Origin of the sequence: Sphingosinicella sp., from assembly GCF_041916975.1 — a bacterium.
Lineage (GTDB): Bacteria > Pseudomonadota > Alphaproteobacteria > Sphingomonadales > Sphingomonadaceae > Sphingosinicella.
The window spans coordinates 3,037,661-3,147,834 of the sequence record NZ_JAYRYK010000001.1; the positions used below are offsets into that span (position 1 = coordinate 3,037,661).

Below are 110,174 nucleotides of genomic sequence, written 5' to 3' on the forward strand. Positions count from 1 at the left end.
CGAAGGCGCCGGTGGTGGTGGACGACGCGCGTCCGATCGCGACGAGCTTCCCGGATTTCCTGCCGCTCATGCAGCGCATGGGCGCGGCGGCGCGCTAGAAGAGATAAACCAGCGCGAAGGCCGTTCCGGCGACATAGGCAGTGAAGAAAAAGCGCAGGTCGTTGATCAAGGCCGCCCGGGAAACGCGCGCGCGAACCTGCACATACTCTTGCTCGGGGGCCACGAACTCTCTCCCAATGCCTGCCGTTAACGAAGGTTACCAATTCGTTAACGATTGGGAAGGGGTAAAGTTGCGTCATGTATCCAGGCGCGAATGCGAATGACTTGCAGCGGAGGTGTAATTCTGCTAATCGTTCGCATTATTGGCTTTGGGGATGGCCTAACGATGATCCTTTGCGTGTGCAATGCCCTGCGTGAAAATGATGTCCGCGCCGCTGCGGGCCCCAAGGGCTGTCCGGTGGAAACCTACGCGCGGCTGGGTGCCCGCCCCCAGTGCGGCCAGTGCCTTTCTCATGCGCGGCGTTTGCTGAAGGGCGGCCGCGCAGCCTGAGCAGGGGGGGCTGTCGCGGCGGCTGCTAGTGCTTCGCATCATCGCAACCCATTGTTGACGTTGAATTTTCTGGGGCGCATCATAGCTCCTTGTTCCCCCGTCCAAGACAAGGAGACGCGCCATGAAGGGTGACAAGGACGTCATCAAGCATCTGAATGCGGCGCTCAAGAATGAGCTGACGGCGATCAACCAGTATTTCCTGCACTATCGGATGCTGGACAACTGGGGCGTCACGCGCCTCGCAAAGTACGAGTATGGCGAATCCATCGACGAGATGAAGCACGCCGACAAGCTCGCCCAGCGCATTCTGTTCCTCGACGGCCTGCCCAATTTCCAACTGCTCGGGCGGCTGCGCATCGGGGAGTCGGTGGAAGAGGTGCTGAAAGCCGATCTGGAGCTTGAGCGCGAGGCGATCCCGCCGCTGCGCGATGCCATCCAGCACTGCGAGAAGGTGCGCGACTATATCAGCCGCGAGATTCTGGAAGACATCCTCGAAAGCGAGGAGGAGCATGTCGACTTCCTCGAAACGCAGCTTTCGCTGATCGAATCGATGGGTATCCAGAATTATATTCAGCTGCAGACCAAGCCTGCAGAGGATTGAGGCGCTCAGGTCGCTGGTGCGGAGTGCAGTTCGTCATAAAGCCGCCGGGCGATCCGCTCGGCGGCTTTTCCGTCTCCGATACGAGTGGAGGGTTTGGCCATGCTGCGGTAGGCCAGATCATCATCAAGCAGTCGCGTTGCCGCCGCCAGGATGCCGCTCTTTGCAGTGTCCACGATCATCGCGGTGCCGGCCTCAAGCACTTCCGGGCGTTCCGTGAGCGCGCGCACCACAAGGGTCGGAATGCCGAGCGCGGAGGCTTCCTCCTGGATACCGCCCGAATCGGTGATGATGAGGTGCGCCGCGGCGAGTGCGGCGACGAAGGCGGGGTAGGGCATCGGCGGCACCAGCCGCACGTTCGGCGCGGTCTCCAGGGGCGCATACATGTCGGGCGGGCAGCCGGGGTGACGGGGCAGCAACACCTCGACATCGCCGCGTGCTGCGATTTCGGCAAGTGCGTCGATGATCTCGGGAAACGCGGTCTCACGGTTTTCCCGCCGATGCAGCGTGGCGAGCACGAGGCGCCGCTTGCTTCGCGGTGCGGCGGGTACGGTTCGCAGCGTTCGGTGAAGCGCATCGACAACCGTGTTGCCCGTCACTTCGATCGCCTGGCGCGGCACACCTTCGGCGCGAAGGTTCGCCTCTGCACCTGGCGTGGGTGCGAAATGCAGCGTCGCCAGCCGCGCGATCAGCGTGCGGTTCAGCTCTTCAGGGTAAGGCTGGGTGAGATCGAAGCTGCGCAATCCGGCTTCGACATGCGCGACCGGGATGCCCAATTGCCGGGCCGCGATGGCGCCTGCCAGGGCGGAGGTCGTGTCGCCCTGCACGATCACCCACGCGGGTTGCTTGCTGGCCAGCCGCAAGGTGAGGGCATCCACTGCGCGCCGCGTCAGTTCGGCAAGCGATTGTCCGGGTCGCATCAGATCGAGGTTCACATCGGCCTCGATGCCGAAGGGTGCGAGCGCCTCGGTCGCCATTTCGGGATGCTGTCCAGTCAGGCACACGCGAACAGGCAGGTGCAGCGCGCGCAGTGCGAGTACGACGGGGGCGAGCTTGATCGCCTCCGGCCGCGTGCCGATGACGATCTTCATCGCACCTACCGATACCATGCGCCCCCCCTTCGCACTTCACATCGATACGCCTGCGTCTATAGGAGCGGCATGAACGTGCCGAATGCAAATCGTTTCGCTGTCGTTATAGCCGTGGACGGTCCCGCCGCCTCGGGGAAGGGCACGATCGCGCGGGCGCTCGCCGCGCATTTCGGTCTGCCGCACATGGATACCGGGAGCCTCTACCGTGCCGTGGGCCTCGCCGTGCTGCGCGCGGGGGGCGATCCCGCCGACGCTGCGCTCGCTGCCAAGTGCGCGCGAACGCTCGACGTGGCCGTGCTCGATGATCCGGCGCTGCGGGAACCTTCGACGGCGCGGGCGGCTTCGGTCGTCTCTGCGCATCCGGAGGTGCGGGCGGCACTTCTCGAATGTCAGCAGGCCTTCGCGCGCCAGCCCGGTGGCGCAGTGCTCGACGGGCGGGACATCGGCACGGTGATCGCGCCCGATGCCGACATCAAGATCTTCGTGACCGCGAGCCTCGACGTGCGTGCGAAACGCCGGCAGGCGGAGACGCCGGAGCGCGACTATGCCGTCGTGCGCGCCAATCTTGCCGAACGCGATGCGCGGGACGCGGGGCGCGATGCAGCGCCGCTCCGGCGGGCGGATGACTCGATCCTGCTCGACACGTCCGGGATGGACCGGGAGACGGCGATCGCGCGCGCGATCGCGCTTGCCGAGGCGCGACTTGCGGAAAAGGCGGCTTTGCGATAGAGCGGCGCCGCTTTTCGTGGTGGCAGCCTTCAGGATGCCGCCCGTTTTCCGCGTTTCATGAACTTGGAAAAGAAGGGCCAAACGCAAGGTTTTGCAGCGCAGGCTTTTGCAGGAGAGCGGACGGGCATGGGGCCCGGACGTGTTTCCAGACCGCCGGAAACAACCGGTCGGCCAGTAAACAGACATGAAGGATAACTGATACCTATGGCAACCAACCCCACGCCGAGCCGCGACGATTTCGCGGCGCTCCTCGAAGCGAGCCTCGGCGGCAGCGAATCATTCGAAGGCCGGGTCGTCACCGGCACCGTCACCGGAATTGAAAACGACATGGCCGTCATCGACGTCGGCCTGAAGTCGGAAGGCCGCGTGCCGCTGCGCGAGTTCGCAGCGCCGGGCGAGAAGCCCGAGATCAAGATCGGCGATCAGGTCGAAGTGTATGTCGATCGTGTCGAGAACGCCTATGGCGAGGCCATGCTGTCGCGCGACCGCGCGCGCCGTGAAGCCGCCTGGGACAAGCTCGAATCCGAATTCCAGGAAAACGCCCGCGTCGATGGCGTCATCTTCGGCCGCGTGAAGGGCGGCTTCACCGTCGATCTCGGCGGCGCGGTGGCGTTCCTCCCCGGCAGCCAGGTCGATATCCGCCCCGTGCGCGACGTCACCCCGCTGATGGGCATGCCGCAGCCGTTCCAGGTGCTGAAGATGGACCGCAAGCGCGGCAACATCGTCGTCTCGCGCCGCGCCGTGCTCGAGGAAACCCGCGCCGAGCAGCGTTCGGGCCTTATCCAGACGCTCACCGAAGGCCAGACGGTCGACGGCGTCGTCAAGAACATCACCGACTACGGTGCGTTCGTGGACCTCGGCGGTATCGACGGCCTGCTCCATGTCACCGACATGAGCTACAAGCGCGTCGGTCACCCGTCGGAAGTGCTCGGCATCGGCGACACCGTGAAGGTGCAGATCGTCCGCATCAACCGCGACACGCAGCGCATCTCGCTCGGCATGAAGCAGCTTGAGTCGGATCCGTGGGAAGGCGCCGCCGCCAAGTATTCGGTCGGCCAGAAGGCCACCGGCCGCGTCACCAACATCACCGACTACGGCGCCTTCGTGGAGCTGGAAGCGGGCGTCGAAGGTCTCGTCCACGTCTCCGAAATGTCGTGGGTCAAGAAGAACGTCCACCCGGGCAAGATCGTTTCGACGAGTCAGGAAGTCGACGTCGTGGTGCTCGAGGTCGATGAGGACAAGCGCCGCATCAGCCTTGGCCTCAAGCAGGCGCAGCAGAACCCGTGGGAGGCGTTCGCGTCTCAGCACCCGGCCGGCAGCGTCGTTGAGGGCGAAGTCAAGAACACCACCGAGTTCGGCCTGTTCATCGGCCTCGACGGCGACGTCGATGGCATGGTCCACATGTCCGACATCGCGTGGGGCGTGAGCGGCGAGGACGCGCTGGAACTGCACCACAAGGGCGAGACGGTGAAGGCCGTCGTGCTCGACGTGGACGTGGAGAAGGAGCGCATCTCGCTCGGCATGAAGCAGCTTGATTCCGCGTCGGGCGGCGGCGGCGGCGGTGCCACCGTCTCCAGCGGCGGCGGCGTCAACAAGGGTGAGACCGTCACCTGCACCGTGGCGGCGATCACCGACGGCGGCATCGAGGTCACGCTCGGCGACAGCGGTTCGACCGGCTTCATCCGTCGCGGCGATCTCAGCCGCGACCGCGACGAGCAGCGTCCGGAGCGCTTCCAGGTCGGCCAGAAGGTCGATGCGCAGGTGATCGGCTTCGATCGTTCGAAGAAGCCGAACCTCTCCATCAAGGCACTGCAGATCTCCGAGGAGAAGGAAGCCGTGAAGCAGTACGGCTCGTCCGATTCGGGCGCGAGCCTCGGCGACATCCTCGGTGAGGCGCTGAACAAGGCCAAGGACGCGAAGAAGTAAGCCAACGCGCCTTTGTGAGCCGTTTGCGGCCCGTCAGTTCCGTTACTGACGGGCCGCTTGCTTTTTGTTAACCTGCTCAAGCTGTTGTATGATTTGCGCGGACCGAGTCGGGGGATAATGGACCCGGTCCGTGCTGGGTGGCCCGCAACGTGGTTGGAACAATAATTGGGGCTCGAGAAACGGGGTGAGAGATGATTCGATCTGAACTCGTCGCAGCAGTCACGGAAATGAACCCGCATTTGTCGCAGCGGGATGTCGAACGGGTCGTATCGACCATTTTCGATTCGATCACGGAGGCGCTCGCCGAAGGCCGCCGCGTTGAACTGCGCGGTTTTGGTGCCTTTTCGACGCGCGGCCGCGATCCGCGGACGGGGCGCAATCCCCGCACCGGCGAGAAAGTGTCTGTGGACGCGAAGCGCGTGCCGTATTTCAAGGCCGGCAAGGAACTGCGCGAGCGGCTCAACAAATAGGGTGTGTGGCTATTCAGCCCATGCCGGGCTGCAAACGGCGGCTTTCTGCGCTTCCGGTGCTCACGTACCTTTAGTACGCTGCGCGCCGGTTCTCGAAATCCACCGTTTTCGCCTCGCCCTGAATTGAATCCCCACACACCCTAAATCGTCTTTTGGGCTGATGGCGCTTTGTACGCCATCGGTGCTGGCATCGCGCGCAGCTGTTCGTTAAGCAGAGGTCATGCGCATCGTTACGCTGACCTTCTACTTCCTGTTTGGCGCGCTGCTGGCATGGTTTGCCGCGCGAAACTGGGATTTCGTCACGCTGAAGCTGTGGGGCGATTACGAGCTGGCGATCCGGCTCCCCGTTCTGCTGCTCCTCATGTTCCTCGCTGGCGCGCTGCCGCTCGCGATCCTGCGCTACACCAGCCGCTGGCACTGGTCGCGGCGGGTGAAGAAGCTCGAACGCGCGCTTGAGGACAAGGCGCCGGTGCCGTCGCCCGCGCCGCCGCCCGTCATGGATCCGGCCTCGCCGCCGCCTCTCGCCCCGCTATGAGCAATCCTGTCTTCTGTGCGGTCGATACGGCCGACAAGGACCACGCGCGGGCGCTTGCCGCGCGTGTCGCGGGGCGTGTCGGCGGCATCAAGCTCGGCCTTGAGTTCTTCATGGCGAACGGCCGCGAGGGTGTGGCTGCCGTCGCGGGGGAGGGCGGGGTGCCTGTCTTCCTCGATCTCAAGCTTCATGACATTCCGAATACCGTGGCCGGCGCCGTCCGTTCGCTCGCCTCGTGCCCGTACGATATCCTCACTGTCCACGCGGGCGGCGGCAGCGCCATGATGCGCGCGGCGAAAGCGGCGGCGCGTCCCGGCGCGAAGGTCGTGGGCGTCACGGTGCTGACCAGCATGGACGAGGAGGACCTTGCCGCCACCGGCGTGATCGGCACCACCGCCGATCAGGTCCGCAGGCTGGCGGTGCTGGCGCGGGGCGCGGGGCTCGACGGCATCGTGTGCTCGGCGCACGAAGTCGCCGCGATGCGCACGCAGTGGCCCGATGGCTTCTTCGTCGTGCCCGGCATCCGCCCGGCGGGCAGCGCCGTGGGCGATCAGAAGCGCGTGATGACGCCGCGCCAGGCGATGGACGCGGGCGCGAGCATTCTCGTCATCGGGCGGCCGATCACCGGCGCCGATGATCCCGGCGCGGCGGCGGACGCAATCCTCCAGAGCCTCTGAGCCGTGACGCGCATCAAGATCTGCGGCGTGCGGGACCGCACCGCGATCGATGCCGCAGCAGCAGGGCGCGCGGACTACGTGGGCTTCGTGTTCTTTGCGAAAAGTCCGCGCAATCTTTCGCTCGATGAGGCCGGCGGGCTTGCCGGCACGGTGCCGTCCGGCATCCGCCGCATCGGCCTGTTCGTGAATGCCGACGACGAGGCGATCGGCGGGGCCGTGCGCGCTGCGCGGCTCGATGGCGTGCAGCTTCACGGAGACGAGGGGCCGGATCGCGTGGCGGCGGTGAAGGCGCGCTTCGACGTCGAAGTGTGGAAGGCCATATCGGTTGCGACCCGCGCCGATCTTGCAGCGGCGCGGCGCTATGCGGGCGTTGCCGACCGTATCCTGTTCGACGCGAAGACGCCCACCGGCGCGGCACTTCCCGGCGGCATGGGCGTGCGCTTCGACTGGCGGCTGCTTGCCGGGGGCAACGGAGGCTTCGACCCCGGTGCGGCGTGGGGCCTTGCGGGCGGACTTGACGCCTCGACAGTCGGCGAGGCGCTCGCTACGACGCAGGCGCCGCTCGTCGACGTCTCGTCGGGAGTGGAGGATGCGCCGGGCGTGAAATCCCCGGCGAAGATCAGGGCGTTTTGCGAGGCGGTGCGCGCACGATGACGGTTCAGAACAGCCTGAGGCAGCAGCCCGACGAGCGCGGCCATTTCGGCGCGTTTGGCGGGCGTTATGTCGCGGAGACGCTGATGCCGCTGATCCTCGATCTCGAACGCGAATACCGCGCGGCGCAGACCGACCCGGCCTTCCGCGACGAGTTCGAATACCTGCTGAAGCACTATGTCGGCCGGCCGAGCCCGCTGTGGTTTGCCGAGCGTCTGACGACAGCGCTGGGCGGCGCGAAGATTTACCTGAAGCGCGAGGACCTCAATCACACCGGCGCGCACAAGATCAACAACTGCATCGGCCAGATTTTGCTCGCCAAGCGTATGGGCAAGACAAAGATCATCGCGGAGACGGGCGCGGGCCAGCACGGCGTCGCGACCGCGACCGTGGCGGCGCTGTTCGGCCTGCCCTGCACAATCTTCATGGGTGCGGTGGACGTTGCGCGCCAGCAGCCGAACGTGTTTCGCATGAAGCTGCTCGGCGCCGAGGTGGTCGCGGTGGAATCGGGCGCGAAGACGCTGAAGGACGCGATGAACGAGGCGCTGCGCCACTGGGTCGCGAACGTTCACGACACCTTCTACATCATCGGCACGGTCGCGGGCCCGCACCCCTATCCCGAGCTTGTGCGCGATTTCCAGTCGGTGATCGGAACCGAGGCGCGCGCCCAGATCCTCGAGGCTGAAGGCCGCCTGCCGGACATGCTGATCGCGCCCGTCGGCGGCGGCTCCAACGCCATCGGCCTGTTCCACCCGTTCCTGGATGATGCAGACGTGGAGATCGTCGGCGTCGAGGCGGCTGGCGAGGGGCTGGACGGCAAGCACGCCGCGAGCCTCGCGGGCGGTTCGCCCGGCGTCCTCCACGGCAACAAAACCTACCTGCTGCAGGACGAGGACGGCCAGATCACCGAGGCGCACTCGATCTCAGCGGGGCTCGATTATCCCGGTATCGGGCCGGAGCACGCGTGGCTCCATGAGATCGGCCGGGTTCGCTATGTGCCCGTGACGGACGACGAGGCGCTCGCGAGCTTCCAGCGCCTCTGCAAGCTGGAAGGCATCATCCCCGCGCTCGAATCCGCGCACGCCATCGCGGCTGCGGAACGCATCGCGCCGACGCTGGGCAGGGACAAGCTGATCATCGTCAACCTCTCCGGGCGCGGCGACAAGGACATCTTCACCGTGGCCGAAGCGCTGGGGGTGAAGCTGTGAGTGGGCGTCTCTCCGCCACCTTCGCCCGCACCGGTTCCGAGGGCCGCGCGGCGCTCGTTACCTTCGTGACGGGTGGCGATCCGTCGCCCGCCGATACCGGCGCCGTCCTCGATGCGCTCGTCGCGGGCGGGGCGGACGTGATCGAGCTCGGAATGCCGTTCACCGATCCGATGGCGGACGGCCCCGCCATTCAGCGTGCGAACCTGCGGGCGCTTGGGGCGGGAACGACGACGGCCGACATTCTCGGCATTGCGAAGGCGTTCCGCGCGCGTCACCCGCAGGTGCCGCTCGTGCTGATGGGGTATGCGAACCCGATGCTTCGGCGCGGGACGGACTGGTTCGCCGCTGCCGCTAAAGATGCGGGTGTCGATGGCGTGATCGCGGTCGATCTGCCGCCTGAAGAAGATGCGGAGCTTGGGCCTGCGCTTAGTGCCGCGGGGCTGCACTTCATCCGCCTCGCGACGCCCACCACGGATGCCGCGCGGCTTCCCGCGGTATTGGATGGCGCGTCCGGCTTCCTCTATTATGTCTCGGTCGCTGGCATCACCGGGTTGCAGCAGGCGGCGCAGGGCAGCATCGAAGACGCTGTCGCGCGGCTGAAGGCGGCGACCGACCTGCCCGTCGCGGTCGGCTTCGGGGTTCGCACGCCCGAACAGGCCGCCGCGATCGGGCGCGTTGCGGACGGGGTTGTCGTCGGCTCGGCGATCGTCGATATCGTCGCCGCGCACGGCGCCGCGGCCGCGCCGCATGTGAAGGACTATGTGACCGGGCTCGCCGCCGCGCTCGCCACCGCAAGGGAGAAGGCCGCATGAGCTGGCTCGAACGCATCCGCCCCGCGCTCAGTTTCCTCACCAAGAAGGAAACGCCGGACAACCTCTGGACAAAGTGCCGGGGCTGCGGCCAGATGAACTTCCACCGCGAACTGGTGGACAACATGAACGTCTGCCCGCGCTGCGAATTCCACGAGCGCATCGGCCCGAAGGAACGCTTCCAGCAGGTCTTCGACGGCGGCAAGTACGAGCGGCTGGCGATCCCGTCGGTGACGGAAGATCCGCTGAAGTTCCGCGACCAGAAGAAATACACTGACCGCATCAAGGCCGCGCGCGGCGCGACCGGTGAGCCCGAGGCGTTCGCCGTGGCGGAAGGCCAGATCGAGGGCATCTCCGCGGTCGTCGGCGTGCAGAACTTCGCCTACATGGGCGGATCGATGGGCATGGGTGTCGGCGAGGCGTTCATCGCCGGGGCAGAAGCCGCGCTCGACAGCCGCGTGCCGTACGTTGTTTTCACTGCGGCGGGCGGCGCGCGTATGCAAGAAGGGCTTCTCAGCCTGATGCAGATGCCGCGCGCGACCGTGCTCACATCGCTGCTGCGCGAGGCCGGGCTGCCGTACATCGTCGTCATCACCGATCCGACGACGGGCGGCGTCACCGCGTCCTACGCGATGCTCGGAGACGTGCACATTGCCGAGCCGGGCGCGCTCATCGGCTTTGCCGGACAGCGTGTCATCGAGCAGACGATCCGCGAGAAACTGCCCGAAGGCTTTCAGCGCGCCGAATATCTGCACGAGCACGGCATGGTCGATATGGTGGTGCACCGGAAGCGGCTGAAGGCGCAGCTTGGCAGCCTGCTCGGCGTGCTCACCCACGCGTCCGCGAAAGCCGCCTGATCGATGCCAGCACCGCGCTGATGGCCACCGAGGGGGCCCGATCAGACAATCCCGCGCTCGACGCTCTGCTCGTCGAGGCGAAGGCGCTGCACCCCAATTTGATCGACCTGACGCTCGGCCGCCTCGAACGGCTGCTCGGCAAGCTCGGCAATCCGCACCACCACCTGCCGCCGGTGTTTCACGTCTCCGGCACCAACGGCAAGGGCTCGACGGCCGCCTTTCTGCGTGCCTGCCTCGAAGCAGCGGGGCACCGCGTCCACGTTTTCACCTCGCCGCATCTGGTGCGCTTCAACGAGCGTATCCGCCTTGCCGGGCGGCTGATCACCGATTCCGAGCTGATCGAGCTGCTGACCGATGTGATCAGCGTTAACAACGGCGAACAGATCACCTTCTTCGAGCTGACCACGGCGGCGGCGTTCACGGCCTTCTCGCGCACGCCCGCCGACGCCTGCGTCATCGAGGTCGGACTCGGCGGCACGTGGGACGCGACGAACGTGGTGCCCACGGCGGCCGTGTGCGGCATTGCGCAACTGGGCCTCGACCACCAGCAGTTTCTCGGTCACTCCATCCTCGACATCGCGCGCGAGAAGGCGGGCATCGCCAAGAAGGGCGTGCCGCTCGTCACCTCCCGCTATCCACAGACGGTGGCGGCGGCGATCGGCGAGGTGGCGGGGCCGAAGGGCGCGCGCATCATCGCGCGCGGTATCGACTGGGATGTGGGCATCTATCAGGAGCAGCTCCACTACCGCGACAGCAAGGCGAAGCTGACGCTCGGTATGCCGCGCCTGCCGGGCGCCCACCAGATCGACAATGTCGGCCTTGCCGCCGCCATGCTTCGCCACCAGACGGCGCTCGCCGTGCCGGATGCGGCGCTCCGTGCCGGGCCGGGCTGGGCAGAATGGCCCGCGCGGCTGCAGCGGCTGGAGAGCGGCCCGTTCGTGCAGCATTTGCCGCAGGGCAGCGAACTCTGGCTCGACGGCGGCCATAACCCCTCCGCGGCGCGCGTGATCGTCGATGCCTTCCGCGCGCAGGATATCGCGGCGACGCCGTTCCACCTCGTGCTCGGGATGCTCCAGAGCAAGGACGCGGCGGCCTTCCTCAAGGCGTTCGCCGGCCGTGTGACAGCGGTGCACACCGTGCCGATCCCCGAGCACGACTGCGTGCCCCCGGAAACGCTCGCGAAATTTGCGGGCGATGTCGGCCTCACCGCGACCCACGCCGTATCGGTCGACGAAGCCCTCCGCCGCATCGGCCACGCCGCCGACCGCAAGGCGCCGCCCGTGGTGCTGATCGCGGGGTCGCTCTACCTCGCCGGTGACGTGCTGAAGATCAACGGGCCCCTTCCGGGCTGACCTTTGGCGTTTCGGCGGAGGCTTCGTCACCCGCCCGCGCCCGTTGCAGCAGGTCCACGACATAGTCGGACGGGGGGCTGTGCGGGTTCATCATCATTGCGCCGAGAATAGCCTTGGCTTGCTTGAATTCGCCCTTCTCGACCAGCACGGAAGCGAGCGCGATGTTGATGTCTCTGACTTGTGGCGCAAGTGCGCGCGCCTCGGCAAGCGCTTCGACAACGTCGGGACGCTGCGGATCGGCCTGCGCGCGGACATAGTTGTAAAGCGTCTGATAGTGGCGGGGACGCGTTTTGAAGGCGCGTGTGAAATACCGCCTGGCCTTGGCGTGGTTCGCATCCTCTTCAGCGCCGTCCTCAGCGGACCGCATGTAACTGCGTCCCATCAGGTAATTGAGTTCGGCATCGTCAGGCCGGGTCTTCAGCAGCGGTTCGAGTAGCGTTCGCCCGCGCGCGATGTCGCCGAATTCGGCCTCCGCCGCGGCGATCACCTCGGCTGCCCACGGATCGTTCGGGTAACGCAGAGCGCCTTGCCGCAGGCTCGCGAGGAGCGCCTCGTCGTCTCCCGTCCCCACTTTCAGCATGGCATAGGGAAGCAGCAGCGTTTCGGCCGAGGTCGGCAGCACGCGCACGCTCGGGGGAGCATCGGGGGCCTGGCCCGGCTTGATGGTCAGCTTCGTGTAAGTGATCTTCCCTCTCATGTACTTGTTGAGCTGTCGGTTGAACGTTTTCATGTCGACGCCGAAAGCAGGTTCGAAGGCCGCTTCAAGGCCTTCCCCCTCGCTCAAGCGCTTCAAATAGGCGGACAGCTGTTGCGATCGCTGCGGATCGCGGAGCAGGTAGTGCGTCGCGAGCCACGCCTGCGCATAGAACATTGTGGTATCGTCGCGCCTTTTCAGGCTCCAGGCATCGGCCAGCAGCAGTTCACGCGCGTCGATCCAGGTTCCGTAGGCGAGCCACGAACCGCTGTTCGTGTCGGGACGGCCCATCGTCATATCGTCGGTCTTGACGTCGGCGGTGGAGAAATACTCGGCGAAGCCCTCCACGTACCAGGATGGGTACACGTAGGGAAAATGGAACATCATGAAGTGATGGGCATATTCGTGCAGCAGGATATCGAGCGCAGTATCGTCTGCATCGTTGGCGCGAACGGAGAAGGCGGCCGTGCCGCTTGCCCCCGCGTAGTAGACGCCGCCGATATCGTGCGGCAGGTTCGCGAGCGCGCGTAGCTTTGCTCCCGAGCGAACCAGGTAGATGTCGAGCGGTGGCATCTCCCGCTCCATGCCGGCGCCCGTCATCAACCGCAGCAGCCAATCGAAGCGTTCGAGTTGCCGCGCATAGGCGACCAGCGCCTTTTCGGAGCCGTCGCTGTAAACGCGGAAATGCTTTGTTTCCGCGACACGCCATTCGGCTGAAGCGCTTGCCGAAAAACAGAAGGCGATAAGGAGAAGACTGAACGTTCGTGCAAGAAACGACATCGGAATTTCCCCCAACGTCGTACTCTATACTTTTCGTATGTTCGATGTCTCCTGTATTTTCCGGGTGTTCTGCTTTCCGTCAGGGCTGTTCGGGCGCTTTCTCCGTTCCCGCCGTGCCGATCGAGGCGTCGATGAGCCCTGCGCGCATCATCAGCCAGAAGAGGAGGATGCCGGGGACCGCGATCGCGGTGGTGAAGAGGTAGTAGTTCACATAGCCGAAGCTCTCGATGAGCGCGCCTGCCGTCGTGCCGGTCATGACGCGGCCGACGATGCTGGCGAAGGCGGAGATGAGCGCATATTGCGCCGCCGTGAAGCGGAGGTCCGTGAGCGCGGAGAAATAGGCGACGACGCAGACGCCACCGATGCCGCTCGCGAAACTCTCGAAACCGATGGCGAGCGCCATGCCGGTGTTCGAATGCCCGGCCCCGGCGAGCAGCGCGAAGCTGAAATTGGAGACCGCCATCAGGATCAGGCTGAAGAGCACGGAGCGTTTGAGGCCGAGCTTCGCGTAAAGCACGCCGCCTACGAAGATGCCCGCGAGCAGCGCCCAGAAGCCGACGCCGACGTCGTAGATCGCGATTTCGGTGTTCGAATAGCCGAGATCCTCGAACAGCAGGCGCAGCGTGAGGTTGGCGAGCGTGTCGCCGATCTTGTGGACGAGGATGAAGAGCAGCACCAGCCACGCGCCGCTGCGCTTCAGGAACTCCGCAAAGGGGCCGATGATGGCGGTGCCGAGCGACTTCAGCGACTTGCGTGCGGCGACCTCCTTGTGGCGTGCGGGTTCGCCCATGACAAGCGCGGTGAGCGCGGCGGGAAGTGCGAAGACGGCGCACAGCATGTAGGCCGCGTCCCAGCCGAGGTTCCACTGCATGGGATCGGCGGCGACAAGCGCGAGCGCGCCCGCGCCCGCCGCGCCGATGCGCCAGCCGTATTGCGACATGCCCGCGCCGACGCCGAGCTGGCGCGGCTCCAGAAGCTCGATACGGTAGGCGTCGATCACGATATCGAAGGTTGCGCCCGCGACGCCGACGAAGATCGCGGCGAGGGCGACCGCCATGATATCCGCCTCCGGGTCGGTGAGGCCGAGGTTGATGACCGCGGCGATCACCAGCGCCGCCGTGAACACCATCCACGATACGCGCTGGCCGAGCCGCCCGAGCAGCGGCAGGCGCACGCCTTCCACCACCCAGGCCCACAGGAACTTGAAGTTGTAGGCGAGGAACACGAGCGCGAAGGTGGTGACGCTCTTCTTGTCGATCCCGTCCTGCGCCAGACGCGTGGTCAGCGTCGCGCCGATCATCGCGTAGGGAAAGCCCGACGACATGCCGAGGAACAGCGCGGCGAGCGGCTCGGATTCGAAATACGGGCGGACACCTTCGGGAAGACGGTCCCGAACCGATGCGAACGTGCCCGCCATGCCTGCTCCTTCATGCTCAACGCCCGCATGTGTAGGGCAGAAAACGTGCCGCGTGAATCTCCCCCGTTTGCGCTAGGTGCCGGGCAGCCTCCGGCGCGGTAGAATGTGTGGCATGGACGCCCTTTCACCCCCGCGCCGTCCGACCGCCGGCCAGCTTGCGCTGGCGCGGGTGATCGCGGACGGCAAGGCCGCGCACGACGACCACACCGCGACCGTGCCCGCATCCGTCTATATCGACGACGCGCGTTTCCGGTTGGAGCGTGACCGGCTGTTCGGGCGGCTTCCGGTTGCGGTCGCGGTATCGGCGCTGCTGCCGGAGACGAACATGGCGGTGCCGCACGACGGCTTCGGCGTGCCGCTGCTCCTCGCGCGCGACGGCAAGGGTGTGGTGCGCGTGTTCCTGAACGTCTGCCGCCATCGCGGCACGCGTCTGCTGGACGGGGCAGAGGTGCAGAAGGCGCCGCGCATCGTCTGCCCCTATCATGCCTGGGCCTATGGCGCGGACGGGCGGTTGGCGGGCGTGCCGCGCGCCGACACGTTTCCGGGGTTGGACAAGGCGGAGCGGGGTCTTCTCGAACTCCCCTCGCGTGAGGCAGGCGGCATCATCTGGGCGGGGCTTGAGCGGGATCGGGCCTATGATTTTTCGTATGTCGAGGGGGCGCTCGCCGCCGATTTCGACGCGCTCGGGCTTGGCGACATGTATCTCTACAATCGCCGCACGCATGATGTGCCCGCGAACTGGAAGCTCATCATGGACGCGTTCCTTGAAAGCTACCATGTGCAGCGCCTGCACACGAAAACGATCGCGCCTTTCTTCGTGGACGGGATCACGGCGGCCGACCTGATCGGTCCGCACGCGCGTTCGGCGGTGGCCCGCGCCGATTATCTCGCCAAGGTCGATCTTGAAGATTGGGCGGCGCTGCGCCGTGTCGTCACTTATGCCTATCAGCTCGTGCCCGGCACGGTGCTGGTGTTCTCGCCCGACTATGTGAACCTGATGACGCTGATGCCGCAGGCGGCGGGGCGCACGCTCGTTGAGGACTTCATGCTGATCCCCGAGAAGCCCGCGACGGCGAAGGCCGAGGATCACTGGCGTCGGTCATGGGAGCTGCTCGACGGTGGCGTGTTCGGCACCGAGGATTTCGGGGCCGCCGCGCTCGGCCAGCAGGGGCTGGAAAGCGGCGCCGTGTCCGAACTGCTGCTCGGCAGCCTCGAACTCGGCATCCGCCGCTTTCACGAAACAGTGGAAAACCTCATCGCATAGGTTCGGGTGTAAGGAGCGGTGGGTCGGTTTCGCCGCGCGACACCACCACTGCGGCGGCGAGATCGCCGGTGACGTTCAGCGTGGTGCGGCACATATCGAGGAAGCGATCGACGCCGAGGATGAGGCCGATGCCTTCGGGCGGCACGCCGACCATGCCGAGGATGAGCGCGACGACCGGCAGCGAGCCCGCGGGCACGCCCGCCGTGCCGATGCCGCCGAGGATGCACACCAGCATCACCACGAACTGCTGGCCGAGCGACAGCTCGACACCGAAGAACTGCGCGAGGAACAGCACGGTGACGCCTTCGAACAGCGCGGTTCCGTTCTGGTTGGCGGTGGCGCCGATCGTCAGCACGAAGCGCGAGACGCGGCGCGGCAGCATCAGCTTGGTTTCGGCGACGCGGAGTGCCGTGGGCAGCGTGGCGTTTGAGGAGGCCGTGGAGAAGGCCATGACGATGGCTTCCTCCGATCCCTTGAAGAAGCGCGCGGGCGACATGCCGCCGAGGAACTTCACGGCAAGCGAGTAGACGACGATCATGTGGACACCGAGCGCGAGCACGACGACGCCGACGTAAGAGGCGAGGCGGGCGAGCAGATCCCAGCCGAACAGCGCTGCGAGATTGAACATGAAGCAGGCGACGGCATAGGGCGCCATGCGGATGACGAGGTTGATCAGCGTCATCGTCACGTCGAACAGGCCTTCGATCGCGCCCTTCAGGCGCTCCGTGCCCGGCGAGTTCGCGAGCACCATGCCGATGCCGAACATTAGCGCGAAGAACATCACGGCGAGGATGTCGTTGTCCGCGGCGGCGCGGATGACGTTCGAGGGCACGATGTTGAGCACGGCTTCCACGCCGGAGGGCGCCTCGCGGGAGCTTGCGACGATCGCTGACGCATTGTCGCCCGCGTCGGCGAGCAGACGCTGGGCGAGCGCGGGGTCGATGCCGTCGCCGGGGCGCAGTACGTTCACGAAGAAGAGGCCGATCGCCACCGCCACGGCGGAAACGCCGATCGTATAGGCGAGCGTCTTCCAGCCGATGCGGCCGAGCGAGCGGATGTCGCCCATCTCGGCGACGCCGAGCACCAGCGCCGAGAACAGCAGCGGGATCACGAGCATGAAGAGCAGGCGCAGGAAGAGCTGCCCGATCGGGCCGGTCACGTAGGTCGTGACGGTATGGACCCATGCGGCATCCGCGCCGGCCGTGAAATGCACGACAAGGCCCGCGACAAGACCGGCCGCGAACCCGATCAGCATTTTCACATGTAACGGCATCAATGGCTCCCTCTGCCCATGGGGTGGTGACGATAGACGAGCGCTATTGCGATGGAAATGCGTTCAGGCGTCGACGAAAGATAGCCTGGGGATATGGTTTCAGTTCACCGGGGCGCGGCGCCGGTAGCTGAGCGCTTCGGCGATATGGATGCGGGCCACGCTCTCCGCGCCTGCGAGATCGGCGAGCGTGCGGGCGACGCGCAGCACGCGGTGGTAACCGCGTGCTGTGAGGCGCATCGATTCTGCGGCCTGCATCAGAAGCGTGCGGCCGGCGTCGTCGGGTGTCGCGACATCTTCGAGGAGTTTGCCGTCGGCCTCGGCATTGGTGCGGACGCCGTGCGCTTCGTAGCGCGCGGTCTGGAGCGCGCGGGCGGCGGCGACGCGCGCGGCGACTTCGGCCGAGCCTTCCGCGGGGGGCGGTAGCGCGAGATCGCCGGCGGAGACGGGTTCGACCTCGACGTGGAGGTCGATGCGGTCCAGCAGCGGCCCGGAGAGCTTCGCCTGATAGTCGGCGGCGCATCTGGGCGCGCGGGCGCAGGCGAGTGCGGGGTCGCTCAGGTGCCCGCAGCGGCAGGGATTCATCGCGGCGATGAGCTGCACGCGCGCGGGGTAGGTGACGTGAAGCGCGGCGCGCGCGATGCTCACCTCACCCGTCTCCAGCGGCTGGCGCAGCGAATCGAGCACTTGGCGCTGGAATTCCGGCAGCTCGTCGAGGAACAGCACGCCGAGATGCGCGAGGCTCACTTCGCCCGGCCGCGCCTTTGCGCCGCCGCCGACGAGTGCCGCCATCGATGCCGAATGGTGCGGCGCGCGGAAGGGGCGGGTGCGGATCAGTTTGCCGCCGTCGAGCGCGCCCGCGACAGAGGCGACCATCGAGACCTCCAGTGCCTCGCGCGGGGAGAGCGGCGGCAGGATGCCGGGCAACGTGGCGGCGAGGAGCGACTTGCCCGCGCCGGGCGGCCCGGAGAACAGCAGGTTATGGCCCCCGGCCGCCGCCACTTCGAGCACGCGCTTGGCGGTTTCCTGGCCCTTCACGGCGGCGAGGTCTGGCGCGCCGACGGGTTCGTCGGCCACGGTCGCCACGGGCGGGCTGAGAAGCTGCGTACCTTTCAGGTGGTTGAGCAGGCTGAGGAGATCGGGCGCGGCGAGCACGTCGCAGCCCGCCCACGCCGCTTCGCCGCCCTGCGCGGCCGGGCAGATGAGGCCGAGTTCGTTGGACGAGGCGTGGAGTGCGGCGAGCAGCACGCCGGGCACCGGGCTCACGCGCCCGTCGAGCGCGAGTTCGCCGACCGCCGCGTAACCGGCGAGCGCTTCGAGATCTACGACGCCCATCGCGGCGAGCAGGCCGAGCGCGATGGGGAGGTCATAGTGGCTGCCTTCTTTGGGGAGGTCGGCAGGCGAAAGATTGACGGTGATGCGCTGGAAGGGAAGCGCGAGGCCGATGGCGGAAAGCGCCGCGCGCACGCGCTCCTGGCTTTCGGCCACGGCCTTGTCGGGCAGGCCGACGATGGTGAACTTGGCACCCCCGCGCGCGATCTGCACCTGCACATCGATACTGCGCGCTTCAAGCCCGATGAACGCGACTGTCTGCACGCGCGCAACCATGACCAGCATTCCCCCGTTGATGCACCGAAACAATGCATCGAAGGACACCGGTAGAGTGCGCCAACATTGCCGTCAAACCCCTGAGGATACGGCCTCTTTTTTGACACGCCGCCGGTGCATCGTGCGCTGCAGAAACGATTCGCGCGTCTTCAAGGATTCCCGGTGACCACGCCTTCTCCATCCGCACGCAAGCCGCGGCGGCCGCGTTCGCTCGCGCGCCGCGGCGCGGAGATCACGGCGGGCGTGATGCTGATGATCCTGTCGCCGATCATCGGCGGGCCGCTGATTCCGGGGCCGTTCGGCTTCATTGGTTCGGCGATCGGGCTCGCTCTCGTGCTCAGAAACTCGCACGGCGCGCGCAAGCGTTACGTCGGCTTCAAGCGCCGCTATCCGAAAATTGCACACTGGGTGGACATGGGACTTCGCCGCCGCAAACGGCCGCGTCCGGAGTAGGCGCGTCCACGCTTTCCGTTGACTTTGGGCGCGTGCCTGCCTATGCGCTCGCCCGAAGGTTTCGGCCGCGATTGCGCGAGCACGCGTGCGCGGCCGTTTTTATTGATTCGATTCGCAAGAAGGCATGTCCGATGAAGCGCACCTACCAACCGAGCAAGCTCGTCCGCAAACGGCGTCACGGCTTCCGCACGCGCTCCGCGACGCCGGGCGGCCGCAAGGTTCTGGCGGCCCGCCGCGCGCGCGGCCGCAAGCGGCTGTCGGCGTAGCTCCGACACCCGAGCGGCTCCGTTCGCGGCGTGACTTTCTCGCCGCGAACAAGGGACGCCGCGCTGTGACCGACGGTTTCATCCTGCTGGCCCGCGACCGCGCCGATGGCGGCGGGGTGCGCGTCGGTTTCACCGTCACCAAGAAGATCGGCAATTCGGTCGTCCGCAACCGATTGAAGCGCCGCCTGCGCGCGCTCGTTTCCGAATCGATGCCTGCGCTGGCGTCTCCCGCCCATGATTATGTGCTGATCGGCCGCGAGGCCGGGCTGACACGCGCTTATGCCGATCTGATCGCCGATCTGCAGCGCGCCGTGCGGAAGGTCGCAAGATGATCGGCAGGCTGGCTGCCCGCATGATGATCCTCGTGGCGCGCGGCTGGCAGCTGACCTTCTCGGCGATCCTGCCGCCAACGTGCCGCTTCGCGCCGTCGTGCTCGGCCTATGCCATCGATGCTATCGAGCGGCACGGTCCTATCAAGGGTGGCGCGCTTGCGCTTCGTCGGATATTGCGCTGCCATCCGTGGGGCGGTTCGGGGTTCGATCCCGTCCCCGGTTCCGAAACCATAATGAAGTCGAGGCCCTGCTGCGGGCCGCAAGAAGGTGGTCGAGCTTGAGCGATAATCGCAACATGTTTCTGGCGATCCTGTTGTCGATCGTCGTGCTGTTCGGCTGGGCTGCCGTTTCGGAGCGCTTCTTCCCGACGCCGAAGTCCAACGCACCGGTAAGTGCTGCACAGAAGCCGGATGGCGCAGCGCCGATCGCCGATGCGCCCACCATGCTGCGCGACCGGGCAGCGGTGATCGCTGAAGGCGCACGCGTCGCGATCCGCACGCCCGCGCTTTCGGGCTCGATCAATCTTGCCGGCGCGCGCATCGACGACCTGCTGCTGCTGCGCCACGACGAGACGCTGAAGAAGGATTCGGCGAATGTCCGCCTGTTCTCGCCTTCGGGAACGCAGGGCGCGTACTTCGCGGAATTCGGCTGGACCGGGTCCGCGGGCCTGCCGACCGCCGAAACACGCTGGACGGCGAGCGCGCCGACGCTGACGCCCGAACAGCCGGTGACGCTGTCGTGGACGAACGCCGCAGGCCAGACCTTCCTGATCGCCCTGTCGGTAGACAAGGACTATCTGTTCACCGCGAAGCAGAGCATCGTGAACAAAGGCGGCCAGGCGCTCGTCGCGCGGCCTTACGGGCTTGTCGCGCGCGTCGGCACCGGGCCGGACAAGAGCACGTTCAACGCCCACACCGGGCCGATCGGCGTGTTCGGCGGCAAAACCGACTACGACAATAATTACGAGGACATCGACGAGGCGCCGGACCGGCAGATCGATTTCAGCTCGAAGGGCGGCTGGATCGGCTTCACCGACAAATACTGGCTTTCCGCACTCATCCCCGCGAACGACACGACGTTCGACGCGAATTTCCGGGGCGGCGGCGACCAGCGCTATCAGGCCGGCGTGCGTGGCGAGCCGATTGCCGTCGGCCCCGGCCAGACCGCCGCGACGACGACGCGCCTGTTCGCGGGCGCGAAGGAGGTGGACGTCCTCGATCGCTATCAGGATGGTCTCGGCGTCGTTCGCCTCGGCAGCGCCATCGACTGGGGCTGGTTCGAGGTGATCGCGAAGCCGATCTTCCATCTGCTCGACTGGCTGTTCGAGAAGACCGGCAACCTCGGCGTCGCCATCATCGGCCTCACCATCCTCATCCGCTTCGTGCTGTTCCCGATCGCGAACAAGCAATACGCCTCGATGGCGAAGATGCGGCAGGTGCAGCCGAAGATGAAGGCGCTGCAGGAGCGCTACAAGGACGACAAGCTGAAGCTCCAGCAGGAGATGATGGAGCTGTACAAGACGGAGAAGGTCAACCCGCTCGCGGGCTGCCTGCCGATCCTGCTGCAGATCCCGATCTTCTACGCGCTCTACAAGACGCTGTTCCTTGTCATCGATATGCGGCACCAGCCGTTCTACCTGTGGATCAAGGATCTTTCCGCGCCCGATCCGCTGACGCCGGTGAACCTGTTCGGCCTGCTGCCGTTCACGCCGCCGCCCTATATCGGCATCGGCGTGCTGCCGATCCTGCTCGGCATCACCATGTGGCTCCAGCAGAAGCTCAATCCGCAGCCGCTCGACGAGATCCAGCAGAAGGTGTTCGCCATCCTGCCGTGGATGTTCATGATCATCATGGCGCCGTTCGCGGCGGGTCTGCAGCTGTACTGGACGGTGAACAACATCATCTCGATCGCCCAGCAGTGGGTGCTGATCCGCAAGCATCCGGCGCCCGCGCCCGAACCTGCCAAAGCAAAATGACCGGCGTCAGCCCCCGGGAGGCGAACCGGCTGTTCACGGGGCCGATCGCCTTCGTGAAGTCGGCGCCGACGATGGACGATCTGCCCCCGGCGAACCTGCCGGAGGTGGCGTTCGCGGGGCGTTCCAATGTCGGCAAGTCTTCGCTTTTGAACGCGCTGACGGCGCGGAAGGGCCTCGCGCGCACTTCGAACACGCCGGGGCGCACGCAGCTTCTCAACATCTTCGATGTCGGCGAGCCCGCCGTGCTGCGCCTCGTCGACATGCCGGGCTACGGCTATGCCGAGGCGCCGAAGAAGATGGTGGACGCGTGGAAGCGCGCCGTGTTCGATTACCTGCGCGGGCGCGCCAATCTGAAGCGCGTGCTGCTGCTGATCGATAGCCGCCGCGGTATCGGCAAGGTCGATGAAGACGTGATGGACATGCTGGACAGCGCTGCCGTCTCCTACCAGATCGTGCTCACCAAGACGGACAAGGTGAAGGAAAGCTGGGTCGCGAAGCTGCGCGAGGATCTTCCGGCGCTTCTGAAGCGGCATCCAGCATCGTTCCCCAGCCTGCTCGCCACCAGCTCCGAAAAGAACCACGGGATCGAAGACCTGCGCGCTGCGGTGCTCGGGGCGGCGAAGGACGAGGCGGGCATATGAAACTGGTGATCGGCAACAAACGCTACTCGTCGTGGTCGCTGCGCGGCTGGCTCGCGATCAGGCAATCGGGCCTCGCATTCGACGAAGTGGTGATCCCGATGGATACGCCCGAATTCGCCGCGGCGAAGGCAGATGCCTCGCTGATGCCTTCGGGCACCGTGCCCGTGCTTTGGGATGGCGACGTCGTGGTGTGGGAGAGCCTCGCGATTATCGACTGGCTCGCCGACCGTGTCGGCCGCGACGTCTTCTGGCCGAAGGATGACGCGGCGCGGGCGCTCGCGCGTTCGATCGCGGCGGAGATGCACGCGGGCTTCATCAATCTGCGCAGGCACTGCCCGATGAACACCGGGCGGACCTATCCGGCGTTCGCGCTGACGCCTGAGGTGGAGCGCGACATCGGCCGCATCGACGCACTGTGGCGCGAGGCATTGCATGGTTTCGGCGGTAACGGTGGCCCTTATCTGTTCGGCGCGTTCGGTGCGGCGGACATCATGTACGCTCCCGTCGTCACGCGGTTCCGCACCTACGACGTGCCGCTCTCCGATGCATCGGAAGCCTATGTGAACGCCGTTCTCGCTCATCCGTTCATGCAGGACTGGTATGCGGGCGCGGATGCCGAGGACTGGCGGCTCGACCGGATCGAGTTCTAGGACCGATCGCCATTCAGCTCTGACGGCCTGCAAATGGCGGCTCTCCGCGCTTCCGGTGCTCACGTACCTTTAGTACGCTGCGCTCCGGGTCTCGAAAATCCACCATTTTCGGCACGCCATCTTCTGAATGTCGATCCGCCCTAAAGCGTTTCGCCGCAGCCTTCGTAGCGTTTGCCGTCCAGCGTCATGGTGACGGCGTAGGCGTAGGGCTTGCCGCTCATCGCGTCTTCACACCGCGTCTTCACGATCGAAACGGCGAGCGACGACTTGCCCTGCGCAGCGGAGAAGCTGCTCGTGCCTTCGAGCGCGAGGCGAGCGGGCGCCTTGAACGTCGCGGTCTTCGATCCGTAGTCGGCGATCACCTCCACGTCGCGGCCGGTGGCGATGTCCATCGTCCAGCCCGGTTCCTGCCCGACGGCATGGAAATGCACGGTGGGGCCCGGCGCGGCGGTTTCGGGGAAGCCGCCGGGCTGATCCCACTCGCGCGGGCCGTTGACGCGCCAGATTTCCTTGCCCTCCGCATCGTAGAGCACGGTGAAGGGCAGCCCCGGCGCGCCGAGCGTGGTGGCGAGCGCACCTTCCTCGTCGAGCAGGATGGTCATGTTCTGAAGCTTCGCCTTCGCAAGGAACGGCTTCACCTTCCCCCAGCCCTGCAGATCCTGGCTGATGCCGATCACTGCCATTTCGCCGGCCTTCGCCTTCGCAAGTCCGTCGAGCGCGGGCATTTCGGCGATGCACGGCGCGCACCACGTTGCCCAAAGGTTCACAAGCACCGGTTTGCCGCGGAAATCGGCGAGCGTCACCTTGCTGCCGTCTTCGCGCGCGAAGGCTTGCGTGGGCGCTGGCGTGCCGGCCTGCGACACGTCCACGACGCCCGCGGCTTTCTTCGCTGCCGGGGCCGCGCTTTCTTGCGAGGCGAGCGCGTCTGCTTTATCGGCCTCCTTGGCCTTGCCGCAGGCGGAAAGCGGCATGAGAACGAGGATCGCGAACATTACAGACCGCATTGCAAGCTCCAATGACATGTGGGGCGGCCGCTTCGCCGAAGGGCCGTCTGCTGTCATGCGTGACATTAATGTCTCTATCGGCGTCGACAAGCGCCTGTGGCGTCAGGACATCGCGGGCAGCCGCGCGCACGCCGCGATGCTGGCATCGGCGGGTATTCTTTCCAAGGGCGATGCCGCCGAAATCGCGCGCGGACTCGATGCGATCGAGGCCGAGTATGCCGCGGGCGGTCTCGTGGAGAACGCCGCGCTCGAAGACATTCACATGCATGTCGAGGCGCGGCTGAAGGAGATCATCGGCGAGCCCGCCGGGCGGCTCCATACGGCGCGCTCGCGCAACGATCAGGTGGCGACCGATTTCCGCCTGTGGGTGCGCGATGCGATCGATGCGATCGACGCGGGGCTCGGCGGTTTCCAGAAGGCGCTGCTCACGCGGGCGGAGCAGCACGCGGCGGACGTGATGCCCGGCTTTACGCATTTGCAGACCGCGCAGCCGGTCACGCTCGGCCATCACCTGATGGCGTATTGCGAGATGACGCGGCGCGACCGTGGCCGCTTCGCCGATGCGCGGGTGCGGCTCAACGAATCGCCGCTCGGCGCGGCGGCGCTCGCGGGCACGTCGTTCCCGATCGATCGCCATGCGACCGCGAAGGCGCTCGGCTTCGACCGGCCGATGGCGAACAGCCTCGATGCGGTTTCGGACCGCGATTTCGCGCTCGAATTCCTGTCGGCGGCGGCGATGGCGGGGCTGCATCTCTCGCGGCTCGCCGAGGAGATCATCATCTGGGCGAGCCAGCCCTACGGCTTCGTGAAGCTGCCCGACGCGTTCTCGACCGGTTCGTCGATCATGCCGCAGAAGCGCAACCCCGATGCTGCCGAACTCGTGCGTGCGAAGGCGGGCCTGTTCCTCGGCGCGTACCAGCGTCTCGCCGTCATCATGAAGGGGCTGCCGCTCGCCTATTCGAAGGACATGCAGGATGACAAGGCGCCGGTGTTCGAGGCCTTCGACACGCTTGCGCTGTGCCTCGCCGCGATGACCGGCATGGTGGAGACGATCACGTTCGACACCGCCCGGATGCGCGCGGCGGCGGGCACGGGTTTCTCGACCGCGACCGATCTTGCCGATTGGCTGGTGCGTGAGGGCGGCGTGCCGTTCCGCGAGGCGCACCACATCACCGGGCGCTGCGTCGCGGCGGCGGAGGCCGCGGGCTCAGACCTTGCGGCGCTGCCGCTCGATACGCTGCGCGGTATCGATGCGCGCATCGATGATCGCGTTTTCGGCGTGCTCACTGTGGATGCCTCGGTCGCGAGTCGCACGAGCTTCGGCGGTACATCGCCCGCGAACGTGCGCGCGGCCGTTGCCGCCGCGCGGGAGGCCGGACAATGAAGGCCGCGTTGCCTCTGCTGCTTCTGCTTGCCGCGTGCGGCGCCAAGGGGCCGCTCGCGTGGCCCGAGGGCGGCCCGCCCGCGCCACCGCCCGGAGTCAAGGAACCGCTCACCACCGAACAGATGCTCGAACCGCCGGCGCAGGCCGCGCCCGAGCGTGTCGACGATCCCGTCCGCCGCTCCGAAGAGCGCCGCGATGACGAATTCGATCTGCCGCCGGGGCGCTGATGGACCATTTCGAGCACAGGAACGGCCGCCTGATGGCCGAGGATGTCGACGTGGCCGCGCTCGCGGAGGCCGTCGGCACGCCCTTCTATTGCTACTCGTCGGCGACGATCGAGCGGCACTTCACCGTGTTCCGCGATGCGGTGGCGGGCGCGGGCAATGCCCCGCCGCTCGTCGCCTATGCGGTGAAGGCGAATTCGAACCAGGCGGTGATCGCAACGCTCGCGCGGATCGGCGCGGGGGCGGATGTCGTGTCGCTCGGCGAGATGAAGCGCGCGCTTGCGGCGGGCGTTCCGGCGGAGCGCATCGTCTTCTCCGGCGTCGGCAAGACGGCGGATGAGATGGAAGCTGCTGTTGAGGCCGGCGTCTATCAGATCAATCTCGAATCGCTGCCCGAAGCGGAGATGCTGTCCGAGGTCGCGGCGCGAATGGGCCGGACCGTGCCGGTCGTGTTTCGCGTGAATCCCGATGTCGATGCGGGCACGCACGCCAAGATCTCGACGGGCAAGGCCGAGAACAAGTTCGGCATTCCCATCGATACCGCGCAGGAGGCGTTTGCGCTGGCAGCGGCGCTACCCGGCATCGAACCGGTGGGCGTGGCGCTCCACATCGGCAGCCAGCTCACCGACCTTGCCCCGCTGGAGAAGGCGTTCACCCGCGTCGGCAACATTATCGCGGAGCTGCGTGCAGCGGGCTTCACAGTCAGCCGCGCCGATCTCGGCGGTGGGCTCGGCGTGCCCTATTCGGCGCACACGCCCGGACCGCCGCTGCCGGAGGCCTACGGCGCAATGGTCGCGCGCGTCACCGCCGGGTGGGACGTACGCCTTACCTTCGAGCCGGGGCGCGTGATCGTCGGTAACGCGGGCGTGCTCGTCTCGCGCGTCATCCGCGTGAAGACGGGCGCGACGACCGACTTCGTGATCATCGACGCGGCGATGAACGATCTGCTGCGACCCAGCCTCTACGACGCATGGCACGACATCGATTCGGTGATGCAGACGGAAGCGCGGATGACCGCAACCGTCGTCGGCCCAGTGTGCGAAACCGGAGACACGTTTGCGGAAGGGCGTGAGATTCCCGCGGTGGAGGCCGGCGATCTGGTCGTATTCCGCACCGCGGGCGCTTATGGTGCGGCGATGGCTTCGACCTACAATTCCCGCCTGCTGACGCCCGAGGTGCTGGTGAAGGGCGACAAGTGGGCGCTGGTGCGGCCGCGCAGCACGATCGAGGATCTGATCGCGCAGGACCGCGTGCCGAACTGGGTGGGGTAGCGCGATGACCGCGCCCGCACCGCAGCAAGCCTTTCTTGCCGCGATGCGCGTGCCGCTCGCCCTTTCGGGGATCGTTCTTGCGGCCGAGCGCGCGCTGCCGCGCGAGCTTGGCCTCACGCTGACGCTGTGGCTGCTATGGATCGCAGCCGCGCTGCTCGGGCTCACGCAGGCGTTGCCGGGGGTCCTGCGCGTCGCGCTGCTCGCGCTCCTCATCGTCGGAAGTGCCGCCTTGTTGATCCGCGCGGCATGGCGCATCGGCATTCCCAGCGCCGCCGCGCGCCGGGCACGGCTGGAACGGGGCGGCGGGCTCAGCCGGGGGGCGCTTGCGCTTGTCGCCGACGTGCCCGTCAGCAACCCGGATGACTTCGGGGCTGCGCTCTGGGACCGTGCGCTTGCCGATGCACAGAAGCTGCGTCCACGCCTCGGCCGTCTCGAATGGCAGCCGACGCTGGAAACCCGTTACGGCCTCTGGCCGCTCATCGGCACAGCATTGTTCCTTGGCCTGATGACTGCGAAGGCGGACGCGCCGCAGCGACTCGCGGCCGCCTTCTCGCCGTGGCCGACGACGCTGGAAGGCGTGCGTGTCGCGGTGACGCTGGAGCCGCCCGCCTATGTTGGCGCACCGCCGCGGCGCATCGATCTGAAGGGCGGTGCGGATGCCGCGCTCGACGGGCTTGCCGCAAGCCGGGTCACGATCCGCGTCGAAGGCCTTGAAGGCGGCTGGCATGTGGCCGGACCCGGTATCGATGCGGCGGCGGAAGGCGGGCGTGTATCCTTTCCGCTCGCGCGCGCGGGCGAATACAGCGTTCAGCAGGGGGCTCGCCGGATCGCGGCGCTCGATCTTTCGCTCGCCGCCGATCTCAGGCCCGCGATCCGTTTCGATGGCGATCCCGCCATCACGCCCACCGGCGCGCTTCGGCTCGGCTTCCGCCTGCGCGACGATCACGGTGTCTCCGCGCTGTCGCTGCGCGTCCGGCGCGGCAAGGCGGTGCGCGACGTCGATCTCGAAACGCGCGTGCCGCCGGGGCGGGGCAGCGTTTTCGCCGATCTCACGCCGCACCCGTTCGCCGGATCGACTGTCGAGCTGATGCTCGTCGCCACCGACGGTGCCGGGCAGGAAGGTGTGTCGCCGCCCATCCGCATCACGCTGCCGCAGCGCCGCTTCGCCAATCCGCTCGCGCAGGCGATCGTTGCCGTTCGTGCCGATCTGCTCGCGGGCGCGAAGCGGAGCATCGTGGCGCGCCGCCTGTCGGGGCTGGCGGCCGATCATCCGGCCTTTCAGGATGATCTCGGCGTGTTCGCCGGGCTGCGCGCCGCGACGTGGCGGCTGGTGCACGATCCGCGCAAGGATGCGCGGGACAGCATCGCGGCGCTGCTCTGGGATATCGCGACCGATCTCGAAGACGGCGGGGCGACGCAGGCGATGGATGCGATGCGCCGCGCGATGGAAGACCTGGCGCGAGGCATCGGTGCTGGCGACGATGCGTCGCTGGCCGCGATGGCGGACCGGCTGGAAGCCGCGATGAGCGAGTATCTCAGCCGTCAGATCGCCGCCGCGCTCGCGGAAGGTGGCGCGCAGCCGCCCTCATCGGCAGGAGGTTCCGGGGTGTCGGTCGATCTCGGCTTCCTCGACCAGATGTTCGCGGACCTGCGCGACCGGCTGGCGGCGGGCGACAAGGCGGGTGCGGCGGAGGCGCTCGCTAACCTTCGTCAGCTGATGGAGACGATCCGCTTCGGCAATGCCGCGCCCGATCCCGAAGCCCAGGCCCGCGCCGCTGCCGCCGCGGAGGCAGCGCAGGCACTGCGCGCGATCGAGGCGCGGCAGGGCGTGCTCCGCGATGCGACGATTGCCGACATGATCGAGGCCTCATTCGGAAACGATAGCGGCCTGCGTGAGAATGCTCCGCCGCAGCGCACGCTCGGATCGGATACGAAGGCGCTGGTGAAGCGGTTCGGCGCCGCGGGAATGCCGGCCCCACAGCCGCTCGGTGCCGCCGCGAAGGCGATGGCGGAAGCGGCGCGCGCGCTCGGCGCCGGGGATGCGGGCGGCGCGATCCGGGCGCAGACGCGCGCGCTCGATCTGCTCCGGCAGGCGGCGAACGCGGCGGAAGCGGCGGCGCAGCAGATGGCGCAGGCTGCAGGGGCGGGGGCGATGCAGCCGGGCGCGGCGGGCTCCGGGCTCGATCCGCTCGGGCGCCCCGGTACGGGGTTCGGGCAGGGCGCGGTCAAGCTGCCCGATCAGGCCGATGTGCGGCGCATCCAGCAGATACGAAAGATTCTCGAAGAACGCGCAAGCGACCCCTCGCGTTCGGAAGAGGAACGGGGCTATTACCTCAGACTTCTCAAGCGGTTCTAGGACGGGAGAGCGAAAGCGGATGCGCAAGGTTCGGACAGCGGTGTTCCCCGTGGGCGGCCTCGGCACGCGGTTCCTTCCTGCGACGAAGGCGATGCCCAAGGAGATGTTGCCCGTCGTCGATCGGCCGTTGATCCAGTACGCGGTCGACGAGGCGGTTGCCGCGGGGATCGAGCAGATGATCTTCGTCACCGGTCGCGGCAAGAATGCCATCGAGGACCATTTCGATCGCCACTACGAACTCGAAACGACGCTCGGCGAGCGCGGCAAGAGCGAGGTGCTGGCGCAGCTCGACGGCACACGGTTCGCGGCGGGCACCATCGCCTATGTACGGCAGCGCGAGCCGCTCGGACTTGGCCACGCCGTCTGGTGTGCGCGGCATCTCATTGGCGATAACCCGTTCGCGGTGCTGCTCCCCGACGAGTTGCTGTGGAACCCGGCGCGGCCCTGCCTGAAGGCGATGATCGAGGCACATGCCGAAGTCGGCGGCAATCTGATCGGCGTGCTCGATGTGCCGCGCGCGCACACGCACCGCTACGGCATTGTTTCGCCCGGCGCGCAGCGCGGCGCGCTCACTGAGGTGCGCGGCCTCGTTGAAAAGCCGAAGCCCGCCGATGCGCCCTCCACGATGGCGGCGATCGGCCGCTACATCCTGGAACCGGCCATCATGGACAAGCTCGAGGCACGCAAGCGCGGCGCCGGAGACGAGATTCAGCTTACCGACGCGATGGCGGAGCTGATCGGCGGGTCGCCCTTCCATGCGCTGCCGTTCGAAGGCACACGCTACGATTGCGGCGACAAGGCCGGTTACGTGACGGCAAACATCGCACTTGCGCTCGAACGCGACGATATAGGCCCGGAGGTGAAGGCGTGGATCGACGCGAACGTGCGCTGACGCCGCCGTCCGGCCTCGTGCCGCCGCCGCTCGGGCGCTTCGCGCTCGAGGTGAAGGCCGTGCCCGAACTCTGCCGGTTCGTCATGAAAAGCCGCACGCATGGCCTGCCGAAGGGCGATGGTCATCCCGTGATCGTATTTCCGGGCTTCCTGGCGGGTGATGCACTGACATGGCCGCTGCGGCGCCGTCTCGGCGCGCTCGGCTATTGGAATGCCGGGTGGCGCTTCGGCACCAACCTTGGTCTCAAGCCCGGTCTGCTCGCGCAGATGGTGCATTATGTGAAGTCCGTGCACGCGGGGCAGAAGCGCAAGGTGAGCCTCGTCGGCTGGAGCCTCGGCGGGCTTTACGCGCGCGAGATCGCGAAGCGCATTCCGGACCGCGTGCGCCTGATCGTAACGCTGGGAACGCCCGCCACGCGCGATCTGCACGCAAACAACGCGTGGCGGCTTTACGAGCGGCTCAACGACCACACGGTGGACGCACCGCCGATCGAAACCAATCTCATGGAGCTGCCCCCTGTGCCGGTTACGGCGATCCTGACGCCATTCGACGGCATCGTGGCGCCCGCGAGTGCCGACATCGGCAACGGCCCGACGTGGGAAACGCTGAGGGTGGGCGGCACACACATCGGGCTTGCGTGGAACGCGGACGTGCTGCGCATCGTCTCCAACCGGCTCGCGCAGCCCGATGGAAGCTGGGCGCCCTATCGATCGCGCGCCTGATCGGGTTTCATGCTATGCTGCGGCGTTCGAGAGGGGAGGAACGCAGATGCGCCTTGTCCTGATCGCTGCCGCCGCGCTCGTTTCCGCGCCCGCGGCGGCGGCCGATCTTTCGTGGATGAGCGGGTGCTGGCAGCAGACGCAGCAGGAGCGCTGGACCGAGGAATGCTGGACCGTGCCGCGCGCGGGGCAACTGATGGGCTCAGGCCGCACGGGGGATGCGGCAGGCGTGCAGAGCTTCGAATTCATGCGCATTGCGCCGGGCGAGGATGGCGTCCCGGTGTTCTGGGGTGCGCCGGGAGGCGGCGCGGCCGTGCCGTTCCGGCAGGTGAGGGCGGGAGACCGTGAAATCGTGTTCGAGAACCCGAACCATGATTTCCCGACGCGCGTGCGCTACTGGCGCGACGGCGAGACGCTGAATGCGGAAATCTCGGGCGCTGACGGCACAAAGCCCATGTCCTGGCGGTTCGTCAGGATGTGAAAGCGCGTCCCCCCGCACGGCAGGGGGAAGGCTCAGTTTGCGGCAGCGGCCTGCATGGCTTCGTAGCGGGCGACCTGCTTTTCGGCGACGGCACGCTCGGCGTCCGTCTTGGCGAGGCGCACGTCGTCGCGAGCGTCGGAGAGCTTCTTGGAAACCTCGTCGGCTTTGATCTCCGCGACCGGAACCGCGTTCTCGGCGAGGATGGTGAGGCCGCTGTCGTTCACCTCGGCGAAGCCGCCATCGATGAAGATGCGTGTCGCCGGGCTGCTCGCGCTTTCATACACTTCGATCGCGCCGGGGCGGATCGTGGACATGAACGGCGCATGGCCCGCAAGCACGCCGAAGTCGCCTTCCGTGCCCGGCACGACCACCATGTGGACGTCGCCGGAACGCAGAAGCCGCTCGGGGCTCACCAGTTCGAAGTGGAGATTGTCCGCCATTTAGGCCGCTTCCGCCGCCATCTTCTTGGCCTTCTCGACCGCTTCGTCGATGCCGCCGACCATGTAGAAGGCGGCTTCCGGCAGGTGGTCGTACTCGCCGTCCACAACCGCCTTGAACGAGCGGACCGTGTCTTCGATCGCGACGAACTTGCCGGGGATGCCGGTGAAGACTTCGGCGACGTGGAACGGCTGCGACAGGAAGCGCTGGATCTTGCGGGCGCGGCTGACGGTCAGCTTGTCCTCTTCCGAGAGCTCGTCCATGCCGAGAATGGCGATGATGTCCTGAAGCGACTTGTACTTCTGCAGGATTTCCTGAACGCGGCGGGCCGTCTCGTAGTGCTCCTGACCGACGACGCGCGGTTCGAGAACGCGCGAGGTCGAGTCGAGCGGATCGACGGCCGGGTAGATGCCGAGCTCGGAGATCGCGCGCGAAAGCACGGTCGTCGCATCGAGGTGGGCGAACGAGGTGGCAGGCGCCGGGTCGGTAAGATCGTCGGCGGGCACGTAGATGGCCTGCACCGAGGTGATCGAACCCTTGTTCGTGGAGGTGATGCGCTCCTGAAGCTGGCCCATGTCCGTCGACAGGGTCGGCTGATAGCCCACCGCCGAAGGAATACGGCCAAGCAGCGCCGACACTTCCGAACCCGCCTGCGTAAAGCGGAAGATGTTGTCGACGAAGAACAGCACGTCCTGGCCTTCGACGTCGCGGAAGTATTCGGCGATCGTCAGGCCCGAAAGGGCGACGCGCGCGCGGGCTCCCGGCGGCTCGTTCATCTGGCCGAACACGAGCGCGACCTTGGAGCCTTCCGGCGTCGGGTTGCCGTCGGCGTCCTTGGCGATGACGCCCGCGTCGAGGAACTCGTGATAAAGGTCGTTGCCCTCGCGGGTGCGTTCACCCACGCCCGCGAACACCGAAGTGCCGCCGTGGCCCTTGGCGATGTTGTTGATCAGTTCCTGAATGAGCACGGTCTTGCCGACGCCGGCGCCGCCGAACAGGCCGATCTTGCCGCCCTTCGCGTAAGGCGCGAGGAGATCGATGACCTTGATGCCCGTCGCGAGGATGCTCGTCTCGGTCGACTGGTCGACGAAGAGCGGGGCTTCGGCGTGGATCGGGGCCGTGGCGGTCGCATTCACCGGACCGCGCTCGTCGATCGGCTCGCCGATGACGTTGAGGATGCGACCGAGCGTCTGCGGGCCGACCGGCACGCTGATCTGCGCGCCCGTGTCGGTGACCGGCTGGCCGCGCGTCAGGCCGTCCGTCGCGTCCATGGCGATCGTACGGACCATGTTCTCGCCGAGGTGCTGTGCAACCTCGAGGACGAGGCGCTTGCCCTGGTTCGTGGTTTCGAGCGCCGAAAGGATCGCCGGCAGCGCGCTGTCGAACTGCACGTCGACGACGGCGCCGATGACCTGCGCGATGCGGCCGGTGTTGTTGGTCGTCTTGGCCATGGGTCTCTATCCTTGCCTTCGTATCTGACTAGAGCGCTTCGGCGCCCGAAATGATCTCGACGAGTTCGGTGGTGATCGCTGCCTGACGCTGCCGGTTGTACTGGATCGACAGGCGGTTGATCATGTCGCCGGCGTTGCGCGTGGCGTTGTCCATCGCGGTCATGCGGCTGCCCTGCTCGGACGCGGCGTTTTCGAGAAGCGCGCGGAAGAGCTGCACCGAAAGGTTGCGCGGCAACAGGTCGGCGAGAATGCCTTCCTCGTCCGGCTCGTACTCAACGGCCGCGGAGACGCCCGCCGCCACCTCGCCGCCGCCGGCCTGCACCGGAACGGGGAGGATCTGCTGCTCGGTCGGCTCCTGCACCAGCGCCGACTGGAACTTCGCGTAGTAGAGATAGGCGACATCGAACTCACCCGCTTCGTAGCGCGCGGTGATATCGTCGGCGATCGGCGCGGCATTCTCGAAGCCGATCTGCTTGACGCCCGCGAACTCGGTGGAAGCGATGATCGTGCCAGGGAACAGGCGGCGGATAACTGCGCCACCCTTCTTGCCGACGAGGTAGAACTTCACCGTTTTGCCTGCGGCGATCAGTTCCTGGGCGCGAAGGCGTGCGGCCTTCACGATGTTGGCGTTGAACGCACCGGCGAGGCCGCGATCCGAGGTGCAGACGACGAGGAGGTAGGTCTCCTCTTTGCCGGAGCCCGTCAGCATCTTCGAGGTCTGCGGACCCGGCGTCACGCGCGCGCCGAGAGAGGCGACGACCGCTTCGATACGGCTCGCGTAGGGACGGCCCGCCTCGGCGGCTTCCTGCGCGCGCCGAAGCTTGGCGGCAGCCACCATCTTCATCGCCTTCGTGATCTTCTGGGTCGATTTGACCGAGGCGATCCGAAGCTTGAGGGATTTGAGGGTTGCCATCTAGGTGCCGGCCTTATGCGAAGGTCCGCACGAATTCCTTGAGGATCTCGTGCAGCTTGGCCGTGGTTTCGTCGGAGAGCGCGCCCGATTCGCGGATGCTGCGCAGGACTTCGCCGTTGTTGGCGCGCAGGTCCGAAAGGAATGCACCTTCGAAGCGGGTCACGGCGTTCGCCGGGATACCGTCGAGATAGCCGTTCACGCCTGCGAACACTGAGGCGACCTGTTCTTCCACCGGCATCGGCGAGAACTGCGGCTGCTTCAGAAGCTCGGTGAGACGCGCGCCGCGATTGAGAAGGCGCTGCGTCGAGGCGTCGAGGTCCGAACCGAACTGCGCGAACGCCGCCATTTCGCGGTACTGCGCCAGCTCCAGCTTGATCGAGCCGGCGACCTTCTTCATCGCCTTGGTCTGCGCGGCGGAGCCGACGCGGCTGACCGAGAGGCCGACGTTGATGGCGGGGCGGATACCGGCGTTGAACAGATCGGTTTCAAGGAAGATCTGGCCGTCGGTGATCGAGATCACGTTCGTCGGGATGTACGCGGACACGTCGCCCGCCTGCGTCTCGATGATCGGAAGCGCGGTGAGCGAGCCGTTGCCGTTGGCATCGTTCAGCTTCGCAGCGCGCTCCAGAAGGCGCGAGTGGAGATAGAACACGTCGCCCGGATAGGCTTCGCGGCCCGGCGGGCGGCGCAGCAGCAGCGACATCTGGCGGTAGGCGACCGCCTGCTTGGAAAGATCATCGTACACGATCACGGCGTGCATACCGTTGTCGCGGAAGAATTCGCCCATCGCGCAGCCGGTGTAGGGCGCGAGGAACTGCAGCGGGGCGGGGTCCGAAGCGGTCGCGGCGACGACGATCGAATATTCCATCGCGCCGTTCTCTTCGAGCGCGCGCACGATCTGCGCCACGGTCGAGCGCTTCTGGCCGACGGCGACGTAGATGCAGTACAGCTTCTTCGATTCGTCGGTGCCGGCGTTCGCGGCCTTCTGGTTGATGAACGTGTCGAGCGCCACGGCGGTCTTGCCGGTCTGGCGGTCACCGATGATCAGCTCGCGCTGGCCGCGGCCGACGGGGACGAGCGCGTCGAGCGCCTTGAGGCCGGTCTGCACCGGCTCGTGAACGGACTTGCGCGGGATGATGCCCGGCGCCTTCACTTCAACGAGGCGGCGCTCGGTCGAATCGATCGGGCCCTTGCCGTCGATCGGGTTGCCGAGCGCGTCGACGACGCGGCCGAGGAGGCCCTTGCCGACCGGCACGTCGACGATGTCGCCGGTGCGCTTGACGGTGTCGCCTTCCTTGATCGAGGCGTCCGAGCCGAAGATCACGACGCCGACGTTGTCGACTTCGAGGTTCAGCGCCATGCCCTTGATGCCGCCCGGGAACTCGACCATTTCGCCGGCCTGGACGTTGTCGAGGCCGTGGACGCGCGCGATACCGTCGCCGACCGACAGCACCTGGCCGACTTCCGAGACCTGCGCTTCGGTGCCGAAGTTCGCGATCTGGTCCTTGATGATGGCCGAAATCTCGGCGGCGCGGATATCCATCTTGCCTTAGCCTTTCATCGCCTGCGCCATCGCGCCAAGCTTGGTACGGATTGAACTGTCGATCATGCGGCTGCCGACCTTGACGACGAGGCCGCCGAGAATGGCGGGATCGACGGAGACGTCGAGCGCCACGTCGCGGCCGAGGCCGGCCTTGAGCTTCGCCTTCAGCGCGTCCTGCTGCTTCACGGTAAGCGCTTGCGCGGCCGTGACTTCGGCGGTCACCTCGCCCCGGTGGGCGGCGGCGAGACCGTTATAGTCGCGGATGATTGCGGTGAGCGCGCCGAGGCGACGGTTTTCGGCGAGCACACCGAGGAATTTCGCGGTCAGCGGATCGAGCTTCAGCGCCTTCGCGACCGCGCCGACGGCTTTCGCCGCTTCGCTGCGCCCGATGCGCGGCGACAGCGTCAGCGCGCGGAAGTCTTCCGATTCGGAAAGCGCGGCGCGAACCGCAGCGAGGCTCGTCTCGACAGCTTCGATCGCCTTGCCGTCACGGGCCAGATCGAACAATGCGGTGGCATAACGCCCCGAAAGTCCGTGTGCCCTGCTCCCTGTATTGCCGCCTGTATCCACGCGTCCTCTTGGGTCTCGTTCGGTGTAAGCCCGGATGTCGAATTGCCTGCGCATAGCGAAGGGCGCGCGAATGCACCCCCTTCACGACTGGCGGGGGCCGACTAGCACGCACCCTTTCTTGTTGCAAGGCAGCAAGAGGCGGAAAACACGGGCTGCCGGGCACGCGACGAAATGCCCCTGATGCGCGCCGGACAGCGCTGCGGATCGGCGATTGTTCATCAGCATGGGCGTAAGGACAGGCCTGTCTTCCGCTGGAGGTTTGTCGCCGTGAGCTTCACCCGATTCGCGTCCGTCCGATGGATGCTGCCGTTCGCTGCGCTGCTGCTTCCGGCCTGCATCGCCCGCACGGCGGTCGACATCGTGACACTGCCCGTGAAGGCGGCGAGCGCCGGGGTCGACGCCGTTACCACCAGCCAGTCGGAGGCTGACGAGAAGCGCGGCCGCGAGATCCGGAAGCAGGAAGAGCGTATCGGCAAGGCCCGCCGCAAGTGCGAGGATGCCCGCAAGCGCGGCGCGTATGACGAGAAGTGGTGCCCGATCGCGCAGGAAACCGTCCGCTACTGATCGGGCAGCCTATCCCCACACGGCCTTGAGCCGCCGGTCCTGCCCGCAGCCGGAGCGATAGGCGCGATAGCGCAGTGCGTTCCGCTTCGCGAAGTCCTGATGATAACCCTCTGCCGGATAGAATGGGGCGGCATCCCGAATCTCGGTCGTCACGGTCTTGCCGAAATGCTTCGCGATTCGCGCCTTGTCGCCTTCCGCCAGCGCGCGCTGGTCGGCGTTCGCGGCGAACACGGCCGTGTGGTAGGAGGCGCCCTTGTCGCAGAACTGGCCGGCAGGGTCGAAGGGATCGATGTTGTGCCAGAAGGCGTCGAGCAGCTTCGCGTAGCTCGTCTTCGCCGGATCATAGACGACGCGCACAGCCTCAAGGTGGCCGGTGCCGCCTTCCGTGACCTTGCGGTACGACGGGTTCTTCACGTGCCCGCCTGCAAAGCCCGACACCGCCTCGATGACGCCGGGCTGCTTTTCCATTGCGGCCTCGGCGGACCAGAAACAGCCCATCGCGAAGACAGCCTCCGCGCGCCTTGGGCTTTCGGCGGGCGCAAATCCAGCGGCTGCAAGCAGCGCAAGGGCGAGGGCGCGTTTCATTCGCTTTCGGGTTCGAACGCGAGTGAAACGCCGTTGATGCAGTGGCGCTTGCCCGTGGGAAGGGGGCCGTCGTCGAACACATGGCCGAGGTGCCCGCCGCAGTTGCCGCACAGCAGTTCGGTGCGGACCATGCCGTGGCTGTGGTCGGGGCGTTCGATGATCTCGCCGTCAGCGCGGGTGAAGCTTGGCCAGCCGCAGCCGCTGTCGAACTTGTCAGCGGACCGGTAGAGCACGGCGCCGCAGCCCGCGCAGACGAACTCGCCCTCGCGCTTCTCGTCGTTGAGCGGGCTGGACCACGGTCGCTCGGTGCCCGCCTCGCGCAGCACGCGATATTGTTCGGATGTCAGGCGCGCCTTCCATTCGGTTTCGGTGGTTGGTTTGTCCATCTTCTGTCCTGTCATGCGGTCTTGGCGGGGACGAAATCGAGCGCGTCGCCGTTGATGCAGTGGCGCTTGCCGGTGGGTGGCGGCCCATCGTTGAAAACATGCCCCAGGTGCCCGCCGCAGCGTCGGCAGAGCACTTCGGTGCGGACCATGCCGATGCTGAGATCGCGCTCCGTCAGCACGGCATCTTTCACCGCGCGCGTGAAGCTCGGCCAGCCGGTGCCGCTGTCGTACTTGTCGGCCGATCGGTAGACCGGCAGCGCGCAGCCCGCACAGGTGAAGGTGCCCTTGCGCTTTTCCTTCAGCAGCGGGCTCGTGAAGGGGCGTTCGGTGCCTGCCTCGCGCAGGATATAATATTGTTCGCCGGTCAGGCGGCGTTTCCACTCGGCGTCGCTGTAGCGGACGGGAAAGTCGCCGACCGGCTTCTCATCGCCGGCAAGCGCCCAGCGTCCCAACAGGCCGCCGCCCAGCAACCCTGCGCCGAGCCCAAGAAATTCACGTCGGATCATGCACACATCCTCCGTGGGACTATACGTATGAGCCGCCCAAAAGGTTACAAGCTTCTAAACGAAACTATAGGGGTCGATGTCCACGGCGACGCGCACGTTCCGGGGCACCTCGATACTCCCCAGCCACTCCGCGATCAGCCCCTGCACGTCGGCCCGCCGTGCGGCATGGACGAGCAGTCGGTGGCGGAAACGCCCGCGCAGCAGCGACAGGGGCGCGGGTGCGGGGCCGAGGATGGTGAGGCCGTCGATGCCCGTGGGCGCGGCGCGACCGATTGCGCGGGCGGTCGCCGCGACCTCTGCCTCGTCCGGCCCGGAAACGATGATCGCGGCGAGCCGCCCGAACGGCGGCATCGCGGCGGCGCGGCGCGCTTCGGTTTCAGCGGCGTAGAAGCCGGGCGCGTCACCCGCGACGAGCGCGGCGAGCACGGGCGCTTCGGGTTGGTGCGTCTGGATATAGACGTGCCCCGGCTTCTCGCCGCGCCCGGCGCGCCCGGCGACCTGGCTGATCTGCTGGAAGCTGCGCTCGCCCGCGCGAAGATCGCCGCCCTTCAGCGCAAGATCGGCATCGACGACGCCGACAAGCGTCAGCTCGGGGAAGTGGTAGCCCTTGGTGATGAGCTGCGTGCCGATGAAAATGTCGATTTCGCCGGCAAGCGCGCTGTCGACCAGCGCCTTCGCCTGCGCGGGTGAGTGGATCGTGTCCGAGGTGACGAGCGCGACGTTTGCGTCCGGGAACAGCGCGGAAACCTCCTCGGCGATGCGCTCCACGCCGGGGCCGCAGGCGACGAGGCTGTGTTCCTCGCCGCACTCGGGGCAGGCCTCGGGGACGGCTTCCACGAGGCCGCAGTGGTGGCATTGCAAGCGTTTCACCAGCCTGTGCTCGACCATCCACGCCGTGCAGTTCGGGCACTCGATGCGCGTGCCGCAGTGGCGGCAGAGCGTGAGCGGGGCGTAGCCGCGCCGGTTGAGGAACAGGAGCGACTGTTCGCCGCGTGCGATCCTGTCCTTCATCGCCTCGACAAGCGGCGGCGCGAGCCAGCGGCCGTGCTCGGGCGGGGTGGTGCGCAGGTCGATCGCCTCGATCTCAGGCATCTGCGCACCGCCGAAGCGGCTCGCGAGTTCGAGGTGGCGGTAGCGGCCGCGCGTGACCTGCGCCAGCGTTTCGATGGCGGGCGTCGCGGTGGCGAGGACGATGGGGATCGCCTCGATCTGCGCGCGCATCACCGCCACGTCGCGCGCGTGATAGGGAACGCCGTCTTCCTGCTTGAAGCTCGTCTCGTGCGCCTCGTCCACCACGATCAGGCGAAGGTCGGGGTAGGGGAGGAACAGCGCCGAGCGCGCACCCACCACTACCTTCGCCGCGCCGCTCGCCGCCGCGCGCCACGCCGTGCGGCGTTCCGACGAGCGCAGGTCGCTGTGCCACTGCACCGGCTTGCAGCCGAAGCGCGCTTCGAAGCGGCGCAGGAACGGTTCGGTGAGCGCAATCTCCGGCAGCAGCACGAGCGCCTGCCCGCCCGCGTCGATGGCGGCGGCGACCGCCTCCAGATACGTCTCGGTCTTGCCCGACCCGGTCACACCGTCGAGCAGGAAAGGTGCGAAGTCGTGCGCTTTCACCGCCGCGACCAGCGCCGAAGCCGCTGCCTCCTGCTCAGCCTCCAGCACCGGCGGGCCGAAATCGGGGTCGGGGAGCGGTGGCGCGCGGTCCACCGACACCGTGACCGGTTCGATGGCGCCCGCCGAGATGAGCCCGCGAATCACCGCGTCAGACACGCCCGACCATTCGGCAAGCTCGCGCACCAGCCCCTGCGCGTCGCCGAGCGAGGAGAGCGCCGCCTCGCGCTTCTCCGTCATGCGTTCGGGGAGGATGCCGGAAACACGGTATTCGGTGACGGTGCGCGCCCCGTCGAGCGCGGCGGAGACCGACAGCACCATGCGCAGCACGGCGGCGGGCGGCACGAGGTAATAGGCTGCGACCCACTCGACGAGCCGCCGCACGCTTGCCGGGATCGGCGGCACCGGCGCGATGCCGTGGATAGGCCGCAGCTTGGCGTCCGCGACCTCGTCCGCCGGCAGGCTTTCGGCCTCCCACACCACGCCGTGCAGCTCGCGCGGCCCCAGCGGCACGCGCACCACGCTCCCCACCGGCACGGCCTCAGCGGGCGCCCGGTAATCGAGCGGGCCGAGCGCGGCATTGCGGGTCAAAACACGGAGGCGGGGGGCGGGCATCGCGCCCTTATGTAAGCACGCGCCCGCGAAGGCAAAGCCGCGCTATGGACGCCCCGCGATTCGAATCGCTAAGGGCTGTTCAAACGCCTCTTTCGAAAGCCCGACCCATGAAATTCTTCGTCGACACCGCCGACACCAAGGACATCGCCGACCTCGCCGCCACCGGGCTTCTCGACGGCGTGACGACGAACCCGTCGCTGATCCACAAGTCCGGGCGCGGTTTCGTCGAGGTCGTGACGGAGATCTGCGGCATCGTGGAAGGCCCGGTTTCGGCCGAAGTCGTCGCGCTCGATCACGAGACGATGATGAAGGAGGCCGAAGTTCTCCGCAAAATCGCCGACAACATCGCGATCAAGGTGCCGCTCACCATCGACGGGCTGAAGACCTGCAAGGCGCTCACCAGCGACGGCACGATGGTGAACGTCACGCTCTGCTTCTCGGCGAATCAGGCGCTGCTTGCGGCGAAGGCGGGCGCGACCTTCATCTCGCCGTTCGTCGGCCGCCACGACGACAACGGCCTCGACGGGATGCAGCTGATCAGCGACATCCGCCTCATCTACGACAACTACGATTTCGCCACCGAAATCCTCGTCGCCAGTATCCGTCACCCGATCCACGTGCTCGAATCGGCGAAGATCGGCGCGGACGTGATGACGGCACCCCCGGCGGTGATCCGCGCGCTCTTCAACCACGTTCTCACCGACAAGGGCATCGCCGGCTTCCTCGCCGATTGGGAAAAGACCGGCCAGTCCATCCTGTAACGCTCAGCTTCTCTTAACCATGTCCGCGATAGGGTCGCGGACATGGCTGTTCTCGATTTCCAGTCCGAAGCGCTGGTTCGCCTGCGCACCCGTGTCGCCGTGCTTGGCGAGGCGAATAGCGACCTGCTCGCGTATGCGCGCGGTCACGCCGGCGCCGTGCAGCAGATTCACGCCGCCGCGCTCGCCGCGCTGGACGCGCGGGACTTCGAGCATCTGATCCATGTCGTGACGCAGGACTGGGTGGATATCCTCCGCATCGATGCCGTCGGCCTCGGGCTCACCACAAGCGGGCAGGGCATCCGCGCCAGTGCGAGCGGCGTGCAGTTCATCGATCCCGAACAGGTCGAGCTCTGGTGTCACCTGCTCCCCGTGGGGCAGGCGCGCAGCGTGAAGCACGGCTCGCCCGTGTTCGGCCCGGCGGCCGAGCTTATCCGTTCCGAAGCGCTGATCGCGCTCAAACCCACGCCGCCCGCGCCCACCGGCATCATCGCGCTCGGCTCGCGCGCGCCGCACAACTTCGGCGATTATCATGGCAACGAGCTTCTCGCCTTTCTCGGCGATGTGGTTTCGCGCATGATCGCGCGGTGGATGCAGATCGAGCCCTAGACCTTCCGGCGCTGAATCAGCCCGCGCACGCCCGCGTCGCGGAATGGCTCCAGCACCTCGAAGCCGCCGAGCGCCGCTCCGCGCACACGCTCCGCGCCTATCAGACGAGCCTCAACGGTTTCGTGCATTTCATGGGCGGGCACCTTGGCGCCGCCGTGACCGACAGCGCGCTTGCCGCGCTCAGCCTTGCCGACCTCCGCGCCTATCTCGCGCACCGCCGCGCCGAAGGGCTCGCCAATGTCTCCGTCGCGCGTGAAGTCGCCTCGCTCCGCAGTTTCTTCCGCTGGGCAAGAAAGCATCGCAGCGTTGACTGCAAGGCGATCGCGGGCCTCGCCTCGCCGCGCCTCAAGAAGCGCGTGCCGCGCCCGCTCGCGCCTGCTGACGCAACCGGCGTCGCCGACCTCGCGGGCGAGGATGCGCGCGAGCCGTGGATCGGCGCGCGCGATACGGCGGTGCTGCTGCTGCTCTATGGATCGGGGCTTCGCATCGCGGAGGCGCTGTCGCTCACCGGCGACGTGCTGCCGATCGGCGCGGCGATCACCGTCACCGGCAAGCGCGGCAAGACGCGCGTCGTGCCGGTGCTGCCAAAGGTGCGCGAGGCGATCGAAGCCTATCTCGCGCTTGCGCCGTTCAGTCCTGCGCCCGGCACGCCGTTGTTCCGAGGTGCCAAGGGCGGGCCGCTGTCGCCGGGGATGATCCGTGCCGCGATGCGCACCGCACGCGCTGCCCTCGGCCTGCCGCCCTCAGCGACGCCACACGCGCTCCGCCACAGTTTCGCGACGCATCTTCTCGCCCGCGGCGCGGACCTGCGTTCGATCCAGGAACTGCTCGGCCACGCCAGCCTGTCGTCGACGCAGGTCTATACGGAGGTCGATGCGGCGCGGCTGCTCGACGTTTATCGCCACGCGCACCCGCGCGCTTAGGGCTGAATGTCGATTGGTCCTAGGCGTGCGGCTTCCACGTGATGACGCGCCACAGGTATCCCGCCACGCACACCACGATCACGGCGGTGCCGACCGGGCCGACATACGCTTCGATCTCGGCATAATCCTGCCCGAGCTTATAGCCCGCGACAGCGAGCAGCGTTGTCCAGCCGGCGGTGCCGATGGTCGAATAGATCACGAACTGACGGAAGTTCATCTCCATGAAGCCCGCGGGCACGGAGACGAGTGAGCGCAGCGTCGGGAGCATCCGCCCGAACAGCACGAAGGCCGCGCCGTGCTGGTCGAACCATTTGTGCGCCTTATCGATGTCGCCGAGGCTAACGGTTAGCCAGCGGCCGAAGCGGCGGACGATCGGATCGAAGCGGTGGATGCCGATCTGCTTGGCGAGCAGATACCAGAAGATGTTGCCGAACATCGCGCCCGTGGTGCCCGCGATGATCGCGCCGACGAGGCTGAACGCGCCTTTGGCGGCTTCCAGTCCAGCGAACGACATAATGATCTCGCTCGGGATCGGCGGAAACACCGTTTCCAGAAACATCAGGAAGGCGACGCCGAGATAGCCGGTCTCGGCGATCAGCTGTTGAACCCATTCACCCATATCAGCGGCCGAGCCTCCTCAAAATCGCATCCCAGATCATGCCCGCCGTATCGGTGCCGTTGAAACGATCGATCGCGACGATGCCGGTTGGTGAGGTGACGTTGATTTCGGTGAGGTTGCCATCGATCACGTCGATGCCGACGAACAGCAGTCCGCGCCGTTTCAGCTCCGGCGCCAGCCGCGCGCAGATTTCCTCTTCCCGGGGCGTCAGCTGTGTTTTCGCCGCATTGCCCCCCGCTGCAAGGTTGGATCGGATCTCGCCCGCCTTCGGCAGTCGGTTGATCGCGCCCGCGATCTCTCCGTCGACAAGCACGATGCGCTTGTCGCCGTCGCTGACCTTCGGGAGAAAGCGCTGCACCATGAACGGTTCGCGCCAAACGTTGGAGAACAGTTCGACGAGCGCGGGAAGGTTGCCGTCGTCCTCGCCGAGCTTGAACACCGCGGCGCCGGCATTGCCGTGCAGCGGCTTCACGACGATCGCGCCGTAGCGGCGACGGAACGCCAGCACTTCCTCGAGCCGCCTTGTGATCAGCGTCGGCGGCATCAGGTCGGCGAACTGCGTGACGAACAGCTTCTCGGGCGCGTTCCGCACTTCGCGCGGGTTGTTCACGACCAGCGTTTCGCCGTCCAGCATTTCGAGGAGGTGCGTGGCGGTGATGTAGCCGATGTCGAACGGTGGATCCTGCCGCATCAGCACGACGTCGACGTCGCTGCCGAGATCGATGTCCCGCGCTTCACCCAGCGTATAATGGTCGCCGGCCACGCGCCGCACGGAGACAGGCCGGGCATGTGCGATCACGCGGCCGTCGCGCCAGGAAAGCTGATCGGCGAGATAATGCCACAGCGTATAGCCGCGTTCCTCGGCCTTCAGCATCAGCGCGAAGGTCGAATCGCCCGCGATGTTGATGCGCTCGATGGGGTCCATCTGGACGGCGACGGTGAGGCTCATGGGAAATTCCTTCGATTCGAACGCCGTCTAGCAGCTAAGCCCAATCGCCGTCGACCACGCCCTCGATGTGGCGGGGCAGCCGACCGCGCGAGACGACCAGCGCGTCGATGCGCGCGCCGTCGCAACCTGCGATGTAGCGGCCAAGCACGAGATTGGCGGCGCGCGAGACCCGGCGCAGGCGTGCAGGCTCCAGCGCGGCGGATGCATCGGTATCGTCGTCGCGGGCCTTCACTTCCACGAACGCAAGCGTCCGGCCGCGCCTTGCGACAATATCGATTTCGCCCGCCGGTGTGCGAACACGCTCGCCGAGGATGCGATAGCCTTTGAGCCTGAGCCACAGCGCGGCGATGCGCTCGGCGCGGCGGCCGTGACGCTCGGCGGCCTGCCGCTTCATTCGCCCCCGCGCAGTTCGAGCGCGCGGGCGTAGACCTGCTTGCGGGGGAGGTCGAGCGCGGCGCTCACCTCTGCGACGGCGGATTTCAGAGGCTGCGTTGCCATCGCGGCAGCAAGCGCGGCGTCGAGCGTGTCGGCGTCTGCCGGCGGTGCCGGTTCCGGCGGACCGACGACGATCACGATCTCGCCCTTGGGCGGAGCGTCCGCATAGCGTGCGGCAAGTGCGCCGAGCGTACCGGTCACGGTTTCCTCGAACGCCTTGGTGATTTCGCGCGCGACGGCGGCAGGACGATCGCCGAGGCCGTCTTTCAGTGCCTCCAGCGTCCGCGCGAGCCGATTGCCGGATTCGTAGAACACCAGCGTCGCATCGAGCCCCGCGAACTCCGCGATCGTGTCCGCTGAGGCTTTCGCTTTTGCTGGAAGGAAGCCCGCGAACAGGAAGCGGTCGGTCGGCAGTCCCGCGAGCGTCAGGGCGGCGATGGCGGCGCATGGCCCCGGAATCGTCGTCACGGCGATGCCTTCGGCACGCGCTTCCCGCACCAGCTTGAAGCCCGGATCGGAAATCAGCGGCGTTCCCGCATCGCTCACCAGCGCAACCGATTCATTTCGCATGCGTTCCAGCAGCCGTGCGCGCACGCGGCTGTCACTATGGTCGTGATAGGGCACCATCGGGCGGTCGCTGCCGATGCGGGCGAGCAGCTTTGCTGTCACGCGCGTATCTTCAGCGGCGATTAAGGCTGCGGACTTCAGCACGTCGGCTGCGCGCCACGTGATGTCGCCCAGGTTGCCGATGGGCGTCGCCACGATGTAAAGGCCGGGTTCGAGTTCGCCGGATCTAGATTCTGGGGGTAAGGGTGCCATGGACATGTCGATTTACAGCATGGAGGGCCGCGGGCGATTTTGGAATCGCTGTTTTTCAGGCCTGAAGCGGACACTGCTCCCGATGGCGGCGCTTGCCGCCGCAGCCTGCACGCAAACGGTCCAGAAAGCGCCCGAGGTCGTCGAGGCTCCGCCCCCGCCGCCGGTCGTGGAGACGCCGAAGGAAATTCCGCAGAACCGCGTCGCGCTGCTGCTGCCGATGACGGGCGGCACCGCGCGCGTCGGCCAATCGCTGGCGAACGCCGCGAACATGGCGCTGCTCGATGTGAAGAGCACCAGCATCAAGCTCACCGTCTATGATACCGCGCCCGGCGCGGCCGCCGCTGCGCGCCGTGCGGTCGCGGAGGGCAACAAGCTGTTCCTCGGGCCGCTGCTTGCGGCGGACGTCACCGCCGTGCGCGGTGTCGCGAAGGCGGCGGGCATCCCGATCATCTCGTATTCGAACGATGCCGATGTCGCCGGAAACGGCGTCTATATCCTCGGCTTCCAGCCCGATCAGTCGATCGATCGCGTCGTGCGCTATGCGCGCGCGCAGGGTGTTGAGCGCTTCGGCGCGCTCGTGCCGGCGGGCAACTATGGCCAGCGCGCCTCGGGCGCCATGCTGCGCGCGGTGCGCGAATCGGGCGGCAAGGTCACGGCGGTGGAAACCTACGAGCGCTCGCGCGCCAAGCTGCAGGCCGCCGTGCGCCGCCTTACTGACTATGAAGCGCGTGTCGCACGGGCGAGCCAGGGCGGCATCGTGCGCGCCGACGGCACGGTCGCGCCGGTGCAGGAGCGTCTGGGGCCGGTGTCCTTCCAGGCGCTGCTGATCGCGGACGGCAGCCAGATCGCCTCGGCGTTTCTCGGCCCGCTCACCCAGTATGGCGCCGGGCCGGGCAAGGTGCGCTACCTCGGGCCCGAGCTTTGGAACGCCGAGCCGGGCATCCGCAGCGTGCCGGGGTTGCACGGCGCCTGGTACGCGAGCGTGCCGGATGCGCGCTTCCAGCAGCTCGCCTCGCGTTACCGCGCGAAGTTCGGCGGCGCGCCGTCGCGGCTCGCCAGCCTCGGCTACGATTCGGTGCTGCTGGTGAATGCGATCGCGGATAGCTGGACCATCGGCTCCAGCTTCCCCGAAGCGCGCCTGCGCGATTCTGATGGGTTCGCGGGCGTCGACGGCATCTTCCGCTTCGGCGCGTCGGGCATTGCCGATCGCGGCCTCGAAGTGGGGCAGGTCGGCGCATCGGGCACCACGGTCGTCTCGCCCGCGCCGCGCACCTTCGCGAAGCGCCCGGGTGCCTGATCTGGGCGCCTGATCAGACCATAAGCCGGGCGATCACCCCATTCAGCAGCGGCTGACCCGCTTCGGTCAGCCGCAAACGGCCATCGCCGAATTCGACGAGTCCCAGCCGCGTCGTTTCTTCAAGGCCGGAGGCGGTGACGACATCGCCGAGCCGCGTCCCCGTGCGTGCGGCGAACGCAGCCTCGTCGATGCCTTCCAGCAGCCGCAACCCCATCATCAGCGCCTCGTCGGCGCGCGTATTCGCTCCCAGCGGCGTTTCGCTGGCGACCGACCTTTTCAGCCACGCTTCGGGTAGCCGCGTGCGCAGCGTCGCCATGCCCCCGCGCCGCCCGTGCGCGCCCGGGCCGACGCCCACATAGTCGCCGTAGCGCCAATAGGTGAGGTTGTGGCGGCTTTCTGCACCCGGCCGCGCGTGGTTCGAAACCTCGTAGGCGGGAAGCCCCGCCGCTGCCGTCATCGCGCGCGTCATCTCGAACATGCCGAGCGAGGCGTCTTCCTCCGGCAGCGTCAGCCGCCCGAGCCGCGCCCGCGTTGCGAACGCGGTGCCGGGCTCGATCGTGAGTTGGTAGAGCGAGAGGTGTTCTGTCCCGAACGCCAGCGCGCGCGTGAGTTCGGCTTCCCATTCTTCCGGTGTCTGGCCTTCGCGCGCATAGATCAGGTCGAAGCTCACGCGCGGGAAATGCCTCTGCGCGATGTCGAGCGCGGCGAGCCCCTCGGTAAGGTCGTGCGCGCGGCCGAGCGCTTTCAGTGCCGTATCGTCGAGTGCCTGCAGCCCCAGCGACACGCGGTTCACGCCCGCTGCCGCGAAGCCCGAGAAGCGCTCCGCCTCGACACTCGAAGGGTTGGCTTCGAGGGTGATCTCAGCGTTTTCAAAGCCCCACAGCCGATCAGCGGCTTCGATGATCGCGCCGACGGTTTCGGGGGCCATCAGCGATGGCGTGCCCCCGCCGAAGAACAGGCTCGAAAGGCGTCGCCCCGGCGTCAGGCGCGCCTCGTATTCCATGTCCGCGATCAGCGCCTCGCGCCACGCCGCCTCGTCCACGCGCTCGCGCACATGGCTGTTGAAGTCGCAGTACGGGCATTTGGAGACGCAGAACGGCCAATGGACGTAAAGCGCCAGCGGCTGCGCTACTTCAGACATGCCTCAACCAGCTGCGCGAATGCGCGTGCGCGGTGGCTCATCGCGTGCTTCGCATCGGGCGCCATCTCGCCGAAGCTGATGGTGTGATCCTCGGGCACGAACATCGGATCATAGCCAAAGCCCTTGTCGCCGCGCGGCGGCCACACGAGCGCGCCGTGCACATGGCCTTCGAAGGTCTCGACGTGCCCGTCCGGCCACGCCAGCGACAACGCGCAGGTGAAGTGCGCATTGCGGTCGGTGGCATCGCCGAGCGCCTCGTGCACCTTCCGCATGGCGAGCGCGAAGTCCTTTTCCGGTCCCGCCCAGCGCGCCGAATAGATGCCGGGATCGCCGCCGAGCGCATGGACATTGAGCCCCGAATCGTCGGCAAGCGCCGGAAGCCCCGATCCGCGCGCGGCGGCGAGGGCTTTCAGTTCGGCATTGCCGCGAAACGTCGTCTCGGTTTCCTCCGGCTCCGGCAGACCCGCGTCCCCCGCCGACACCGGTTCGATACCGAACGGCGCCAGCAGATCGCGGATTTCCCGTACCTTGCCGGGATTGTGGCTCGCCACGATCAGCGTGCCGGGGAGGAGCTTCCGCGCCATCGCCTAGCGTCCGGTCGCCTTCGCCTGCGCCGCGTAGATCTTGCCGCAGCCGATGCGCGCGAGGCGCAGCATACGGAGCAGCGTCTCCTCGTCGAACGGGTCGCGCTCGGCGGTGCCCTGCACCTCCACGATGCCGCCCTTGTCGGTCATCACGAAATTCGCGTCGGTCTCGGCGGCCGAATCCTCGGGGTAATCGAGGTCGAGCACCGCCGTGCCTTCGTAAACGCCGCAGCTGATCGCCGCGACCTGCGCGCGGATCGGGTCCGCCGTCAGCAGGCCATCCGCCATCAATTTGTCGATCGCGATGCGCAGCGCCACCCATGCGCCGGAGATCGCCGCGGTGCGCGTCCCGCCGTCGGCCTGCAGCACGTCGCAGTCGATGGTGATCTGGCGTTCGCCGAGCGCCTTCAGGTCCACGATGGTGCGCAGCGAGCGGCCGATCAGGCGCTGGATTTCCTGCGTGCGGCCGGATTGCTTGCCCTTCGCGGCCTCGCGTGAGCCGCGCGTGTGCGTGGCGCGGGGGAGCATCCCGTATTCCGCGGTCACCCAACCTTCGCCCTTGCCGCGCAGGAACGGCGGTACGCGCTCTTCAAGGCTCGCCGTCACCAGCACATGCGTGTCGCCGAACTTCACGAGGCAAGAGCCCTCGGCATGGCGCGAAAAGCCGGGGATCATCTCGATGGTGCGCATCTCGTCGGGCGCGCGGCCGGAGGGTCGCATGAAAACTCCTGTACGGGGGAATGATATCTGCCGCGCCGTGTACCGGCTCGCGCCACCGGGGTCCAGATCACTTGAGAGGGGCGGGGCTCCACCCTACATTGCCCCCCGATGACGAGCGGCCCAACCATATCAGAGCTTTCCGATCGCGCGCGCGCCGTGTTCCGACAGGTGGTCGAGGAATATATCGCCTCAGGCACGCCGGTCGGTTCGAAGACGCTCGCGGCGCGCGCCGACAGTCTCGGTCTCTCGTCCGCGTCGATCCGCAGCGTGCTCCATGATCTGGAGCGCGTCGGCCTGCTCGGCAGCCCGCACACCTCGGCGGGCCGCGTGCCCACTGATTTCGGCCTGCGCCTCTTCGTCGACGGCATGATGCAGGCGAGCGAGGCGGGCGCGGAGGAACGCGCCGCCATCGAAGCGGGCCTCAGCGCGCCCGACCGCGCCGTGGAGGATGTGCTGTCGCGCGCGACCGCCGTGCTTTCTGGCCTCTCGTCCTGCGCCGCCGTGGTCATGGTGCCGCGCACCGAGCGTGTGCTCCGGCAGGCGAGTTTCACGGCGCTGTCGCCGACGCGCATTCTCGCGATCCTCGTCGCCGATGATGGCACGGTCGAAAACCGCATCGTCGAACTCGAATATCCCGTGTCCCCCGCGGCGCTCATCGAGGCGGGGAACTATCTCACCGCGCGCCTCGCCGGCTCCACGCTTGCCGATGCAGCGGCACTGCTCAAGCTGGAGATCGAGACCGAACGCGCGCTTATCGATGCGGCGACGCGCGACCTTATCGCGCGCGGCATCGCGAGCTGGTCGGCGGACGATGCCGACCGCGCCGTGCTCATCGTGCGCGGCCAGTCGCACCTCCTCGACGATGCGGCGGAGGCGGACCTGCAGCGCGTGCGCTCGCTCCTCGCCGATCTCGACGACAAGGTCGAAATGCTGCGCGTGCTCGATGACGCACGCGAGGCGCGGGCGATGAAAATCTTCATCGGCTCCGAAAACAAGCTCTTCTCGCTCTCCGGTTCATCGGTTATCGCCGCGCCATACAGCGGCGCCGAAGGCCGTATCGTCGGCGTCGTGGGCGTCATCGGCCCCACGCGCCTCAACTATGCACGCATCGTGCCCATGGTGGATTACACCGCCCGAACACTCAGCAGGTTGATAGGATGATTGACGAAAACGAAAAGCTGACCCCCGAAGAGATCGCCGCCGCCGAACAGCCGGAGGAAGCGCCGCAGGCCGATCCGCTCGCCGAGAAGGACGCCGAGATCGCCGATCTCAAGGACCGCCTGCTCCGCGCCGTCGCGGAATCCGAAAACGTCCGCCGCCGCCTTGAACGCGAGAAGGCGGACGCGGTCGCCTACGCCGTCACCGGTTTCGCGCGCGATCTGCTCGGCGTCGCCGATAACCTCCGCCGCGCGCTCGATGCTGCCGCGAAGGACGATGTTGTGGCCAGCCCGCTGCTCTCGGGCGTGGAAATTACCGAGAAGGAACTGCTGAAAGCCTTCGAGAAGCACGGTATCGCACGCGTCGAAAGCGTCGGCCAGAAGCTCGATCCGAACCGGCACCAGGCGATGCTCGAAGTCGTACAGGAGGGCGCAGAGCCCGGCACGATCGTTGCCGAACTGCAGACCGGCTATGTCCTCAAGGACCGCCTGCTGCGCCCCGCGATGGTCACTGTGGCGAAGGAAGCTTGATGGCTGATCCCGATCCCATCTGCGGCGTGTGGCAGCTCGACCAGTGGGTCGAGTTTCGCGACGGCGATCCCTACATCCTCGATGCGAGTGGGCGCATCTTCTACCATCCCGAAGGTCATGTGAGCGCGATCCTCACGCGGCAGACGGACGGCGCCGATCCGCTCGTCATCGCCTATGCCGGCCGCTGGCGCCGCGAGGGCGACGACGTCCATCACGCCGTCGAGCACGCCACCGTCCAGCGCTGGGTCGGCACGACGCTCACGCGCCGCGTCGTCGAATTCGATCCCACAGGCGATGGCCGCCTGCTGCTCCGCACACCCCCCGAAACCAGCCGCTCGGGCGCCGAGTTCTTTCACGATCTGATCTGGGTGCGGGCGGTCTAGCCGCAGAGCATCGCGCTGGAAAACGGCGGGGTGGACACGAAGCCCACCCCAAAGCGCCTCAGATCCCGTCGAGACCCTTACTGACCAGAATATTCACCGCAACGCGGCGGTTCTGTGCCTTGCCTTCAACCGAGTCGTTACTTGCCGCCGGGTCGGCTTCCGCCATTCCGGTGGGCGTCAGCATACGATACGGCTTCCAGCCGCAGGCCTGCTGCAGGAAATTGACCACCCGCGCGGCGCGCTTCTCGCTCAGGACCTGATTATAGTCTTCGCTTCCCGTGGAATCGGTGTAGCCGACGACCAGCAGCAGCGCGTTGTCCATCGCTTCAGCTTCGCTCGCGGCCGCGCAGAGATCGGTTTTCGCCTGGTCCGACAGCACGGCCTTGCCGGTGTCGAAGTTCACGCTCATCGTGTTTTTCACATTATACTGATCGATATCCGCCACGCGGCCCCGAAGCGCCTCCGTCGCCGCGGACTGCTCCGCAAAGCGCTGGTCGGTCGCATTGTGGATCATCGACGCGGTCTTCAAATCCTTGTTCTTGAGCGCGATCTGGCTTGCCACCAGCCCTTGCCCCCACTGCACCGTCTTGATGGTGACGGGCAGGCCGTTCAGCAGCGCGTCCGAGGCGAGTTTCTTGCTGCTCGCTCCCAGGAATCCGCCGCTCGATTTCACCTTGGTCGCCTCGCTGATGAAAATCGTCTGCTTCGCGCCGCCGGGGACCGTGATCAGCATCTTCTGATCCTTGCGTGCCGCGATGAAGCCTTCGACATCGGGCCCTGCGGGCATCCCCGAAAGATCGGCCGGCGGATAGGCGTTCACGTCTATGGACGGGTCGGCCCCGCTCATATCCTGCGGCTGCGCGTGCAGGCTCGCCGGGACCATGGCCGAAACGGCCAGCAGCAAGAACAGTCTTGGACTTTTCGAAATGACACTCATCGCGTTCCTCCTTCAAACTCGACCCATCGACCGCGCGTTGGCGCGCGTGTCGTTCGACCCGCATGATCCGCGACGCCATATCCGCCTGCCGAATTCCCCTCGTCGGCATCGAACCCTGACATCCCGGATGCATTGCATGTTCGGGCGCATCCTTCGGGCACAACATTGTGGTTAACGCCAGTATTACGGAGACGTTTCGAGAGTCTGTTGCGGCGAGCCGATGTTATGGGCGCATGAGGCCGGCTCTAAGCGATCCCTCTCGCGCCGCTCTCCGCCCGGAACGGCAACAGCGCGTCGTATGTGGCGAGTGGCGGAGTCCCCGGTACGTCGCCGCCCATGCGCTTCACATAGGCATCGCGCACGATTTCGGCCTGCTGTTCGAGGCCGTAGGCCGAAAAGCCCAACCCCGCTTTCAGAGGCAGATAGTCGTAGCGCGCCAGCGGCCCCCGCTTCAGGATCAGGTTCACGCCCTGCTGGTGCTGCCACACATGGGTCAGTTCGTGGACGATGAGACCCTGCAGAAACAGCGAGGCGCGGCTGAAATCCTCGCGCCATGATGCGTTGTTGGGGTGGAACCAGATGTGCCCATCGGGCGCCATCACCACCCATGCCGGTTGCAGCCACCACCATTTCGCCCACCGGATGGTGACGCGCGCGAGATCGATCGCGTCGCCGAAGGCCCGGCGCGCCATCGCCTGCTCGCCGTCCGTCAGCGGTCTAATGATGGGCGTGCTCTCCGGCCTTCATGTCGGGCGCCGTTGCGCTCATCGCGTGCGCGGAAACGACGACGCGGCCGGCCTTTTCGAACACGAAGGTCAACGGTACGCGCGAATCGGGCTTGGTTGCGGGCAGGCTGAACACCATCACATGCATTCCGCCCGGCTTCATCTCGATCTTCTGTCCGGCATTCACCGGCAGGCCAACGAGCGGGACCATGCGCATCACGCCGTTCTCGGCTTTCGTCGCGTGCAGCTCGAAGCGCGCGGGCTTGGGGCCTTCCACGGCGATCAGCCGGTCCGCCATCGCACCGCCCGCGATCGTCGCATACAGCGCGGCCGGACGGCCCGCGACGACAGGCAGGCGAATCCAGGCATTGCTCACGGCCGGAGGGACGGGGGGTGCAGCAAGCGCGCGTCCGCCGACTGCCGCTGCCACGAGCAGCAAAAGCGCGGTCACACACGCCGCAATTCCAAGGTTTCTGTCGATACGCGCCACGATCTTGTATCCTTTGCCAGAGACATCCACGCTCCGCACGAACACTTCATGCCACAGCTCGGGGCGTTTGCACCATGCGGCAGCACGTCCTCATCGCAGGCGCAAATCGCATCGGGGGTGTGCACACGCTCTTGTATGGCGCTGGCGCTGTTCCTACATCGCCCGCGTGGATCAACGACGCTGCGGCAAATCTGCGCAGCGGCGGGATCAATCGTTTGTTCCTGCTTGGAATTTGAAAGAGGAAGCACGGGAGATATGGGCAAGGTAATCGGTATCGACCTTGGCACGACCAATAGCTGCGTCGCCGTGATGGAAGGCAGCAAGCCCAAGGTTATCGAGAACGCGGAAGGCGCGCGCACGACGCCGTCGATGGTCGCCTTCACGAAGGACGGCGAGCGTCTCGTCGGCCAGCCGGCAAAGCGTCAGGCAGTGACGAACCCGGACAACACGGTGTTTGCCGTGAAGCGTCTGATCGGCCGCCGTTTCGACGATCCGGTCACCAAGAAGGACATGGCGCTCGTCCCCTATCACATCGTGAAGGGCGGCAATGGCGACGCTTGGGTGAAGGCCGGCGGCGAGGATTACAGCCCGTCGCAGGTGTCTGCCTTCATCCTGCAGAAGATGAAGGAAACCGCCGAGTCCTACCTCGGCGAAACCGTCACGCAGGCGGTCATCACCGTTCCTGCCTACTTCAACGACGCGCAGCGCCAGGCAACCAAGGACGCGGGCAAGATCGCGGGCCTTGAAGTGCTGCGCATCATCAACGAGCCGACTGCGGCCGCGCTTGCCTACGGGCTCGAGAAGAACGACGGCAAGACCATTGCGGTCTACGACCTCGGCGGCGGCACCTTCGACGTGTCGATCCTCGAAATCGGCGACGGCGTGTTCGAGGTGAAGTCGACGAACGGCGACACGTTCCTCGGCGGCGAGGATTTCGACGCCAAGATCGTCGATTCGCTCGCCGAAGGCTTCAAGAAGGACGAAGGCATCGACCTCCGTTCCGACCGTCTTGCGTTGCAGCGCCTTAAGGAAGCTGCCGAGAAGGCGAAGATCGAGCTGTCGTCCGCGCAGGCGACGGAGGTGAACCTCCCGTTCATCACCGCCGACCAGAACGGCCCGAAGCACCTCGTGAAGACGATCACGCGTGCCGACCTCGAAAAGCTGGTGGGCGATCTCGTCGCCCGCACGATGGAGCCGTGCCGCAAGGCGCTGAAAGATGCCGGGCTCGACAAGGACAAGATCGACGAGGTCGTCCTCGTCGGCGGTATGACGCGCATGCCGCTCGTCCGCGAAGAGGTGAAGAAATTCTTCGGCAAGGAACCGCACACGGGCGTCAACCCCGATGAGGTCGTTGCGATGGGCGCCGCCATTCAGGCGGGCGTGCTGCAGGGCGACGTCAAGGACGTGCTTCTGCTCGACGTGACGCCGCTGTCGCTCGGCATCGAGACGCTGGGCGGCGTGTTCACGCGCATGATCGATCGCAACACGACGATCCCGACCAAGAAGAGCCAGGTCTACTCGACCGCCGAGGACAATCAGGGCGCGGTGACAATCCGTGTCTTCCAGGGCGAGCGCGAGATGGCGGCGGACAACAAGGCGCTCGGCCAGTTCGATCTCGTCGGCATTCCGCCGGCGCCGCGCGGCGTGCCGCAGATCGAGGTGACGTTCGACATCGACGCCAACGGCATCGTCAACGTCTCGGCGAAGGACAAGGGCACCGGCAAGGAGCAGCAGATCCGCATCCAGGCCTCGGGCGGTCTTTCGGACAACGACATCGAGCAGATGGTGAAGGACGCCGAGAAGTTCGCCGACGAGGACAAGAAGCGCCGCGCGAAGGCGGAGGCCCGCAACCAGGCGGACAGCCTCATCCACTCGACGGAGAAGCAGCTCGCCGAGCATGGCGACAAGGTGGATGCCTCCACGAAGGGCGGCATCGAAACCGCCGTCGCCGCGCTGAAGTCGGTGCTCGACAGCGACGATGTCGACGACATCAATGCCAAGACGCAGGCGCTCGCGCAGGAAGCGATGAAGCTCGGCGAGGCGATCTACAAGGCCGAGCAGTCCGCCGCATCGGGCGAAGGCGATGCACAGGCCTCCACTTCGTCTACATCGGACGAAGATGTCGTCGATGCCGAGTTCTCGGAAGTCGACGAAGACAAGAAGGCGTAAAGTCAGGAACGGCGGTCATCCGGAAACGGATGGCCGCCGTGCCAGCGGGGGCGATCCGGGCGTATGGTTGAAGCCGATTACTACGAACTCCTTGGTGTCGAGCGCACTGCTGACGGTGGCACGATCAAGTCCGCTTATCGGCGGCTCGCCATGCAGTACCACCCCGACAAGAACGGCGGCTGCACGGATGCCGAGGCGAAGTTCAAGGCGATCAACGAAGCCTATGATTGCCTGAAGGACGATCAAAAACGCGCCGCCTACGATCGCTACGGCAAGGCTGCGTTCCAGAACGGCGGCCCCGGCAACGGCGCGGGCGGTGCCGGCTTCGGCGACTTCGCCGACATTTTCGAAGGCATTTTCGGCGAGTTCATGGGCGGCGGGCGCCAGCGGCAGCGCAGCAGCGCGATGCGCGGCGCGGACCTGCGCTTCGATCTGAATCTCAGCCTTGAGGAAGCCTTCGCGGGCAACACCCGCACCATAGAAATCGATGTCGCCACGGCCTGCGAGCCGTGCAACGGCTCGGGCGCTGCACCGGGCGCGACGGCCAACACGTGCGGCACCTGCGGCGGCCACGGCAAGGTGCGTGTGCAGCAGGGTATGTTCCTGATGGAGCGCACCTGCCCGAACTGCCACGGCGCGGGGCGCGTCATTTCCGATCCCTGCAAGGAATGTCACGGCGCGGGCCGCGTCGACAAGCACAAGTCGCTCGACGTGCGCATCCCGGCGGGCGTCGACGACGGCACGCGCATCCGCCTTTCGGGCGAGGGCGAGGCGGGCGCGCGGGGCGGCCCCCCGGGCGATCTCTACATTTTCGTCCACCTCGAACCGCACGACATCTTCGAGCGCGACGGCACCAATCTTTATGTGAAGGTGCCCGTCCCGATGACGCTCGCCGCGCTCGGCGGCACGGTCGAGGTGCCTTCGATCGACCGCGAGGCGGTTGAGCTCAAGGTGCCGGCGGGAACGCAGAGCGGCAAGCAGTTCTCGCGGCGCGGACAAGGCATGCCGCCGCTGAACGGCGGAGGGCGCGGCGACCTCATCATCGAGGTCGAGGTGGAGACGCCGACGCGACTTTCAAAGCGTCAGCGCGAACTTCTGGAAGAGTTTCAGGCGCTTGAGCCCGAAGCGGGGAGCTGCCCCGAAAGCCAGGGGTTCTTCGCGAAGATTCGTGCCAAATGGGATGAACTGACCGAGTAGAATCGCAATCGGGGAGGACCACATGATAAAGGTTTACGGCTCGACGCTGTCGCCGTTCGTTCGCAAGGTCGTTGTGGTACTCGCCGAGAAGGGGCTCGATTACGAGCTGGTTCCCGCAGGGTTGCCCGCCCGCGATCCGGAGTTCCTCTCGATATCCCCGTTCGGGAAGATGCCGGCGTTTCGCGACGGCGATTTCACCATCTCCGATTCCTCCGCCATCGTTCACTATCTCGACGCGAAGTATCCAGAACCCCGTCTCATTCCGCAGGCGCCCGAGGATCTGGCGCGTGCCGTGTGGTATGACGAGTTCGGCGACACCATCGTTGTCGCCACTGCAGGTAAGGTGTTCTTCAACCGCGTCGTCGCGCCGCGCTTCCTGAAGCAGGCGGGCAGCGAGGATATGGCACAGCAGGGCATCGCCGAACTGCCCCGCCTGTTCGACTACCTCGAGGACGTGGTGCCGGAGCCGGGCGGCTTCCTTGTCGGCGGAGTGCTCAGCCTTGCCGATATCTCCGTGGCGAGCCCGTTCGTGAATCTGTCGCACTGCGCGCTCGATATTGATTGTGCGAAGTATCCGAAGCTTGGCGCCTGGCTGCCCACGATCCTTTCCCGGCCGTCTTTTGCGTCGGTCGTGAGGGAGGAGAGGGCGTTCCTCGCCGCCTAGACAGCGCGGTGTGACTTCGCCACAGTCCGCGCCATGTCGCTGGAGAGTAAGCTCGAGGCGTGGGTCGCCGCCGGTTTCATCGATGCCGATGCCGCCGCGCGCATCCGTGCCCATGAAGAGGCGAACGATCGTCCCTATGTGCTCTGGGCTATCGTCGGCCTCGGCCTGTTTGCTCTCGCGCTCGGCCTCGCGCTCATCGTTGCGGCGAACTGGGATGTTATCGCCGACTGGCTGAAACTTGGTGTCCATCTGGCACTCGCCGCTGCTGCTGCGGCCGCCGTCTGGATTGGCGCCGCGCGAGGCAATCGCTGGCTTAAGGAAAGCGCGCTGTTTCTGCTTGCGGCGCTCGTTCTCGCGGGGATCGCGCTGCATTCGCAGGTCTATCAGCTCACCGGCCCGATGTGGCAGGCGCTCGTGCCTTGGCTGCTGCTGATGACGCCCGCAATGCTGATCGCGGGCAGCACGCGGCTCGTGGCCTACGGCTGGGCGGGTATGCTGCTCTGGACGCTGGCGTCGCTGGCACTTGAAAACGAGCACGCGGACGGTCTCTGGTATTTCGTCCACGGCGCCGCGATTGCGGGGCCCTTGATCCTCATCGGCCTGTCGCTGCTGCCGTGGCGCAGCCGCCTCAGCTTCGCGGACGGGCTACGCGAGGTCGGCGTCCTCGTCTGGCTCGGCGGCGTCAGCTTCGCGCACTTCGTGTGGGCTGGCACCGTCACGTCGTCCGAAGCCGGTGAGATGGCGGTGCGCCTTGTCGTGCCGGTCGTCTTCGCTGCAGCGGCAGTGTGGATCGGCCGCCGTTGGCGAATGATCCCGCAGGCGATGCTGCTGCCGATCATTGTCGCGCCGATGGCGGCGCTGTTACTGGCGACTGTGGTTCCTCATGCGGATGGCTGGCCCGCGCGGCTTGTCGGCGCGCTCATCTACATGACGATGTGGGGCGTCATCGCCCGCGCCGCGATCGCCTCCGGGTGGCGTGCACTCTTCGGCGTTGCAATTGCAGCCATCGGCATTCGCATCTTCATCATCTATTTTGAGCTGTTCGGCTCGCTGGCAACGACGGGTGCCGGGCTCATCATCGGCGGCGTGCTGCTCATCGCGCTCGCGCTCGGCTGGCGGCGGGTGTTCGCTCTCGTCGGAAGGAAGCGGACATGAAGCGCTGGCTCGGCCTTGCCCTGCTGCTCCCGCTCGTGGGCCTCGTACTCAGCATTGCCGCGCGCGAGGCGGGGCTTTCGGGCGCTTCCGAATGGCGTATTCCCATCGCGGGTTTCGATCCACGCGACCCGATCCGCGGCCGCTTCATCCAGTTCCGCTACGACTGGCGCGTGGCCGGCGATCCCGCGCTTTGCACGGCGGCCGCCTGCGCTCTCTGCCTGTCCGGAGACTCAGGAGAGATCGTGGCCACGATGGTGGCGCCGGGCACGGTCTGCCCCGCATACGTTGATGTGAACGGCAGCAACATCAGGGGGCTCAACGTCGCGCCGGGTCAGGTGCCGGACTTCTCAAGCCGCATCTTCGTTTCCGAAACCAGCGCGCCGAAGCTTGAAGACATGCTGCGCCGCGAGCCCATGGTCGTCATCGCGAAGCTCACAAAGCAGGGCCGCCTCGTCAACGATCGGCTCGAACCGGCGAACTGAAGGCCTTCCAAAATAGGAAATCCTGTGATCCGCTCGGCGCCGCTCTTTGAGGCGCGGCTCGCCCACGCATTGAACCGACCGAGACACGCCCGGCACTCTGCTGTCTTGGTGTAACTTTCCTCACCTTCGGCCGATCGGGCCGCGGTGTCAGATACGCTTGGAAATCGCGATCGCCGCGCGGCACCCCGCGCGAATTGCGGCGGAAAGCAGCGGATAGGCGGGGGCTTGCTCTGCGCCGTGCGCAATCGCCGTGTCGCGGTGCTCGCGCTCTTCCTCGGCAAACTCTTCGATGCGGGCTTTGAGTTCAGGATCGCTGTCGCCGATCGCTTCGGCCTGCTCGGCATAGTGGCGATCGATCTCGGTCTCGATGGCGGCCGTGCACGCCATCGCCGCGCGCGGCCCCATCAGTGCGGTCGCCGCGCCGAGCGCATAGCCCGCAACGTGCCAGAAGGGCGCGAGCGCCGTCGGCCGCACACCGCGTTCCACGACCATGCGGTTGAACACGTCGAGATGATGCTGCTCCTGCGCCCGCATCCGCGCGATCTCGGTGCTGTCGGGGTGACGGTTCCCCATCACCGCGAGCTGCCCCGAATAGATGCGCGCTGCGCCATACTCGCCCGCCTGATCGACGCGCAGCATGGAAGCGGTGTCCGCGCCCCGGTCTCCCGGAAGCGGACGTTTCAGCGTTTCAGGATCAGCCACAGCGCGACTCCCGCGATCAGCCCGGAGAAGATGGCATTGTACCCGGCCATCGAAATGCCCGCCAGCGACCACGCGATCTGGTCGCACTGCACGACCGCCGTCGCCATCACGTTCGACAGGAAATCGCCCGAACCGAGGTCGGTGGCGCTGCACGCGCTCGGTCCCTGCCACCAGCGCTGCTCGACGCCCGCATGGAACACGCCGATGCCCGCCGTGACCAGTTCCGCGAGTGCGGCAAGCAGCAGCAGAGCGCGCTTGCCCGCGCCCGGCACGAACAGCGCCAGGCTGGCGAGGACGAGCGCGGCGGCGTGCGGCCAGCGCTGCCAGATGCACATCTCGCAGGGGTGCAGCCCGCCGATATGCTGGAACGCGAACGCGCCGCCCAGCAGCGCGGCCGGACCGAGCAGAAGGAGCAGATGCGCGGCGCGCAGCCGGTCAGTCATTGCTCGCCTTCCGCGCGACGAGGCTGGCGCCCACAAGCGTCACGCCCTTGGCTTCAAGCCCCGCCGACCAGTGTTCGATTTCGCCGATCGTCGTCGAAACCGGACGTGCGTATCCGATCGCGTAGCCGCGACGCTTCGCGGTGGCGGCAAGGTCGTCGAGGTTGCGGCGGATGTTCGCTGCGGTTTCCGGCTCATCGAGGAAGCGGTCGTTGGTCGCGGCGGCAAGCCCGATGGCGCGCGCTTCCTTTTCGCCGACCGAGCGCCCGGAAGAGCGCGCGTCCACATAAAACAACTGCTTCGCCTTCGCCGCATCCAGCACCGGGCGCATCGCGGCGGCGTTCTCGGTGAAGGCGCTGCCCATCATGTTGGTGATGCCGACAGGGGCCTCGACGCGGGAGAGTGCCCAATTCAGCCGCCGCACGTTCTCGGCCGGTGTCTCGCCGGTCAGCAGCACGTTCTGGCCCGGATTGACGCGGGGGTATGATTTCGGCTGCATCGGCACGGAGAGCCACACCTCATGCCCGCCCGCCTTCGCGGCCTTCGCCAGTTCGCGCGATGCGTCGGCATAGGGCGAGAAGGCGAGGCTGACGGCGGCGGGCAGCCGGTCGATCGCAGCCTTTGCGGCAGTTGCGTTGGGGCCGAGTTCGGTGAGCACAATGGCAACGATCGGTCCCGCCGGGATCGGCGCTGCGGGCACGGTTGCGGGGGCGGGTGGCGTTGTACCTGCTGCAAGCCGGGCCTCGTCGATCTCGGGCTTGTGGACGTCGGTGACGGGCACCTGCGCGATCGGCGGCCGCAGCGTGCCGGTGGCGGCCGCGTCCTTCGCCTTCACCTTGGCTTCCGGCGGCAGCGCGCGGTTTAGCTGATCGCCGGTTTGCGCGGCGGCATGGCTCGGCGCGAGCGGCCGCAGCAGCTCGACGAACACGGTCGCAAGGCCAATGAACAGCACGGCGCCGCCAAGCGCGAGCAGCAGTCCCCGGCCCCGACGCGGGGCAATGTCTTCGCTCAGCGGGACACCTCTGCGGTCTGCACCGGCTGCGGGCCGAGCCGGCCGATAACCTTCATCGCGTAGTCGAGCTGGTAGTCCTTCACGCCCGCCTTTTCGAGATCGGCGGCGGTCCGCGTGAAGCGAGGATTCTCCTTGTCGTCTTCCTCGATGATCTTGTTGTCCTTCACCGCGTCGTTGCGCAGGTGCTGGCGTAGGTCGGCCTCGCGGATCACGCGGCGTTCCTTGTAATCGGCGTCCGAAAGCTGCGGCACGGTGATGTCGGGCTCGATGCCCGCTTCCTGCACGGAGCGGCCGGAGGGCGTGTAGTAGCGCGCCGTGGTGAGCCGGAGCGCCGTGTCCTGCGTCATCGGGATCAGCGTCTGCACCGAGCCCTTGCCGAAGCTGCGCTGGCCGAGCACGAGCGCGCGGCGGTGATCCTGCAGCGCGCCCGCGACGATCTCCGCGGCGGATGCCGAGCCTTCGTCGACGAGGACGACGATCGGCTTGCCCTTCGTGTCGTCGCCTTCGCGTGCGTAATAGCGCTGCACGTCGCCCTTGCGGCGCCCACGCTGCGAGACGATCTCACCACGCTCGAGGAACGCGTCCGACACCTCGATCGCCTGATCGAGGAGGCCGCCGGGGTTGGAGCGCAGGTCGATCACGAAGCCGAGCAGCTTGCCGCCAGCCTGCTTCTCCATGTTGGCGATCGCCTGCCGCGTCGCTTCGCCCGTCTGCTTGTTGAAGGTGGAGATGCGCAGGATGCCGATGTTGTTCTTCACTTCGGACTTCACCGGCTTCAGCGAAATGACTTCGCGCTTCAGCGTCAGTTCCATCGGCTTCTGCTGGCCGGTGCGCACGACGCTGATCTTCACGGTCGTGCCGGGCAGGCCCTTCATCTTGTCGACCGCGTCGTCGAGCGACAGGCCGTAGATGAGTTCGCCGTCGATGTGCGTGATGTAGTCGCCGGCCTTGATACCCGCGCGCGCGGCCGGCGTATCGTCGGTCGGCGCGATAACCTTCACCACGCCGTCTTCCTGGCTCACGGTGAGGCCGAGACCGCCGTATTCACCCTCGGTCTGCGTCCGCATCCGCTCGAAGTTGCGCATGTTGAGGAAGCTCGAATGCGGATCGAGACTGGAGAGCATCCCGTTGATCGCGCCTTCGATCAGCTGCTCGTCGGTCACCTCGTCCACATATTCGGCGCGTACGCGTTCGAACACGTCCATCAATTGGTCGAGCTGACGATAGGTGCTCGCCGGGTTCGCCGCCTGCACGGCGGTCGTCGAGGGAATGAGCGCGATCGCCACGGCGGGGATCAGCGTGTGCAAAAGCTTACGAGACATCACTTCTTCCTTGTCGTGACCTGCGGTACGGCCCTCTGTCCCAGCGCATCGACAGTCATCATAGCCGTGCGTCGATGAATTGGCGAGTAACGGATTTCAGCCGTCGCGGCCTGTTTTGCGAACATGCGGCGCGGGATCGATCGGGCGGCCGCTTTGGCGGAGTTCGAGGTAAAGCTCGGGCTCCAGCGATCCCATGCGGCCGATCGGCGTTCCGGCCGATACTGTCTCGCCAACAAGCACGTCGACGCGTTCGAGGCCCGACATCATGCTGAGCAAACGCCCGGGATGCTGAACGATGACGATATCGCCGTAGGTGCGGAACGGCCCGGCGTAGGCGATCCTCCCTTTCGCCGGGGCGACGACCTGTGCACCCTTGCGCGTTGCGAGTGTGATGCCGCGCGCGCGGACACCAACGCGGCTCATGTCCTCGAAGCCTTCCACGATGCTGCCCGCCGCGGGCTGCTGATACGGGAAGGGCAGGGGTGCGGCGGCCGCGCGGATGGGCCGGGAGGGCGCCAGCCGCCGGGCATTCGTGCCCGCGCTATCATCGAATGCGCCCGCGAGGCCGCGCAGGTCCATCGCCTTTGCGGCAAGCGTGCGCGCCTGCGCGCGCTCCTCGTCGGCCTCGCGATCGAGCGAGTCGCGTTCGGCGCGGAGATCGGCCTGCACGCCATCGAGCTGGCGGATCGCCTGCGAAAGCTCGGTGTTGGCGGCCAGCAACTGCTGCTTTGATGTGACGAGCCGGGCTTGCATGGCGCGAGAATCGACAAGCGCACGGCGGTATTCGGCGGTGCGGGTTCGAAGCGTCGGCTGCACGGCTTCCAGAAGCGCACTGACCCGGGCGGTGGTGACCGCCGACGAAGGCTCAAGGAGCACGAGGCCCGCCGGCCTGCGGCTCAGGGTCTGGAGCACGGCGAGGAGGCGGCTGATTTCCCCATGCTGCGCGGCGAGCCTGGCGCGCTGCTCGCGACGCAGCCGTTCGAGCCGGGCGGTTCCGGCCTCGATGGCGCTCACGCGCGCCTCGCCGTTCTGGATGCGCCGGGCAAGGTCGATCGCCTTCTGCCGGGCGGTTCGTGCCTTGTCGTCGGCTGCATCGGCATCGCGGCGTAGCGCGGCGGCACGGGAATCGGCCTTCAGCGCATCCTGCTCGGCCATGTCCGCTGGCGCGGCCGCAGCGAGGAGCAGGAAGGCGAGGGCCGCGGCGCGCATCAGCCCTCGCGGTGGTAGGGATGACCGGCGAGGATCGACGTCGCCCGGTAAAGCTGCTCGGCAAGCATCGCGCGCACCATCAGGTGGGGCCATGTCGCCTTGCCGAAGCTGATGAGCAGGTCGGCGCTTTCCCGCGTGTCCGCGTCGTGGCCGTCGGCCGCGCCGATCAGGAAGCGTGCCTCGCGCACGCCGTCGTCGCGCCAGCGACTGAGGCGTTCGGCAAGCGCCGTTGAGGTCAGGCTTTCGCCGCGCTCATCCAGCGCCACCGTGCGACAGTCACCCGTTGGCGGCGGCATACGACCGCCTTTGTCGGAAAGCTCGGTGATGCGAAACGGCCAGTTCATCCGCGCGCGGTAGCGTTCGACGAGATCGGCTTCCGGGCCGCGCCCGATGCGTCCGCGCGCGATGACATGCAGGAGCACCTCAGGCGGTTGCGGCCGCCGCCGGCGTCTTGTCGAAGGCCCACATCTTCTCAAGGTTATAGAAGCTGCGGACTTCCGGGCGGAACAGGTGAACGATCACGTCGTCCGCGTCGATCAGCACCCAGTCGGCGGTCGGCAGGCCTTCGATGCGCACGACGCGGCCGAGGTCCGCCTTGATCTTTTCGGCGAGCTTCTGCGCCATCGATGCCACCTGCCGTGTGGAGCGACCGCTGGCGATGATCATGTGATCGGCGATTTGCGTTTTTCCGCTGAGCGGAATGTCGATGACATCGACGGCCTGATCGTCGTCGAGCGACTTCAGGATGAGGGCGTGCAGCTCTTCTGAGCTTCCGCCGTCACGGTCGCCGGGCGTTGCCGCGGCGCTGCTGGGAGACAATCCTTATCCCTTCGGGTTCGTTGCACCAATTCGGCTTGCCCATCCCGGATCGCGCGTGCGGATCGCCGTGGCGGAGGTGGGATCGAGCGGGATCGAAAGGATCACTATCGCCGGCAACTCCCATTCAGCCCAGAGTTTGGCACGCGCTTCGCCGCGGATATGCCGCCGAAGCCACGCCATGGCCGGAGCCCGGCGTGCCCGCCCAATGTAATCGCCCCGCGCCATAACGGCAATCGGCACTTCGCGTGCGATGTCGCGCCAGCGTTTCCAGCGGCTGAACTGCAACAGATTGTCCGCGCCCATGATCCAGATGAAGCGGTGCTGCGGAAACGCGCGCCTCAGCGCGGCGATGGAATCGGCGGTGTAGACGGTGCCGAGCGACGCTTCGATGTCGGTTGGGCGGATGCGTGGGTGGCGTGCGGCGCGGCGCGCGGATTCCATGCGCGCGGCGAGCGGTGCCATCCCCGCCTTGTCTTTCAAGGGGTTCTGCGGGCTCACCAGCCACCATACCTCGTCGAGCGCGAGCCGCCGGAGCGCTTCGATGCTGATATGGCGGTGGCCTTGGTGGGCCGGGTTGAACGACCCGCCTATAAGCCCGATCCGCGCCACTACAGCCCTGCTGCCTGCGCGGCGATTTCATAGGAGCGGAGCCGGGCGGCGTGGTCGAAGATCATGCCCGTAACCATCAGCTCGTCGGTGCCGGTTTCTTTCACGAACGCTTGCATCTGCCGTGCCACGGTGTCCACACTGCCCACGGCGGAGCAGGAGAGGGTGCGCGCCAGGTGCGCCTGCAGCTCGGCCGGGAGTGATTCGCGGTAGCCCGGGATGGGTGGCGGCAGGCGGCCCGGCTGACCCGTGACGAGGTTAACGAATGCCTGCTGCTGAGAGGTCGCGAGCACGGCGGCCTCCTCGTCCGTATCGGCGGCGATGACGTTGTAGCCAAGCATCAGGTAGGGTTTGTCGAGGTAGGCGGATGGCTTGAAGTAGCCGCGGTACACCTCGATCGCCTGGCTGAGCGCCTGCGGGGCGAAATGCGAGGCGAAGGCGTAGGGAAGGCCGAGATGTGCGGCGAGGCTCGCGCCGAACAGGCTGGAGCCGAGGATCCAAACATCCACGTTCGCGCCGCCCCCCGGCACGGCGAGGACCGGGCCTTCGTCCCGGAAGTATGCCATCACCTCCTGCACGTCCTGCGGGAAGCGCTCGGAAGCGGCGTGGAGATCGCGGCGGATCGCCTGCGAGACCTTTTGATCAGAGCCGGGCGCGCGGCCGAGGCCGAGATCGATGCGGCCGGGGTAGAGCGCATCGAGCGTGCCGAACTGTTCGGCGATCAGCAGCGGCGCGTGGTTGGGCAGCATGACGCCGCCCGCACCCACACGGATCGTCGACGTCGCACCCGCGATATGGCCGATCAGAACGGAGGTTGCGGCGCTCGCGATGCCCGGCATCCCATGGTGCTCGGCGAGCCAGATGCGGCGGTAGCCGAGCCGCTCACCCGCCTGTGCAAGCGCCACCGAGTTCGCGAACGATTGCCGGACGCTGCTGCCCTGAACGACGGGCGAGAGGTCGAGGATCGAAAGCGGGGTCATGCGGCGATCAGGGGCGCACCTGCCCGTTGCCGCGCACCACGGTCTTGTAAGTGGTGAGGCCTTCGAGCGCGACCGGGCCGCGTGCGTGAAGGCGGCCCGTGGCGATGCCGATCTCGGCGCCGAAACCGAACTCTCCACCGTCTGCGAACTGGGTGGAGGCGTTGTGGATCACGATGGCGCTGTCCACGCCCGCGAGGAAGCGGTTCGCAGTCTCGGTGTTCTCGGTGATGATGCTCTCGGTGTGGGCGCTGCCGTGGCGGGCGATGTGTTCAGCCGCGCCGCTTACGCCGTCCACCACTTTCGCGGAGATGATTGCATCGAGATATTCGGTGCCCCAGTCGGCGTCGTCCGCTGCCACCACGCGCGGGTCGATGGCCCGCACGGCGTCGTCGCCGCGGACCTCGCAGCCAGCGTCGAGCAGCGCCTTCACGACGCGCGCGCCGGTCGCCTGCGCGGCCTCGTCGATCAGCAGCGTTTCCGCCGCGCCGCAGATACCGGTGCGGCGGAGCTTGGCGTTGAGCGCGATGGCTTCCGCCTTATCGGCGTCCGCATCGCGGTCGATGTAGACGTGGCAGATGCCGTCAAGGTGCGCGAGCACGGGCACGCGCGCTTCCGCTTGCACGCGGGCGACAAGGCCCTTGCCGCCGCGCGGAATGATGATGTCGATAAGGCCCGCCGCACCCAGCATCGCGCCGACGGCGGCGCGGTCGGGCGTCTCCACGAGTTGGACGACGTCGGCGGGAAGACTCTCGCTGGCGATGCCCGCGATGAACGCTGCGTGCAGGGCCTTCGACGTGCCAAGCGCCTCGGAGCCGCCGCGCAGGATGCAGGCGTTGCCCGACATCAGGCACAGCGCGCCCGCGTCCACGGTGACGTTCGGGCGGCTTTCGTAAATGATGCCGATGACACCGAGCGGCACGCGCACCTGCTCGAATTTGAGGCCGTTCGGCTGCGTCCAGCCCTTGATCGGCGCGCCCACGGGGTCGGGCAGAGCGGCCACGGCCTCCACGCCCGCCGCGATGCCTTCGAGGCGGGCATCGTCAAGCCGCAGCCGGTCGAGCATCGCGCCCGAGGTGCCGCGCGCTTCGGCCGCTTTCACGTCTTCTGCGTTGGCAGCAAGGATCGCAGGCGCGGCAGCGCGGATTGCCGAAGCAGCGGCCTTCAGCGCCGTGGCCTTGCGTGCGGTCGGCGTCGCCGCGAGCGCGCGCGATGCGGCGCGGGCAGCGGTGGCCATTTTGGCGATGCGGGCTTCGATCTCACTCATAACAATACCAGATGATCCCTGTGTACCATTGCGGAGCGCGGCGCATAGCCGAGGAGTTCCGCCTGCGCCTCGGTGCGCTTGCCCGCGATGGCGCGTGCATCGGCGATATCATAACCCGCAAGCCCGCGCGCAAGCACGTGGCCGCTTTCGTCGGCAATCTCGATGGCGTCGCCGCGCGCGAACTTGCCTTCCACCTGTCGCACGCCCGCCGCGAGCAGGCTGCCGCCGCGCTGCAGCGCCTTCACCGCGCCCGCATCGATGGTGAGGCGCCCGGCGGAGGTGAGGCGGCCTGCGAGCCACGCCTTGCGTGCCCGGCTCGCCGAGACGGCGGCGAATACTGTGCAGCGGCCGTTCTCTTCGAGATGCGCGAGGGGGTTGAGCCCGGTGCCCTGCGCGATGCCGAGCGGAATGCCGCTCTTGCAGGCGATGCGCGCCGCAGCGACCTTGGCGCCCATGCCGCCCGATCCCATGGCGGCGCTTTCCCCGAGCGTCACGCGCTTCAGCACGGCATCGATGTCGTCGACGCGCGCGATGAGTTCTGCGTCCGGGTCGCTGCGCGGATCGGCGGTGAACAGGCCGTCGATGTTGGAAAGGAGCAGCACGCCCTCTGCTGCTGCCGCCTGTCCGACGCGCGCGGCAAGACGGTCGTTGTCGCCGAAGCGGATTTCCTCGGTCGCGACACTGTCGTTCTCGTTGAGCACCGGTACAACACCAAGCCCGAGCAGCCGTTCGAGTGTCGCGGCGGCATTGAGGAAGCGGCGGCGATCTTCGAGATCGCCGAGCGTCAGCAGCATCTGCGCGGCGGTGATGCCTTTGTCGCCGAGCAGTTCGGCCCACGCCTGGCTGAGCAGGATCTGCCCCGTGGCGGCGGCGGCCTGCGCATCTTCAAGGCAGGCGCGCCCGCCTTTCGGCAGCCCGAGCCGCCGCGCGCCGAGTGCAATGGCGCCCGAGGAGACGACGACGATGCGCTGTCCGCGCGTGCGCCGGTCCGCGATATCGACGGCCAGGCTTTGCAGCCATTCGCGGCGCAGCTTGCCGTCTTCGTCGACAAGCAGGGCTGAACCTACCTTGACGACCAGAGCTTTGCAGTTGCCGGGCGAAAAGGGGCTCAGATCGGTGACCATGCTGCCTGTTTGTCCGCCTCTTTTCGTGACCCGCGTGCGGGTTCGCCGATCACAGTCAGCAGCGCATCGAGCACTTCGGTCAGACCTTCGCCGGTGGCCGCGGAAACCAGATGGACTTTCTGCCCGCAGGCGTTTTCGAGTGCGCGCAGCTTGGCGGCACGCCCGCGCGCGTCGATAAGGTCGATCTTGCTGAGTGCAACCACCTGCGGCTTGTCTTCCAGCCCAGCTCCATAGGCCTCCAGCTCATCCACAATCGTGCGGTAGGCTTTAGTGGGGGAAGGTGCGCTTGCGTCGACGAGGTGCAGCAGCACGCGGCAGCGCTCGATATGGCCGAGGAAGCGGTCCCCGATGCCGACGCCGTCCGCCGCTCCCGCAATGAGGCCGGGGATGTCGGCGAGCACGAACTCACGGTCGCGGTGCAGCACGACGCCAAGCTGCGGCTTCAGCGTCGTGAACGGGTATGCGCCGACCTTGGCGTTGGCGTTGGTGACGGCGTTGATAAAGGTGGATTTGCCTGCGTTCGGCAAGCCGAGCAGACCCGCGTCGGCGAGCAGCTTCAGCCGCAACCACACCCACATCTCCTCGCCGGGGATGCCGGGTTGCGACTGGCGGGGCGCACGGTTTGTCGAGGTCTTGTAGGAGGCGTTGCCGCGCCCGCCCATGCCGCCGTGCAGGAAGGTGAGACGCTCGCCGACCGTGGTGAGATCGGCGAGCAGTGTGTGCTCCTCGTCATCGGCCAGAATCTGTGTCCCCACCGGGACGGGGATCACCAGGTCCTCTGCGGATGCACCCGTCTGGTTGCGGCCGGCACCGCCCGCGCCGCGCGGTGCCTTGAAGTGCTGGCGGTAGCGGAAGTCGATGAGCGTGTTGAGGCCCTCGACGGCTTCGAAAATGATGTCGCCGCCCCTGCCGCCATTGCCGCCGTCCGGTCCGCCCTGCTCGATGAACTTCTCACGGCGGAACGATACGGCACCGGGGCCGCCGCCGCCGGAGCGCAGGTAGATCTTTGCCTGATCGAGAAACTTCATGCCGCTTCCCTATACATGCCGACGCGATCTAGCCAGCGTTCGCGTGACAGGCGGTATTCCACCGAGTCGATCTCGCAGTCGCGCGCGCGGCAATAGTGGGGCACGATCTCTCCCGTGGCCACAAAGCCGAGCTTTCTCAGAACCTTGCCGGAGGCCGGGTTGTCGATGAAGTGACCCGCGCCGAGCATGTCGTTGCGAGCGCCGAGGAAGGCGGCCGCGATGATCGCTTCGGCAGCTTCGACCGCGATGCCCTTGCCCCAGTGGCGCCGCGCCACCCAATAGCCGATCTCGGGAATGGTGATCTTGTCGTTCCACCTTCCGAAGCCGACACTGCCGACGAGTTCCGGCGCGCCGTCCGTGCGCAGGAAGATGAGGCTGCTCGCCTCGTGCGGGGGCGTTTCGGCGTCCCTTGCGATCTTCTCGCGCGCGTCTTCGATGCCGTAGGGCCACGGCGCGGTCGCGAGGTTGCGGACGATCGCCGCGTCGGCGATCGTGGCGGCCAGCGCCGCAGCGTCCTCCGGCCACGCCGGCCTTAGAAACAGCCGTCTCGTTCTTGCAAACATCTCTCGCTCCATGCCCGATCGGGAAGGGGAGAGACGAAAAAAGGGAGATGGCGACCCATCTCCCTTTCCCTGTGCGTATGCACCAGATTCAGGGGCCGCCTACCCGGCGGCCGTATATCAAGCGGGCCGCCTCGCTATTCCGCTGCCATCGGCATTGGATCGACGCTGACGAATTTGCGTCCAAGCTTGCCGTCGTGGAACGCTACGCGGCCTTCGACGAGCGCGAACAGCGTGTGGTCCTTGCCGATGCCGACATTACGGCCCGGGTAGAACTTGGTTCCGCGTTGACGGACGAGAATGTTGCCAGCGAGCACGTCCTGCCCGCCAAAGCGCTTCACGCCAAGACGCTTGCCTGCCGAATCGCGACCGTTACGCGACGAACCGCCAGCTTTCTTATGTGCCATGGTTCAAACTCCTCTTTACTCGGCGTCGGTCTTGGCAGCGGCCTTCGCAGGCGCGGCCTTCTTGGCCGGGGCCTTCTTCGCAGGCTTTTCAGCCGGCTCGGCGGCGGCTTCCACGGCCGGTGCGGCTTCCGCCTTCGCGGCCTTCGGCGCCTTCGCGGCGGCCTTGCCGATCGCGGTGATCTTCAGCACCGTCAGCAGCTGGCGGTGGCCGTTACGGCGGCGATAGCCGTGGCGGCGCTTCTTCTTGAAGACGATGACCTTGTCGCCCTTGGGCTGCGCCACGATCTCGGCAGAAACGACCTGACCAGCCACGTCCTTGAGTTCGCCGCCCTCGCCGATGGCAAGGATATCGCCCAGCTGGACGGTTTCGCCGACTTCGCCCTTCAGGCGGTCGACTGTGATCTTCTGTTCGGCGGCAACGCGATACTGCTTGCCGCCCGTGCGCACGACTGCGAACATGGCTTTGGCTACCTTAGGCCCAGAAATTGAACAACAGACACCCGCGCGTGGAAACACGCCGATGCCTGCGGAAAGCGCAGCTAGCTACTGGCCGTGGGCGCGAATGTCAACCGATTCAGCACAGCTTTCGCCATCAATGGCGATGCCGTGATTTCAGCCGATAGCTGCCGTCCGGCATCCGCTCGAACATCTCGGAAACCGCGGGGTGCAGCACAGGTGCACGGCTCTCGTCGGGCAGCAGGTTCTGCTGGCTGACATAGGCCACGTAGGTCTGATCGTCGTTCTCGGCGAGCAGGTGATAGAAGGGCTGGTCCTTTGCCGGGCGGATGTCTTCGGGAATCGCTTCCCACCATTCCTCGGTGTTGGCGAACTCCGGATCGACATCGAAAATAATGCCGCGAAACGGGAAAAAGCGGTGCCGCACCACTTCGCCGATGCCGAAGCTGGCGGTGGTGACAGGCTCGCCAAAGGGCGGCAGCAGACGCGGCGTGAGAGCGGCGGGGGGAGCAGTAATGGACTTCGCGGTACGCATACAGGGAATATAAGGGCCTGCAGCTCCTCTGCAAAGGCTGCGCGTCGGTCTGTCCGGCGCCGTTCAATATGAAAGAGTCGCAGCCGCAGCCGACTCGCTCACACCGCAGGCTGCAAACGAAAGCGCTCGAGGCCCGTGTCCGTGTAGGAAATGCCCTCGGCACGCAGCGCCTCGGGGCAGGCCTCGTCCCGAATCCGCGCGGCAAGCAGTTGGGCAAGCGCCGGCGCCGTCTGGATGCCATAGCCGCCCTGGCCGGCAAGCCAGTAGAAGCCCGGCAGGTCACAATCCGGCCCGGCGATCGGCAGCCGATCCCGCGTGAACGTGCGGAGGCCCGCCCAACTGTGCCGAACGCGCCGGACCTGAAGCGTCGTCGCCGCGCAGACCCTGTCGATCGCGACGGCGATGTCCCATTCGTCCGGCTGCGCGTCGCATGGCTCGCAGGCCGTTTCGTCCGCGGGCGAAAGCAGAAGCGTGCCCGCGTCCGGTTTGAAGTAGAAGTCTTCGTCGATATCCATCACGAACGGCCAGCGCGCGATTTCCATGTCCGCGGGCGGGTCCACGAGGACAGCGGTGCGCCGAAACGGCTGCACATAGCCGGCTCTCGATCCGGCCATGGCGGCGACGCGGTCGGCCCATGCGCCGGCTGCGTTCACGACGATCGCGCTCGCAAAAACGCCCGTTGCCGTGCGTAGCGTCCAGCGACCGTCCTGATAGTCGAGGCCTTCAAGCCCCGCCCGCGTCGCCAGGGCGCCTCCGTTCCGCCGGAACGCGCGCAGATAGCCCTGTTGCAGGGCATCGACATCGATCGCGAGCGCGCCGGGCTCATAAACCGATGCCGCCACATAAGGCTCGGCGAGCAGCGGACAGAGGCGCCGCGTGGCGGCGGCATCCATCCACGTGGTGAGAGGCGCGATATCCGGCCGTTCAAAGAAGGCCTCCAGGCGCCCGAGTTGGTCCGCGCGTGCGACAAACATGTTGCCGAGCGGTGAAACGAGCGCGTGGTCGGCGAAGCCGTCAGGCGGCGCGGTGAGAAAGTCCCGGCTGGCGCGCGACAGGGCGCGAACGGTTTCATTGCCGTAGATGGCCGTGAAGACCGCCGCGGACCGCCCCGTCGCGTGATAACCCGGTTGATCTTCCCGTTCGAGGAGCAGCACCCTGTAGGTCGAGGACAGTGCGCTTGCGATTGAGGCGCCGGCCATGCCGGCGCCGATTACGGCAATGTCGAATGTTGCGTCGGGAACCGTGATCATGAAGCGGCCCGCAACTCCCGCGTCTTCTGCAGGTCGAGCGACCAGGCCCCGCTGCGTTCCTCGACGACGACACCGTAGTGGGTGCGGGCGTCCTCGGCGGTGAGGAACTCGTTGCGGACATCGCTGAGCACAAGCTCCGGATCGCGTTCGCTGGCCTTGCCCCACGCCCCGCCGCCGCCGGTGATGACGCGGAACAGTGTGCCCTCCCCGAACGGCCCGATGGAGCCGATGCGCTTGTTGTAGACAATGCGCTCGCCGTCCACCGGCATCACGGTGAGGCTGCCGTGATCGCCGTCCGTGCCGTCCTTGAAGCCTGCGGCCGTGGTATCGGCGGTGTTTTCGATGACGAAGGAGGCGTAGACGCCGTCAGTGAGACACCTGTAGTCCTTGCGAACCCCCATGCCGCCCCGGAACTTACCGACGCCCGCGACTTCGGGCGCGAACTCGAACAGCTCGACGCGGAACGGATGACGCGTCTCGGTGATCTCGATTGGCGTGTTGGGCAGGTCGCCGTTGCCGGTCAGCTGGTTGGTCGCACCGTCTCGGTCGATCAGCGCGCCGTTGCCGCCGTGCATCGGGTCCATCATCACGAACGGCTTGCCGTGGCGTGACTGGCTGCGCGAGAAGAACGCACCGGTCAGCTGATAGCCGCCGGCCGGGCACTTGTCCGGCACGATGTTCAGGAAGCACCGGAACATCATGTCCATCAGGCATTCGATGACATAGCCGTACGAGTCGGTTGGTGCGGGCCACACCGGATTGACGATCGATTCCGGCGGCAGTTCGAAATCCAGACACTTGGTGTGGCCGGCGTTGCAGGGATCGAACGGCAGCAGGATGCCCTTCAGCGACGATGCCAGGATGCCCTTGGTGCAGGGCGCGGGGAGGTTGATCGGCCCGCGCGCCGTGGGGCTCGAACCGTTCAGCGAGAAGTGCACGCGGTCGCCCTGGATCGTGACCTTCAGGCAGACGAGGAATTCGCCGTCTTCCTGAACGCCGTCGCTGTCGAGCCGGATCGAGGTGCCGTACTCGCCGTCCGGCAACGCCGCGATCGTTGCACGCATCGAGCGGTCGGTCTGGTCGATCACATAGTCCATCGCCTCGCGGATCGTTTCCGTGCCGTATTTGGCGCACAGCGACTGGATGCGCTCGCAGCCCTGCCGGCACGAGGCGATCTGCGCCTCAAGGTCGCCCTTCACGATTTCCGGCACGCGGACGTTGCAGTCGATCAGATCCCAGAGGCCCTGGTTCTTGACGCCGCGTTCCACGATCTTCTGGTGCCGGAAGCAGAGACCTTCCTGGAAGGTATCCGTCGTATCCGGACACCAGCCGCCGGGATTCTTGCCGCCGACGTCCGCCCAGTGCGCGGCGGTTCCGCAGAAGGCGACGAGTTCTCCTTCGAAGAACACCGGCATGTAGACATTGGTGTCGGAAATATGCGTTCCGGTTTCGAACGGATCGTTGACGATGAGCACGTCGCCTTCCGCAAAATTGCCCTTCCACCGGGCGATTCCGGCGCGCACGGCTTCCGGGAAGGCCTGGCTGAACACGATTACGCCGGGTGTTTCCGCCCACATGTCGCCGTTCGCCGACATGATGGTGACGCTGAAGTCCTGGACTTCGTAAAGCAGCGGATTGAAGGCCGTGCGGATCATGGTCTTCGCCATCTCTTCGGTCGCGGCCACGAGGCGGTTGCGGATGATTTCCGTCAGAACGACGTCTACTTTGCGCATGGTATGTTTTCCCGCCTTTACAGAGTGGGTTCGAGAACGAGATTGCCGAAGGTGTCGCAAGTGGACTGCCATCCGGGCGGAACGATTGTCGTCATGGTCCATTCGTTGATGATCGCCGGGCCGGTGACGACCTGGCCGGTCGCGAGCGTTTCGCGATCGAAGACGCCGGTGGGCACTGCTTTCCCGGTGCGGGGAAAATAGACCTGCAGCTGCCGTTCCGCCACGCCCTGCGGCCTTTCCGGCATCGGCGCGATCTCCGGCGCGCGGACGCGCCCGATCGCGCGGCAGCGGATGGAGACCAGCTCCAGCGGAGCATCCGGCTCGCCGTGACCATAAAGCCGGATATGCGAGTCCACGAAGCGTTGCCGCGCACCTTCCAGAATAGACGCGGCATCCTGCCATGCGTCCTCCAGATCGACTGTGATCGTGTATTCCTGATTCTCGAACCGAAGGTCGAAACGTTTCACGCGCTCGATATCCCCGGCGGCGAAGCCATATTGGCCGATGCCGCCTGCCGCCCGTGTTTCGAGCTCTTTCATCGTCGCCAGTGCCCCCGCGATGTGCGCGGCGTCGAAGGGCATGACCTTGGTGCGGACCTCGTCCTCCATGTAGTCGGTGGTGAGGATACCCCACGCCGAGAAGTTCGCCGGCGCGTTTGGCACGATGACCTTGGGCACTTCCAGCTCTTCCGCCACCGAGCAGGCAAACAGCCCGCCGCCCCCGCCGTAGGCGAGCAGCACGAACTCGCGGGGGTCTAGGCCGCGTTCGACCGTCTTGCTGCGAATGGCATTTGCCATGTTGGTTTCGGCGATCGAAACGATGCCTTGCGCGGCCGACTGAAGATCGAGCCCCAGGGGTTCGGCGATCTTCTTTTCGATGGCCGCGCGCGCGCCTTCGGTATCGAGCTGCATCCGGCCGCCGAGGAAGTAGGCAGGATCGAGGCGACCGAGCGTGAGGTGTGCGTCGGTGACGGTCGGTTCCGTGCCGCCGCGCCCGAAGCACACCGGCCCGGGCGAAGCGCCTGCACTTTGTGGGCCGACCTGCAGGCCGCCGCGATGGTCGAGCCAGGCAATGGAGCCGCCGCCCGCGCCGATGGAGATGACGTCGATCAGCGAACCGAGGATCGGCCGCTGCGCGATCTCGGCTTGGCTGCGTTCGAGCACGCGACCGTCTTCGATGATCGCGACATCATAGGTGGTGCCGCCGACGTCGGTGCAGATAACATTCGCATAGCCAAGGCGATCGCAGAGGAACTTTGCGCCGATCACACCGCCGGCGGGGCCGGACATCAGCGTGCGGATCGGCTTTCGGCCGGCTGTCTTCGCATCCACAACGCCGCCGCTCGACTGCATGATGGCGAGCGAACGCGCGTAATTCGCGTCGGTGAGCTTGTTTTCGAGATTGGTGAGATAGGTCTGGACCGTGGGCTGGATGAAAGCGTTCAGCACCGTCGTCGAAGTCCGTTCATATTCGCGCCATTCGGAGGCGATCTCGTGCGACACGGAGATCGGCAGATGCGGATAACGCGCGAGGATGCGCTGGCACGCCGCGATCTCGTGCGCAGGCTGGGCGTAGGCGTGCAGGAAGCAGATCGCGATGGCCTCTGCGCCGCGCGCCAGCAAGAGATCGACCTGGCTGTCGACCGCCTCAAGATCGATCGGGGTCAGAACCTCGCCCTCGAAGGTCATGCGTTCGGGAATTTCGAGACGCAGGAAGCGCTCGACGAGCGGCGGAGCTGCCCTGTGCAGGAAATTGTAGACGGGCTTTCTGCCGCCGCGCCCCATCTCCAGAACATCGCGGAAGCCCTTCGTGGTCAGCAGGCCGACTTTCGCGCCCTTCTCCTGAACCAGCGCGTTCACGCCGACAGTCATGCCGTGGAAGATTTGCTGGATGCTGTCGATATCGACATCGAGGCTTTCGATGCCCTTGAGGAACTGCTCGTGCAGCCTGTCGGGAATCGAAGGAATCTTCTCCACGCGGGCGGCGCCGGTGGCCTCGTCCATCAAAACGAAGTCCATGAATGTGCCGCCTACGTCCACGGCGACCCTGTAGCGATCCTGTGTCATGCGCTCCCGTTCTCGATAGTTTGCCCGCAAGACCCGGCCGGGCTTGCGAACGATGAACTCAGTCCATCGAAGGAAGCGGGGTGCGGACCTCTTTGCAAGGTTCCACATGGGGGATCACCCAAAGCCGTTCCGGCATGGGCCTCGACTATGGGGGATCACCCAACATTTGACTTGGACCACCCGCCGTTCGCCCCGACTATGTTTACGGATACTCGTTCGCAAGTATCGGTTGCACATAAATAGGGGGAATATGATGGATACCGTTCGAACGCGGATTCTGGCTGCCGTTTCGGTGGCCGGCCTGCTTGTCGCTGCCGCACCGGCCGTGGCCGCCGAGCCCGAACAGGGCGAAATTGTTATTACGGCGCGCAAGCGGGCGGAAAGCCAGATTGAGGTTCCCGACGCCGTCACCGTCTTTACGGCGCAGACCATCGAGAACGCCGGCATCAACGACGTCACGGACTTCGCCAATCTCACGCCCAACATGTTTTTCACGCCGACGTTCAGACCGGCGGAAATGCAGATGACGATACGCGGCATTCCAACGGCGCAGGGGGGAGAGGCTCCTGTCGCCGTGGTGATAGACGGTGTGCAGGTTTCGCACCCCACCTTCGTCAATCAGGAACTGCTGGATATCGAGCAGATCGAAGTGCTGCGCGGTCCGCAGGGCTCGCTCTATGGCCGCAACGCCATCGGCGGCGCGCTCAACATCACGACGCGGCGCCCGACCAACGAGCTCGAAGGCATGGTTCGCGCCTCCTACGCCAGCGGCAACGACATCCGCGTGGGCGGCGCGATTTCGGGCCCGCTCGTCAAGGACAAGCTGTTGTTCCGGCTCGCCGCTTCGATGCGCGACTACGAGGGGCAGCTGCGCGACCAGACCGCGCGCGACGGCGACCGCAAGGCGGACTACGATGAAAACTACCTCGTGAAAGCCGGTCTGATCTTCACGCCGACCGATCGGCTGGAGATTAATCTCAGGGGCAATTATCTGCACCAGCGCGCAGGCGCGCCGACGCTCGAGATGGTGAGCAATGCCAATTTCGACGACTACGGCGCGTCGCTGCTGAACCGCAACGTGCTGACGTATGACAAGCGCGAAATCTACGACCTCTCGTTCAAGGCCGATTATGATTTCGGCGCTGCGATGCTCACATGGATCACCGGCTACAGCCGCAGCGACGCGCATTTATTCGGCGACGCGGACTTCTCGCCGGCACCGATCGTGCTTCAGGATCTCGATCTCACCGTGAAGGCATTCACGCAGGAGCTGCGGCTGTCTTCGCAAGGCGAAGGTTGGCTGCGGTGGCTCGTCGGCCTCTACTATCAGAAGCGCGACACCGATAACTTCCTGCTCATTCCCTTCGATGACGGCACGGGCCAATCGAACGGCAGCTTCGCTATCCAGAGCTTCGATGCGGGCACGAGCAAGTCGATCGCGGCGTTCGGTTCGGTGAGCGCCGACGTTTCCGATGACCTCGAACTGACGCTTGGTATGCGCTACGACCGCGACAAGCGCCGGTCCGTGGATACGGCGATCGGTGCGGCCTCCGAGGCGGGCGATACGTTCGAGGCTCTTCAGCCGAAGCTGCAGCTGAAGTACAAGATCGACGACGATCTCAACGTCTTCGCGAGCTACGGGCGCGGCTTCCGCTCAGGCGGCTTCAACGCCTTCTTTGCTGCCGGCGCCGATCGCCAATTCAGCAAGGAAACCTCCGACAGCTTCGAGATCGGCATGAAGGGCGATTTCCTGGATCGCCGTCTCACGTTCTCGGCTTCGGCATTCCACATCAAGTTCGACAACCAGCAGTTCTTCTTCATCACTGTAAGCCCGCCGTCGCAGAATGTCGTGAACATCGGCAAGGTGGATATTTCCGGTCTTGAAGTTGAGCTGGCTGCCCGCCCGACATCCCAGCTCACCATCAACGCCGGCTTCGGTCTTTCGGATGCGACGATCAAACGGTTCAGCGACGCCGCGCCTGCGCTCTACAAGGACAATCGCGCGCCGCAGAGCCCCGCGTACACGGCGAGCCTCAGCATGGACTATGTGATCCCGCTGGCGGACGATTTCGACGTTCGCTTCAACGGCAGCTTCGTGCGGCGCGGCTCGATCATGTGGGATGCTGCCAACACGCTGCGCACGCCCGCGAAGAACCTCATCAATGCGCGTCTGTTCGTCGAACGCAGCGGGTTCTCGATCGGCGCCTACGTGGATAACCTGACGAACGCACGCTATCCGACACAGGCGCTTGCCAATTCCTTCGGAGACGGAGTGCATTCACGCATTCCGAGCCCGAGGCGTCAGTTCGGTGTTCAGGGCTCTTACAAGTTCTGATTTCTTGTTTCGATCATGGTGCCTTCGCTGCAACTGCGGCGGAGGCACCATGCGTTTTCCACCGGATGCAGAAGGCTCCCTGACCATGCATGAGGGGCGGGACGTGCGCATTTTCGGCGCGGGCGATGTGTGGGAGCATCTCTCCTACGAAGCCTGTATCACGGCGATGCGGGATGCCATGGTAGCGTTCTCCGAAGGTCGTGCGCCCGGTGTTCCGCGAACCTTTCTCGATCTCGCGCGCGGCAACATGTTTGGCGCGATGGCGGGAAGCCTTGGCGAAGGCGACGTGTTCGGTGCCAAGCTGATCAGTCTGTTTCCCGGGAACGTCCGGCATGGCAAACCCTCGCACCTCGGCCTTGTCGCGCTGTTCGACCCCGTGGACGGCAGCCTCTCCAGTCTCATCGATGCCGCAGTGCTCACTGCGATCAGGACGGCTTCAGCGAGCGCCGCCGCAACCGACGCGCTTGCCCGGCCGGGTGCTCGGACGCTCGCCGTGCTGGGATACGGTGAGCAGGCCGAAACGCATATCCACGCGATCCTTGCCGTGCGCCCGATCGAGAGCATCCGCGTGTGGGGCCGTGATCCGGAACGCTGCGCGCGCTTTGCTGACCGCATCGCTGCGGCGTGCGCTGTTCCGTGCGCGCCCGGTCCTGATGTCGCCCGTGCTGTTGCTGGCGTGGATATCGTCTGTACGACGACGGCAGCGGTCGAGCCCATCCTCCATGGCCGCTGGATCGCGCCCGGCACCCACATCAATGCCGTGGGCTTTGCCGGAAGTGATGCGGCGGAAATCGATGCCGATCTGGTTCTTCGCGCGCGTTATATCGCCGATAGCCGCGCATCCGTTCTTGCTGAAGCCGGCGAATTCCGTTCGCTGCTTCGCAACGACACGATCACCGACGCGCACATCGTTGCCGAGATCGGCGACGTTTATTCGGGCCGCGCGGCGGGGAGAAGGTGTGATGACGATATCACGCTGTATCGCTCCCTGGGCCACATCGTTCAGGATCTCGCGGCGGCGCGCGCCCTCGTTGATCTGGCGAGCGGTGCGGCGCTTCGAAGCATACGTTTGTGAAGGCTGATGCGAAAGCGGCTATACCCGCCATTCGAGATGCAGTGCTGCCGGCTGCCGGAATTCGAAGCCGCGAACGTCCGCCGGGTGATCAGCCGAAAGGCCGAGATCGGGGCAACGTTCGAGGATATGCCGAATGGCGGTGATGGCTTCGAGACGCGCAAGGTTCGATCCCAGGCAGAAATGCGGGCCGAGTGCGAAGCCCAAGTGTTTCCGCACGTTCGTCCGCTCCAGCCGGAATGCCGCGGGCTCATCGAACACGCGTGGGTCGTGATTGGCCGCGCCGAGCATACAGTTGACGATGTCGCCGGCGCGAAAGGTGGATTCGCCCAGCGAGAAATCCCGTGCGACGTGGCGCGTGGCGGATTGCACCGGCGAAAGCCAGCGCAGCGTCTCCTCGATGGCCTGCGGGATGAGATCCGGATTCCGACGCACTTTGGAAAGCGCATCGGGGTGCGTGCAGAGCGCGTAAAGGCAATTCAGAACGACCGCTTCCACTGTCGAAATACCGCCGAAGAAGACGATGGACGCGTTCCTGCAGATCTCCGCATCGTCCAGCCGGTCATCGCTCCGGTCGTTGACGACCTGGCTGAGCAGGCTGTCGTCGGGCGCCGCCCGTACCCGCGCGATGTGGTGCTGGATAAGGGCGTGGAATTCGCCGACGTATCCGTGCGCCCGCCCCCGAACCTCCTCGCGCCGCGCGAAATTCGAAAGCGCCTGTTCGAAACCGTCGTACCAGAGGCGCAGTTTCGGCTCCTCTTCAAGTGGAATGTCGAACAGCGAAAGGATCGAGAGCACGGGCAGCCGGCCGGCATAGGCTTTGCGGAACTCGGCCTTGCCACCGCCCACGATCCCGTCGAGAAGCAGCCGCGAACAGGCCTCCGTCTTCTGCTCCATGGACGCGCGTATGCGGGCCGGGCTGAAGGCTCCGCGGAAACGCGATTTGAACCGCTCGTGCTGCGCGCCTTCCGTGGTCAGCATGTGTTCGCCGAACGTGTCGAAAATCAGCGAATCCGGGGTTCCCGTTACGAAATCGTCGGAGTTGCGGAGGATAGCTTCCACCTCGCGGTAACCGGCGACGAGCCACATGCCCAGCTCCGGTACCCAGCCCACGGACGACGACTCTTGCAGCGCCCGGAAGGTCGGATACGGATCGCGGTCGAGGGCCTCCGCCGTGATCTCAAGGCAAGGCGTTCGATCGTGCGTCATGGTGGTGCGAAGTCCTCATCCCGTTGTTTCAGCGAGATTAAGAGGTGTGGATTGAAGAGTCCCACCAGACATGCCATATTTTTCCTATTTTTCGGATAATATGGATCAAATCTGTGTCAGAAATGACGACAATGGCCATAACACTCGACGCTGGTGACCGGAAAATTCTGCGAGAGCTGCAGCGGAACGCCCGGCTCAGCAACATCGACCTTGCAGCGCGCGTCGGTATGTCTCCATCCACGTGCCTGCGTCGCACGCGCGCTCTCGAAGAGGCGGGGATCATCAGCGCCTATGTCGCCGTCATCGATCAGGCAGCGCTTGGGCCGAGCATTTCGCTCTACATCATGATCGATCTCGATCAGCGCATCGAAACCGACGCCAAGATGTTCTTCGACAGGATCGCCCGCGACGACAGGATCGTCGAATGCGTTGCGCTCACCGGAAACCACGACATACTGATCCGGGCGGTGGTCCGCGACATGGCAGACATGGCGCAGCTCACGATGGATACATTGCTCAAACTGCCGAGCGTGAGGAGCATCACGTCGAGCATCGTGATGCGGCCGATCAAACGGGCGGCTTCGCGATTGCCATGAAGGGAGGAGGAATGCCGATCCGCAGCCTGTTCCGGGCCCTCTGTTCCGTAAAGAGCGCGGCCGCATGAAGTTCCTGCCGCTCGGAACCGCTTCGGATGCGGTCGACAGACGGCGGCTGATCGATCTTGCGCTGACGGGCGCCCCGGCCGCGGCAGGCTCCACGATCATCACGGCACCTGCCGGATATGGGAAAACGACGCTCCTCGTGCAGATCAGGGACGAGCTGGAGCTTCTGGGCTTCCGGTCCGCATGGCTCAACTGCACGGTCGATCATGTCCAGCCCGCAGCGTTTCTTGTTGATATCGCGGCAAGTTTCCAGCGTGCGGGCATGTTTCCGTCCATGTCGGAATTCGGCCTCAGTGATATCGTATCGTCGCTTTCCGAATGCGGCCCCGTCTCGATATTCATAGACGAGTATGAGTGCGCGAGTTCGGACGAGACGGACAGCTTCCTTGAATTCTTCATTCGCATGTTGCCCTCGAACTGCAAGCTGTTCGTGGCGACCCGCGAGCTTCCGAAAATCAGCCTCTCCAAGCTGCTCGTCGATGCACGAACGCGGCTGGTGAAGGCGAACGAGCTGCAGTTCAACTCGGCGGAAACGAAGTGCCTCATGGCCGACATGGGGGATGCGGATCAGTATGGCGAGTTGCTGGAACAGTGCGATGGCTGGCCTGTCATCCTGCAGCTCCTCCGTCTTGAAGGGCAGGCGCTGCAGAAGACGGGTCTCCCACCCACGGCCGGCCAGCACCGGGTTAGCATCTTCAACTACATTGCCGAGCAGGTACTGGCGCGGCAGGAAGAGGGGCTGCAGGCATTCCTGCTGCAGATATCGATCCTTTCGGATGTCGATGGAGCTTCCGCGCGCGCCGTTACGCAAAGCGATGTCTCGGAAAGGCTCCTGCGCACGGCGCTCAATCTCAGCCCGATCGTCGCCACGATTGCCGAAGAGCCGCTATCCCTGCGGCTGCATCCGCTGTTCAGGGATTTTCTGCGTCAGGAACTTGCCGTGAGGATGCCGGATGCGCCCAATGCGCTGCACGGAAGAGCCGCGAAACATTTTGCTGCGCTGAGCGATCTGCACAAGGCCGTTCACCACGCGAGTCTTTCGGGCCAGAATGATTTGACAGCGAACATTCTCGAGGAGGCGGGCGGCGCACTTCTCGTGATCAGCGAAGGCATCGCTGCGGCCGGAGCCTTTCTTGCCACGCTTCCGGCGAGTGTCGTGACGGCTCGGCCAAAGCTGCGGCAGCTGCGGGTGATACAGCAGGCGATGGAGGGTACGTCTTCGGACTGGCTCGGTGATTTCGAGCGGCTGGATTATCTCTGCGGTATCACGCACGGGGATTCCGCCGGCGAGATGTTCCGGTTCACGACGGATCTGATAAGGGCAATCCGCAATTGCTCCGAAACACGCTACGCCGTGCTGAGCGCACCTTGGGCCGAACTTGCGAAGCTCCGGGAAAAAGCCCTTGCACTGCGATATGAGGAACCGCGCTATCTTGGCATCCACTTGCCCGCAGAGCAGATTCTGTCGTGCGACTATGGATCGGTGAGCCTCGCTGAACGGCGGACGCAGGAATTGCAGTCCCTGTTCGAGACCGAGCACTATGCGCCCAACACCGTGTGGATCACCAATCACCTGTCTTTCATCGCCGCCACCAAAGGCCACTCGCGCGATGCGGAGCACTACTCGCGCGTCGTTCTGGAACGCCTTGCGGACACCGGAGAGATGCGCAACACTTTCATGAGACGGCACTGTACCGCAATTCTCGGCCAGAGCTTTTTCGAACAGAACATGCCCGATGTGGCGCTGGCGCATTTCGATGCCGTGCCGAGGCAGATGGCGTATTCGCTGCTCAGCACGCAGGTGTATGCGATCTGCACGCGGGCGCGCTGCCTGTTTCTTACCGACGAGGTCGATCAGGCGCTGTCGGATCTCGACGACGACTACCACTACGCGCTTGAGGAAGCCTTGCCGCATATGTCCGTCATCGCGCCGGCGGTCGGTGCTGAACTGCGGTTGGCGGCTGGGGACAAGAGCGGGTGCGAGCAGTTGATCCGGTCCGCGAAGCTCGATGCCGTGCTCGATCAGCATCGCACGTGGTTCGTTCGCCCGTGGCTCGAAACAGAGGCGCTGGTTCGGCTGTTTTCTCGCCACTGGCTGCACGCGGGCGACGCCGAGCGCGCCTATAATCTCGCGCACGAATTTGCCATTCGCGCTTTGCAAAGCGGGCGTCTTCTGATGGGCGCCGGCGGGCTTCTCGATGCAGCGGCTGCCGCGCTGGCTTGCGGGCATCGCGGCAAGGCCGATGCTGCCATACGTCAGGCCATGAAGCAGGTGGAAGGCACCGGCGCGGTGCGCCTCTTCCTCGACGCCGATGAAGACGTTCAGGCCGTACTTCAGGAGATATCGCGGGATGAGCGGTCGGGGGCGGCGGACGAAATCCTGCACCACTTTTCTGCGCGCATCGCCCACGACGCGGATCGCGGCATCGCCAGGCTCCTCAGCCCGCGCGAGCAGGAGGTGATGGCCGAACTGTGCCTCGGGCATCCCACAAAGGTCGCCGCCCGGCATCTCAACCTCTCATACGAGACGGTCCGGCATCACCTGAAGCGAATCTATCACAAGCTGCATGTCCACACCCGGCAACAGGCCGTGGAGGCCTGGAAGAGACATGCCGATACACCTTGAACGGCGTGCTGCGTCCCTCGTGCGCCGAACAGTGTGATGGTGGAGGGGGCTGGATTCGAACCAGCGTACGCTATGCGGGCAGATTTACAGTCTGCTGCCTTTAACCACTCGGCCACCCCTCCACAGGGCGGGCGGCCCGGCAGTGGAGCCGGGCGCGGCAAGGCGGGCTAGATGGCGAAAGGCCGCGGCGATGTCAACGCGTGATGTGCAGCTTCACGCAACGAGCCCCGAAGCCCAGCGCGCGAACGCGAGCCAGCCCTCCGTTTCCCAGATGAGAACGCGCAGAATCTGCGAGCCGACGAGCAGCAGCCCGCCCCAGACGGTCGCACGGTGGACGCGGCCCAGGGTCATCAGGTCGAAGAGCATGAGCGCGAGTAGGAACAGGTCCGGCAGGGCGAAGATCGCCACAGGGCCCACGAAGGGCGGGGGCAGGGGCATCCGCCCGATTGCCGGGCTCATCATGCCGATCATCGCGATGAACATCAGCCGCTTGTGCGTCAGCGGCGTGCGGCGGTTGGCGAGCGCCCCGCCGATCAGCAGCGCGAACACCGGAATGTCGAGCAGCGGCACAGCAAGGAAGGTGAGCGGCGGGATCATCGGCGGGCCGGATTCGCGGTGGACGCCGTAGAGGGCCGAGACGGTCGCGATCACGATCATCGCCGGCAGCATCACGAAGCCGATCGTGCCGAGCGCGCGGTGCAGATCGGTGCGTCGCCACGCCACGAGCTGAGTCTGCAGCACGAACAGCAGCATCCAGCCTGAAAACAGGAAGGCGTGGACATGAACAAGCGTCGTCGCGGGTTTCAGCCCCGGCGGCGGCCCCATGATCCCCGAAAGATAGTAGCTTGGCGCAAAGCCGATGAAGACCAGCACAAGCATCAGCAGCGCCGTCGATGTGAAGAACCAGCGGTCGGCAAGGGCTGCCGGGCGCCGCGGTGCCAGTGTTGCCATGGAAGCCCCCATCCAGTTGACGCGCCGTTCATACCGTAATCCGCCGATACCGAACAGAGGGTTGGAGCGGGGAGACGCGCGGGCTAAGGAGCCGCAAGGACGCGTGCAGCGTCGCGGCGGAACGGGAAGACGGCAATGGGCAGACGGGGCAAATCCGGCAAGGCAAAGGGCGGCGGCGCATTCAAGTATCCGCGCCTCTATGGAAAGCACGCGGTCGAGGCGGCGCTCGGCAACCCGGACCGCATCCCCCGCAAGCTATGGGTGACGAGCGACATCGCGCAGAAGTTCCACCTGCCTGAAGGCCTTCCCGTGGAGATCGGGCAGGCTGCGGACCTCGCGCGCCTCGTGCCGGCCGATGCGCCGCATCAGGGCCTTGTGCTGGAAGTCGAGCCGCTCGACGATCTTCATATTGAGGACGTGATCGGGCTCGACGGGCCGATTCTCGTACTGGATCAGGTGACTGACCCGCACAATGTCGGCGCCATATTGCGCTCGGCGGCGGCGTTCGGCGCGGCGGCGGTGGTGACGCAGGACCGTCATGCGCCGCCCGAATCCGGCGCTCTCGCGAAGGCCGCATCCGGCGCGCTGGAAGTTGTGCCGTGGGTGCGCGTGACGAACCTGTCGCGGGCACTCGAGGAGCTGGCGAAGGCAGGCTACTGGCGCATCGGGCTCACCGGCGATGCCGACAAGGCGCTTGCCGATGCGCTCGCCGACATGCCGATCGTGCTCGTGCTCGGAGCTGAAGGCCCCGGGATGCGCCAGAACGTCGGTGCGCACTGCGACGTGCTTGCGAAGCTGCCGATCTCGGACCGCGTCGAGAGCCTCAACGTCTCGAACGCGGCTGCCGTAGCGCTCTATGCGGTCACGTCGCGCTGATCAGCGCACGCGCTTCATGAAAACGGTGCCGCCCTCGCGGCGCTCGGTCACGAAGTTCGGCACCGCCTCGACCAGCTCCGAAAGCCGCTTGAAGCCGTAGTTGCGTACGTCGAAGGAGGACCGGTTGCCCGCGATCTTGCCGACCTCGGCGAGGCGGGCGTAGCCCTGTTCGTCGCGCTTCACGGCGTTGTAGGCATCGATCAGCAGGTCGATGAGCTGGTCGTCGACCTCGCCCTTCGGCGCCTTGTCCGCGACCGGCATCAGCGCATCGACATCAATGAAGCGCGTGCACGCCTGCCGGAAGGATTCGGGCGTACTGGCACGGCCGAAGCCGTAGACGGGCAGGCCGTTCTGCCGGATGCGCATGGCGAGCGGCATGAAATCGCTGTCCGACGACATCAGGCCGAAGCCATCGACGCGGCCAGAATAGAGCAGGTCCATCGCATCGATCGCCATCGCCATGTCGGTGGCGTTCTTGCGCTTGGCGATATCGAACTGCTGCATCGGCATGATCGCATAAGCGTGGAACACCGGCTCCCACGTGCCGAGTTCGGGCTTGGACCAGTTGCCGTAGGCGCGGCGGATGTTCACCGTGCCGAGCTCGGCGAGCACGGTCAGCACCGCGTCCAGATACTTCTGCCCGCCCTGATCGGCGTCGATGAGGAGCGCGATGTTCGGACTGCGCTCGTTGCCGTTTGTCGCCATGCTCAGTCCTTCGCGAAAAGGTTTTGGGGCGTGCGCATCGCCTTGAATTCGAGCGCGTTGCCGCTCGGATCGAAGAGGAACATCGTCGCCTGCTCGCCGACCTCGCCCGCGAAGCGAACATGAGGCTCGATCTCGAAGCGCACGTCTGCGGCACGGAGGCGATCCGCAAGCGCATGAAAGGCATCCCAGCCCAGCACGATACCGAAATGCGGCACGGGCACCTGGTCGCCGTCCACCGGGTTCCTGTGGATGCTGCCCGCCGGGGCGCGGTGTGCGACGATCTGGTGACCGAAGAAGTCGAAATCGACCCAGGTCTCCGAGGAGCGCCCCTCGGGGCAGCCTATCAGCTCACCATAGAAGCGGCGGGCGGCGGCAAGGTCATCGACGGGAAAGGCCAGATGAAACGGCTGAAGGCTCATGGCGTGACAGTGGCAAGCCCCTGCCGGGCACGCAAGGCTTTAGAAGGAACGCTCCAACCGCCCGAGCAGCGCGCGCGCCGGGGATAGCGGCACTTCGGTCGCGAACTGGTCGTCGAGGCGCTTCACGCGCTCATACAGGTCGCGGCTCGCCTCGATGATCTCGCGCGCACGCGGGGGAAGCTGGCCGAGGCGCGTGGAATCGAGCTCAGTATCGCCGGCGCGGCCGAGGCGGCGTTCGGGCGCTTCGCCCTCGGCCTCGGTCATCTCGCCTGCCGACACGGCCTTACGGACGAGCAGCCACGAAACGACATGCATCAGCCGCGTCGTCACGCGCAGCGATTCGCACGAGTAGGCGACGCGCAGCACAGGATCGAGCGCGGCGCGCTCCAGCTGGCCCTCAGAATCGAAGTAGCTGCGTGCCTCGTCGGCAAGCAGCATCGCCTCCGTATAAAGGGCGGCCACCAGCTTCGCTGTGATCGGCGTGTGTTCGTTCATCATCGTTGCCGCGAGTGAATCGCGCCTTGTCGTTCCCGGGTCAACGGACATCTTGAAACAAAAGGGGTTAACAACCACCTCATCAGCGCCGGCGACGGGATGCCCGACATGGGGTCCGAGCGTCCGGCAAGGCCCAGCCATATGGTGGGCTGAAAGACCGCATATTGCTTTGAATTGAAAGGATATGGACATGCGTACATTCGATCTGACCCCGCTGCTTCGCTCGTCGATCGGCTTCGAAAACCTCAGCCGGCTCGCGGAATTTGCCGCGCGCGGCGACGAAGGCGGCGGATACCCCCCGTATAACATCGAAAAGACCGGCGAGAGCGCCTACCGCATCCAGATGGCGGTGGCGGGCTTCGCGGAGAGCGAACTCGACATCACCGTTCAGGAAAATACACTGACCGTGACCGGCAAGACGGTCGAGACGGAGACCGGCGATCGTCAGTTCCTGCATCGCGGCATCGCCAAGCGCGCTTTCGAGCGCCGCTTCCAGCTCGCCGACGTTATCAAGGTGACCGGCGCGAACTACGAGCACGGCCTTCTCAACATCGATCTCGTTCGCGAGATTCCGGAAGAGAAGAAGCCGCGCAAGGTGGTTATCGGCGGCCAGAACGGCCCGCAGGTGATCGAAGGCAAGCGCGAAGCTGCCTGAGCATCTTGCGTTTGAAATGAGAGGCCGGAGACGAAAGTCTCCGGCCTTTTTCTATGCCGCAGCCTTGTGCGGGTTTGCGTTCGCCGGTGGACCTTTCAGTGCCGTCACGAAGTCGTCGCGCCAGGCAATGACGTCCTCGCCGCGCACGCTTTGCATCATGCTTCTCCAACGGCGGACACGCTCTTCGCGTGGCATGGCGAGGGCGGTGTTGATTGCGTCGCCAACCTCTTCGCTGCTGTGCGGATTGACGAGCAAGGCATCTGTAAGTTGCAACGCAGCGCCGGCGAAGCGCGAGAGAATGAGGACGCCCGGGTCCTCGGGATCCTGTGCGGCGACATATTCTTTTGCAACAAGGTTCATCCCATCGCGCAGCGGCGTGACGAGCCCGACGCGCGCTGCGCGGTAGAACCCGGCCAGCTCGGCACGCGAATAGCCCTGGTTCACATAGCGGATTGGTACCCAGTCGATATCGGCATGGGCGCCATTGATGTGCCCGGCCGAGCGTTCGAGCGCATTGCGAATATCCTGATAGGTGTGCACGTCTTCGCGTGAGGGTGGCGCGATCTGCAGCAGCACGACGTCTTTCGCCGCTTCGGGGTGTTCCGTGAGAAAGCGGTGGTAGGACTCGAAGCGTTCGACGAGGCCCTTCGAATAATCCAGCCGATCAACGCCGATGATGACCTTCTTGCCGTCAGCGCTCGATTTGAGGCGTGCGAAGGCACGTTCGGCGATGTCGCTCTTCGCCGCTGCCTTGAACTCTGCATAGTCGATGCCGATCGGGAACGCGCGTGCAATGACACGGCGGCCGTCCCATTCGATCGTGCCATCGTTCGCAACCGTGCCGCCGAGTTCCTTTTCGACGTAATGATTGAAGGATTCGAGCCATTCCTGCGATTGGAAGCCGATCACGTCATAATGGAGCATATGTTCGACCAGTCGCTCGTGGAACGGCAGAGAGACGAACAGGCGCGTCGGCGGCCAGGGGATGTGGAGGAACAGTCCCATCCGGTTGCCGATGCCGCGGTCGCGCAGGAATTTGCCGAGCGGCAACAAGTGGTAGTCATGCACCCATACGAGGTCGTCCGGCTCGATGAGCGGCGTCACGCTATCCGCAAAGCGCTGGTTCACGCGCTCGTACCCTGCGCCAAAGCTACGCTCGTACTCGGTGAGATCGACACGGTAGTGGAACAGCGGCCAAAGCGTCCGATTGGCGTAGCCGTTGTAATATTCGTCAAGATCCTGCGATTCGAGATCGATCGTCGCGGTGGTGACGCCGTGCTGCCTCTGCATGTTGAGATGGCCGGTAAACGTCTCGGTTTCGTTGCCCGACCAGCCGAACCAGATGCCCCGATGCTCCCGAAGCGCGGCGCCGAGCGCTACCGCGAGACCGCCCTGGGCGCCGTTTGAAGCGGGGCCCTTGGGTACGGACACACGGTTCGAAATGACGATCAGGCGGTTCATCGGATGGTACTCCACGGTTTCGACAGCAATCCTGCGCAGTTGATGATGCCCACCAGCGAATAGGTTTGTGGATAGTTCCCCCACAGCTCGCCGGTCTCAAAATCCATGTCTTCGGACAGCAGTCCCGCGTCCGTCGTGTGCTCCAGCATTCGTTCGAAAAGGCTGCGCGCCTCGTCAGCGCGGCCGCTCAGGCAGAGGGCCTCGATCAGCCAGAAGGTGCAGAAATTGAACGCCGTTTCCGGTTTTCCGAAGTCGTCCTCGCTGTCGTAGCGCAGCATGTGTTCGCCCCGGCGCAGCGCCTTTTCGGCCGCGGCGAAGGTGGCGGACATGCGCGGGTCGTCGGCGGGCAGGAATCGGAGATCCACGAGTTGAAGCAGGCTCGCGTCGAGCTCGGTGCTCCCGAACGAGGCGCCGAAATGCCCGGCGTGTTCCGCCCACGCGCGCGCCTCGATCGTCTCGCGGATCGCGGCGGCGCGGTTGCGCCAGTGACGCTCGCGCTCCTCAAGCCCGAAAAGGCGCGCCGCGTTCTCCAGCCGGTCGCATGCCGCCCAGCTCATCACGGCGCTGTAGGTATGGACGGCGGTCCGCGTGCGGAACTCCCACAGGCCCGCGTCGGGCGTATCATGGCGCAGCCATGCCATTTCCCCCACGTGTTCCAGACTGTGGAAATCGTCGATATTGCCCATTCTCAGCAGCCGCCGGTCCACGAACGCCTGGATATTGGGCAGGACGATCTGGCCGTAAACGTCGTGCTGTACCTGCGTGTAAGCGGCGTTGCCCACGCGCACCGGCCCCATGCCGCGGTAACCCGCAAGGCTTCCCGCGACGGTCTCGTCGAGTGTCCGTTCACCCGAGACGCCGTAGAGCGGCTGAATATCGCCGTCCGCGGCATCCACGATGTTGCGGAGGTAGGCGAGGTATTTTTCGAGCACGTCGAGCGCACCGAGCCGGTTCAGCGCCTGCACAGTATAGTAAGCGTCTCGAATCCAGCAGTAACGGTAGTCCCAGTTTCGCGCTGAGCCGGCGGCCTCGGGAATCGAGGTGGTGAGCGCAGCGACGATCGCACCAGTCTCTTCGTGCTGGCAGAGTTTCAGCGTGATCGCGGCACGAATGACGTGATCCTGCCATTCGAGGGGCGTCGCGAGGCCCCGCACCCAGTGCATCCAGTACGTCTCGGTGCGGTCGAGCATTGCCCGCACTTCGTAGGCGACGTTGCCTCCGAACGGCTCGTCTGGACCGAGGAAGAAGTGCAGCGGGCGCTCCAGCCGGAACGGGCGGCTGTCGAGGACGTAGCCGACCGGCGCATCGGTCGTCAGGCGCAGCGCCTGGTCGCCGAGCAGGTAGCGGATGTGGTTGGTGCCGTTGGTACTCGGCGCAAGCTCACGGCCATAGCCGCGCATCGGGGCAAGGTGAATGCGAAGGCGCGGCGATCCCGCCACCGGCTGGACGACGCGCACCCAGGCGACGGGCCTGTACATACGCCCGGACCGTTCGAAGCGGGGACAGAAGTCGATCACATCGACCGCGCCGCCGGCCTCATCCTCAAGCCGCGTCACCAAAATGGGCGTATTGCGGCGATAGCGCTGCCGCGCCGTGACCTGACCTTCTAGTGAGATCGCCCACGCGCCGTTCGTGTCGCCGCCCGGATCGTTGTTGAGAAGCGCGCAAAAGGCGGGGTCGCCGTCCACGCGCGGCACGCAGCCCCAGACAAGACGCCCGGCCGTATCGATGAGGCCGCTCACCTGGCAATTGCCGACAGGCCAGAGTTCAAGGCTGCTCACAGTCCCTCCAACCATTTGTGAACGGCATTCACATCGTCGAGCCGCGCGGTCGCGGCAGTTGCTGCGCGACTGCCGACGAGAACGCCGAAACCGCCGTGCGCTACCGCCGCGCGAAAACCATCCTCATCCGTCACGTCGTCTCCGATGAAAACTGGTGTGGAGTTCTGGAAGCCGGGGGTTGCCATCAGCGATGCGACGATGCCGCCCTTGTCGATGCCGGGCGGCATTAGCTCGGCGACCATCTTGCCGGACTTTACCTGTAATCCGTAATGTGCACCCAGCCTCCGGGCGAAGGCCTCTACGGCGGCACCTGCGGCCGGCGCCTGCCGATAGTGGAAGGCAAAACCAAGAGGTTTTGTCTCCAGAAGCAGCCCGTGAGCAGCCGCGAAGGCGCTCGCTTCCAGATGCGCCCGTTTCGGAAAGGCAGAGCCCGGCGGCGCCTCCGCATCCGCGGCTGCGAGGCGGAGTTCTCCGCCGTGCGAGCCGGAGAGGGTGAGTCGCCGAGTGACAAGAAACTGGTCTAGATCGGCAAGCGCGCGGCCGCTTACAACAGCCAGTCGACCTTCCAGGCATGCGGCCGCGTGTTCCAGCAGGGGAACAAGGCCGGGCGCGAGCCGGATCGCATGAGGGGCGGCCGCCAGCTCGACGAGCGTGCCGTCGAAATCGAGGAAGATCGACAGGCGTTCGATGGTCCCGGGCAGGGGCGGCGGTGGCAGCCTTGGCGTGCCGGCCGTGAATGTCTCAGCGGAAGAATCAATGCCCATGCGATACGGGATGAAGAACGTCCTTCGGCTGCCTTCGGTTCCTCCATTGTTGGGGCAGCGCACCTGCCGGATCAACCCCGCATGCACATCAAACGACAGGACTTGCGTGCAGGAAAGCCGCCGACTATAGACGCGGCTCCCGGGCTCTAGGAGTGTAGCTCAGTTGGTAGAGCATCGGTCTCCAAAACCGAGGGCCGTGGGTTCGAGTCCCTCCACTCCTGCCAGTCTCCGATAGGCGAGCAGTTTTGGGGCTCGGGAACGAGTAGAGGTTCACCAGTCAACCGGCGCCGCCCGGAAGAGAAGGGCGCGGCCGGTCGGCTGTTTTTGTTTGGGAATTGAGCGCGTTAGATGGCTAAGATGACCAATCCGGGCACGTTCGTGCGGCAGGTGCGTCAGGAGACCGCAAAGGTATCCTGGCCGACGCGCCGCGAGACGATCGTGACGACGATCATGGTGCTCATCATGACCACCATCCTGTCGCTGTTCTTCCTGGGCGTCGATCAGGTGCTGGGCCGAATCGTCCAGTTCCTGCTCGATTTCGCGAAGTAAACGGGGAAGGTTCGAAACGGGCATGGCCGCGCGCTGGTACATCATTCACGCCTACTCGAACTTCGAGAACAAGGTCCGCGATTCGATCCTCGACGAGGCGAAGCGGCTCGGCCTTGAAGCGCTCGTCGAGCAGGTCGAGGTTCCGACCGAAACCGTGACGGAAGTCCGCCGCGGCAAGAAGGTGCAGGCGGAGCGGAAGTATTTCCCCGGCTACGTGCTAGCGAAGCTGCACATGACCGACGACGTGTTCCACCTCGTGAAGAACACGCCGAAGGTGACGGGTTTCCTCGGCGCGAGCGGCAAGCCCTCGCCGATCAGCGAGGCGGAAGCCGCGCGCATCCTGTCGACGAAGGGCCACCACATCGAGGCGCCGAAGGCGAAGATGAAGGTGAACTTCGAGATCGGCGACGAAGTGCGCGTGCTCGATGGTCCGTTTGCGAGCTTCAACGGCCTCGTGGAAGAGATCGATTTCGATCGCGCCCGCGTGAAGGTCTCGGTGTCGATCTTCGGGCGTGCGACGCCTGTCGAGCTCGACTTCGAGCAGGTCGAGCGTACGAAGTAGTTTTTTACCCCTCGCCGTTAAGGGGAGGGGCGTTGCCTGCGGGAGGCTGCCTTCGGGTGGCCGTCTGGACCGCTAAACTTGAAAGAGAGTGAGACCAATGGCCAAGAAGATTACCGGCTATATCAAGCTGCAGGTGCCTGCTGCCGCCGCCACCCCGTCGCCGCCCCTCGGGCCGGCGCTCGGTCAGCGCGGCGTCAACATCATGGAATTCTGCAAGGCATTCAACGCCCAGACGCAGGAAATGGAAAAGGGTGCCCCGGTGCCGACGGTGATCACCGTCTACGCCGACCGCAGCTTCTCCTTCGTCACGAAGACGCCGCCCGCCACCTTCCTTCTGAAGAAGGCCGCGAACCTCAAGTCCGGCTCCAAGACGCCGGGCAAGGCGAGCGCCGGAACGATCAAGCGTTCCGCCGTCCGTGAGATCGCGCAGGCGAAGATGGTCGATCTGTCGGCAAACGACATCGACGCGGCAATGAAGATCATCGAGGGCTCCGCGCGCTCGATGGGTCTTGAAGTGGTGGAGGGCTGAACATGGCCAAGCTGACGAAGAAGGCCAAGGCGCTGGCCGGCAAGGTCGACCGTGAGAAGCTCTACGGCATCGATGAAGCCATCGCGCTCGTGAAGAGCCTCGCAAGCTCCAAGTTCGACGAGACCGTCGAAGTCGCTTTGAACCTCGGCGTCGATCCGCGCCATGCCGACCAGATGGTGCGCGGTGTTGTCCGTCTGCCGAGCGGCACGGGCAAGGACGTCCGCGTTGCGGTGTTCGCGCGCGGCGACAAGGCCGAGGATGCTCGCAAGGCGGGCGCCGAGGTCGTGGGCGCCGAAGACCTCATGGAAGAGATCCAGGGTGGCCGCAGCGATTTCGACCGCGTCATCGCGACGCCCGACATGATGGGCATCGTCGGACGCCTCGGTAAGGTGCTTGGTCCCAAGGGCCTGATGCCGAACCCGAAGCTCGGCACCGTCACGCCGAACGTCGCCGAAGCCGTGGAAGCGGCAAAGGGCGGCCAGGTGGAGTTCCGCGTCGAAAAGGCCGGCATCATCCACAGCGGCATCGGCAAGGCGAGCTTCGACGACGCGGCCCTGCGGGCGAACTTTGACGCCTTCGTCGACGCCATCGTCAAGGCGAAGCCGTCGGGCGCCAAGGGCAAGTATGTTCGCAAGATCGCCATCAGCTCCACGATGGGGCCCGGCGTGAAGATCGATACGGCAACCGCAGGCGCGGCTGCCTAAACAGCATCGCGGGGCGGGCCGGAAACGGGCTGCCCCAAGATACCGTCCGAGATTGCAGGCGTTTCTGACAAGGAAACTCAAAACGCCAGCCTGCATGAGACGGGGACAAGTTTTACCGGTTGCAGCCGTGCGATGGCGAACCGGGTCTGCCCAAGGGCTCCATGCCCGCACGCAGACGACGACCCCGCGGACGGGCCGAGACCCCCGGAATGGTCCGGGATTTCGGCTCAACCGTCTGAAAGGCGAGCAATCGCCGGAAAGACAAACCAGGAGTGAAGCATGGATCGCGCTGAAAAAAAGGCGCTCGTCGCATCGCTCAACCGCGTCTTCTCGGAGACCGGGGTTGTCGTCATTACGCGCAACCACGGCCTTACCGTCGCCCAGGTGACGGCTCTCCGCGGAAAGATGCGCGAGGCGGGCGCGGGCTATAAAGTCGCGAAGAACAAGCTCGCCCGGATCGCACTGGAAGGTACGCCGTACACGGCGATCAGCGACATGCTGGTCGGCCCGACGGCGCTGGCAACGTCGAGTGATCCCGTTGCCGCTGCCAAGGCAGCCGTCGATTTCGCGAAGACCAACGAGAAGTTGGAAATCGTCGGCGGCGCCATGGGGGATACCATCCTCGATGCGAATGGCATCAAGCAACTGGCATCGCTGCCGTCGCTTGACGAACTGCGCGCCAAGATCATCGGCCTCGTGAATGCGCCGGCGACCAAGGTTGTTCAGATCGTCCAGGCGCCTGCCGCGCAGCTTGCGCGTGTCATGGGTGCTTATGCGGCCAAGGACGCCGCGTAAGCCAGTCCGGACAGGCTCTTACGACCAATATTGAAACATTGGGCCGATCGATTGGCCCGCATGGAGACTTAAAATGGCAGACCTTCAGAAGATTGTTGACGACCTTTCCGCTCTCACCGTTCTCGAAGCCGCGGACCTCGCGAAGCTCCTCGAAGAGAAGTGGGGCGTTTCGGCCGCCGCGGCTGTCGCGGTTGCGGCTGCTCCGGGTGGCGGCGGCGACGCCGGCCCGGCCGCGGAAGAGAAGACCGAGTTCGACGTGATCCTCACCGGCGACGGTGGCAAGAAGATCAACGTCATCAAGGAAGTCCGCGCCATCACCAACCTCGGCCTCGGCGAAGCCAAGGCGCTCGTCGAAGGCGCTCCGAAGCCGGTGAAGGAAGGCGTGAACAAGGAAGAAGCCGAGAAGATCAAGAAGCAGCTTGAAGAAGCCGGCGCGACCGTCGAGATCAAGTAAGCTTCACGGCTTTACGAACGAAGGGGCGGTTCCGAAAGGAGCCGCCCTTTTTTCATGCGCGCATAAGCGGCTGATTCCAAAGCCGTGCGTTTGATGTATGGTACGAGGCGAGGGACCGGGCGGCGTTTATGCGGAAGATCGAAGACAGAACCTTTCTCGCGCTTATCGTTGTCGTCTCGTTGGCGTTTGCGTGGGTGTTGCTGCCGTTCTTCGGCGCGATCCTGTGGGCGCTGATTGCCGCGATCCTGTTCGAGCCGCTGAACCGGCGGCTGCTTGCGAAGTTTTCGGGGCACCCGAACCTCGCCGCGCTCCTTACGCTGCTCGTGATCGTTGCGATGGTGATCCTGCCCGCCATCACGCTCGGCATCTTCCTGTTGCAGGAGGCGACCGCCATCTATGCGCGCATCGAGGGCGGAGAGATCGACGTTGGCGGCTATTTCCGGCAGGTGCAGACGCTGCTGCCGGACTGGGCGATTTCCATGCTGCGCCGCGTCGGGCTCGGCAACATCAGTGCGATCCGCGAAAAGATCGCGGACGGCATCGCCGACAGCTTCCAGGTGCTCGCGGCGCAGACCGTGCTGATCGGGCAGCGCACGTTCGGTTTCCTCGTCGGGCTCGGCGTGATGCTGTACCTCATCTTCTTTTTCCTGCGCGACGGCGATGCGCTCGTCGAGAAGCTGCGCGGCTCGATCCCGCTGCACCCGGCGCAGCGCAACGCGCTCATCGCCAAGTTCGTCACGGTGATCCGCGCAACGGTGAAGGGCAGCATCGTCGTCGCCATCCTGCAGGGCGCGGTCGGCGGCGTCGTGTTCTGGAGCCTCGGCATCCACGGCGCGCTGCTATGGGGCGTGCTGATGGGCTTCCTGTCGCTGCTGCCGGCGGTGGGCACGGGGCTCGTGTGGGTGCCCGTCGCCATCTACCTGCTCGTCAGCGGCGCGATCTGGCAGGGGGTCGTACTCGTGTTCTGCGGCTTCTTCGTCATCGGGCTCATCGACAACATCCTCCGCCCGATCCTCGTCGGCCGTGATGCACGGATGCCCGACTATATCGTGCTCGTGTCCACGCTCGGCGGTATCGAGCTGTTCGGGCTGAACGGAATCGTCATCGGGCCTGTCATCGCGGCACTGTTCATGGCGGTCTGGGAGATCGTCGCCGCGGGCCGCCGATCCGGCTGGACCACCGCCTGAGGCCTCAGTCTTCCAGAATGCGGCTGTGCGTGCGCGTGTCGCGCATCCGAAGGTACACGATCAGCGAAATGCCGATCATCACGGTCACATACCAGTAGAAGCCCTGTTCCATGCCCTCCGCCTTGAACCAAAGCGCGACATATTCGGCGGTGCCGCCGAAGATCGTGTTGGCGAGCGCATAGGGCAGGGCAACGCCGAGGGCGCGGACGTGCGCCGGGAACAGCTCCGCCTTCACGACGGCGTTGATCGAGGTGTAGCCGGTGACGATGATGAGCGCGCCGAGCACGAGCACGAAGGCGATGAACGGGCTTTGTGCCGTCTCCAGCGCCGAGAAGATCGGATAGGTAAAGAGCACCCCCGCGATGCCGAAGCCGACCATCAGTGGCTTGCGCCCGATCCGGTCCGATAGCGCGCCCGCGAGCGGCTGCAGCAGCATGAAGACGAACAGTGTGCCGGCGTTGATCTGCGAAGCGACTTCCCGGCTGAAACCGGACGTGTTGACCAGGAACTTCTGCATGTAAATCGAGTAGGCATAGAAAGCGAGCGTACCGCCGGCGGTGAGCAGCATCACCACCGCCGCCTCGCGCGGATGGCGCAGGAACAGCTCGGCGAGGCCGGAAACGGCGATGCCTTCCTTCTTGGCGTTCGTGAAGCTCTCGGTCTCGGCAAGGCCGCGCCGGATGTAGAACACCACGATTGCCAGCACGCCGCCGATCGCGAAGGGGATGCGCCAGCCCCATTCATCGAGCGCGGCCTCCGGCATCACGGCCTGCAGCACCAGAAGCACGCAGATCGCGAGCAATTGCCCGGAAATCAGCGTCACGTACTGGAAGCTGGAAAAGAAGCCGCGCCGGTCGCGGCCCGCCATCTCGGAAAGGTAGGTGGCGCTCGCGCCGTATTCGCCGCCCACCGAAAGCCCCTGCATCATGCGGGCGAGGACGAGAAGTACGGGGGCGAACACGCCGATCGCTTCGTAGTCGGGCGTCACCGCGATGAGCAGTGATCCCGCGCACATCAGCGTCACGGAGACGGTGAGTCCCGCCTTGCGCCCGTGCCGGTCGGCATAGATGCCCATGATCCACGCGCCGATCGGCCGCATCAGGAAGCCGACGGCGAAGACGGCGGCGCTGTTCATAAGCTGCGCGGTGCGGTCGCCTTCGGGAAAGAAATGCGGTGCGAAATAGAGCGCGAAGGCGGCATAGACATACCAGTCGTACCATTCGACGAGGTTGCCGGTGGCGCCGCCGATAATGGATTTCAGGCGGTTACGGCTGTCTGTAGCCTTCGGAGCGCTCATGCGGTCGTGGTCTCCCCCTCAACGATGCCGTATCTGTTAGGGGAGCGAGGCGCGGACCGAAAGGGACTCTTGCGACAGGGGTTTGACAGCGCCGCCTGCGGCTCCTATATCCCGCTTCCTTCCACAGCCTTTCGGGAAATGATGCGTCTTCGCGCAGCGCATCGCACGAATGGATCGGCTGCGGCTTGATGCGAAAAGCTGCGGTTCTCCCGGATACGGGAGAGCCTGCGGCTTTTTTCGCGTCAGCGTCTGACGACATTTGAAGAGCAAGGGCGACAAACAGCATGGCCACCCAGGCGAAATCCTTCACCGGTAAAAAGCGTATCCGCAAGGTCTTCGGGCATATCGCCGAAGTCGTGCAGATGCCGAACCTCATCGAGGTGCAGCGCGAATCGTATGAGCAGTTCCTGCGCTCCGATCCGTCGCGCGGCTATGTCTCGGGCCTTGAAAAGACGCTGCGGTCGGTGTTCCCGATCCGCGACTTCGCCGGTACCGCCGAGCTGGATTTCGTCAACTACGAGCTTGAAGCGCCCAAGTACGACACCGATGAGTGCCGCCAGCGCGGCATGACCTATGCAGCGCCGATGCGTGTGACGCTGCGTCTCATCGTGTTCGAAATCGATCCCGATACGGAAAGCCGCTCTGTCCTCGATATCAAGGAGCAGGACGTCTACATGGGCGACATGCCGCTCATGACCGAGAACGGCACGTTCATCGTGAACGGCACCGAGCGCGTTATCGTTTCGCAGATGCACCGTTCGCCGGGCGTGTTCTTCGATCACGACCGCGGCAAGACGCACAGCTCGGGCAAGTTCCTGTTCGCCGCGCGCGTCATCCCGTATCGCGGCTCGTGGCTGGACTTCGAGTTCGACGCCAAGGACATCGTGAACGTCCGTATCGACCGCAAGCGCAAGCTGCCGGTGACGACGCTGCTCTATGCGCTCGGCATGAACAGCGAGGACATCCTCAATCAGTTCTACGGCCGCGTGACCTACAAGCGCGCCGAGGGTGGCTGGAAGGTGCCGTTCCTTGCCGATCAGTGGCGCGGCAACAAGCCGATGTTCGACATCGTCGACGCGAAGTCTGGCGAGATCGTCTTCGAGCAGGGCAAGAAGATCACGCCGCGCGCCGCCAAGAAGGCGGAAAACGACGGCCTCACGGAGCTGCTGATCCCGACCGAGGAAATCTTCGGCCGCTATTCGGCCTTCGACCTCGTCAACGACAAGACCGGCGAGATTTACATCGAGGCCGGTGACGAGGTGACGGAAGAGAACCTCGCCAAGCTCGACGCCGCCGGGATCGGCGACATCGATCTGCTCGACATCGACCATGTCAACATTGGCGCCTGGATGCGCAACACGCTGATGGCGGACAAGGTTGAAGAGCGTGACCACGCGCTCGCCGAGATCTACCGCGTCATGCGCCCCGGCGAGCCGCCGACGCGCGAGACCGCGGAAGGCATGTTCGCGGGCCTGTTCTTCGATCCGGAGCGCTACGACCTCTCGGCCGTGGGCCGCGTGAAGATGAACATGCGCCTCGACCTCGATGCCGAGGACACGGTGACGACGCTCCGCAACGAAGACATTCTTGCGGTTGTGAAGACGCTCGTGGAGCTGAAGGACGGCAAGGGCGACATCGACGACATCGACAATCTCGGCAACCGCCGCGTGCGTTCGGTGGGCGAGCTGCTGGAGAACCAGTACCGCGTCGGCCTGCTCCGCATGGAGCGCGCCGTGAAGGAGCGCATGTCGTCGGTCGATATCGAAACGACGATGCCAAACGACCTCATCAATGCGAAGCCGGCTGTGGCGGCGGTGCGTGAGTTCTTCGGCTCCTCGCAGCTCTCGCAGTTCATGGACCAGACGAACCCGCTCTCCGAAGTGACGCACAAGCGCCGCGTTTCGGCGCTCGGGCCGGGCGGTCTCACCCGCGAGCGCGCGGGCTTCGAGGTTCGCGACGTTCACCCGACGCACTATGGCCGTATCTGCCCGATCGAAACGCCGGAAGGCCCGAACATCGGTCTCATCAACAGCCTCGCGACGTTCAGCCGCGTCAACAAGTATGGCTTCATCGAAACGCCGTACCGCAAGGTCATCGACGGCAAGGTGACGAACGACGTCATCTATCTGTCGGCGATGGAAGAGGCGAAGCACACGATCGCGCAGGCGAACGCCGAGCTTGATGGTGAGCGCCGCTTTGTGGAGGAACTGGTTTCGGCCCGTGAGGCCGGCGAGTTCCTGATCGCGCCGCGCGACCATATCACACTGATGGACGTCAGCCCCAAGCAGCTCGTGTCGGTCGCGGCATCGCTGATCCCGTTCCTTGAGAACGACGACGCCAACCGCGCGCTTATGGGATCGAACATGCAGCGTCAGGCCGTGCCGCTGCTTCGTGCCGAGGCGCCGTTCGTCGGCACCGGCATGGAAGGCACGGTGGCACGCGATTCGGGTGCTGCGATCGCTGCGCGGCGCACGGGCATCATCGACCAGGTCGATGCCACGCGTATCGTTATCCGCGCGACGGAAGAGGAAGACGCCGGCAAGTCGGGCGTCGACATCTACACGTTGCACAAGTTCCAGCGTTCGAACCAGAACACCTGCATCAACCAGCGTCCGCTGGTGAAGGTGGGCGACGTCGTGCGCCGCGGCGACATCATCGCCGACGGTCCCTCGACGCAGCTCGGTGAGCTCGCGCTCGGCCGGAACGTGCTCGTCGCGTTCATGCCGTGGAACGGCTACAACTACGAAGACTCCATCCTCATCTCCGAGCGGATCGTGAAGGACGACGTCTTCACCTCGATCCACATCGAAGAGTTCGAGGTGATGGCCCGCGACACGAAGCTCGGGCCGGAGGACATCACGCGCGACATTCCGAACGTCGGCGAAGAAGCGCTCCGCAACCTCGACGAGGCGGGTATCGTCTACATCGGTGCCGAGGTGGAGCCGGGCGATATTCTCGTCGGCAAGATCACGCCGAAGGGCGAAAGCCCGATGACGCCGGAAGAAAAGCTGCTCCGCGCCATCTTCGGTGAAAAGGCGAGCGACGTGCGTGACACCTCGCTCAAGCTGCCGCCGGGCGTTGCCGGAACGGTCGTCGAGGTGCGCGTGTTCAACCGCCACGGCATCGACAAGGATGAGCGCGCGCTCCAGATCGAGCGCGAGGAGATCGAACGGCTCGAGAAGGATCGCGACGACGAGCGCGCCATTCTCGATCGCGCCTCCTATGCGCGTCTGAAGGACGTGCTGCTCGGTCAGGCGACCACCGCAGCGCCGAAGGGCATCAAGAAGGGCGCCGTTATCGACGACGCGATCCTGAACGAGCAGCCGCGCCGCGAATGGTGGAAATTCGCTGTCGAGGACGACAAGCGCCAATCCGACATCGAGGCGATGAAGGCGCAGTGGGAAGAGGCATTGAAGAGCCTCGACCGCCGCTTTGCCGAGAAGGTCGAAAAGCTGCAGCGCGGCGACGAGATGCTGCCGGGCGTGCTGAAGATGGTGAAGGTCTTCGTTGCGGTGAAGCGCAAGCTGCAGCCGGGCGACAAGATGGCCGGCCGTCACGGCAACAAGGGTGTCATCAGCCGCATTCTGCCGATCGAGGACATGCCGTTCCTCGACGACGGTACGCATGTGGACATCGTGCTGAACCCGCTCGGCGTGCCTTCGCGCATGAACGTCGGTCAGATCTTCGAAACCCACCTCGGCTGGGCCGCGCGCGGTCTCGGGCGTCAGATCAGCGCCATGCTGGAGGATATCCACGTCAAGGCGCAGGGTCTCGACAAGGACGACGCCAAGGGCCTGCGCGACAAGCTGAAGGCCATCTACGGCCAGCAGTATAACGCGGAGATCGACGGCCAGTCCGACGATGAGCTTCTGGAGCTTGCCTCCAACCTCGCCGCGGGCGTGCCGATGGCGACGCCGGTGTTTGACGGCGCCCGCGAAGCGGATGTGGCGGACATGCTGAGCCTAGCCGGTCTCGACCGGTCGGGTCAGGTGGAGCTGTACGATGGCCGCACGGGCGAGATGTTCGACCGCAAGGTTACCGTCGGCTACATCTACATGCTGAAGCTGCACCACCTTGTGGACGACAAGATCCACGCGCGTTCGATCGGGCCGTACAGCCTCGTCACCCAGCAGCCGCTGGGCGGCAAGGCGCAGTTCGGCGGTCAGCGCTTCGGTGAGATGGAAGTGTGGGCGCTGCAGGCTTACGGCGCTGCGTACACGCTGCAGGAAATGCTGACGGTGAAGTCGGACGACGTCGCCGGCCGCACCAAGGTCTACGAATCGATCGTCAAGGGTGACGACACGTTCGAGGCCGGCATCCCCGAAAGCTTCAACGTGCTCGTCAAGGAAATGCGCTCGCTCGGCCTCAACGTCGAGCTGCGCAACAGCGAGGACGACGAAGCCGAGGCGAAAGCTATCGCGGCCGAGTAAAGCAACACGGGAAGAGGGGCCATTTTCGGCGGCCCGTGCCCCTCTTCCTCCCAAGCAAGGCTTGGGCCCCTCCCTCGCAGCGAAGGCGCGGGGGCTGATCTGGAGGCGGTATGAACCAGGAACTGATGAACTTCTACAACCCGGCGGCGAAGCCGGAGACCTTCGACCAGATCCGTATCGGTCTGGCGAGCCCGGAGCGGATTCGCTCGTGGTCGTTCGGCGAGATCAAGAAGCCGGAGACGATCAACTACCGGACGTTCAAGCCCGAGCGCGACGGCCTGTTCTGCGCCCGCATCTTCGGTCCGATCAAGGACTACGAGTGCCTGTGCGGCAAGTACAAGCGCATGAAGTACAAGGGCATCGTCTGCGAGAAGTGCGGCGTCGAGGTCACTGTCTCGAAGGTCCGCCGCGAGCGCATGGGCCACATCGAGCTCGCCGCGCCGGTCGCGCACATCTGGTTCCTGAAGTCGCTGCCGAGCCGCATCGGCATGTTGCTCGACATCCAGCTCAAGCAGCTGGAGCGTGTGCTGTACTTCGAACAGTTCATCGTCATCGAGCCGGGCCTCACCTCGCTGGAGCGCTATCAGCTTCTCACCGAGGAAGAGCTTTTCGCCGCGCAGGATGAGCACGGCGAGGATGCCTTCACCGCCGGCATCGGCGCCGAGGCGATCCAGAAGCTGCTCGAAAGCCTCGATCTCGAAGGCGAGAAGAAGCTGCTTCTCGAAGAGCTCGCGGTCACCAAGTCCGAGCTGAAGCCGAAGAAGATCATCAAGCGCCTCAAGGTCATCGAGAGCTTCCTTGAATCGGGCAACCGTCCGGAGTGGATGATCCTGAACGTCGTGCCGGTGATTCCGCCGGAACTGCGTCCGCTCGTGCCGCTCGACGGCGGCCGCTTCGCGACGTCCGACCTCAACGACCTCTACCGCCGCGTCATCAACCGCAACAACCGCCTGAAGCGGCTCATCGAGCTGCGCGCGCCGGACATCATCGTCCGCAACGAAAAGCGTATGCTTCAGGAAGCCGTCGATGCGCTGTTCGACAACGGCCGCCGCGGCCGCGTCATCACCGGCGCCAACAAGCGCCCGCTGAAGTCGCTCAGCGACATGCTGAAGGGCAAGCAGGGCCGCTTCCGTCAGAACCTGCTCGGCAAGCGCGTCGACTACTCGGGCCGTTCGGTCATCGTCACGGGTCCGGAGCTGAAGCTCCACCAGTGCGGCCTGCCGAAGAAGATGGCGCTCGAGCTGTTCAAGCCGTTCATCTACTCGCGCCTCGACGCCAAGGGTCTCTCTATGACCCTGAAGCAGGCGAAGAAGTGGGTGGAGAAGGAGCGCAAGGAAGTCTGGGACATCCTCGACGAAGTCATTCGCGAGCACCCGGTCCTCCTCAACCGCGCGCCGACGCTTCACCGCCTCGGCATCCAGGCGTTCGAGCCCGTGCTGATCGAAGGCAAGGCGATCCAGCTGCACCCGCTCGTCTGCTCGGCGTTCAACGCCGACTTCGACGGCGACCAGATGGCAGTGCACGTTCCGCTGAGCCTCGAAGCGCAGCTCGAAGCGCGCGTGCTGATGATGTCCACGAACAACATCCTCAGCCCCGCGAACGGCAAGCCGATCATCGTGCCGTCGCAGGACATGATCCTTGGCCTCTACTACCTCTCGATGGAGCGCAAGGGCGAGCCGGGCGAGGGGATGCTGCTTTCGGACATGACCGAAGTGCACCAGGCGCTCAACGCCAAGGCCGTGACGCTGCATTCGAAGATCACCAGCCGCGTCCCGCAGACGGACGAGGCCGGCAAGACCTACATGAAGCGCTGCGAGACAACGCCGGGCCGTATGCTGCTCGGCGAGTGCCTGCCGAAGAACCACAAGGCGCCGTTCGAGATCGTCAACCGTCTCCTCACCAAGAAGGAGATCGCGGACGTCATCGACACCGTCTACCGCGAGTGCGGCCAGAAGGAGACCGTGCTGTTCGCTGACGCGATCATGGGCCTCGGCTTCCGTCATGCCTGCATGGCCGGCATTTCGTTCGGCAAGGACGACATGGTGATCCCGGACGAGAAGGAAGGGATGGTCGACGAGACGCGCGCGCTCGTGAAGGACTTCGAGCAGCAATATCAGGACGGCCTGATCACGCAGGGCGAGAAGTACAACAAGGTCGTCGACGCGTGGGCGCGTTGCGGTGACCGCGTTGCCGACGCGATGATGGCGCGCATTTCCGCGCGTCCGGTCGACGCGAACGGCCGCGAATTGCAGATCAACTCGATCTACATGATGGCGCACTCGGGCGCCCGCGGTTCGCAGGCGCAGATGAAGCAGCTCGCGGGTATGCGCGGCCTCATGGCCAAGCCCTCGGGCGAGATCATCGAAACGCCGATCATCTCGAACTTCAAGGAAGGCCTCACCGTCCTTGAATACTTCAACTCCACGCACGGCGCCCGCAAGGGTCTCGCCGACACCGCACTCAAGACGGCGAACTCGGGTTACCTCACCCGCCGTCTCGTCGACGTGTCGCAGGATTGCGTGGTGATCGAGGACGATTGCGGCACCGACAACGCGCTGACCATCAAGGCCATCGTCGAAGGCGGCACCACCATCGTCTCGCTCGGCGAGCGCATCCTCGGCCGCACGCTGGCCGCGGACGTCGTCGATCACAAGACGAACGAGGTGGTGATGCCGGCTGGTACGCTGCTCACCGAAGCCGAGACGGCGATCGTCGAGGCGGCGGCCCCGCAGTCTGTGCTCATTCGTTCGCCGCTGGTCTGCGAAACCCGTCAGGGTGTCTGCGGCGCCTGCTACGGACGCGACCTTGCACGCGGTACGCCGGTCAACATCGGCGAGGCCGTTGGCGTTATCGCGGCGCAGTCGATCGGCGAGCCGGGCACGCAGCTCACGATGCGTACCTTCCACATCGGTGGCGCGGCGCAGGTCTCCGAGCAGTCGACGCTGGAAGCGAGCTTCGACGGTACGATCGAGCACCGCAACCTCGACACGATCACCGACAGCCGCAGCCGTCACATCGCGATGAGCCGCAACGGCGAACTCGCGATCGTCGACATGGACGGCCGCGAGCGTTCGGTGCACCGCATCCCGTACGGCTCGATCCTTGCGAACGCGCCGGGGCATATCGTGTCGAAGGGCGATCGTCTGGCCGAGTGGGATCCTTACACGCTGCCGGTGATCACCGACAAATCGGGTACGGTGAAGTATCAGGATCTGATCGAGGGCGTCTCGCTGACCGAAAACGTCGACGAGGCCACCGGCATCACCAACAAGATGGTGATCGACTGGCGCAGCCAGCCGAAGTCCGGCGATCTGCGTCCGCGCATCACGTTGCTTGACGAGACCTCGGGCGAAGCTGGCCGCTACATGCTGTCGGTGGACGCCATTCTCTCGGTGAACGAGGGCCAGAAGGTGGAAGCGGGCGACGTGATCGCGCGTATTCCGCGCGAGGCCGCGAAGACCCGCGACATCACCGGCGGTCTGCCGCGCGTCGCTGAGCTGTTCGAGGCGCGCAAGCCGAAGGACAATGCGGTCATCGCGCGCTGCGACGGTCGCATCGAGTTCGGCAAGGACTACAAGACCAAGCGTCGCATCATCATCCACCCGGAAGATGGTTCGGATGCGGTCGAGTACATGATCCCGAAGGGCAAGCACATCTCGGTGCAGGAAGGCGACTTCGTGCGCCGCGGCGACTACCTGCTCGATGGCAACCCCGATCCGCACGACATTCTGGACGTGCTGGGCGTGGAGGCTCTCGCCGAGTATCTGGTCTGGGAGATTCAGGAAGTCTACCGGCTCCAGGGCGTGAAGATCAACGACAAGCACATCGAGGTGATCGTTCGCCAGATGCTGCAGAAGGTCGAGATCACCGATTCGGGCGGCACCACGCTGCTCGTCGGCGAGCAGATCGATATCGAGGAACTGAACGAGGAGAACATCAAGGCCACGAAGGAAGGCCGCGATCCGGCGGTGGGCAAGCCCATCCTGCTCGGCATCACCAAGGCGTCGCTGCAGACGCGGTCGTTCATCTCGGCGGCCTCGTTCCAGGAAACGACGCGCGTGCTCACCGAAGCGTCGGTGCAGGGCAAGTCGGACACGCTGATGGGTCTCAAGGAGAACGTCATCGTCGGCCGCCTGATCCCGGCCGGCACCGGCGCCGCGCTCGCCCGCGCGCGCATTGCGGCATCGAGCCGCGACGCGCAGCTCCGTGCCCGTCAGAAGCGGGTGCTGGATGCGGGGCAGACTGCGGTCGGTGAAACCGTCGACGCCTGACGCTTCTTGTCATGATGAAAAGGGCCTCGTCGGGAAACCGGCGGGGCCTCTTTCGTTTCGGGCGCATTCGCTTCAGGCGTCGGCGCTCTTTACACCGGTGTCAGGAATCGCTGCGCCTCGCGAAGCCGAAAGGTTGGATTTCGGCCTTCGGACCCGGATGGCACGATCCGTGCTTGTCCCATCGCGGGACAGGGGACAGGAGGTGGGCCGATGCTCTGGTGGGTCGCGGGCGTGGTTGGTGCGTTGCTTCTTGCTGCGCTGTTGGCGCCGCCGGCGCCGGGCCGTCGGACACTCAGCCGGATGGATTTCGGCGAAGAGCCCGCGGACAAGGACGAGAGCCCGCGGTAGGGCTGAACGTCGCGCTGTTGCGCACATCCCTCACCGGTAGGGGTTCCTGCATCGGCCGGATATCAACGTGACTTTCGGGGTTGCATCGGAGGCGGCGAGGCCCGAAAGGCGGGGCCAACGCCGCCGGAGCCAGTCGAAGTCCATGGACTGCTGTTGGAATTTGCTCCGCAGATCGATTAACGTCCGGCGCTTTCACGATGCGGAGCGACATATTGCCTAGCAGCGATCTCAGGGTCGCCCTGTTCTCGGGCAACTACAATTATGTGAAGGACGGCGCCAATCAGGCGCTGAACCGGCTTGTCGGCTATCTGCTGCGGCAGGGCGTCGCGGTTCGTGTGTATTCGCCGACCATCGAGAATCCGGCGTTCGCGCCGACGGGTGACCTCGTTTCGATCCCGTCCGTACCGATCCCGGGGCGCGGCGAATACCGCCTGGGGCTCAGCATCGGCGGCGTGAAGGCGGATCTCAAAGCCTTCGATCCGCACATCGTCCACATCGCATCGCCTGATATCGTCGGCCACCGCGCCGTCTCCTGGGCGCGGTCGCGGGGAAAGCCGGCGGTCGCGTCCGTCCACACGCGCTTCGAAACCTATTTCCGCTACTACCGGATGCACTGGATGCAGACGGTGATCGAGGCCGTGCTCCGCCGCCTCTACCGGCGCTGCGTGGAGATATATGCGCCCTCGGAAAGCATGGCGGCGGTGCTCACCGATCAACGCATGAGCCGTAACGTCCATATCTGGAGCCGCGGCATCGATGGCGATCTCTATCGCCCGGACCGGCGCGACATGGAATGGCGGCGGAGCCTCGGTATCGCCGACGAGGACATGGTGATCCTGTTCGTAGGCCGTCTGGTGCTCGAGAAAGGCCTCGATACGTTCGCGGCGACGCTTGCGGAGCTGGACGCACGCAACGTGCCCTACAAGGCATTGTTCGTGGGCGACGGTCCGGCGCGGCCGTGGATCGAGGCGCAGGCGCCGCAGGGCATCTTCCTCGGCTTCCAGTCGGGTGAAGCGCTGGCGCGTGCCTATGCGTCGGCCGACGTGATGTTCAATCCGTCGTCCACGGAGACGTTCGGCAATGTGACGCTGGAAGCGATGGCGAGCGGCCTGCCCGTGGTCGCGGCGCGTGCGACCGGCAGCCTCAGCCTCGTGACACCGGGCCTCAACGGGCAACTCACGACACCCGACGACATACAGGAATCGGCGGATGCGCTCGCTGCCTATATCGCCGATCCGGAAAGCCGCATGGCGGCCGGAAAAGCGGGCCGCGAGATCAGCAAGCGCTTCGATTGGGACACGATCAACGGTGCACTGTTGCAGCGTTATCGCACTGTTGTCGCACGACGCTCTTCAAAAGCACGCGCCTAGCCCCTATATGGGTGTTGCCGTCTTCGGGCGGCTATGGCGATAAATGATGCCGTGAAATAGGTACAGCGGACCCGGGGGCGGTACCCGGCGGCTCCACCAGTTTCGCCGGGCAGGCTAGAGCGGCCTGTCCGGACATGGGGCCGAACTAGGATCGACGTGTGCTGAAAGACGGTTATCTTCGCCCGGCCTGAATGCGCCGTAAAACCGTTCAAAACCTACAAATGCCAACGACAACGAGGCATTCGCTCTTGCCGCGTAACTGAAGCCCTTCGGGGAATAGGTTACAGAGCTTAGCGCGGTTCGGGCCGCACCGGGCAACAGAAGCGGACACCAGCGGCACGGGGAGCGCCGGGCAACAGAAGCTCCCCACTTTCACGCTTCATCGGAAGACAGGCTTGACCGCGCCGCGGCGCCGCGCCACCAAGTGCCCTTGTGAAAAAGAGGGCCGCATGAACGCCGAAACACCGGAAAGCCTGATCCCGTATGACGAGATCGTGCAGGATGCTCTGCGCGGGGTCGTGTACGGCGTTCTGAAGCGGGTGGAGACCGATGGGGGCCTCCCCGGCAACCACCATTTCTACATTGCCTTCAAGACCGGTGCGTCCGGCGTCGAGATACCGGTGCACCTGCGCCAGCGCTATCCGGACGAGATGACGATCGTCATCCAGCACCGTTATTGGGAGCTGAAAGTCGATCGTGAGCACTTCGAGATCGGCCTCTCGTTCAACCAGGTGCCGACCAAGCTTTCGATCCCCTACACGGCGATCACGGGGTTCCACGATCCTTCGGTGGAGTTTGCGCTGCAGTTTCCGACGCCTGAAGGTGTCACGCCGCCCGCGCCGGAGCCGGAACCCGAGCCCACGCCGCCCGAAAGTGGCGACGGCTCGAACGTGGTGACGCTCGACGCCTTCCGGAAAAAATGAGCGCACGCGTCGAGACCGACAGTTTCGGGCCGATCGACGTGCCCGCCTCGGCTTACTGGGGCGCGCAGACGCAGCGCTCCATCGGCAACTTTCCCATCGGCGGCGAGCGGATGCCCGTGCCGCTGGTACGTGCACTCGGCCTCATCAAGCAAGCCGCGGCCTATGTGAACGCCG

The 110,174-nt window shown here is 65.7% G+C and carries 111 protein-coding genes, 2 tRNA genes, 1 other RNA gene and 2 pseudogenes (2 of these 116 running past the window's edge); 61 read left to right on the forward strand and 55 right to left on the reverse strand.

Going from position 1 to position 110,174, the window contains the following annotated elements:
• A protein-coding gene (gene aroA / locus ACE3TJ_RS14415) for a 3-phosphoshikimate 1-carboxyvinyltransferase (protein WP_374599417.1) crosses the window boundary here: on the forward strand, positions 1–98 show its end. Its footprint begins 1,219 nt before the window's first position; only the last 98 of its 1,317 coding nucleotides appear in the window; its start codon lies off the left edge, out of view; the stop codon is at positions 96–98.
• Here aroA and ACE3TJ_RS14420 read toward each other — a convergent pair.
• The gene (locus ACE3TJ_RS14420; RefSeq protein ID WP_374597312.1) at positions 95–223 is read right to left on the reverse strand and encodes a hypothetical protein; all 129 of its coding nucleotides are present in this window, start codon (positions 221–223) and stop codon (positions 95–97) included. The two genes, aroA and ACE3TJ_RS14420, sit on opposite strands and share 4 nt — an antisense overlap.
• Positions 224–671: 448 nt before the next feature.
• Between ACE3TJ_RS14420 and bfr the strand changes: the two genes are divergently transcribed.
• A complete protein-coding gene (gene bfr, locus ACE3TJ_RS14425) occupies positions 672–1,151 on the forward strand; it encodes a bacterioferritin (RefSeq protein WP_374597314.1) in 480 nt (159 codons plus the stop codon).
• Positions 1,152–1,156: 5 nt separating this feature from the next.
• Here the strand turns inward: bfr and wecB are convergent, their stop codons facing one another.
• Complete coding sequence (gene wecB, locus ACE3TJ_RS14430; protein WP_374597316.1) at positions 1,157–2,257, reverse strand: non-hydrolyzing UDP-N-acetylglucosamine 2-epimerase; 1,101 nt, start codon at positions 2,255–2,257, stop codon at positions 1,157–1,159.
• A 51-nt stretch (positions 2,258–2,308) separates the two neighbouring features.
• Here wecB and cmk point away from each other — a divergent pair, with 51 nt between their 5' ends.
• From cmk to ACE3TJ_RS14480, 10 genes are all read left to right on the forward strand, one after another.
• Complete coding sequence (cmk, locus tag ACE3TJ_RS14435) at positions 2,309–2,968, forward strand: (d)CMP kinase (RefSeq protein ID WP_374597318.1); 660 nt, start codon at positions 2,309–2,311, stop codon at positions 2,966–2,968.
• A gap of 204 nt (positions 2,969–3,172) precedes the next feature.
• A complete protein-coding gene (gene rpsA, locus ACE3TJ_RS14440) occupies positions 3,173–4,894 on the forward strand; it encodes a 30S ribosomal protein S1 (protein ID WP_374597320.1) in 1,722 nt (573 codons plus the stop codon).
• Positions 4,895–5,085: 191 nt separating this feature from the next.
• Positions 5,086–5,364: an integration host factor subunit beta gene (locus ACE3TJ_RS14445; protein ID WP_374597322.1), complete on the forward strand. Its 279-nt coding sequence runs from the start codon at positions 5,086–5,088 to the stop codon at positions 5,362–5,364.
• Positions 5,365–5,584: 220 nt separating this feature from the next.
• Positions 5,585–5,899 (forward strand): hypothetical protein, encoded by a 315-nt coding sequence (locus ACE3TJ_RS14450; protein WP_374597324.1) that lies wholly within the window; start codon positions 5,585–5,587, stop codon positions 5,897–5,899.
• Entirely contained in the window at positions 5,896–6,573 is a 678-nt protein-coding gene (pyrF, locus tag ACE3TJ_RS14455) for an orotidine-5'-phosphate decarboxylase (RefSeq protein WP_374597326.1), read from the forward strand. Before ACE3TJ_RS14450 ends, pyrF begins: the two co-directional genes overlap by 4 nt.
• 3 nt (positions 6,574–6,576) lie before the next feature.
• Positions 6,577–7,227 carry a phosphoribosylanthranilate isomerase gene (locus tag ACE3TJ_RS14460; protein WP_374597328.1) on the forward strand — a complete coding sequence of 217 codons (651 nt, stop codon included), beginning with the start codon at positions 6,577–6,579 and terminating at the stop codon, positions 7,225–7,227.
• On the forward strand, positions 7,224–8,432 hold the full coding sequence (trpB, locus tag ACE3TJ_RS14465) for a tryptophan synthase subunit beta (protein ID WP_374597330.1): 1,209 nt from the start codon (positions 7,224–7,226) through the stop codon (positions 8,430–8,432). The genes ACE3TJ_RS14460 and trpB overlap by 4 nt, the downstream gene beginning before the upstream one ends.
• On the forward strand, positions 8,429–9,244 hold the full coding sequence (trpA, locus tag ACE3TJ_RS14470; protein WP_374597332.1) for a tryptophan synthase subunit alpha: 816 nt from the start codon (positions 8,429–8,431) through the stop codon (positions 9,242–9,244). The genes trpB and trpA overlap by 4 nt, the downstream gene beginning before the upstream one ends.
• Positions 9,241–10,098: an acetyl-CoA carboxylase, carboxyltransferase subunit beta gene (accD, locus tag ACE3TJ_RS14475; protein ID WP_374597334.1), complete on the forward strand. Its 858-nt coding sequence runs from the start codon at positions 9,241–9,243 to the stop codon at positions 10,096–10,098. Before trpA ends, accD begins: the two co-directional genes overlap by 4 nt.
• A gap of 20 nt (positions 10,099–10,118) precedes the next feature.
• A complete protein-coding gene (locus ACE3TJ_RS14480) occupies positions 10,119–11,450 on the forward strand; it encodes a folylpolyglutamate synthase/dihydrofolate synthase family protein (RefSeq protein WP_374597336.1) in 1,332 nt (443 codons plus the stop codon).
• Here the strand turns inward: ACE3TJ_RS14480 and ACE3TJ_RS14485 are convergent.
• Together ACE3TJ_RS14485 and ACE3TJ_RS14490 are read right to left on the reverse strand one after the other, a co-directional pair.
• Positions 11,428–12,924 carry a hypothetical protein gene (locus ACE3TJ_RS14485; protein WP_374597338.1) on the reverse strand — a complete coding sequence of 499 codons (1,497 nt, stop codon included), beginning with the start codon at positions 12,922–12,924 and terminating at the stop codon, positions 11,428–11,430. The genes ACE3TJ_RS14480 and ACE3TJ_RS14485 overlap by 23 nt on opposite strands.
• 79 nt (positions 12,925–13,003) lie before the next feature.
• Positions 13,004–14,341, reverse strand: a complete 1,338-nt coding sequence (locus ACE3TJ_RS14490; protein WP_374597340.1) for an MFS transporter — start codon at positions 14,339–14,341, stop codon at positions 13,004–13,006.
• A gap of 112 nt (positions 14,342–14,453) precedes the next feature.
• Here ACE3TJ_RS14490 and ACE3TJ_RS14495 point away from each other — a divergent pair, with 112 nt between their 5' ends.
• Entirely contained in the window at positions 14,454–15,605 is a 1,152-nt protein-coding gene (locus ACE3TJ_RS14495; RefSeq protein ID WP_374597342.1) for an aromatic ring-hydroxylating dioxygenase subunit alpha, read from the forward strand.
• On the opposite strand, the gene ACE3TJ_RS14500 is transcribed toward ACE3TJ_RS14495, so the two are convergent.
• Both ACE3TJ_RS14500 and ACE3TJ_RS14505 read right to left on the reverse strand, forming a co-directional pair.
• On the reverse strand, positions 15,595–16,878 hold the full coding sequence (locus ACE3TJ_RS14500; RefSeq protein ID WP_374597344.1) for a dicarboxylate/amino acid:cation symporter: 1,284 nt from the start codon (positions 16,876–16,878) through the stop codon (positions 15,595–15,597). The genes ACE3TJ_RS14495 and ACE3TJ_RS14500 overlap by 11 nt on opposite strands.
• 99 nt (positions 16,879–16,977) lie before the next feature.
• Positions 16,978–18,483 carry a YifB family Mg chelatase-like AAA ATPase gene (locus tag ACE3TJ_RS14505; protein ID WP_374597346.1) on the reverse strand — a complete coding sequence of 502 codons (1,506 nt, stop codon included), beginning with the start codon at positions 18,481–18,483 and terminating at the stop codon, positions 16,978–16,980.
• 162 nt (positions 18,484–18,645) lie between these two features.
• Between ACE3TJ_RS14505 and ACE3TJ_RS14510 the strand changes: the two genes are divergently transcribed.
• The 7 genes and pseudogenes from ACE3TJ_RS14510 to ACE3TJ_RS14540 all read left to right on the forward strand — a co-directional run bounded on the left by ACE3TJ_RS14510 (position 18,646) and on the right by ACE3TJ_RS14540 (position 22,800).
• Entirely contained in the window at positions 18,646–18,936 is a 291-nt protein-coding gene (locus ACE3TJ_RS14510; protein ID WP_374597348.1) for a hypothetical protein, read from the forward strand.
• A gap of 131 nt (positions 18,937–19,067) precedes the next feature.
• On the forward strand, positions 19,068–19,202 hold the full coding sequence (gene rpmH, locus ACE3TJ_RS14515) for a 50S ribosomal protein L34 (RefSeq protein WP_121049614.1): 135 nt from the start codon (positions 19,068–19,070) through the stop codon (positions 19,200–19,202).
• A 17-nt stretch (positions 19,203–19,219) separates the two neighbouring features.
• Positions 19,220–19,534, forward strand: a pseudogene (gene rnpA, locus ACE3TJ_RS14520) (ribonuclease P protein component); the annotation flags it as partial.
• A gap of 8 nt (positions 19,535–19,542) precedes the next feature.
• Positions 19,543–19,752: pseudogene (gene yidD, locus ACE3TJ_RS14525) on the forward strand (membrane protein insertion efficiency factor YidD); the annotation flags it as partial.
• Between the two features lie 59 nt (positions 19,753–19,811).
• Entirely contained in the window at positions 19,812–21,509 is a 1,698-nt protein-coding gene (yidC, locus tag ACE3TJ_RS14530; protein WP_374597350.1) for a membrane protein insertase YidC, read from the forward strand.
• Positions 21,506–22,150 carry a ribosome biogenesis GTP-binding protein YihA/YsxC gene (yihA, locus tag ACE3TJ_RS14535; RefSeq protein WP_374597352.1) on the forward strand — a complete coding sequence of 215 codons (645 nt, stop codon included), beginning with the start codon at positions 21,506–21,508 and terminating at the stop codon, positions 22,148–22,150. Before yidC ends, yihA begins: the two co-directional genes overlap by 4 nt.
• Positions 22,147–22,800 (forward strand): glutathione S-transferase family protein, encoded by a 654-nt coding sequence (locus tag ACE3TJ_RS14540; protein ID WP_374597354.1) that lies wholly within the window; start codon positions 22,147–22,149, stop codon positions 22,798–22,800. The genes yihA and ACE3TJ_RS14540 overlap by 4 nt, the downstream gene beginning before the upstream one ends.
• Positions 22,801–22,940: 140 nt before the next feature.
• Here ACE3TJ_RS14540 and ACE3TJ_RS14545 read toward each other — a convergent pair whose 3' ends face one another.
• Positions 22,941–23,804 carry a TlpA family protein disulfide reductase gene (locus ACE3TJ_RS14545; protein ID WP_374597356.1) on the reverse strand — a complete coding sequence of 288 codons (864 nt, stop codon included), beginning with the start codon at positions 23,802–23,804 and terminating at the stop codon, positions 22,941–22,943.
• Positions 23,805–23,820: 16 nt separating this feature from the next.
• Between ACE3TJ_RS14545 and argH the strand changes: the two genes are divergently transcribed.
• Genes argH through ACE3TJ_RS14580 form a run of 7 tightly spaced genes read left to right on the forward strand, consistent with a single transcriptional unit; the run spans position 23,821 to position 31,131 of the window.
• Positions 23,821–25,188 carry an argininosuccinate lyase gene (gene argH, locus ACE3TJ_RS14550; RefSeq protein ID WP_374599419.1) on the forward strand — a complete coding sequence of 456 codons (1,368 nt, stop codon included), beginning with the start codon at positions 23,821–23,823 and terminating at the stop codon, positions 25,186–25,188.
• Entirely contained in the window at positions 25,185–25,415 is a 231-nt protein-coding gene (locus ACE3TJ_RS14555) for a hypothetical protein (protein ID WP_374597358.1), read from the forward strand. Before argH ends, ACE3TJ_RS14555 begins: the two co-directional genes overlap by 4 nt.
• Complete coding sequence (gene lysA, locus ACE3TJ_RS14560; protein ID WP_374597360.1) at positions 25,415–26,683, forward strand: diaminopimelate decarboxylase; 1,269 nt, start codon at positions 25,415–25,417, stop codon at positions 26,681–26,683. Before ACE3TJ_RS14555 ends, lysA begins: the two co-directional genes overlap by 1 nt.
• 4 nt (positions 26,684–26,687) lie before the next feature.
• On the forward strand, positions 26,688–29,039 hold the full coding sequence (locus ACE3TJ_RS14565; protein ID WP_374597362.1) for a DUF4175 family protein: 2,352 nt from the start codon (positions 26,688–26,690) through the stop codon (positions 29,037–29,039).
• A gap of 19 nt (positions 29,040–29,058) precedes the next feature.
• On the forward strand, positions 29,059–29,931 hold the full coding sequence (gene galU, locus ACE3TJ_RS14570; RefSeq protein WP_374597364.1) for a UTP--glucose-1-phosphate uridylyltransferase GalU: 873 nt from the start codon (positions 29,059–29,061) through the stop codon (positions 29,929–29,931).
• A complete protein-coding gene (locus ACE3TJ_RS14575; RefSeq protein WP_374597366.1) occupies positions 29,907–30,653 on the forward strand; it encodes an esterase/lipase family protein in 747 nt (248 codons plus the stop codon). Before galU ends, ACE3TJ_RS14575 begins: the two co-directional genes overlap by 25 nt.
• Positions 30,654–30,699: 46 nt before the next feature.
• On the forward strand, positions 30,700–31,131 hold the full coding sequence (locus tag ACE3TJ_RS14580; protein ID WP_374597368.1) for a DUF6265 family protein: 432 nt from the start codon (positions 30,700–30,702) through the stop codon (positions 31,129–31,131).
• A gap of 32 nt (positions 31,132–31,163) precedes the next feature.
• Here the strand turns inward: ACE3TJ_RS14580 and ACE3TJ_RS14585 are convergent, their stop codons facing one another.
• The 5 genes from ACE3TJ_RS14585 to ACE3TJ_RS14605 are packed head-to-tail and all read right to left on the reverse strand — an operon-like array spanning position 31,164 to position 36,100.
• Positions 31,164–31,571, reverse strand: a complete 408-nt coding sequence (locus ACE3TJ_RS14585; protein ID WP_374597370.1) for a F0F1 ATP synthase subunit epsilon — start codon at positions 31,569–31,571, stop codon at positions 31,164–31,166.
• On the reverse strand, positions 31,572–33,020 hold the full coding sequence (atpD, locus tag ACE3TJ_RS14590) for a F0F1 ATP synthase subunit beta (protein ID WP_374597373.1): 1,449 nt from the start codon (positions 33,018–33,020) through the stop codon (positions 31,572–31,574).
• A gap of 28 nt (positions 33,021–33,048) precedes the next feature.
• Positions 33,049–33,933: a F0F1 ATP synthase subunit gamma gene (locus ACE3TJ_RS14595; protein WP_374597375.1), complete on the reverse strand. Its 885-nt coding sequence runs from the start codon at positions 33,931–33,933 to the stop codon at positions 33,049–33,051.
• Positions 33,934–33,946: 13 nt separating this feature from the next.
• Complete coding sequence (gene atpA / locus ACE3TJ_RS14600; protein WP_374597376.1) at positions 33,947–35,476, reverse strand: F0F1 ATP synthase subunit alpha; 1,530 nt, start codon at positions 35,474–35,476, stop codon at positions 33,947–33,949.
• 6 nt (positions 35,477–35,482) lie between these two features.
• On the reverse strand, positions 35,483–36,100 hold the full coding sequence (locus ACE3TJ_RS14605) for a F0F1 ATP synthase subunit delta (RefSeq protein ID WP_374597378.1): 618 nt from the start codon (positions 36,098–36,100) through the stop codon (positions 35,483–35,485).
• A gap of 213 nt (positions 36,101–36,313) precedes the next feature.
• On the opposite strand from ACE3TJ_RS14605, the gene ACE3TJ_RS14610 reads away from it, so the two are divergent.
• Entirely contained in the window at positions 36,314–36,610 is a 297-nt protein-coding gene (locus ACE3TJ_RS14610; protein WP_374597380.1) for a hypothetical protein, read from the forward strand.
• Between the two features lie 9 nt (positions 36,611–36,619).
• Here the strand turns inward: ACE3TJ_RS14610 and msrA are convergent, their stop codons facing one another.
• The 4 genes from msrA to ACE3TJ_RS14630 are packed head-to-tail and all read right to left on the reverse strand — an operon-like array spanning position 36,620 to position 40,313.
• Positions 36,620–37,195, reverse strand: a complete 576-nt coding sequence (gene msrA, locus ACE3TJ_RS14615) for a peptide-methionine (S)-S-oxide reductase MsrA (protein ID WP_374597382.1) — start codon at positions 37,193–37,195, stop codon at positions 36,620–36,622.
• On the reverse strand, positions 37,192–37,581 hold the full coding sequence (gene msrB / locus ACE3TJ_RS14620) for a peptide-methionine (R)-S-oxide reductase MsrB (RefSeq protein WP_374597384.1): 390 nt from the start codon (positions 37,579–37,581) through the stop codon (positions 37,192–37,194). Before msrB (ACE3TJ_RS14620) ends, msrA begins: the two co-directional genes overlap by 4 nt.
• Positions 37,582–37,592: 11 nt before the next feature.
• A complete protein-coding gene (gene msrB / locus ACE3TJ_RS14625; protein ID WP_374597386.1) occupies positions 37,593–38,087 on the reverse strand; it encodes a peptide-methionine (R)-S-oxide reductase MsrB in 495 nt (164 codons plus the stop codon).
• A 54-nt stretch (positions 38,088–38,141) separates the two neighbouring features.
• Positions 38,142–40,313, reverse strand: coding sequence for a primosomal protein N' (locus tag ACE3TJ_RS14630; protein WP_374597388.1), 2,172 nt, complete (start codon positions 40,311–40,313; stop codon positions 38,142–38,144).
• Positions 40,314–40,420: 107 nt separating this feature from the next.
• Between ACE3TJ_RS14630 and fsa the strand changes: the two genes are divergently transcribed.
• The 3 genes from fsa to ACE3TJ_RS14645 are packed head-to-tail and all read left to right on the forward strand — an operon-like array spanning position 40,421 to position 42,603.
• Positions 40,421–41,074 (forward strand): fructose-6-phosphate aldolase, encoded by a 654-nt coding sequence (gene fsa / locus ACE3TJ_RS14635; protein WP_374597390.1) that lies wholly within the window; start codon positions 40,421–40,423, stop codon positions 41,072–41,074.
• A gap of 42 nt (positions 41,075–41,116) precedes the next feature.
• A complete protein-coding gene (locus tag ACE3TJ_RS14640; protein ID WP_374597392.1) occupies positions 41,117–41,680 on the forward strand; it encodes a DUF484 family protein in 564 nt (187 codons plus the stop codon).
• A gap of 11 nt (positions 41,681–41,691) precedes the next feature.
• A complete protein-coding gene (locus ACE3TJ_RS14645) occupies positions 41,692–42,603 on the forward strand; it encodes a tyrosine recombinase XerC (RefSeq protein ID WP_374599421.1) in 912 nt (303 codons plus the stop codon).
• 19 nt (positions 42,604–42,622) lie between these two features.
• Here ACE3TJ_RS14645 and ACE3TJ_RS14650 read toward each other — a convergent pair whose 3' ends face one another.
• Genes ACE3TJ_RS14650 through rsmI form a run of 4 tightly spaced genes read right to left on the reverse strand, consistent with a single transcriptional unit; the run spans position 42,623 to position 45,425 of the window.
• The gene (locus tag ACE3TJ_RS14650) at positions 42,623–43,222 is read right to left on the reverse strand and encodes a DedA family protein (protein ID WP_374597394.1); all 600 of its coding nucleotides are present in this window, start codon (positions 43,220–43,222) and stop codon (positions 42,623–42,625) included.
• Between the two features lies 1 nt (position 43,223).
• Complete coding sequence (gene gshB / locus ACE3TJ_RS14655; RefSeq protein WP_374597396.1) at positions 43,224–44,171, reverse strand: glutathione synthase; 948 nt, start codon at positions 44,169–44,171, stop codon at positions 43,224–43,226.
• 34 nt (positions 44,172–44,205) lie between these two features.
• On the reverse strand, positions 44,206–44,565 hold the full coding sequence (locus ACE3TJ_RS14660; RefSeq protein ID WP_374597398.1) for a YraN family protein: 360 nt from the start codon (positions 44,563–44,565) through the stop codon (positions 44,206–44,208).
• Positions 44,562–45,425, reverse strand: coding sequence for a 16S rRNA (cytidine(1402)-2'-O)-methyltransferase (rsmI, locus tag ACE3TJ_RS14665; protein ID WP_374599423.1), 864 nt, complete (start codon positions 45,423–45,425; stop codon positions 44,562–44,564). The genes ACE3TJ_RS14660 and rsmI overlap by 4 nt, the downstream gene beginning before the upstream one ends.
• Here rsmI and ACE3TJ_RS14670 point away from each other — a divergent pair.
• Positions 45,424–46,722 (forward strand): penicillin-binding protein activator, encoded by a 1,299-nt coding sequence (locus ACE3TJ_RS14670; protein ID WP_374597400.1) that lies wholly within the window; start codon positions 45,424–45,426, stop codon positions 46,720–46,722. The genes rsmI and ACE3TJ_RS14670 overlap by 2 nt on opposite strands.
• 13 nt (positions 46,723–46,735) lie before the next feature.
• On the opposite strand, the gene hemW is transcribed toward ACE3TJ_RS14670, so the two are convergent.
• The 3 genes from hemW to rph are packed head-to-tail and all read right to left on the reverse strand — an operon-like array spanning position 46,736 to position 49,167.
• Entirely contained in the window at positions 46,736–47,863 is a 1,128-nt protein-coding gene (hemW, locus tag ACE3TJ_RS14675; protein WP_374597402.1) for a radical SAM family heme chaperone HemW, read from the reverse strand.
• Entirely contained in the window at positions 47,851–48,447 is a 597-nt protein-coding gene (gene rdgB / locus ACE3TJ_RS14680) for an RdgB/HAM1 family non-canonical purine NTP pyrophosphatase (protein ID WP_374597404.1), read from the reverse strand. Before rdgB ends, hemW begins: the two co-directional genes overlap by 13 nt.
• Positions 48,448–48,450: 3 nt before the next feature.
• Positions 48,451–49,167, reverse strand: coding sequence for a ribonuclease PH (rph, locus tag ACE3TJ_RS14685; protein WP_374597406.1), 717 nt, complete (start codon positions 49,165–49,167; stop codon positions 48,451–48,453).
• Positions 49,168–49,275: 108 nt separating this feature from the next.
• On the opposite strand from rph, the gene hrcA reads away from it, so the two are divergent.
• Genes hrcA through ACE3TJ_RS14700 form a run of 3 tightly spaced genes read left to right on the forward strand, consistent with a single transcriptional unit; the run spans position 49,276 to position 51,238 of the window.
• Positions 49,276–50,328 (forward strand): heat-inducible transcriptional repressor HrcA, encoded by a 1,053-nt coding sequence (gene hrcA / locus ACE3TJ_RS14690; RefSeq protein WP_374597408.1) that lies wholly within the window; start codon positions 49,276–49,278, stop codon positions 50,326–50,328.
• Entirely contained in the window at positions 50,325–50,855 is a 531-nt protein-coding gene (gene grpE / locus ACE3TJ_RS14695) for a nucleotide exchange factor GrpE (RefSeq protein WP_374597410.1), read from the forward strand. Before hrcA ends, grpE begins: the two co-directional genes overlap by 4 nt.
• Positions 50,855–51,238 carry a hypothetical protein gene (locus ACE3TJ_RS14700; RefSeq protein ID WP_374597412.1) on the forward strand — a complete coding sequence of 128 codons (384 nt, stop codon included), beginning with the start codon at positions 50,855–50,857 and terminating at the stop codon, positions 51,236–51,238. Before grpE ends, ACE3TJ_RS14700 begins: the two co-directional genes overlap by 1 nt.
• A gap of 58 nt (positions 51,239–51,296) precedes the next feature.
• Here ACE3TJ_RS14700 and ACE3TJ_RS14705 read toward each other — a convergent pair whose 3' ends face one another.
• The 3 genes from ACE3TJ_RS14705 to ACE3TJ_RS14715 form a co-directional block, all read right to left on the reverse strand.
• Positions 51,297–52,175, reverse strand: a complete 879-nt coding sequence (locus ACE3TJ_RS14705; RefSeq protein WP_374597414.1) for an OmpA family protein — start codon at positions 52,173–52,175, stop codon at positions 51,297–51,299.
• Positions 52,176–52,420: 245 nt separating this feature from the next.
• On the reverse strand, positions 52,421–52,867 hold the full coding sequence (locus ACE3TJ_RS14710) for a vgr related protein (protein WP_374597416.1): 447 nt from the start codon (positions 52,865–52,867) through the stop codon (positions 52,421–52,423).
• 25 nt (positions 52,868–52,892) lie between these two features.
• Positions 52,893–53,390 carry a copper chaperone PCu(A)C gene (locus ACE3TJ_RS14715; RefSeq protein WP_374597418.1) on the reverse strand — a complete coding sequence of 166 codons (498 nt, stop codon included), beginning with the start codon at positions 53,388–53,390 and terminating at the stop codon, positions 52,893–52,895.
• A 255-nt stretch (positions 53,391–53,645) separates the two neighbouring features.
• Between ACE3TJ_RS14715 and dnaK the strand changes: the two genes are divergently transcribed.
• The 5 genes from dnaK (at position 53,646) to ACE3TJ_RS14740 (ending at position 59,057) form a co-directional block, all read left to right on the forward strand.
• Positions 53,646–55,559, forward strand: a complete 1,914-nt coding sequence (gene dnaK / locus ACE3TJ_RS14720) for a molecular chaperone DnaK (RefSeq protein ID WP_374597420.1) — start codon at positions 53,646–53,648, stop codon at positions 55,557–55,559.
• Between the two features lie 63 nt (positions 55,560–55,622).
• The gene (gene dnaJ / locus ACE3TJ_RS14725; protein ID WP_374597422.1) at positions 55,623–56,756 is read left to right on the forward strand and encodes a molecular chaperone DnaJ; all 1,134 of its coding nucleotides are present in this window, start codon (positions 55,623–55,625) and stop codon (positions 56,754–56,756) included.
• Between the two features lie 22 nt (positions 56,757–56,778).
• Positions 56,779–57,420: a glutathione S-transferase family protein gene (locus ACE3TJ_RS14730; protein ID WP_374597424.1), complete on the forward strand. Its 642-nt coding sequence runs from the start codon at positions 56,779–56,781 to the stop codon at positions 57,418–57,420.
• A 33-nt stretch (positions 57,421–57,453) separates the two neighbouring features.
• A complete protein-coding gene (locus ACE3TJ_RS14735; RefSeq protein ID WP_374597426.1) occupies positions 57,454–58,575 on the forward strand; it encodes a DUF2157 domain-containing protein in 1,122 nt (373 codons plus the stop codon).
• Positions 58,572–59,057: a GDYXXLXY domain-containing protein gene (locus tag ACE3TJ_RS14740; protein WP_374597428.1), complete on the forward strand. Its 486-nt coding sequence runs from the start codon at positions 58,572–58,574 to the stop codon at positions 59,055–59,057. Before ACE3TJ_RS14735 ends, ACE3TJ_RS14740 begins: the two co-directional genes overlap by 4 nt.
• A 147-nt stretch (positions 59,058–59,204) precedes the next feature.
• On the opposite strand, the gene ACE3TJ_RS14745 is transcribed toward ACE3TJ_RS14740, so the two are convergent.
• The 19 genes from ACE3TJ_RS14745 to ACE3TJ_RS14835 form a co-directional block, all read right to left on the reverse strand.
• Positions 59,205–59,696 (reverse strand): demethoxyubiquinone hydroxylase family protein, encoded by a 492-nt coding sequence (locus ACE3TJ_RS14745; protein ID WP_374599425.1) that lies wholly within the window; start codon positions 59,694–59,696, stop codon positions 59,205–59,207.
• A 41-nt stretch (positions 59,697–59,737) separates the two neighbouring features.
• Complete coding sequence (locus ACE3TJ_RS14750) at positions 59,738–60,202, reverse strand: disulfide bond formation protein B (RefSeq protein ID WP_374597430.1); 465 nt, start codon at positions 60,200–60,202, stop codon at positions 59,738–59,740.
• On the reverse strand, positions 60,195–61,151 hold the full coding sequence (locus ACE3TJ_RS14755) for a divergent polysaccharide deacetylase family protein (protein ID WP_374597432.1): 957 nt from the start codon (positions 61,149–61,151) through the stop codon (positions 60,195–60,197). Before ACE3TJ_RS14755 ends, ACE3TJ_RS14750 begins: the two co-directional genes overlap by 8 nt.
• Before the next feature lie 56 nt (positions 61,152–61,207).
• The gene (locus ACE3TJ_RS14760; protein ID WP_374597434.1) at positions 61,208–62,533 is read right to left on the reverse strand and encodes a S41 family peptidase; all 1,326 of its coding nucleotides are present in this window, start codon (positions 62,531–62,533) and stop codon (positions 61,208–61,210) included.
• 96 nt (positions 62,534–62,629) lie between these two features.
• Entirely contained in the window at positions 62,630–63,742 is a 1,113-nt protein-coding gene (locus ACE3TJ_RS14765) for a murein hydrolase activator EnvC (RefSeq protein ID WP_374597436.1), read from the reverse strand.
• Complete coding sequence (locus ACE3TJ_RS14770; RefSeq protein ID WP_374597438.1) at positions 63,742–64,164, reverse strand: 23S rRNA (pseudouridine(1915)-N(3))-methyltransferase RlmH; 423 nt, start codon at positions 64,162–64,164, stop codon at positions 63,742–63,744. Before ACE3TJ_RS14770 ends, ACE3TJ_RS14765 begins: the two co-directional genes overlap by 1 nt.
• Before the next feature lies 1 nt (position 64,165).
• Positions 64,166–64,561 carry a ribosome silencing factor gene (gene rsfS, locus ACE3TJ_RS14775; RefSeq protein ID WP_374597440.1) on the reverse strand — a complete coding sequence of 132 codons (396 nt, stop codon included), beginning with the start codon at positions 64,559–64,561 and terminating at the stop codon, positions 64,166–64,168.
• 3 nt (positions 64,562–64,564) lie between these two features.
• Positions 64,565–65,170, reverse strand: a complete 606-nt coding sequence (locus ACE3TJ_RS14780; RefSeq protein ID WP_374597442.1) for a nicotinate-nucleotide adenylyltransferase — start codon at positions 65,168–65,170, stop codon at positions 64,565–64,567.
• Entirely contained in the window at positions 65,170–66,147 is a 978-nt protein-coding gene (locus ACE3TJ_RS14785; protein WP_374597444.1) for an LLM class flavin-dependent oxidoreductase, read from the reverse strand. Before ACE3TJ_RS14785 ends, ACE3TJ_RS14780 begins: the two co-directional genes overlap by 1 nt.
• Before the next feature lie 7 nt (positions 66,148–66,154).
• Positions 66,155–67,411: a glutamate-5-semialdehyde dehydrogenase gene (locus ACE3TJ_RS14790; protein WP_374597446.1), complete on the reverse strand. Its 1,257-nt coding sequence runs from the start codon at positions 67,409–67,411 to the stop codon at positions 66,155–66,157.
• Positions 67,408–68,535: a glutamate 5-kinase gene (proB, locus tag ACE3TJ_RS14795; RefSeq protein ID WP_374597448.1), complete on the reverse strand. Its 1,128-nt coding sequence runs from the start codon at positions 68,533–68,535 to the stop codon at positions 67,408–67,410. The genes ACE3TJ_RS14790 and proB overlap by 4 nt, the downstream gene beginning before the upstream one ends.
• Complete coding sequence (gene obgE, locus ACE3TJ_RS14800; protein ID WP_374597450.1) at positions 68,520–69,563, reverse strand: GTPase ObgE; 1,044 nt, start codon at positions 69,561–69,563, stop codon at positions 68,520–68,522. The genes proB and obgE overlap by 16 nt, the downstream gene beginning before the upstream one ends.
• Entirely contained in the window at positions 69,560–70,126 is a 567-nt protein-coding gene (locus ACE3TJ_RS14805) for a GNAT family N-acetyltransferase (RefSeq protein ID WP_374597452.1), read from the reverse strand. The genes obgE and ACE3TJ_RS14805 overlap by 4 nt, the downstream gene beginning before the upstream one ends.
• A 134-nt stretch (positions 70,127–70,260) precedes the next feature.
• Positions 70,261–70,530: a 50S ribosomal protein L27 gene (gene rpmA / locus ACE3TJ_RS14810; protein ID WP_121047484.1), complete on the reverse strand. Its 270-nt coding sequence runs from the start codon at positions 70,528–70,530 to the stop codon at positions 70,261–70,263.
• Between the two features lie 15 nt (positions 70,531–70,545).
• Complete coding sequence (gene rplU, locus ACE3TJ_RS14815) at positions 70,546–70,989, reverse strand: 50S ribosomal protein L21 (protein ID WP_374597455.1); 444 nt, start codon at positions 70,987–70,989, stop codon at positions 70,546–70,548.
• A gap of 133 nt (positions 70,990–71,122) precedes the next feature.
• The gene (hspQ, locus tag ACE3TJ_RS14820; protein ID WP_374597457.1) at positions 71,123–71,521 is read right to left on the reverse strand and encodes a heat shock protein HspQ; all 399 of its coding nucleotides are present in this window, start codon (positions 71,519–71,521) and stop codon (positions 71,123–71,125) included.
• 98 nt (positions 71,522–71,619) lie between these two features.
• Positions 71,620–72,771 carry an NAD(P)/FAD-dependent oxidoreductase gene (locus ACE3TJ_RS14825; protein ID WP_374597459.1) on the reverse strand — a complete coding sequence of 384 codons (1,152 nt, stop codon included), beginning with the start codon at positions 72,769–72,771 and terminating at the stop codon, positions 71,620–71,622.
• The gene (locus tag ACE3TJ_RS14830) at positions 72,768–74,504 is read right to left on the reverse strand and encodes a hydantoinase B/oxoprolinase family protein (protein ID WP_374597461.1); all 1,737 of its coding nucleotides are present in this window, start codon (positions 74,502–74,504) and stop codon (positions 72,768–72,770) included. Before ACE3TJ_RS14830 ends, ACE3TJ_RS14825 begins: the two co-directional genes overlap by 4 nt.
• A gap of 17 nt (positions 74,505–74,521) precedes the next feature.
• Positions 74,522–76,678, reverse strand: a complete 2,157-nt coding sequence (locus ACE3TJ_RS14835; RefSeq protein WP_374597463.1) for a hydantoinase/oxoprolinase family protein — start codon at positions 76,676–76,678, stop codon at positions 74,522–74,524.
• 145 nt (positions 76,679–76,823) lie between these two features.
• Between ACE3TJ_RS14835 and ACE3TJ_RS14840 the strand changes: the two genes are divergently transcribed.
• Together ACE3TJ_RS14840 and ACE3TJ_RS14845 are read left to right on the forward strand one after the other, a co-directional pair.
• Entirely contained in the window at positions 76,824–78,905 is a 2,082-nt protein-coding gene (locus ACE3TJ_RS14840) for a TonB-dependent receptor (protein WP_374597465.1), read from the forward strand.
• 103 nt (positions 78,906–79,008) lie between these two features.
• On the forward strand, positions 79,009–79,980 hold the full coding sequence (locus tag ACE3TJ_RS14845; protein WP_374597467.1) for an ornithine cyclodeaminase family protein: 972 nt from the start codon (positions 79,009–79,011) through the stop codon (positions 79,978–79,980).
• Positions 79,981–79,998: 18 nt separating this feature from the next.
• On the opposite strand, the gene ACE3TJ_RS14850 is transcribed toward ACE3TJ_RS14845, so the two are convergent.
• Positions 79,999–81,186, reverse strand: coding sequence for a cytochrome P450 (locus ACE3TJ_RS14850; protein ID WP_374597469.1), 1,188 nt, complete (start codon positions 81,184–81,186; stop codon positions 79,999–80,001).
• 131 nt (positions 81,187–81,317) lie between these two features.
• Here ACE3TJ_RS14850 and ACE3TJ_RS14855 point away from each other — a divergent pair, with 131 nt between their 5' ends.
• Both ACE3TJ_RS14855 and ACE3TJ_RS14860 read left to right on the forward strand, forming a co-directional pair.
• On the forward strand, positions 81,318–81,782 hold the full coding sequence (locus ACE3TJ_RS14855) for an Lrp/AsnC family transcriptional regulator (protein ID WP_374597471.1): 465 nt from the start codon (positions 81,318–81,320) through the stop codon (positions 81,780–81,782).
• Positions 81,783–81,846: 64 nt separating this feature from the next.
• Positions 81,847–84,474, forward strand: coding sequence for a LuxR C-terminal-related transcriptional regulator (locus tag ACE3TJ_RS14860; RefSeq protein WP_374597473.1), 2,628 nt, complete (start codon positions 81,847–81,849; stop codon positions 84,472–84,474).
• Positions 84,475–84,511: 37 nt separating this feature from the next.
• Here ACE3TJ_RS14860 and ACE3TJ_RS14865 read toward each other — a convergent pair.
• Both ACE3TJ_RS14865 and ACE3TJ_RS14870 read right to left on the reverse strand, forming a co-directional pair.
• A tRNA-Tyr gene (locus tag ACE3TJ_RS14865) sits at positions 84,512–84,596 on the reverse strand.
• A 91-nt stretch (positions 84,597–84,687) separates the two neighbouring features.
• Complete coding sequence (locus ACE3TJ_RS14870) at positions 84,688–85,425, reverse strand: hypothetical protein (protein ID WP_374597475.1); 738 nt, start codon at positions 85,423–85,425, stop codon at positions 84,688–84,690.
• 135 nt (positions 85,426–85,560) lie between these two features.
• On the opposite strand from ACE3TJ_RS14870, the gene rlmB reads away from it, so the two are divergent.
• Positions 85,561–86,301 carry a 23S rRNA (guanosine(2251)-2'-O)-methyltransferase RlmB gene (rlmB, locus tag ACE3TJ_RS14875; protein WP_374597477.1) on the forward strand — a complete coding sequence of 247 codons (741 nt, stop codon included), beginning with the start codon at positions 85,561–85,563 and terminating at the stop codon, positions 86,299–86,301.
• Here the strand turns inward: rlmB and ACE3TJ_RS14880 are convergent, their stop codons facing one another.
• The 3 genes from ACE3TJ_RS14880 to ACE3TJ_RS14890 are packed head-to-tail and all read right to left on the reverse strand — an operon-like array spanning position 86,302 to position 87,920.
• Positions 86,302–87,006: an NYN domain-containing protein gene (locus tag ACE3TJ_RS14880; protein WP_374597479.1), complete on the reverse strand. Its 705-nt coding sequence runs from the start codon at positions 87,004–87,006 to the stop codon at positions 86,302–86,304. It abuts the gene before it with no gap.
• Positions 87,007–87,008: 2 nt separating this feature from the next.
• Complete coding sequence (locus tag ACE3TJ_RS14885) at positions 87,009–87,425, reverse strand: VOC family protein (RefSeq protein WP_374597480.1); 417 nt, start codon at positions 87,423–87,425, stop codon at positions 87,009–87,011.
• 39 nt (positions 87,426–87,464) lie between these two features.
• Positions 87,465–87,920 (reverse strand): DUF1465 family protein, encoded by a 456-nt coding sequence (locus tag ACE3TJ_RS14890; protein ID WP_374597482.1) that lies wholly within the window; start codon positions 87,918–87,920, stop codon positions 87,465–87,467.
• Positions 87,921–88,110: 190 nt separating this feature from the next.
• Between ACE3TJ_RS14890 and ACE3TJ_RS14895 the strand changes: the two genes are divergently transcribed.
• Positions 88,111–88,575, forward strand: coding sequence for an Hsp20 family protein (locus ACE3TJ_RS14895; protein WP_374597484.1), 465 nt, complete (start codon positions 88,111–88,113; stop codon positions 88,573–88,575).
• A 51-nt stretch (positions 88,576–88,626) separates the two neighbouring features.
• Here the strand turns inward: ACE3TJ_RS14895 and otsA are convergent, their stop codons facing one another.
• From otsA to otsB, 3 genes are read right to left on the reverse strand one after another with little or no spacing between them, the layout of a single operon-like run.
• Positions 88,627–90,036: an alpha,alpha-trehalose-phosphate synthase (UDP-forming) gene (otsA, locus tag ACE3TJ_RS14900; RefSeq protein WP_374597486.1), complete on the reverse strand. Its 1,410-nt coding sequence runs from the start codon at positions 90,034–90,036 to the stop codon at positions 88,627–88,629.
• Positions 90,033–91,832, reverse strand: a complete 1,800-nt coding sequence (locus ACE3TJ_RS14905) for a glycoside hydrolase family 15 protein (RefSeq protein ID WP_374597488.1) — start codon at positions 91,830–91,832, stop codon at positions 90,033–90,035. The genes otsA and ACE3TJ_RS14905 overlap by 4 nt, the downstream gene beginning before the upstream one ends.
• The gene (gene otsB, locus ACE3TJ_RS14910) at positions 91,814–92,656 is read right to left on the reverse strand and encodes a trehalose-phosphatase (protein ID WP_374597491.1); all 843 of its coding nucleotides are present in this window, start codon (positions 92,654–92,656) and stop codon (positions 91,814–91,816) included. The genes ACE3TJ_RS14905 and otsB overlap by 19 nt, the downstream gene beginning before the upstream one ends.
• Positions 92,657–92,729: 73 nt before the next feature.
• On the opposite strand from otsB, the gene ACE3TJ_RS14915 reads away from it, so the two are divergent.
• The 8 genes from ACE3TJ_RS14915 to ACE3TJ_RS14950 all read left to right on the forward strand — a co-directional run bounded on the left by ACE3TJ_RS14915 (position 92,730) and on the right by ACE3TJ_RS14950 (position 97,361).
• A tRNA-Trp gene (locus ACE3TJ_RS14915) sits at positions 92,730–92,805 on the forward strand.
• A 124-nt stretch (positions 92,806–92,929) separates the two neighbouring features.
• A complete protein-coding gene (gene secE, locus ACE3TJ_RS14920; protein WP_121047501.1) occupies positions 92,930–93,130 on the forward strand; it encodes a preprotein translocase subunit SecE in 201 nt (66 codons plus the stop codon).
• A gap of 22 nt (positions 93,131–93,152) precedes the next feature.
• Positions 93,153–93,692, forward strand: a complete 540-nt coding sequence (gene nusG, locus ACE3TJ_RS14925; RefSeq protein ID WP_121047502.1) for a transcription termination/antitermination protein NusG — start codon at positions 93,153–93,155, stop codon at positions 93,690–93,692.
• Between the two features lie 97 nt (positions 93,693–93,789).
• Positions 93,790–94,221 (forward strand): 50S ribosomal protein L11, encoded by a 432-nt coding sequence (gene rplK, locus ACE3TJ_RS14930; RefSeq protein WP_121047503.1) that lies wholly within the window; start codon positions 93,790–93,792, stop codon positions 94,219–94,221.
• 2 nt (positions 94,222–94,223) lie between these two features.
• Complete coding sequence (gene rplA / locus ACE3TJ_RS14935; RefSeq protein ID WP_374597494.1) at positions 94,224–94,925, forward strand: 50S ribosomal protein L1; 702 nt, start codon at positions 94,224–94,226, stop codon at positions 94,923–94,925.
• 279 nt (positions 94,926–95,204) lie between these two features.
• A complete protein-coding gene (gene rplJ / locus ACE3TJ_RS14940) occupies positions 95,205–95,720 on the forward strand; it encodes a 50S ribosomal protein L10 (protein ID WP_374597495.1) in 516 nt (171 codons plus the stop codon).
• A 73-nt stretch (positions 95,721–95,793) separates the two neighbouring features.
• On the forward strand, positions 95,794–96,174 hold the full coding sequence (gene rplL, locus ACE3TJ_RS14945) for a 50S ribosomal protein L7/L12 (RefSeq protein WP_374597497.1): 381 nt from the start codon (positions 95,794–95,796) through the stop codon (positions 96,172–96,174).
• A 128-nt stretch (positions 96,175–96,302) separates the two neighbouring features.
• Positions 96,303–97,361 (forward strand): AI-2E family transporter, encoded by a 1,059-nt coding sequence (locus ACE3TJ_RS14950; protein ID WP_374597499.1) that lies wholly within the window; start codon positions 96,303–96,305, stop codon positions 97,359–97,361.
• A 4-nt stretch (positions 97,362–97,365) separates the two neighbouring features.
• Here the strand turns inward: ACE3TJ_RS14950 and ACE3TJ_RS14955 are convergent, their stop codons facing one another.
• A complete protein-coding gene (locus tag ACE3TJ_RS14955) occupies positions 97,366–98,658 on the reverse strand; it encodes an MFS transporter (protein ID WP_374597501.1) in 1,293 nt (430 codons plus the stop codon).
• 284 nt (positions 98,659–98,942) lie between these two features.
• Between ACE3TJ_RS14955 and rpoB the strand changes: the two genes are divergently transcribed.
• The 7 genes from rpoB to fumC all read left to right on the forward strand — a co-directional run.
• A complete protein-coding gene (rpoB, locus tag ACE3TJ_RS14960; RefSeq protein ID WP_374597503.1) occupies positions 98,943–103,088 on the forward strand; it encodes a DNA-directed RNA polymerase subunit beta in 4,146 nt (1,381 codons plus the stop codon).
• A 110-nt stretch (positions 103,089–103,198) separates the two neighbouring features.
• Complete coding sequence (gene rpoC, locus ACE3TJ_RS14965; protein ID WP_374597505.1) at positions 103,199–107,359, forward strand: DNA-directed RNA polymerase subunit beta'; 4,161 nt, start codon at positions 103,199–103,201, stop codon at positions 107,357–107,359.
• Positions 107,360–107,569: 210 nt separating this feature from the next.
• Positions 107,570–107,707 (forward strand): hypothetical protein, encoded by a 138-nt coding sequence (locus tag ACE3TJ_RS14970; RefSeq protein WP_374597507.1) that lies wholly within the window; start codon positions 107,570–107,572, stop codon positions 107,705–107,707.
• A gap of 212 nt (positions 107,708–107,919) precedes the next feature.
• Positions 107,920–109,077 (forward strand): glycosyltransferase family 4 protein, encoded by a 1,158-nt coding sequence (locus ACE3TJ_RS14975; RefSeq protein ID WP_374597509.1) that lies wholly within the window; start codon positions 107,920–107,922, stop codon positions 109,075–109,077.
• Positions 109,055–109,409: a transfer-messenger RNA gene (ssrA, locus tag ACE3TJ_RS14980) on the forward strand. Before ACE3TJ_RS14975 ends, ssrA begins: the two co-directional genes overlap by 23 nt.
• Before the next feature lie 117 nt (positions 109,410–109,526).
• Entirely contained in the window at positions 109,527–110,000 is a 474-nt protein-coding gene (locus ACE3TJ_RS14985; protein ID WP_374597510.1) for an SspB family protein, read from the forward strand.
• A protein-coding gene (gene fumC / locus ACE3TJ_RS14990) for a class II fumarate hydratase (RefSeq protein WP_374597512.1) crosses the window boundary here: on the forward strand, positions 109,997–110,174 show its 5' end (the start). It continues 1,214 nt past the right edge of the window; the window shows 178 of its 1,392 coding nt (coding positions 1–178); it begins with the start codon at positions 109,997–109,999; its stop codon lies beyond the right edge, outside the window. The genes ACE3TJ_RS14985 and fumC overlap by 4 nt, the downstream gene beginning before the upstream one ends.

Excerpts from the sequence above, each read along its gene's own strand:
- bfr (WP_374597314.1), top strand. The coding sequence starts at position 672 with ATGAAGGGTGACAAGGACGTCATCAAGCATCTGAATGCGGCGCTCAAG.
- wecB (WP_374597316.1), bottom strand. The coding sequence starts at position 2,257 with ATGGTATCGGTAGGTGCGATGAAGATCGTCATCGGCACGCGGCCGGAG.
- cmk (WP_374597318.1), top strand. The coding sequence starts at position 2,309 with ATGAACGTGCCGAATGCAAATCGTTTCGCTGTCGTTATAGCCGTGGAC.
- rpsA (WP_374597320.1), top strand. The coding sequence starts at position 3,173 with ATGGCAACCAACCCCACGCCGAGCCGCGACGATTTCGCGGCGCTCCTC.
- ACE3TJ_RS14445 (WP_374597322.1), top strand. The coding sequence starts at position 5,086 with ATGATTCGATCTGAACTCGTCGCAGCAGTCACGGAAATGAACCCGCAT.
- ACE3TJ_RS14450 (WP_374597324.1), top strand. The coding sequence starts at position 5,585 with ATGCGCATCGTTACGCTGACCTTCTACTTCCTGTTTGGCGCGCTGCTG.
- pyrF (WP_374597326.1), top strand. The coding sequence starts at position 5,896 with ATGAGCAATCCTGTCTTCTGTGCGGTCGATACGGCCGACAAGGACCAC.
- trpB (WP_374597330.1), top strand. The coding sequence starts at position 7,224 with ATGACGGTTCAGAACAGCCTGAGGCAGCAGCCCGACGAGCGCGGCCAT.
- accD (WP_374597334.1), top strand. The coding sequence starts at position 9,241 with ATGAGCTGGCTCGAACGCATCCGCCCCGCGCTCAGTTTCCTCACCAAG.
- ACE3TJ_RS14480 (WP_374597336.1), top strand. The coding sequence starts at position 10,119 with ATGGCCACCGAGGGGGCCCGATCAGACAATCCCGCGCTCGACGCTCTG.
- ACE3TJ_RS14485 (WP_374597338.1), bottom strand. The coding sequence starts at position 12,924 with ATGTCGTTTCTTGCACGAACGTTCAGTCTTCTCCTTATCGCCTTCTGT.
- ACE3TJ_RS14490 (WP_374597340.1), bottom strand. The coding sequence starts at position 14,341 with ATGGCGGGCACGTTCGCATCGGTTCGGGACCGTCTTCCCGAAGGTGTC.
- ACE3TJ_RS14495 (WP_374597342.1), top strand. The coding sequence starts at position 14,454 with ATGGACGCCCTTTCACCCCCGCGCCGTCCGACCGCCGGCCAGCTTGCG.
- ACE3TJ_RS14500 (WP_374597344.1), bottom strand. The coding sequence starts at position 16,878 with ATGCCGTTACATGTGAAAATGCTGATCGGGTTCGCGGCCGGTCTTGTC.
- ACE3TJ_RS14505 (WP_374597346.1), bottom strand. The coding sequence starts at position 18,483 with ATGGTTGCGCGCGTGCAGACAGTCGCGTTCATCGGGCTTGAAGCGCGC.
- rpmH (WP_121049614.1), top strand. The coding sequence starts at position 19,068 with ATGAAGCGCACCTACCAACCGAGCAAGCTCGTCCGCAAACGGCGTCAC.
- yihA (WP_374597352.1), top strand. The coding sequence starts at position 21,506 with ATGACCGGCGTCAGCCCCCGGGAGGCGAACCGGCTGTTCACGGGGCCG.
- ACE3TJ_RS14540 (WP_374597354.1), top strand. The coding sequence starts at position 22,147 with ATGAAACTGGTGATCGGCAACAAACGCTACTCGTCGTGGTCGCTGCGC.
- ACE3TJ_RS14545 (WP_374597356.1), bottom strand. The coding sequence starts at position 23,804 with ATGCGGTCTGTAATGTTCGCGATCCTCGTTCTCATGCCGCTTTCCGCC.
- argH (WP_374599419.1), top strand. The coding sequence starts at position 23,821 with ATGTGGGGCGGCCGCTTCGCCGAAGGGCCGTCTGCTGTCATGCGTGAC.
- ACE3TJ_RS14555 (WP_374597358.1), top strand. The coding sequence starts at position 25,185 with ATGAAGGCCGCGTTGCCTCTGCTGCTTCTGCTTGCCGCGTGCGGCGCC.
- lysA (WP_374597360.1), top strand. The coding sequence starts at position 25,415 with ATGGACCATTTCGAGCACAGGAACGGCCGCCTGATGGCCGAGGATGTC.
- ACE3TJ_RS14565 (WP_374597362.1), top strand. The coding sequence starts at position 26,688 with ATGACCGCGCCCGCACCGCAGCAAGCCTTTCTTGCCGCGATGCGCGTG.
- galU (WP_374597364.1), top strand. The coding sequence starts at position 29,059 with ATGCGCAAGGTTCGGACAGCGGTGTTCCCCGTGGGCGGCCTCGGCACG.
- ACE3TJ_RS14580 (WP_374597368.1), top strand. The coding sequence starts at position 30,700 with ATGCGCCTTGTCCTGATCGCTGCCGCCGCGCTCGTTTCCGCGCCCGCG.
- ACE3TJ_RS14585 (WP_374597370.1), bottom strand. The coding sequence starts at position 31,571 with ATGGCGGACAATCTCCACTTCGAACTGGTGAGCCCCGAGCGGCTTCTG.
- atpD (WP_374597373.1), bottom strand. The coding sequence starts at position 33,020 with ATGGCCAAGACGACCAACAACACCGGCCGCATCGCGCAGGTCATCGGC.
- ACE3TJ_RS14595 (WP_374597375.1), bottom strand. The coding sequence starts at position 33,933 with ATGGCAACCCTCAAATCCCTCAAGCTTCGGATCGCCTCGGTCAAATCG.
- atpA (WP_374597376.1), bottom strand. The coding sequence starts at position 35,476 with ATGGATATCCGCGCCGCCGAGATTTCGGCCATCATCAAGGACCAGATC.
- ACE3TJ_RS14605 (WP_374597378.1), bottom strand. The coding sequence starts at position 36,100 with ATGCGCAGGCAATTCGACATCCGGGCTTACACCGAACGAGACCCAAGA.
- msrA (WP_374597382.1), bottom strand. The coding sequence starts at position 37,195 with ATGAAACGCGCCCTCGCCCTTGCGCTGCTTGCAGCCGCTGGATTTGCG.
- msrB (WP_374597384.1), bottom strand. The coding sequence starts at position 37,581 with ATGGACAAACCAACCACCGAAACCGAATGGAAGGCGCGCCTGACATCC.
- msrB (WP_374597386.1), bottom strand. The coding sequence starts at position 38,087 with ATGATCCGACGTGAATTTCTTGGGCTCGGCGCAGGGTTGCTGGGCGGC.
- ACE3TJ_RS14630 (WP_374597388.1), bottom strand. The coding sequence starts at position 40,313 with ATGCCCGCCCCCCGCCTCCGTGTTTTGACCCGCAATGCCGCGCTCGGC.
- fsa (WP_374597390.1), top strand. The coding sequence starts at position 40,421 with ATGAAATTCTTCGTCGACACCGCCGACACCAAGGACATCGCCGACCTC.
- ACE3TJ_RS14640 (WP_374597392.1), top strand. The coding sequence starts at position 41,117 with ATGGCTGTTCTCGATTTCCAGTCCGAAGCGCTGGTTCGCCTGCGCACC.
- ACE3TJ_RS14650 (WP_374597394.1), bottom strand. The coding sequence starts at position 43,222 with ATGGGTGAATGGGTTCAACAGCTGATCGCCGAGACCGGCTATCTCGGC.
- gshB (WP_374597396.1), bottom strand. The coding sequence starts at position 44,171 with ATGAGCCTCACCGTCGCCGTCCAGATGGACCCCATCGAGCGCATCAAC.
- ACE3TJ_RS14660 (WP_374597398.1), bottom strand. The coding sequence starts at position 44,565 with ATGAAGCGGCAGGCCGCCGAGCGTCACGGCCGCCGCGCCGAGCGCATC.
- ACE3TJ_RS14670 (WP_374597400.1), top strand. The coding sequence starts at position 45,424 with ATGGACATGTCGATTTACAGCATGGAGGGCCGCGGGCGATTTTGGAAT.
- rsmI (WP_374599423.1), bottom strand. The coding sequence starts at position 45,425 with ATGGCACCCTTACCCCCAGAATCTAGATCCGGCGAACTCGAACCCGGC.
- hemW (WP_374597402.1), bottom strand. The coding sequence starts at position 47,863 with ATGTCTGAAGTAGCGCAGCCGCTGGCGCTTTACGTCCATTGGCCGTTC.
- rdgB (WP_374597404.1), bottom strand. The coding sequence starts at position 48,447 with ATGGCGCGGAAGCTCCTCCCCGGCACGCTGATCGTGGCGAGCCACAAT.
- rph (WP_374597406.1), bottom strand. The coding sequence starts at position 49,167 with ATGCGACCCTCCGGCCGCGCGCCCGACGAGATGCGCACCATCGAGATG.
- hrcA (WP_374597408.1), top strand. The coding sequence starts at position 49,276 with ATGACGAGCGGCCCAACCATATCAGAGCTTTCCGATCGCGCGCGCGCC.
- grpE (WP_374597410.1), top strand. The coding sequence starts at position 50,325 with ATGATTGACGAAAACGAAAAGCTGACCCCCGAAGAGATCGCCGCCGCC.
- ACE3TJ_RS14700 (WP_374597412.1), top strand. The coding sequence starts at position 50,855 with ATGGCTGATCCCGATCCCATCTGCGGCGTGTGGCAGCTCGACCAGTGG.
- ACE3TJ_RS14705 (WP_374597414.1), bottom strand. The coding sequence starts at position 52,175 with ATGAGTGTCATTTCGAAAAGTCCAAGACTGTTCTTGCTGCTGGCCGTT.
- ACE3TJ_RS14710 (WP_374597416.1), bottom strand. The coding sequence starts at position 52,867 with ATGGCGCGCCGGGCCTTCGGCGACGCGATCGATCTCGCGCGCGTCACC.
- dnaK (WP_374597420.1), top strand. The coding sequence starts at position 53,646 with ATGGGCAAGGTAATCGGTATCGACCTTGGCACGACCAATAGCTGCGTC.
- dnaJ (WP_374597422.1), top strand. The coding sequence starts at position 55,623 with ATGGTTGAAGCCGATTACTACGAACTCCTTGGTGTCGAGCGCACTGCT.
- ACE3TJ_RS14730 (WP_374597424.1), top strand. The coding sequence starts at position 56,779 with ATGATAAAGGTTTACGGCTCGACGCTGTCGCCGTTCGTTCGCAAGGTC.
- ACE3TJ_RS14735 (WP_374597426.1), top strand. The coding sequence starts at position 57,454 with ATGTCGCTGGAGAGTAAGCTCGAGGCGTGGGTCGCCGCCGGTTTCATC.
- ACE3TJ_RS14740 (WP_374597428.1), top strand. The coding sequence starts at position 58,572 with ATGAAGCGCTGGCTCGGCCTTGCCCTGCTGCTCCCGCTCGTGGGCCTC.
- ACE3TJ_RS14745 (WP_374599425.1), bottom strand. The coding sequence starts at position 59,696 with ATGCTGCGCGTCGATCAGGCGGGCGAGTATGGCGCAGCGCGCATCTAT.
- ACE3TJ_RS14750 (WP_374597430.1), bottom strand. The coding sequence starts at position 60,202 with ATGACTGACCGGCTGCGCGCCGCGCATCTGCTCCTTCTGCTCGGTCCG.
- ACE3TJ_RS14760 (WP_374597434.1), bottom strand. The coding sequence starts at position 62,533 with ATGTCTCGTAAGCTTTTGCACACGCTGATCCCCGCCGTGGCGATCGCG.
- ACE3TJ_RS14765 (WP_374597436.1), bottom strand. The coding sequence starts at position 63,742 with ATGCGCGCCGCGGCCCTCGCCTTCCTGCTCCTCGCTGCGGCCGCGCCA.
- ACE3TJ_RS14785 (WP_374597444.1), bottom strand. The coding sequence starts at position 66,147 with ATGACCCCGCTTTCGATCCTCGACCTCTCGCCCGTCGTTCAGGGCAGC.
- ACE3TJ_RS14790 (WP_374597446.1), bottom strand. The coding sequence starts at position 67,411 with ATGAGTGAGATCGAAGCCCGCATCGCCAAAATGGCCACCGCTGCCCGC.
- proB (WP_374597448.1), bottom strand. The coding sequence starts at position 68,535 with ATGGTCACCGATCTGAGCCCCTTTTCGCCCGGCAACTGCAAAGCTCTG.
- obgE (WP_374597450.1), bottom strand. The coding sequence starts at position 69,563 with ATGAAGTTTCTCGATCAGGCAAAGATCTACCTGCGCTCCGGCGGCGGC.
- ACE3TJ_RS14805 (WP_374597452.1), bottom strand. The coding sequence starts at position 70,126 with ATGTTTGCAAGAACGAGACGGCTGTTTCTAAGGCCGGCGTGGCCGGAG.
- rpmA (WP_121047484.1), bottom strand. The coding sequence starts at position 70,530 with ATGGCACATAAGAAAGCTGGCGGTTCGTCGCGTAACGGTCGCGATTCG.
- rplU (WP_374597455.1), bottom strand. The coding sequence starts at position 70,989 with ATGTTCGCAGTCGTGCGCACGGGCGGCAAGCAGTATCGCGTTGCCGCC.
- hspQ (WP_374597457.1), bottom strand. The coding sequence starts at position 71,521 with ATGCGTACCGCGAAGTCCATTACTGCTCCCCCCGCCGCTCTCACGCCG.
- ACE3TJ_RS14825 (WP_374597459.1), bottom strand. The coding sequence starts at position 72,771 with ATGATCACGGTTCCCGACGCAACATTCGACATTGCCGTAATCGGCGCC.
- ACE3TJ_RS14830 (WP_374597461.1), bottom strand. The coding sequence starts at position 74,504 with ATGCGCAAAGTAGACGTCGTTCTGACGGAAATCATCCGCAACCGCCTC.
- ACE3TJ_RS14835 (WP_374597463.1), bottom strand. The coding sequence starts at position 76,678 with ATGTGGAACCTTGCAAAGAGGTCCGCACCCCGCTTCCTTCGATGGACT.
- ACE3TJ_RS14840 (WP_374597465.1), top strand. The coding sequence starts at position 76,824 with ATGGATACCGTTCGAACGCGGATTCTGGCTGCCGTTTCGGTGGCCGGC.
- ACE3TJ_RS14850 (WP_374597469.1), bottom strand. The coding sequence starts at position 81,186 with ATGACGCACGATCGAACGCCTTGCCTTGAGATCACGGCGGAGGCCCTC.
- ACE3TJ_RS14855 (WP_374597471.1), top strand. The coding sequence starts at position 81,318 with ATGGCCATAACACTCGACGCTGGTGACCGGAAAATTCTGCGAGAGCTG.
- ACE3TJ_RS14860 (WP_374597473.1), top strand. The coding sequence starts at position 81,847 with ATGAAGTTCCTGCCGCTCGGAACCGCTTCGGATGCGGTCGACAGACGG.
- ACE3TJ_RS14870 (WP_374597475.1), bottom strand. The coding sequence starts at position 85,425 with ATGGCAACACTGGCACCGCGGCGCCCGGCAGCCCTTGCCGACCGCTGG.
- rlmB (WP_374597477.1), top strand. The coding sequence starts at position 85,561 with ATGGGCAGACGGGGCAAATCCGGCAAGGCAAAGGGCGGCGGCGCATTC.
- ACE3TJ_RS14880 (WP_374597479.1), bottom strand. The coding sequence starts at position 87,006 with ATGGCGACAAACGGCAACGAGCGCAGTCCGAACATCGCGCTCCTCATC.
- ACE3TJ_RS14885 (WP_374597480.1), bottom strand. The coding sequence starts at position 87,425 with ATGAGCCTTCAGCCGTTTCATCTGGCCTTTCCCGTCGATGACCTTGCC.
- ACE3TJ_RS14890 (WP_374597482.1), bottom strand. The coding sequence starts at position 87,920 with ATGAACGAACACACGCCGATCACAGCGAAGCTGGTGGCCGCCCTTTAT.
- ACE3TJ_RS14895 (WP_374597484.1), top strand. The coding sequence starts at position 88,111 with ATGCGTACATTCGATCTGACCCCGCTGCTTCGCTCGTCGATCGGCTTC.
- otsA (WP_374597486.1), bottom strand. The coding sequence starts at position 90,036 with ATGAACCGCCTGATCGTCATTTCGAACCGTGTGTCCGTACCCAAGGGC.
- ACE3TJ_RS14905 (WP_374597488.1), bottom strand. The coding sequence starts at position 91,832 with ATGGTTGGAGGGACTGTGAGCAGCCTTGAACTCTGGCCTGTCGGCAAT.
- secE (WP_121047501.1), top strand. The coding sequence starts at position 92,930 with ATGGCTAAGATGACCAATCCGGGCACGTTCGTGCGGCAGGTGCGTCAG.
- nusG (WP_121047502.1), top strand. The coding sequence starts at position 93,153 with ATGGCCGCGCGCTGGTACATCATTCACGCCTACTCGAACTTCGAGAAC.
- rplK (WP_121047503.1), top strand. The coding sequence starts at position 93,790 with ATGGCCAAGAAGATTACCGGCTATATCAAGCTGCAGGTGCCTGCTGCC.
- rplA (WP_374597494.1), top strand. The coding sequence starts at position 94,224 with ATGGCCAAGCTGACGAAGAAGGCCAAGGCGCTGGCCGGCAAGGTCGAC.
- rplJ (WP_374597495.1), top strand. The coding sequence starts at position 95,205 with ATGGATCGCGCTGAAAAAAAGGCGCTCGTCGCATCGCTCAACCGCGTC.
- rplL (WP_374597497.1), top strand. The coding sequence starts at position 95,794 with ATGGCAGACCTTCAGAAGATTGTTGACGACCTTTCCGCTCTCACCGTT.
- ACE3TJ_RS14950 (WP_374597499.1), top strand. The coding sequence starts at position 96,303 with ATGCGGAAGATCGAAGACAGAACCTTTCTCGCGCTTATCGTTGTCGTC.
- ACE3TJ_RS14955 (WP_374597501.1), bottom strand. The coding sequence starts at position 98,658 with ATGAGCGCTCCGAAGGCTACAGACAGCCGTAACCGCCTGAAATCCATT.
- rpoB (WP_374597503.1), top strand. The coding sequence starts at position 98,943 with ATGGCCACCCAGGCGAAATCCTTCACCGGTAAAAAGCGTATCCGCAAG.
- rpoC (WP_374597505.1), top strand. The coding sequence starts at position 103,199 with ATGAACCAGGAACTGATGAACTTCTACAACCCGGCGGCGAAGCCGGAG.
- ACE3TJ_RS14970 (WP_374597507.1), top strand. The coding sequence starts at position 107,570 with ATGCTCTGGTGGGTCGCGGGCGTGGTTGGTGCGTTGCTTCTTGCTGCG.
- ACE3TJ_RS14985 (WP_374597510.1), top strand. The coding sequence starts at position 109,527 with ATGAACGCCGAAACACCGGAAAGCCTGATCCCGTATGACGAGATCGTG.